At 72.0% G+C, this 115,343-nt stretch carries 79 protein-coding genes and 1 tRNA gene (2 of these 80 cut by a window edge); 48 read left to right on the top strand and 32 right to left on the bottom strand.

Annotated features, from left to right (window positions below; genetic code table 11):
- On the bottom strand, nt 1-1,882 hold the 5' portion of the coding sequence (locus ACGFR7_RS08410; protein ID WP_393314796.1) for an acetyl/propionyl/methylcrotonyl-CoA carboxylase subunit alpha. Its footprint begins 134 nt before the window's first position; 1,882 of the gene's 2,016 nt are visible here — the first part of the coding sequence; its start codon is at nt 1,880-1,882; its stop codon lies off the left edge, out of view.
- Nucleotides 1,883-1,899: 17 nt separating this feature from the next.
- A complete protein-coding gene (locus ACGFR7_RS08405; RefSeq protein ID WP_393314793.1) occupies nt 1,900-3,531 on the bottom strand; it encodes a carboxyl transferase domain-containing protein in 1,632 nt (543 codons plus the stop codon).
- Between the two features lie 134 nt (nt 3,532-3,665).
- Between ACGFR7_RS08405 and ACGFR7_RS08400 the strand changes: the two genes are divergently transcribed.
- The 3 genes from ACGFR7_RS08400 to ACGFR7_RS08390 all read left to right on the top strand — a co-directional run bounded on the left by ACGFR7_RS08400 (nt 3,666) and on the right by ACGFR7_RS08390 (nt 6,615).
- Nucleotides 3,666-4,337, top strand: a complete 672-nt coding sequence (locus ACGFR7_RS08400) for a TetR/AcrR family transcriptional regulator (RefSeq protein ID WP_393314790.1) — start codon at nt 3,666-3,668, stop codon at nt 4,335-4,337.
- Nucleotides 4,338-4,522: 185 nt separating this feature from the next.
- The gene (locus ACGFR7_RS08395) at nt 4,523-5,680 is read left to right on the top strand and encodes an acyl-CoA dehydrogenase family protein (protein ID WP_393314787.1); all 1,158 of its coding nucleotides are present in this window, start codon (nt 4,523-4,525) and stop codon (nt 5,678-5,680) included.
- Between the two features lie 20 nt (nt 5,681-5,700).
- The gene (locus ACGFR7_RS08390) at nt 5,701-6,615 is read left to right on the top strand and encodes an acyl-CoA thioesterase II (RefSeq protein ID WP_366576859.1); all 915 of its coding nucleotides are present in this window, start codon (nt 5,701-5,703) and stop codon (nt 6,613-6,615) included.
- 6 nt (nt 6,616-6,621) lie between these two features.
- Here ACGFR7_RS08390 and ACGFR7_RS08385 read toward each other — a convergent pair whose 3' ends face one another.
- Together ACGFR7_RS08385 and ACGFR7_RS08380 are read right to left on the bottom strand one after the other, a co-directional pair.
- Nucleotides 6,622-7,401: a GntR family transcriptional regulator gene (locus ACGFR7_RS08385; RefSeq protein ID WP_393314784.1), complete on the bottom strand. Its 780-nt coding sequence runs from the start codon at nt 7,399-7,401 to the stop codon at nt 6,622-6,624.
- The gene (locus ACGFR7_RS08380) at nt 7,398-7,940 is read right to left on the bottom strand and encodes a UTRA domain-containing protein (RefSeq protein ID WP_159480977.1); all 543 of its coding nucleotides are present in this window, start codon (nt 7,938-7,940) and stop codon (nt 7,398-7,400) included. Before ACGFR7_RS08380 ends, ACGFR7_RS08385 begins: the two co-directional genes overlap by 4 nt.
- A gap of 222 nt (nt 7,941-8,162) precedes the next feature.
- Between ACGFR7_RS08380 and ACGFR7_RS08375 the strand changes: the two genes are divergently transcribed.
- Together ACGFR7_RS08375 and ACGFR7_RS08370 are read left to right on the top strand one after the other, a co-directional pair.
- Nucleotides 8,163-8,585 (top strand): hypothetical protein, encoded by a 423-nt coding sequence (locus ACGFR7_RS08375; RefSeq protein WP_393314781.1) that lies wholly within the window; start codon nt 8,163-8,165, stop codon nt 8,583-8,585.
- On the top strand, nt 8,582-9,754 hold the full coding sequence (locus ACGFR7_RS08370; protein WP_393314779.1) for a methyltransferase domain-containing protein: 1,173 nt from the start codon (nt 8,582-8,584) through the stop codon (nt 9,752-9,754). The genes ACGFR7_RS08375 and ACGFR7_RS08370 overlap by 4 nt, the downstream gene beginning before the upstream one ends.
- Before the next feature lie 49 nt (nt 9,755-9,803).
- Here the strand turns inward: ACGFR7_RS08370 and ACGFR7_RS08365 are convergent, their stop codons facing one another.
- Entirely contained in the window at nt 9,804-10,601 is a 798-nt protein-coding gene (locus ACGFR7_RS08365; protein ID WP_393314776.1) for a phosphatase, read from the bottom strand.
- Between the two features lie 258 nt (nt 10,602-10,859).
- On the opposite strand from ACGFR7_RS08365, the gene speB reads away from it, so the two are divergent.
- Nucleotides 10,860-11,846 (top strand): agmatinase, encoded by a 987-nt coding sequence (speB, locus tag ACGFR7_RS08360; protein ID WP_393314773.1) that lies wholly within the window; start codon nt 10,860-10,862, stop codon nt 11,844-11,846.
- A 132-nt stretch (nt 11,847-11,978) separates the two neighbouring features.
- On the opposite strand, the gene ACGFR7_RS08355 is transcribed toward speB, so the two are convergent.
- A complete protein-coding gene (locus ACGFR7_RS08355) occupies nt 11,979-13,280 on the bottom strand; it encodes an MFS transporter (protein WP_393314770.1) in 1,302 nt (433 codons plus the stop codon).
- A gap of 121 nt (nt 13,281-13,401) precedes the next feature.
- On the opposite strand from ACGFR7_RS08355, the gene ACGFR7_RS08350 reads away from it, so the two are divergent.
- A complete protein-coding gene (locus ACGFR7_RS08350; protein WP_393314768.1) occupies nt 13,402-13,854 on the top strand; it encodes a winged helix-turn-helix transcriptional regulator in 453 nt (150 codons plus the stop codon).
- A 162-nt stretch (nt 13,855-14,016) separates the two neighbouring features.
- Here the strand turns inward: ACGFR7_RS08350 and ACGFR7_RS08345 are convergent, their stop codons facing one another.
- Entirely contained in the window at nt 14,017-15,642 is a 1,626-nt protein-coding gene (locus tag ACGFR7_RS08345) for a PucR family transcriptional regulator (RefSeq protein ID WP_393314765.1), read from the bottom strand.
- Nucleotides 15,643-15,851: 209 nt separating this feature from the next.
- On the opposite strand from ACGFR7_RS08345, the gene ACGFR7_RS08340 reads away from it, so the two are divergent.
- The 3 genes from ACGFR7_RS08340 to ACGFR7_RS08330 all read left to right on the top strand — a co-directional run bounded on the left by ACGFR7_RS08340 (nt 15,852) and on the right by ACGFR7_RS08330 (nt 21,148).
- A complete protein-coding gene (locus ACGFR7_RS08340; RefSeq protein ID WP_393314763.1) occupies nt 15,852-17,477 on the top strand; it encodes a sodium:solute symporter in 1,626 nt (541 codons plus the stop codon).
- A 73-nt stretch (nt 17,478-17,550) separates the two neighbouring features.
- Entirely contained in the window at nt 17,551-19,332 is a 1,782-nt protein-coding gene (locus tag ACGFR7_RS08335; protein WP_393314760.1) for a thiamine pyrophosphate-binding protein, read from the top strand.
- A 259-nt stretch (nt 19,333-19,591) separates the two neighbouring features.
- Nucleotides 19,592-21,148: an IPT/TIG domain-containing protein gene (locus tag ACGFR7_RS08330; protein ID WP_393314757.1), complete on the top strand. Its 1,557-nt coding sequence runs from the start codon at nt 19,592-19,594 to the stop codon at nt 21,146-21,148.
- A 108-nt stretch (nt 21,149-21,256) separates the two neighbouring features.
- On the opposite strand, the gene ACGFR7_RS08325 is transcribed toward ACGFR7_RS08330, so the two are convergent.
- The 3 genes from ACGFR7_RS08325 to ACGFR7_RS08315 are packed head-to-tail and all read right to left on the bottom strand — an operon-like array spanning nt 21,257 to nt 24,838.
- Nucleotides 21,257-21,880: a TetR/AcrR family transcriptional regulator gene (locus ACGFR7_RS08325; RefSeq protein WP_393314754.1), complete on the bottom strand. Its 624-nt coding sequence runs from the start codon at nt 21,878-21,880 to the stop codon at nt 21,257-21,259.
- A 2-nt stretch (nt 21,881-21,882) separates the two neighbouring features.
- Nucleotides 21,883-23,961: a YhgE/Pip family protein gene (locus ACGFR7_RS08320; RefSeq protein WP_393314751.1), complete on the bottom strand. Its 2,079-nt coding sequence runs from the start codon at nt 23,959-23,961 to the stop codon at nt 21,883-21,885.
- The gene (locus tag ACGFR7_RS08315; protein ID WP_393314748.1) at nt 23,933-24,838 is read right to left on the bottom strand and encodes an ATP-binding cassette domain-containing protein; all 906 of its coding nucleotides are present in this window, start codon (nt 24,836-24,838) and stop codon (nt 23,933-23,935) included. The genes ACGFR7_RS08320 and ACGFR7_RS08315 overlap by 29 nt, the downstream gene beginning before the upstream one ends.
- Nucleotides 24,839-25,074: 236 nt before the next feature.
- Between ACGFR7_RS08315 and ACGFR7_RS08310 the strand changes: the two genes are divergently transcribed.
- The 3 genes from ACGFR7_RS08310 to ACGFR7_RS08300 all read left to right on the top strand — a co-directional run bounded on the left by ACGFR7_RS08310 (nt 25,075) and on the right by ACGFR7_RS08300 (nt 34,249).
- Nucleotides 25,075-28,017: a discoidin domain-containing protein gene (locus ACGFR7_RS08310; protein WP_393314745.1), complete on the top strand. Its 2,943-nt coding sequence runs from the start codon at nt 25,075-25,077 to the stop codon at nt 28,015-28,017.
- A gap of 251 nt (nt 28,018-28,268) precedes the next feature.
- Entirely contained in the window at nt 28,269-32,441 is a 4,173-nt protein-coding gene (locus ACGFR7_RS08305; protein WP_393314742.1) for an ABC transporter ATP-binding protein, read from the top strand.
- A 389-nt stretch (nt 32,442-32,830) separates the two neighbouring features.
- A complete protein-coding gene (locus ACGFR7_RS08300) occupies nt 32,831-34,249 on the top strand; it encodes a S28 family serine protease (protein ID WP_393314739.1) in 1,419 nt (472 codons plus the stop codon).
- Between the two features lie 132 nt (nt 34,250-34,381).
- On the opposite strand, the gene ACGFR7_RS08295 is transcribed toward ACGFR7_RS08300, so the two are convergent.
- The 3 genes from ACGFR7_RS08295 to ACGFR7_RS08285 all read right to left on the bottom strand — a co-directional run bounded on the left by ACGFR7_RS08295 (nt 34,382) and on the right by ACGFR7_RS08285 (nt 38,804).
- A complete protein-coding gene (locus ACGFR7_RS08295; RefSeq protein ID WP_393314736.1) occupies nt 34,382-36,232 on the bottom strand; it encodes a glycoside hydrolase family 3 protein in 1,851 nt (616 codons plus the stop codon).
- 242 nt (nt 36,233-36,474) lie between these two features.
- Nucleotides 36,475-37,338, bottom strand: coding sequence for a sugar phosphate isomerase/epimerase family protein (locus tag ACGFR7_RS08290; RefSeq protein WP_393315358.1), 864 nt, complete (start codon nt 37,336-37,338; stop codon nt 36,475-36,477).
- Nucleotides 37,339-37,688: 350 nt separating this feature from the next.
- A complete protein-coding gene (locus tag ACGFR7_RS08285; RefSeq protein ID WP_393314733.1) occupies nt 37,689-38,804 on the bottom strand; it encodes a GNAT family N-acetyltransferase in 1,116 nt (371 codons plus the stop codon).
- 279 nt (nt 38,805-39,083) lie between these two features.
- Here ACGFR7_RS08285 and ACGFR7_RS08280 point away from each other — a divergent pair, with 279 nt between their 5' ends.
- The 5 genes from ACGFR7_RS08280 (at nt 39,084) to ACGFR7_RS08260 (ending at nt 46,435) form a co-directional block, all read left to right on the top strand.
- On the top strand, nt 39,084-40,235 hold the full coding sequence (locus tag ACGFR7_RS08280) for a Gfo/Idh/MocA family protein (protein WP_393314731.1): 1,152 nt from the start codon (nt 39,084-39,086) through the stop codon (nt 40,233-40,235).
- Nucleotides 40,232-41,383 (top strand): dihydrodipicolinate synthase family protein, encoded by a 1,152-nt coding sequence (locus ACGFR7_RS08275; protein WP_393314728.1) that lies wholly within the window; start codon nt 40,232-40,234, stop codon nt 41,381-41,383. The genes ACGFR7_RS08280 and ACGFR7_RS08275 overlap by 4 nt, the downstream gene beginning before the upstream one ends.
- Nucleotides 41,380-42,246: a sugar phosphate isomerase/epimerase family protein gene (locus tag ACGFR7_RS08270; protein ID WP_393314725.1), complete on the top strand. Its 867-nt coding sequence runs from the start codon at nt 41,380-41,382 to the stop codon at nt 42,244-42,246. The genes ACGFR7_RS08275 and ACGFR7_RS08270 overlap by 4 nt, the downstream gene beginning before the upstream one ends.
- 507 nt (nt 42,247-42,753) lie before the next feature.
- On the top strand, nt 42,754-44,967 hold the full coding sequence (locus tag ACGFR7_RS08265) for an ATP-dependent RecD-like DNA helicase (RefSeq protein WP_393314722.1): 2,214 nt from the start codon (nt 42,754-42,756) through the stop codon (nt 44,965-44,967).
- 178 nt (nt 44,968-45,145) lie between these two features.
- Nucleotides 45,146-46,435 carry a citrate synthase gene (locus ACGFR7_RS08260; RefSeq protein ID WP_393314719.1) on the top strand — a complete coding sequence of 430 codons (1,290 nt, stop codon included), beginning with the start codon at nt 45,146-45,148 and terminating at the stop codon, nt 46,433-46,435.
- Between the two features lie 482 nt (nt 46,436-46,917).
- Here the strand turns inward: ACGFR7_RS08260 and ACGFR7_RS08255 are convergent, their stop codons facing one another.
- Nucleotides 46,918-47,205, bottom strand: a complete 288-nt coding sequence (locus ACGFR7_RS08255) for a heavy-metal-associated domain-containing protein (RefSeq protein ID WP_393314716.1) — start codon at nt 47,203-47,205, stop codon at nt 46,918-46,920.
- Between the two features lie 349 nt (nt 47,206-47,554).
- Between ACGFR7_RS08255 and ACGFR7_RS08250 the strand changes: the two genes are divergently transcribed.
- Complete coding sequence (locus ACGFR7_RS08250) at nt 47,555-48,250, top strand: DedA family protein (protein ID WP_393314714.1); 696 nt, start codon at nt 47,555-47,557, stop codon at nt 48,248-48,250.
- A gap of 210 nt (nt 48,251-48,460) precedes the next feature.
- Here ACGFR7_RS08250 and ACGFR7_RS08245 read toward each other — a convergent pair whose 3' ends face one another.
- Nucleotides 48,461-49,492 (bottom strand): Gfo/Idh/MocA family oxidoreductase, encoded by a 1,032-nt coding sequence (locus ACGFR7_RS08245; RefSeq protein WP_393314711.1) that lies wholly within the window; start codon nt 49,490-49,492, stop codon nt 48,461-48,463.
- A 276-nt stretch (nt 49,493-49,768) separates the two neighbouring features.
- Here ACGFR7_RS08245 and ACGFR7_RS08240 point away from each other — a divergent pair, with 276 nt between their 5' ends.
- Nucleotides 49,769-50,959, top strand: coding sequence for a LacI family DNA-binding transcriptional regulator (locus tag ACGFR7_RS08240; protein ID WP_393314708.1), 1,191 nt, complete (start codon nt 49,769-49,771; stop codon nt 50,957-50,959).
- A gap of 178 nt (nt 50,960-51,137) precedes the next feature.
- Here ACGFR7_RS08240 and ACGFR7_RS08235 read toward each other — a convergent pair whose 3' ends face one another.
- The 6 genes from ACGFR7_RS08235 to ACGFR7_RS08210 form a co-directional block, all read right to left on the bottom strand.
- A complete protein-coding gene (locus tag ACGFR7_RS08235; protein WP_393314705.1) occupies nt 51,138-52,061 on the bottom strand; it encodes a 2-dehydropantoate 2-reductase in 924 nt (307 codons plus the stop codon).
- Nucleotides 52,062-52,156: 95 nt separating this feature from the next.
- The gene (locus tag ACGFR7_RS08230) at nt 52,157-52,351 is read right to left on the bottom strand and encodes an AlpA family transcriptional regulator (RefSeq protein ID WP_086721239.1); all 195 of its coding nucleotides are present in this window, start codon (nt 52,349-52,351) and stop codon (nt 52,157-52,159) included.
- 506 nt (nt 52,352-52,857) lie between these two features.
- A complete protein-coding gene (locus ACGFR7_RS08225; protein WP_393314702.1) occupies nt 52,858-53,223 on the bottom strand; it encodes a peptidoglycan-binding protein in 366 nt (121 codons plus the stop codon).
- A 102-nt stretch (nt 53,224-53,325) separates the two neighbouring features.
- Nucleotides 53,326-54,846 (bottom strand): sugar porter family MFS transporter, encoded by a 1,521-nt coding sequence (locus ACGFR7_RS08220; protein WP_393314699.1) that lies wholly within the window; start codon nt 54,844-54,846, stop codon nt 53,326-53,328.
- Nucleotides 54,847-55,128: 282 nt separating this feature from the next.
- On the bottom strand, nt 55,129-56,148 hold the full coding sequence (locus tag ACGFR7_RS08215; RefSeq protein WP_393314696.1) for a Gfo/Idh/MocA family protein: 1,020 nt from the start codon (nt 56,146-56,148) through the stop codon (nt 55,129-55,131).
- A 231-nt stretch (nt 56,149-56,379) separates the two neighbouring features.
- Nucleotides 56,380-57,300: a sugar phosphate isomerase/epimerase family protein gene (locus ACGFR7_RS08210; RefSeq protein ID WP_393314693.1), complete on the bottom strand. Its 921-nt coding sequence runs from the start codon at nt 57,298-57,300 to the stop codon at nt 56,380-56,382.
- 394 nt (nt 57,301-57,694) lie between these two features.
- Here ACGFR7_RS08210 and iolC point away from each other — a divergent pair, with 394 nt between their 5' ends.
- The 8 genes from iolC (at nt 57,695) to ACGFR7_RS08170 (ending at nt 69,185) form a co-directional block, all read left to right on the top strand.
- On the top strand, nt 57,695-58,687 hold the full coding sequence (iolC, locus tag ACGFR7_RS08205; RefSeq protein ID WP_393314690.1) for a 5-dehydro-2-deoxygluconokinase: 993 nt from the start codon (nt 57,695-57,697) through the stop codon (nt 58,685-58,687).
- A 58-nt stretch (nt 58,688-58,745) separates the two neighbouring features.
- Nucleotides 58,746-59,633, top strand: a complete 888-nt coding sequence (locus ACGFR7_RS08200) for a deoxyribose-phosphate aldolase (RefSeq protein WP_393314687.1) — start codon at nt 58,746-58,748, stop codon at nt 59,631-59,633.
- A gap of 151 nt (nt 59,634-59,784) precedes the next feature.
- Nucleotides 59,785-60,759 carry a 5-deoxy-glucuronate isomerase gene (iolB, locus tag ACGFR7_RS08195; protein WP_393314684.1) on the top strand — a complete coding sequence of 325 codons (975 nt, stop codon included), beginning with the start codon at nt 59,785-59,787 and terminating at the stop codon, nt 60,757-60,759.
- Nucleotides 60,756-62,639, top strand: a complete 1,884-nt coding sequence (gene iolD / locus ACGFR7_RS08190) for a 3D-(3,5/4)-trihydroxycyclohexane-1,2-dione acylhydrolase (decyclizing) (RefSeq protein WP_393314681.1) — start codon at nt 60,756-60,758, stop codon at nt 62,637-62,639. The genes iolB and iolD overlap by 4 nt, the downstream gene beginning before the upstream one ends.
- 36 nt (nt 62,640-62,675) lie before the next feature.
- Nucleotides 62,676-64,169 (top strand): CoA-acylating methylmalonate-semialdehyde dehydrogenase, encoded by a 1,494-nt coding sequence (locus tag ACGFR7_RS08185; RefSeq protein WP_393314679.1) that lies wholly within the window; start codon nt 62,676-62,678, stop codon nt 64,167-64,169.
- A gap of 131 nt (nt 64,170-64,300) precedes the next feature.
- Nucleotides 64,301-65,449 (top strand): hypothetical protein, encoded by a 1,149-nt coding sequence (locus ACGFR7_RS08180; RefSeq protein ID WP_393314676.1) that lies wholly within the window; start codon nt 64,301-64,303, stop codon nt 65,447-65,449.
- Nucleotides 65,450-65,628: 179 nt separating this feature from the next.
- Entirely contained in the window at nt 65,629-68,328 is a 2,700-nt protein-coding gene (locus ACGFR7_RS08175) for an alpha/beta fold hydrolase (RefSeq protein ID WP_393314673.1), read from the top strand.
- Nucleotides 68,325-69,185: an ABC transporter permease gene (locus ACGFR7_RS08170; RefSeq protein ID WP_393314670.1), complete on the top strand. Its 861-nt coding sequence runs from the start codon at nt 68,325-68,327 to the stop codon at nt 69,183-69,185. The genes ACGFR7_RS08175 and ACGFR7_RS08170 overlap by 4 nt, the downstream gene beginning before the upstream one ends.
- A gap of 90 nt (nt 69,186-69,275) precedes the next feature.
- Here ACGFR7_RS08170 and ACGFR7_RS08165 read toward each other — a convergent pair whose 3' ends face one another.
- Complete coding sequence (locus ACGFR7_RS08165) at nt 69,276-70,295, bottom strand: alpha/beta hydrolase (protein ID WP_393314667.1); 1,020 nt, start codon at nt 70,293-70,295, stop codon at nt 69,276-69,278.
- Between the two features lie 266 nt (nt 70,296-70,561).
- Here ACGFR7_RS08165 and ACGFR7_RS08160 point away from each other — a divergent pair, with 266 nt between their 5' ends.
- The 3 genes from ACGFR7_RS08160 to ACGFR7_RS08150 all read left to right on the top strand — a co-directional run bounded on the left by ACGFR7_RS08160 (nt 70,562) and on the right by ACGFR7_RS08150 (nt 75,180).
- Nucleotides 70,562-72,676, top strand: a complete 2,115-nt coding sequence (locus ACGFR7_RS08160) for an FUSC family protein (protein ID WP_393314665.1) — start codon at nt 70,562-70,564, stop codon at nt 72,674-72,676.
- Between the two features lie 141 nt (nt 72,677-72,817).
- Nucleotides 72,818-73,897, top strand: a complete 1,080-nt coding sequence (locus ACGFR7_RS08155) for a rod shape-determining protein (protein ID WP_393314662.1) — start codon at nt 72,818-72,820, stop codon at nt 73,895-73,897.
- 203 nt (nt 73,898-74,100) lie between these two features.
- Nucleotides 74,101-75,180 (top strand): alpha/beta fold hydrolase, encoded by a 1,080-nt coding sequence (locus tag ACGFR7_RS08150; RefSeq protein WP_393314659.1) that lies wholly within the window; start codon nt 74,101-74,103, stop codon nt 75,178-75,180.
- On the opposite strand, the gene ACGFR7_RS08145 is transcribed toward ACGFR7_RS08150, so the two are convergent.
- Nucleotides 75,177-75,965, bottom strand: a complete 789-nt coding sequence (locus ACGFR7_RS08145) for a TetR/AcrR family transcriptional regulator (RefSeq protein ID WP_393314656.1) — start codon at nt 75,963-75,965, stop codon at nt 75,177-75,179. The two genes, ACGFR7_RS08150 and ACGFR7_RS08145, sit on opposite strands and share 4 nt — an antisense overlap.
- Nucleotides 75,966-76,179: 214 nt before the next feature.
- Here ACGFR7_RS08145 and ACGFR7_RS08140 point away from each other — a divergent pair, with 214 nt between their 5' ends.
- Nucleotides 76,180-77,538 (top strand): FAD-dependent monooxygenase, encoded by a 1,359-nt coding sequence (locus ACGFR7_RS08140; protein WP_393315356.1) that lies wholly within the window; start codon nt 76,180-76,182, stop codon nt 77,536-77,538.
- Between the two features lie 339 nt (nt 77,539-77,877).
- Entirely contained in the window at nt 77,878-78,696 is an 819-nt protein-coding gene (locus tag ACGFR7_RS08135; RefSeq protein WP_393314653.1) for an IPT/TIG domain-containing protein, read from the top strand.
- A 92-nt stretch (nt 78,697-78,788) separates the two neighbouring features.
- Here ACGFR7_RS08135 and ACGFR7_RS08130 read toward each other — a convergent pair whose 3' ends face one another.
- The gene (locus ACGFR7_RS08130; RefSeq protein WP_393314650.1) at nt 78,789-79,838 is read right to left on the bottom strand and encodes a tyrosine-type recombinase/integrase; all 1,050 of its coding nucleotides are present in this window, start codon (nt 79,836-79,838) and stop codon (nt 78,789-78,791) included.
- Between the two features lie 845 nt (nt 79,839-80,683).
- On the opposite strand from ACGFR7_RS08130, the gene ACGFR7_RS08125 reads away from it, so the two are divergent.
- From ACGFR7_RS08125 to ACGFR7_RS08105, 5 genes are all read left to right on the top strand, one after another.
- Nucleotides 80,684-81,097, top strand: coding sequence for a hypothetical protein (locus tag ACGFR7_RS08125; RefSeq protein WP_393314647.1), 414 nt, complete (start codon nt 80,684-80,686; stop codon nt 81,095-81,097).
- Between the two features lie 175 nt (nt 81,098-81,272).
- Nucleotides 81,273-81,479, top strand: coding sequence for a DUF5988 family protein (locus ACGFR7_RS08120; RefSeq protein ID WP_371127135.1), 207 nt, complete (start codon nt 81,273-81,275; stop codon nt 81,477-81,479).
- A 130-nt stretch (nt 81,480-81,609) separates the two neighbouring features.
- Nucleotides 81,610-82,893 (top strand): beta-ketoacyl synthase N-terminal-like domain-containing protein, encoded by a 1,284-nt coding sequence (locus ACGFR7_RS08115; RefSeq protein WP_393314644.1) that lies wholly within the window; start codon nt 81,610-81,612, stop codon nt 82,891-82,893.
- A gap of 35 nt (nt 82,894-82,928) precedes the next feature.
- Nucleotides 82,929-89,270, top strand: coding sequence for an SDR family NAD(P)-dependent oxidoreductase (locus ACGFR7_RS08110; RefSeq protein ID WP_393314641.1), 6,342 nt, complete (start codon nt 82,929-82,931; stop codon nt 89,268-89,270).
- A gap of 735 nt (nt 89,271-90,005) precedes the next feature.
- Complete coding sequence (locus ACGFR7_RS08105) at nt 90,006-90,530, top strand: ATP-binding protein (RefSeq protein WP_393314638.1); 525 nt, start codon at nt 90,006-90,008, stop codon at nt 90,528-90,530.
- A 425-nt stretch (nt 90,531-90,955) separates the two neighbouring features.
- Here the strand turns inward: ACGFR7_RS08105 and ACGFR7_RS08100 are convergent, their stop codons facing one another.
- On the bottom strand, nt 90,956-92,350 hold the full coding sequence (locus ACGFR7_RS08100; RefSeq protein ID WP_393314635.1) for a transcriptional regulator: 1,395 nt from the start codon (nt 92,348-92,350) through the stop codon (nt 90,956-90,958).
- An 889-nt stretch (nt 92,351-93,239) separates the two neighbouring features.
- On the opposite strand from ACGFR7_RS08100, the gene ACGFR7_RS08095 reads away from it, so the two are divergent.
- From ACGFR7_RS08095 to ACGFR7_RS08085, 3 genes are read left to right on the top strand one after another with little or no spacing between them, the layout of a single operon-like run.
- On the top strand, nt 93,240-93,581 hold the full coding sequence (locus tag ACGFR7_RS08095; RefSeq protein WP_393314632.1) for a hypothetical protein: 342 nt from the start codon (nt 93,240-93,242) through the stop codon (nt 93,579-93,581).
- Between the two features lie 5 nt (nt 93,582-93,586).
- Entirely contained in the window at nt 93,587-94,924 is a 1,338-nt protein-coding gene (locus ACGFR7_RS08090) for a hypothetical protein (RefSeq protein ID WP_393314629.1), read from the top strand.
- Nucleotides 94,924-95,265, top strand: a complete 342-nt coding sequence (locus ACGFR7_RS08085) for a hypothetical protein (RefSeq protein ID WP_393314626.1) — start codon at nt 94,924-94,926, stop codon at nt 95,263-95,265. The genes ACGFR7_RS08090 and ACGFR7_RS08085 overlap by 1 nt, the downstream gene beginning before the upstream one ends.
- A gap of 536 nt (nt 95,266-95,801) precedes the next feature.
- On the opposite strand, the gene ACGFR7_RS08080 is transcribed toward ACGFR7_RS08085, so the two are convergent.
- Nucleotides 95,802-95,874: transfer RNA gene (locus tag ACGFR7_RS08080), tRNA-Arg, on the bottom strand.
- A gap of 302 nt (nt 95,875-96,176) precedes the next feature.
- Between ACGFR7_RS08080 and ACGFR7_RS08075 the strand changes: the two genes are divergently transcribed.
- From ACGFR7_RS08075 to ACGFR7_RS08045, 7 genes are all read left to right on the top strand, one after another.
- Nucleotides 96,177-98,264 (top strand): ATP-binding protein, encoded by a 2,088-nt coding sequence (locus tag ACGFR7_RS08075; protein WP_393314623.1) that lies wholly within the window; start codon nt 96,177-96,179, stop codon nt 98,262-98,264.
- Between the two features lie 533 nt (nt 98,265-98,797).
- The gene (locus tag ACGFR7_RS08070; RefSeq protein WP_393314620.1) at nt 98,798-100,669 is read left to right on the top strand and encodes a GTPase; all 1,872 of its coding nucleotides are present in this window, start codon (nt 98,798-98,800) and stop codon (nt 100,667-100,669) included.
- Nucleotides 100,670-101,086: 417 nt separating this feature from the next.
- On the top strand, nt 101,087-102,148 hold the full coding sequence (locus ACGFR7_RS08065) for a single-stranded DNA-binding protein (RefSeq protein WP_393315353.1): 1,062 nt from the start codon (nt 101,087-101,089) through the stop codon (nt 102,146-102,148).
- A 202-nt stretch (nt 102,149-102,350) separates the two neighbouring features.
- A complete protein-coding gene (locus ACGFR7_RS08060) occupies nt 102,351-103,748 on the top strand; it encodes a Cys-Gln thioester bond-forming surface protein (RefSeq protein ID WP_393314617.1) in 1,398 nt (465 codons plus the stop codon).
- Nucleotides 103,749-104,349: 601 nt separating this feature from the next.
- Entirely contained in the window at nt 104,350-106,014 is a 1,665-nt protein-coding gene (gene ettA / locus ACGFR7_RS08055) for an energy-dependent translational throttle protein EttA (protein WP_393314615.1), read from the top strand.
- Nucleotides 106,015-106,019: 5 nt separating this feature from the next.
- Nucleotides 106,020-106,466, top strand: a complete 447-nt coding sequence (locus ACGFR7_RS08050; RefSeq protein ID WP_393314612.1) for an acyl-CoA thioesterase — start codon at nt 106,020-106,022, stop codon at nt 106,464-106,466.
- Nucleotides 106,463-107,269, top strand: a complete 807-nt coding sequence (locus tag ACGFR7_RS08045; RefSeq protein WP_393314610.1) for a hypothetical protein — start codon at nt 106,463-106,465, stop codon at nt 107,267-107,269. Before ACGFR7_RS08050 ends, ACGFR7_RS08045 begins: the two co-directional genes overlap by 4 nt.
- A 94-nt stretch (nt 107,270-107,363) precedes the next feature.
- Here ACGFR7_RS08045 and ACGFR7_RS08040 read toward each other — a convergent pair whose 3' ends face one another.
- The 6 genes from ACGFR7_RS08040 to ACGFR7_RS08015 all read right to left on the bottom strand — a co-directional run.
- Entirely contained in the window at nt 107,364-107,768 is a 405-nt protein-coding gene (locus ACGFR7_RS08040; RefSeq protein WP_030082224.1) for a globin, read from the bottom strand.
- A gap of 164 nt (nt 107,769-107,932) precedes the next feature.
- On the bottom strand, nt 107,933-109,567 hold the full coding sequence (locus ACGFR7_RS08035; protein ID WP_393314607.1) for an FHA domain-containing protein: 1,635 nt from the start codon (nt 109,565-109,567) through the stop codon (nt 107,933-107,935).
- A gap of 60 nt (nt 109,568-109,627) precedes the next feature.
- A complete protein-coding gene (locus ACGFR7_RS08030; RefSeq protein ID WP_393314604.1) occupies nt 109,628-110,980 on the bottom strand; it encodes a hypothetical protein in 1,353 nt (450 codons plus the stop codon).
- A gap of 195 nt (nt 110,981-111,175) precedes the next feature.
- Entirely contained in the window at nt 111,176-112,726 is a 1,551-nt protein-coding gene (locus ACGFR7_RS08025; protein WP_393314601.1) for a protein phosphatase 2C domain-containing protein, read from the bottom strand.
- Nucleotide 112,727: 1 nt separating this feature from the next.
- The gene (locus ACGFR7_RS08020; RefSeq protein WP_393314598.1) at nt 112,728-115,337 is read right to left on the bottom strand and encodes a tetratricopeptide repeat protein; all 2,610 of its coding nucleotides are present in this window, start codon (nt 115,335-115,337) and stop codon (nt 112,728-112,730) included.
- A protein-coding gene (locus tag ACGFR7_RS08015) for a hypothetical protein (protein ID WP_393314595.1) crosses the window boundary here: on the bottom strand, nt 115,334-115,343 show its end. 1,334 nt of this gene lie beyond the right edge of the window; 10 of the gene's 1,344 nt are visible here — the last part of the coding sequence; its start codon lies off the right edge, out of view — the gene reads right to left on this strand; the stop codon is at nt 115,334-115,336. Before ACGFR7_RS08015 ends, ACGFR7_RS08020 begins: the two co-directional genes overlap by 4 nt.

The following is a 115,343-nucleotide window of genomic DNA, read 5'->3' as shown; positions in this document are numbered from 1 at the left end:
TGACGGTGCCGGCGTGCGGTGCCGAGATGACGTGCTCCATCTTCATCGCCTCGACCACCAGCAGGCCCTGGCCCGCGGACACCTCGTCGCCGGCGGCCACCTTGACGACGGTGACGGTGCCCGGCATCGGGGCGGCCAGGGTGTCCGCGCCATGGGCCCCGGCGGCGCCGCGCAGCGCGGCGGCCACCGGGTCGTACGAGGTCACCTGCCAGGAGTCGCCGTCCCGGCCGAGCCAGTCGCCGCTGCGGTGGAAGGTGTGCAGCACCCCGTCGGCGGTGACCCGTACCCGGTCCGGTGTGACCTGCCAGGACGCTTCCGCGCCCGGCCGTACGTCGTGGGCGACGGGGTCGTGGCCGGGGACGCGCAGCCAGTGGCGGACGGGCGCGGGCTCGCCGCCGAGGCGGAAACCGTTCGGCGCGGCGAACGGGTCGCGCCAGCCGCCCCCGTCCGCCGCCGGCTCCAGGGCGGCCTGGCGCACCGCGGCCGCCGCCGCGTACACCTCGTCCGGCACCCCGCCGTCGACCAGCCCGGCCGCCTCGCGCTCCACCAGCCCGGTGTCCAGCTCGCCGGAGACCACGTCGGGATGGGCCAGCAGCCGCCGCAGGAAACCGGCGTTGGTGGTCACGCCGAGGGTGACCGTCTGTGCCAGTGCGGCCCGCAGCCGGCGCAGCGCACTCGCCCGGTCCGGGCCGTGGGCGATGACCTTGGAGAGCATCGGGTCGTAGCGGCTGCCGACCTCCACGCCCCGGGAGAGGCCGGAGTCCGTGCGCAGCCCGCCGCCCTGCACCTCGTGCAGCGCCAGCACCGTGCCGCCGGTCGGCAGGAAGTCACGGGCAGGGTCCTCGGCGCAGATCCGGGCCTCGATGGCGTGCCCGGTGAGGGTGATGTCCTCCTGGGCGAACGGAAGGTGCTCGCCGGCCGCGACCCGCAGCTGCCACTCGACCAGGTCGAGGCCGGTGACGAGCTCGGTGACCGGGTGCTCGACCTGGAGGCGGGTGTTCATCTCCATGAAGTAGTAGGAGGCCGGGTCCTTGCCCGGGACGATGAACTCGACGGTGCCGGCGCCGCGGTAGCCGCAGGAGCGGGCCGCCTGGACGGCCGCCTCGCCCATCGCGGCGCGGGTCGCCTCGTCCAGCAGGACCGAGGGGGCCTCCTCGATGACCTTCTGGTGGCGGCGCTGGAGGGAGCACTCGCGCTCGCCGAGGTGGATGACGTTGCCGTGGCCGTCCGCCAGCACCTGGATCTCGATGTGCCGGGGCCGGTCGATCCAGCGCTCGACGAGGAGGGTGTCGTCGCCGAAGGAGGAGCGGGCCTCGCGGCGGGCGGAGGCGATCTCCTCGGCCAGCAGCGCCTCCTCGCGCACCAGCCGCATGCCCTTGCCGCCGCCGCCCGCGGACGGCTTGAGCAGCACCGGCATGCCGATCTCCCGGGCCGCGGCGGCCAGTTGGCCGTCGTCCAGGCCGCTGCCGGAGGAGCCGGGGACGACCGGGACGCCGGCCTCGCGCACCGTCTCCTTGGCCCGGATCTTGTCGCCCATCAGCTCGATGGCGTCGGCGGACGGGCCGATGAAGACCAGCCCGGCGTCCGCGCAGGCGCGGGCGAAGGCGGCGTTCTCGGCGAGGAAGCCGTAGCCCGGGTGGACCGCCTGGGCACCGGTCCGGGCGGCCGCGTCCAGCAGCCGCTCCACGGACAGGTAGCTCTCGGCGGCCGGGGCCGGGCCGATGCGCACGGCGGTGTCGGCCTCGCGGACATGGCGGGCATCGGCGTCCGCGTCGCTGAAGACCGCGACCGAGCGGATGCCGAGGGCGCGCAGCGTACGGATGACACGGACCGCGATCTCGCCGCGGTTGGCGATCAGTACGGTGTCGAAATTGGTGGCCATTGCTGGGGACATCCCTCTCACATCCGGAAGACGCCGTAGCCGGGCGCGGTGCGGTCCTTCTCGGGCAGGGGCGCATTGGCGCAGGCGGTCAGCGCCAGGCCCAGCACCTGCCGGGTCTCCAGCGGGTCGATCACGCCGTCGTCCCACAGCCGCGCGGTCGCGTAATAGGCGTTGCCCTGGGTCTCGTACTGCTCGCGGACCGGCGCCTTGAAGGCGGCCTCGTCCTCGGCGCTCCACTCCTCGCCGTGCGCCTCCAACTGGTCGCGCTTGACCGTGGCGAGGACGGAGGCGGCCTGTTCGCCGCCCATCACCGAGATCTTGGCGTTGGGCCACATCCATAGGAAGCGGGGGGAGTACGCCCGGCCGCACATGGAGTAGTTGCCCGCCCCGTAGGAGCCGCCGATGACGACCGTCAGCTTGGGCACGCGGGTGCAGGCCACCGCCGTCACCATCTTCGCGCCGTGCTTGGCGATGCCGCCGGCCTCGTAACTGCGGCCGACCATGAAGCCGGAGATGTTCTGCAGGAACAGCAGCGGGATGCCGCGCTGGTCGCACAGCTCGATGAAGTGGGCGCCCTTCTGGGCGGATTCGGAGAAGAGGATGCCGTTGTTGGCGACGATGCCGACCGGGTGGCCGTGGAGATGGGCGAAGCCGGTGACCAGCGTCGTGCCGTACTCCGCCTTGAACTCGGCGAAGCGTGAGCCGTCCACCAGGCGGGCGATCACCTCCCGGACGTCATAGGGCGTACGGGAGTCGGCGGGCACCGCCCCGTACAGCCCGGCCGGGTCGGCCTTGGGCTCCTCGACGGTCCGCACGGTCCACGGGAGCGGTGCGCGCTCGCCGAGAGTGCCGACGATGCTGCGCACCAGGCGCAGCGCATGGGCGTCGTCCTCGGCGAGGTGGTCGGTGACGCCGGAGGTCTTGGCGTGCACCTCGCCGCCGCCCAGCTCCTCGGCGGTGACCACCTCACCGGTGGCGGCCTTCACCAGCGGCGGACCGCCCAGGAAGATCGTCCCCTGGTTGCGGACGATCACGGCCTCGTCGCTCATCGCGGGGACGTACGCACCGCCCGCCGTGCAGGAGCCGAGGACCGCGGCGATCTGCGGAATCCCCGCACCCGACATCCGCGCCTGGTTGTAGAAGATCCGCCCGAAGTGCTCCCGGTCGGGGAAGACCTCGTCCTGCATCGGCAGGAAGGCGCCGCCGGAGTCCACGAGGTAGAGACAGGGGAGACGGTTCTCCAGGGCGATCTCCTGCGCCCGCAGATGCTTCTTGACCGTCATCGGGTAGTAGGTGCCGCCCTTGACCGTGGCGTCATTGGCGACGATCACCGTCTCGCGGCCGGAGACCCGGCCGATGCCGGCGATCACGCCCGCGGCCGGCGCGGCCCCGCCGTACATCCCCTCCGCGGCCAGCGGCGCCAGCTCCAGGAACGGCGAGCCGGGGTCCAGCAGGGCGTCCACCCGGTCGCGGGGCAGCAGTTTGCCGCGCGCGGTGTGCCGCGCCCTGGCCTTCTCGCCGCCGCCCAGCCGCGCCGCCGCGAGCTTTTCGCGCAGCTCGGCGGCCAGCTCGCGGTGCGCGGCCTCATTGGCCCGCCAGGAGTCGGACGCCGGATCGGCGGTACTCCCCAGCACCGGTGCCTGCTCCATCAGTACGAGCCCCCTTGCTCGATCGCCTGTCCCGGTGCCGCGGTCCGCGGCCGCCGGGCCATCCGGGTTAATGGGCGTTAACTACATTGCCTTCAGGTTAACGAGCACTAACCCGGCTGTCTACAATCGACGGCATGAGTAATGCGCAGTCCTCCGCCCCGACCAGCCGCCGCGAGCAGATCCTCAAGGAGGCGGCCCGGCTCTTCGCGGAGCGCGGCTTCCACGGCGTCGGCGTGGACGAGATAGGGGCGGCCGTGGGCATCTCCGGCCCCGGCCTCTACCGGCACTTCGCCGGCAAGGACGCGATGCTCGCCGAGCTGCTGGTCGGGATCAGCGAACGGCTGCTGGAGGGCGGCCGGATGCGGGTGGCCGAGGGCGGCGAGAGTCCTGGGGCGGTGCTGGACGCGCTGATCGAGGGCCATATCGACTTCGCGCTGGACGACCGGCCGCTGATCACCTTGCACGACCGTGAGCTGGACCGGCTGCGGGAGGCCGACCGCAAGCGGGTCCGCCGGCTCCAGCGGGAGTACGTCGAGCTGTGGGTGGAGGTCGTCCGCCGGGTCCACCCGCTCCCCTCCGAGGGCCGGGTCCGCGCCGCGGTGCACGCCGTCTTCGGCCTGCTCAACTCCACCCCGCACCTCGGCCGTCCGGGCGCCCTCCCGGGCCGTACGGAGATGGCCGGACTGCTGCACCGGCTGGCACTGGGGGCGTTCGGCGCGGTGGCCGGGGAGGCGGCGGCCGGGGAGGCGCGGGGCGGGGAATCAGCGGCGGGGGAGTCGGTCGCGGTGGGTGTGCCGGGGGCGTAGTGCGTGCGGGGCGGGGGCGCGGCGCGTACGGGGCAGGGGTGTGCGGCGCGTGCGTGCCGGGGTGTGGCGTGGCCCACCGGTTTCGTTCACCTCTGGACAGCTTTAGTGACTGGCCGGTAGCTTTCGCTTCGGAGAGAAGCTGAGCAAGCGCTTAGCCAGACGCGGCGGTCTAAGGAGGCCATGGCATGCGCCGTACGGTGTTCAACGAGGATCACGAGGCGTTCCGGGAGACCCTGCGGGCCTTCATCGAGGCCGAGGTCGTACCCGTGTACGACGAGTGGTTCGCCGCCGGCCAGGCGCCGCGCGACTTCTACTACAAGCTCGCCGAGCTGGGCATATTCGGCATCCGCGTGGACGAGGAGTTCGGCGGCGCGGGCATCGAGTCGTACAAGTTCGAGGCCGTGATGTACGAGGAGACCGCCCGCGCGGGCGTCAACTTCGGCGGCTCCGGCGTGCATGTGCTGCTCGGCCTGCCCTACATCAAGATGCTCGCCACCGACGAGCAGAAGAAGCGTTTCCTGCCGAAGTTCGTCTCCGGTGAGGAGATGTGGGCCCTCGCGATGACCGAGCCGGGCACCGGCTCCGACCTCGCGGGCATGAAGACCACCGCGAAGCTCTCCGAGGACGGCACGCACTACGTGCTCAACGGCGCCAAGACCTTCATCACCGGCGGCGTGCACGCCGACCGCGTGATCGTGTGCGCCCGTACCGCCGCTCCCCGCGAGGACGACCGCCGATTCGGCATCTCGCTCTTCGCCGTGGACACGAAGTCCGAGGGCTACTCCGTCGGCCGCAAGCTGGACAAGCTCGGCCTGAAGACCTCCGACACCGCCGAGCTGGCCTTCGTCGACGTCAAGGTCCCGGTCGAGGACCTGCTGGGCGAGGAGAACAAGGGCTTCTCCTACCTGGGCCTGAACCTCGCCTCGGAGCGCTGGGGCATTGCCTTCGGTGCCTACGCGCAGGCCGCGGCGGCGGTCCGGTTCGCCAAGGAGTACGTGCAGGAGCGCACCATCTTCGGCAAGACCGTCGCCTCCTTCCAGAACACCAAGTTCGAGCTGGCCGCCTGCCAGGCCGAGGTGGACGCCGCGCAGGCCGTCGCCGACCGCACCCTGGAGGCCCTGGACGCGGGCGAACTGTCCCCGGCCGAGGCCGCGAGCGCCAAGCTGTTCTGCACCGAGGTCGCGCACCGCGTGATCGACAAGTGCCTCCAGCTGCACGGCGGGTACGGCTACATGAACGAGTACCCGATCGCCCGCCTCTACGCCGACAACCGCGTCAACCGCATCTACGGCGGCACCAGCGAGGTCATGAAGTCCATCATCGCCAAGTCCATGGGCCTCTAGGCCGTAAGGGCACCGTGCACGTGAACGACGCACTGAGGTCGCTGCTCGATCTGCTCGCCCTGGAGCGGATCGAGCAGGACATCTTCCGCGGCGAGAGCCGCGCCTCGGTCGTGCCCCGGGTCTTCGGCGGCCAGGTCGCCGCCCAGGCCCTGGTCGCGGCCGGCCGCACGGTCCCCGCCGACCGGCCGCCGCACTCCCTGCACGCGTACTTCCTGCGCGCGGGAGACCCCGGCGCCCCCATCGTCTACACCGTCGACCGCATCCGCGACGGCCGGTCCTTCACCACCCGGCGGGTCGTCGCCGTCCAGCACGGCCAGCCGATCTTCCACCTCTCGGCCTCCTTCCAGGTCCACGAAGAGGGCCTGGAACACCAGGAGCCGATGCCGCCGGCACCGGACCCGCTGACCCTGCCCACCCCCGCCGAGATCCTGCCGCGGCACGCCGGCCGGTACCTCACCCCGGCCGTCGCCGACCGGCTCCTGGAGGCCCGCGCCGCGATCGACCTGCGCTATGTCGACGAGCCGCCCTACGCCACCGTCGGCGAGGTGCGCGAGCCCCGCTCCCAGGTCTGGTTCCGCACCAACGGCGACCTGGACAAGGCGCTCGCCGACGGCGCCGACTGCGGCGACACCGTCACCCGCCCCCTCCTCGACATCTGCCTGGTCACCTACGTCTCCGACATGACCCTGCTGGACTCGATCCTGCTCGCACACGGCCGCGGCGGCTGGGCGGTCGGCGACGTGGTCGGCGCCAGCCTGGACCACGCGATGTGGTTCCACCGCCCGCTGCGCGCCGACGACTGGCTCCTCTACGACCAGGAGTCGCCTACCGCCCAGGCGGGGCGGGGGCTGGGGAAGGGGCGGATCTTCACCTCCGACGGCCGGCTGGCGGTTTCGGTGATCCAGGAGGGGGTTATCCGGGTGCCGCGGGCTTAGCGGTCCTCACTCCGGCGTGAACTCGTACTGGAGTTCATGGAGATGGCCCGCTTTGACCATGATGGTGGCCTCGATGGGCCGCTCGCCGTCGCTGTAGACGACTCGCAGGGTCCGGAGGACGGGCAGATTACCGGGAAGGCGGAGGGCTTCGTACTGCTCCTGAGTGGGCACCCGGGCGGAGACCCGGTCGACGCTGAGGCGGGGCGGGTAACCCAGCTCGGCCAGGAGAGTCGGCGTGCCGCCCTTGATTCTGCGGCGTTCCGTCATCGCGGTACCGCGGGCGAGGTCCAACGGGTAGTAGGACTTGACCAGTTCGACCGGGTCGTCGTCGATGAAGAGGATCTGGCGGCGGAGCAGCGCTGTGCCGCCGACCGGGAGGCCCAGGGCCTCTGCGGCATCGCTGGGCGGCGTGACCTCGGCGACCTCCAGCAGGTCGCTGTGCGCTCGGCCTCCGCGCTTCGTCGCTTCGGTGAGCCAGCGGTACTGCTCGCCGACGTCGGCCGGTGCCACGAACGAAGCGGGACGCATGGTCTGCTGTCGGTGTTCCCGTACCGTCACCGCCGCTCCGGCGCGGCCCACGACCAAGCGCTCGTCCTTGAGCAGTTGGACCGCTTTCTGCACGGTGGCGCTGGAGGCATCGAACCGTTCCTTGAGGTGCGTCGTGGACGGCAGCTTCGCCCCCGGTTCCAGGTCGCCGCTCATGATCTCGTCGCGCAGGTCGGCGGCGATCCGTTCGTGCAGGGAACGGCGGTCGTACGCGTCGTCTTCGGTTCTCGGCACAGTCATCCGATCTTGATCTCGTAGCGCAGCCGCTGAAGGCGTCCGGGCATCGCCATCCTGTCGACCTGGATCGGCTGGTCGTGCGCGTCGAGCGTGACCCGCGTCAACTGGAGCACAGGTTCGTCGTCACCGGTCCGCAGCGCCTCGCGTTCCTCGCGGCTGGGCATCCGGGCGACGACGTCCTCCTGGACCCGGGCGCCGACGTACCCGAGACCGGCGAGGAGCGAGATCGCGCCGCCGGGAATCCTGGCGGTCCCGGCCAGACGGGTCCCTTGTGCGATGTGGACGGGGTAGTAGGTGTCGGTCAGTTCGCAGGGCGCGTCGTCGACGTACATCACGCGACGGCGTACGACGACGTTCTCGCCCTCTGCGATTCCCAGAAGCTCCGCGATCTCGGGCAGTGCCGCGATCTCCCCTGCGTGAACGATGCGTTGGCTGCCGCGGCGGCCACGGGCGGCGGTCTCCGCGCCCCAGGCATCGGACTGCCCTTTCTCGCGGGGCGTCAGATACGGCATCGAGGTGCTGACCCACTCGCTGGTACCCACGCGTCCTCCTGGCGACAGGTGATCTCAACCCTTTGCCTACACGGTAAGCGACCCTTGTCGGCGGCCACCTCGGGGCCCACCTTGCTGCTTTTCGTGAATAGCGATACGGTTTTGGCGTTGGTGCAGTCAAGGAGCAAGGCGGTGGTTCCCCGTGTCTGTGTGCCTTTCACGGCAACGTCGATGTCCTCGTATTCGCGTCCTGGGGGCGGAGGTGGCGACACGATGAACGAGTCGCAGACCACGCGCCTGCTGCCGTGGGTGAGCCCTGACGGAAAGGCCTGCTTCCTCGTGAGTGATGGCGTAGGCGAGAGCGGCTTCTCCCGTGTCGCGGACCGTATCGAGGATGTGCAACTCGATATGGCGGACGGGCTGCTCGATCACGCGGCCGACCTGCTCGGGGACGGTAGGGCGACGGATCGGCAACTCCGCTTCCTCGGAGAGCAGTTGAGTGCCGCCTTGCGGGACGTGCGTCGGGTCGCGGAGAGCAGAGGCGGGATGCGCATGCAGAACATCACCGCCGCCGAAGGCGGGCAGCAAGGCGGAGAAGGCAGCGGGGACGGGCACCCTGGCCAGCCCTGGACGCCGCCTCCGCCGCCGCCCCCGGACGGCGACATGCCGCCCGGGGACGGGACGCACCGCAAGTGAGCCTCAAGCCTGAACAAGGGCGCCGCGCCAGTGACGAGCTGGCGCGGTCTCTCCTCGAAACGGGAGCCCTGGCCCCGGATTGGGCGGAGACGTTCAGTGCCGTTCCACGAGCGCTGTTCCTGCCGGATCTCGTCTGGGCGCATGACATGGCGACCGGCCGAAGCGTGCCTGTCTCCCGGAGCGGTGACCCCGCGGCGTGGGAGCTGACCGCGTACGCGAACGTCCCGCTCGTCACGCAATGGGACGACGGACAGCACACGGGGAGCGAGCCAGGGACCGTGCCGACCAGTTCGGCGAGCATGCCGTCAGTTGTGGCCGCGATGCTGCGCGAACTGGACGTGAGCGAGGGTATGCGGGTGCTCGAAGTCGGCACCGGCACGGGGTGGAATGCCGGCCTCCTCGCTCACCGGCTGGGCAGCGGGAACGTGGTCAGTGTCGAGATCGACGAGGCGGTCGTCGATCAGGCCCGGGAAGCTTTGCTGCGCGTCGGCCTCCACCCCGAGACGGTTCACGGCGACGGTGGGGACGGGTGGACGGACGGGGCGCCGTATGACCGGATGATCGTCACGGCGGGGGTGCGAGCCGTTCCGCCGCGCTGGCTGGAGCAGTCACGGTCGGGCGGGGTCATCCTTGCCCCCTGGGGCACCCACTACAGCGACCAGGACGCACTTGTCCGGCTGACCGTGCGGGAGGACGGCTCCGCGTCCGGCCCGTTCCTGCGCATGATCGAGTTCATGAAGCTGCGGGATCAGCGCTTGGACTGGAACCAGTTCAGGGAGCACGTCCCGGATTTCCCCGGCGATGCCGATGTCTCCCGTACGACGGTTGCTCTGCCGGACCTAGGGGACCGCTACGAGCCCGCACGGTTCGTCATGGGGCTGTGCGTGCCCGGCTGTGCCCACGTCGTCAACAAGTCGGACAGCGGAACCGCGAAGGCGTGGTTCTTTGATCTGACGAGCCGGTCATGGGCCGCCACTGTTTTCCGCAAAGGCGAAGCGGAGGCCACGGTCTACCAGTCGGGGCCGCGTCGCCTGTGGGACGAGGTGGAGGTGGCCCACCGATGGTGGGTCGGTCAGGGCGAGCCGAGCCACACCCGGTTCGGTCTCACCGTCACTGCGGAGGGGCAGCGGGCGTGGCTGGACGACCCGGCCGACTCCTGGGCCGTATGAGGAACGGGACCGGCCCCGTCCATGCGCCACGGCCCAGGGGACGGAGCTTTCAGCGCAGCCCCGCCGCATCCAGCAGATAAGCCGTCAGCGGGTCGTAGTGGCGCGGGCTCAGGACGTGGTCGTCCAGGGGGATCGTCACCTGGAGGGTGCCTTCGGATTCGGCGAGGAAGAGGGCCGGGTCGTTGCAGTCGGCGAAGCCCACCGCGTCGAGGCCGCGCTGGCCGGCGCAGCCCGCCCAGCCGTGGTCGGCCATCACCAGGTCCGGCAGCGGGCGGCCCTCGCGCTCCAGGCCGTCCAGGACGGCGGCCATCGGCTCGGGGGAGTGGGTGTGCCACAGGGTCGCGCCGCGCTCCAGCATCGCCACGTCGGCGAACTGGAAGACCATGCCGTCGTCCGCCCGCAGCCCCTCGGGGATGACGACGATCTCGCAGCCCGCCGCGCGCAGCGCCTCGGCCGTCGCCCGGTGCACATCGAGCAGCCCGCCCGGGTGGCCGGTCGCGAACAGCACCCGCTGGCCGCCGGCCGCCGCCTTGCGCAGCACCGCGGCCGCCCGGTCCAGCGCGTCCACGGTCAGCTCGGGGTCGATGGTGTCCTGCCCCTGCCGGTGGTGCGGGTCGTCGACCACCCCGCAGCGCTCCGCCATCACGGCCAGCACATCCTGCTCGTCCGTCCAGCGCTCGCCGAACTCCAGGCCGAACCAGTAGTGGCGCTCGCCGTTGGCGAGTCTGCGGTAGTGGGAGAGGTTGTTCTCGCGGGGAGTGGCGACCTCACCGGCGATCCGGGTGCGTACGAGGTGGTCGACGAGTTCGGCGCGGGACGGGGCGGCGGCTGCGGAGGCTATCGGCATAGCGCCCATTGTGCCCGTACGCCTGTTCCGGGGCGGGGGAGTTCCGCAGCGCGGACAGCGGGGCGCGGATGCCACGGCGGCGGGGGCGTGGATGCGGCGGCCCGGGTATGGGGGCGGATGCCGCGGCCAGGGGATTGGGGGCGGATGCCGCGCCCGGGTACGGGGGCGACGGTCGGCTGGCCAAAATGTCCAAGGGGCTCGTCGCCGTCTCCGCAAATGTCCATGGGCCCCGCGCCCGGTCCTCCCTACTCTCACCTCATGACCACCGCAGCCAGCGCATCCAACGGGCCCGTGGGCCCCGTCGACTCCTCCCGTATTCCGCGTTACGCCGGGCCCGCGACCTTCGCCCGGCTGCCCCGCCTCGACGAGGTCGGCGGCCGGGCCGATGTGGCCGTCGTCGGTGTCCCCTTCGACACCGGTGTCTCCTACCGCCCCGGCGCCCGCTTCGGCGGCAACGCCATCCGCGAGGCGTCCCGCCTGCTGCGCCCCTACAACCCGGCCCAGGACGCGTCCCCCTTCGCGCTCGCGCAGGTCGCCGACGCCGGTGACATCGCCGCCAACCCGTTCAACATCAACGAGGCCGTGGAGACGGTCGAGGCCGCGGCCGACGACCTGCTCGCCTCCGGCGCCCGCATGATGACCCTCGGCGGCGACCACACCATCGCCCTGCCCCTCCTCCGCTCGGTCGCCAAGAAGCACGGCCCGGTCGCGCTGCTGCACTTCGACGCCCACCTGGACACCTGGGACACCTACTTCGGCGCCGAGTACACCCACGGCACGCCGTTCCGCCGCGCCGTCGAGGAGGGCATCCTCGACACCTCCGCGCTCTCCCACGTCGGCACCCGCGGTCCGCTCTACGGCAAGAAGGACCTCGACGAGGACGAGAAGATGGGCTTCGGCATCGTCACGTCGGCGGATGTCATGCGGCGCGGGGTGGACGAGGTCGCCGACCAGCTGCGCCAGCGCATCGGCGACCGCCCGCTGTACATCTCCATCGACATCGACGTGCTCGACCCGGCGCACGCCCCCGGCACCGGCACCCCCGAGGCCGGCGGCCTCACCTCCCGCGAGCTGCTGGAGATCGTGCGCGGGCTGTCGTCGTGCAACCTGGTCTCGGCGGACGTCGTCGAGGTCGCCCCGGCCTACGACCATGCGGAGATCACCTGCGTGGCCGCCTCCCACACGGCGTACGAGCTGACGACGATCATGTCGCGGCAGATCGCGGCGGCGCGGCAGGGGGAGTAGTCCGCGGGAGGTGCCGCGTGGGCCTGGGCCCCGCCGTTGCGGCATCAGCCGGTGCCCTCCGGCCCGTCACGGACACCGTGGCGGGCCGCGCTGCGCCGCTCACGGTTTCGTGGGCGGGCCGGGCGGTGCCGCTCACGTTCGGGAGCGCTTCGGCGCGGTGCACGCCCACAGCACGAGCCCGAGGCAGCTGAACGCGGCACCCAGTGCGCATACGGCGCCCCAGCCGGCCACCGTGTAGAGGGAGGTCGCGGCGATGGCACCGGTGGCGCTGCCGGTCGAGTAGAAGACCATGTACCCGCCGATCAGCCGGCTGCCCGCTTCCGGGTGCAGCGCGTAGATCAGGGTCTGGTTGGTGACATGGACGGCCTGCACGGTGAGGTCGAGCAGGATCACCCCGGCGACCAGGGCCCACAGCGAGCTGCGGGTGAAGGCCAGGGGCAGCCACGAGACGGCGAGCAGGGCCAGGGCGGTGCCGGTGGTGAGCCGTGAGAGTCCACGGTCGTTCAGGCGGCCCGCCACGGTCGCGGCCAGGGCGCCGGCGACACCGATCAGCCCCAGTGCCCCGATCGCGCTGTGGGGGAGGAAGTACGGGGCCTCGCTGAGCGGCAGCGCGACGCTGCTCCACAGGGTGCTGAAGGCGGCGAAGACCAGCAGACCGAACAGGGCCCGGAGCCGCAGCAGTCGTTCCCGTGCGAACAGGGTGATGGTGGAGCGCAGAAGCCGGCCGTAGCGCAGGGGCGTCGGCGGAGCGGCACTGTGGCGCGGCAGCACCCGGTACAGGACCACGGCGAGCAGAGCGGTGAGCGACGCCGAGGCGAGGTAGACGGAGCGCCAGCCCGCGAGATCGGCCATGAGGCCGGATACGGTGCGGGCGAGCAGGATTCCGGTGACCACGCCGCTGGTGACCAGACCGACGACCCGCCCGCGCCCGGCGGGAGGGGCCAGTGAGGCCGCGAAGGCCACCAGCGTCTGCGTGACGACCGCGAGCAGCCCCGTCGCGGCCATGCCCGCGAGCAGCATCGCCGCCGTGTGGGCGGCGGCCACCACGGCCAGCGCCGCCACCAGGAGCAGTAACTGGGCCACGACGAGCCGTCTGCGGTCGGTCATGTCGCCCAGCGGTACGAGGAAGAAAAGCCCCAGCCCGTATCCGATATGCGTGAGGGTGACCACGCTGCCGACGAGCGCCGGGCTCATGGCGAGGTCCTGGCCCATGGTCACCAGGAGCGGCTGGGAGAAGTACACGTTGGCCACCGCCGCCCCGCAGGCGACGGCGAACAGGATGACGACGCCACGGGACGGGACGGCCGCTGAACCTTCCCCGCTTGGGGCCTCGGCGCGGGGCGGGCGGCGCCGGTGTCGTGTCACCGCCGCACCGTTGCCGGGCCGGTCGCCGGGACCGTTGCCGAGTCGGTCGCCGAATCGGTTGCCGGGCATCAGCACCCCTCCGTAAATCTGGTTTCATCTTGCTACCAATGAAGACGGGGAGACGGTAGGCCCTTTGGTAGCATGTTGCAACCAGTGTGGGGCGGCAGTGAGGCGAGGGTGAGGGTGCTCCGTGGTGACCAGGACGCGTTTCGATGACAGTGAATGTCCCGTCGCCCGGTCGGTGGACGCGATCGGCGACTGGTGGTCCCTGCTGATCGTGCGGGACGCCTTCGACGGAAGCCGGCGCTTCGGGGAGTTCCAGCGCAGCCTTGGCGTGGCGAAGAACATCCTCACCGCGCGGCTGCGCACCCTGGTCGCCGGCGGTGTCCTCGCATCCGTCCCCGCCTCGGACGGCAGCGCCTACCGCGAGTACGTACTGACATCGAAGGGCCAGGCGCTCTTCCCCGTCATCGTGGCGCTGCGGCAGTGGGGCGAACAGAATTTCTTCGCCGCCGGCGAACCGCACTCCCAGTTGGTCGACCGCCGGCAGGGGCAGCATCTCCGCGCACTGGAAGTGCTGTCCGCGGACGGGCGGCGGCTGGACCCGGACGACACCACCGTCCGCAAGGTCTCCACCCGGTGAGGTGAGCCGGAGGCACGGGTGACGCGAGCCGGAGGCCCGGCCGTTGCCGTAGCCCGGGTGGCGCGGGCTGGAGCCCCGGCCGCTGCCGGAGCGCTTCACCCGGCGTGGAGAGGATGAGTTGACGGCTGTTCAGGCCGGTTGCGCGCGGCCCCGAGGCGGGCGTCAGGTCGGTGCCGTGCCCCGGTCGAGCGAACGGAGGGCGAACCACAGCTCCATGCGGACGTCGGGGTCGTCCAGGTCGGTGTCGAGGAGGCCGGCGATGCGGGTGATGCGCTGCCGGACGGTGTTGCGGTGGATGCCGAGGGCGGTCGCGGTGCGGTCCCAACTGCCGTGCAGGGAGAGCCAGTTGTGGAGGGTGGAGAGGAGGGGCGGGGAGTCGGCCAGTGGGGCGAGCAGGGCTTGGGCGTGCTGCCGGGCGTCGGTGGGGGCGACGAGCGAGGTGATGCTGTGGGGGCCGGGGGTGCGATGGCGTACCAGGGCGGCGCGGCCCGCGAGGGCACGGCGCAGGGCGGAGGCGGCATGCCGGTCGGCGGCCGGCAGCTCCGCGACGGGGACGGGTTCGCTGATGCCGAGCGTCCAGCCGGGAAGCGCGGTGATCTCCTGGCCGGCGGGAACCAGGGCACGCAGGGCGGGCGTGGCGCCGGGGGCGGCAGTGACCTCGTGGCCGGCGCCGGGGGCGGCCGCCGCCTCGGGGCCGGCGCCGGGGTGCGCTTCCGGGGCCGTGGCCGGCCCGCTTTTGGTGCCCGGGGCGACGAGGGAGGTGCCCAGAGCGGCGGCCAGCGAGGCCGCCGACTCCGTGGTGTCCCGGCGGCGTTCGGCGTGGACGACGGTCCAGAGGGGCGCGCCGAGCAGCGGGGCGACGTCGGCGGGGCGGGCGCCGAGGAGCAGCCGGACCAGGGCCTCGGAGTGCTCGGCGGTGGCCGGGCCCTGGGCGGTGGCGGGGCCGGTGATCAGCGCGAGGAGTACGGCGGCGACGCCCGCGATGGCATGCGCGGGCGGGTCGTGCGGGCTCACGGCGACCACGAGGGCGAGTGCTTGGCGGCCGGGGCGGCGGCCCGTCAGGGCGTAGGCGGACAGCGAGGTGCCGTGGAGCGTGTCGGTGGCGGATGACGGTCCGCCCGCGCCGAGGACCCGGGCGAGACGTCCGGCAGCGGCCCGTACGGGACCGCCGGGGCGGGGCCCGGCGGAGCCGCCTTCCGTGCCGTCCGGGGCGAGCAGCGCGGTCCAGCCGTGCACATGGCGGGCCAGCGCGCGCAGCACGGCGTGTGCCGGATCGGGGCGGGCGGCGGCCGCGGCCAGCGCGCGCTGCGCCTCGCTGAGCCGGGTCAGCTCGCGGTGCCGGGCCTTGGTCACCGCCTGCCACACGGCGCTCTCGACGGCGGTGAACGGAGTGCCCGCCGGGACCTCGACGAGCGGCAGGCCGTGCCGGTCGCAGGCCGCCACCAGGGCGTGGGGGACGGTGTCGTGCACCGGCGCGATCCCGAAGCCGAGGGCGGCGGCGCCGGCCGCGACGGTCCGGGCGGCGTAACCGTCGAGGTACGCGTCGAGAGCGGCGGCGGACTCCTCGCCCGCGCCCTGGCTCACCTCGGCCAGGTGCAGCCCCGCCGTCAGCAGCAGCTCGCCGCCCAGGAGGTACGGCACCGGGTCGGCCATCTCGGAGGTGTGCACCCAGTGGATCGCCACGCCCTCACGCGGGCCGGCGATCTGGCGCAGGCCCAGATCCGTACGGGCAAGGAGATCCGCCAGCGGCACCGGTGGGGTGGACGGCGGCGGCAGAGGGCGCGGCATGTGCGAACCATCCACGTCGGGGAGTGGTGAATGGAGGAAACGTACACTTCAGCGTCGCCTTCGCGCCTCCTAGGGTCAACCCCCGAGGCGCGGCGCCCGGACGGGACCCCCGCTCGCCGGACGCCCGCCGCCTCACACCCCGCACACCCACACCCCCACCCCCCACATCCCCTCGCATTTTCCCTCGGCGCAGTTGGAAGGGATGGCTCATGGCTGTCGACTATGCGGTGATCGTGCTCTATTTGGCCGGAATGCTCGTCATGGGCTGGTGGGGGATGCGGCGCGCCAAATCCAAGAGCGACTTCCTGGTCGCGGGCCGCCGCCTCGGCCCCGTGATGTACTCGGGAACCATGGCGGCGATCGTCCTCGGCGGCGCCTCCACCATCGGCGGCGTGGGACTCGGTTACCAGTACGGCCTCTCCGGCGCCTGGATGGTCTTCACCATCGGCCTGGGGCTGCTCGCGCTGAGCCTCTTCTTCTCGGCCCGCATCGCCCGGCTGAAGGTCTACACGGTCTCCGAGATGCTGGACCTGCGCTACGGCGGCTCCGCCGGGATCATCTCCGGCGTCGTGATGTGGGCCTACACGCTGATGCTGGCGGTGACCTCGACCATCGCCTACGCGACCATCTTCGATGTGCTCTTCGGCATGGACCGCACGCTGTCGATCGTCCTCGGCGGGGCGATCGTCGTCGCGTACTCCACGCTCGGCGGCATGTGGTCGATCACCCTCACCGACATGGTCCAGTTCGTCGTCAAGACGATCGGTGTGCTCATGCTTCTGCTGCCCATCGCGGTCATCAAGGCGGGCGGCTTCGCCGAGATGAAGGCGCAGCTGCCGGACGACTACTTCGCACCGCTCGGCATCGGCGGGCAGACGGTCTTCACCTACGTACTGATCTATTCGTTCGGCATGCTGATCGGGCAGGACATCTGGCAGCGGGTGTTCACCGCGCGCGGCGACAAGGTGGCACGCCTGGGCGGCACCGCGGCCGGTACGTACTGTCTGGTCTACGCGCTGGCCGGGGCGGTCATCGGCACCGCCGCCAAGGTGCTCTACCCCCATCTGGGCAGCCCGGATGACGCTTTCGCGACGATCGTCAAGGACGCGCTGCCGGTGGGCGTGCGCGGGCTGGTGCTGGCGGCCGCGCTGTCCGCGGTGATGTCCACCTCCTCGGGTGCGCTGATCGCCTGCGCCACGGTCGCCAACAACGACATCTGGTCGCGGGTGAAGCGCGTCGCCGCGGCGCGGCGCCGGCCGGCCGCGGGGGAGTCCGCCGACGGCGGCCGGGCGCCCGGGGCGGCGCACGCCGGGGACGAGAGCGGGACCGAGGCGTACGAGGAGGTGCGCGACGAGGCGCACGACGAGGTGCGGGGCAACCGCGTCTTCATCCTCCTCATGGGTCTCGCGGTCATCGTCATCGCGATCGCGCTGAACAACGTCGTCGAAGCGCTCACCCTCGCCTACAACGTCCTCGTCGGCGGCCTGCTGGTGCCCATCCTCGGCGGACTGCTGTGGAAGCGGGGCAACGCCGCCGGCGCGCTCGCCTCGGTCGCGGTCGGCGGACTGACCGTCATCGCCCTGATGATCTCGCTCGGCGTCCTCGCCAACGAGCCGATCTACTACGGGCTGATCGCCTCCCTCGTGGCCTATGTGACGGTCAGCCTGACCACCAGGCCGACGGACCCGCAGGTGCTGGCGTCCTGGCGGGCGCGGCTGGCCGGCCGGACGGACGGTTCGGCGGACGAGGACGATCCGGAGGGCGCCGCAGAGGGCGACACGGCCGTGGCGGTGGCACGGGTACTGACACCCTTTTCCGCCATCGGACGGGCCTGACCCGGACACCGGCCCGCCGTCCCCCCTCCCGCAAATCCCCCAAATCCCCCGCCAAGGAAGGCAGCACGCATCCATGAGCACCACCACCCCCACGCCCACGCAGCACCGGCGCAACGGCGGTGACCTGGTCGTCGAGTCGCTGGCCGCCCTCGGCGCCGACACCGTCTTCGGGCTGCCGGGGCAGCATGCGCTCGGCGTGTTCGACGCGCTGCGCCGGTCCGCGCTGCGCTACATAGGGCTTCGGGTGGAGAACAACGCGGGCTTCGCCGCCGACGCGTACGCCAGGGCCACGCACAAGGTCGCTCCGCTGCTCGTCTCCACCGGCCCGGGCGCGCTGATGACGCTGGCCGCGCTGCAGGAGGCGGCGGCCGGTTCCGCCGCCGTACTGGCCATCGGCAGTCAGGTGCCGCTGGCCGGGATCGGCGGTGGACGCCATGGCTATCTCCATGAACTCACCGATCAGAGCGCTTCGTTCCGCGGCGTGGTCAAGTCCGTCCACACGGCGCGGACGGCCTCGCAGATCCCCTCGGCGGTGGCCGCCGCCTGGGAGTCGGCGCTGAGTGCCCCGCACGGACCGGTGTGGCTGGAGATCCCGCAGGACGTGCTGCTGGCGGAGGCCGACGTGCCGCCGGTGGCCGAACTGGCCGCGAGGCCGAAGGAGCTGCTGCCGCGACCCGAGCTGATCGCGGCGGCGGCGGACCGGCTCGCCCGGGCCCGGCGGCCGGTGATCCTGGCCGGCGGCGGAGTCGTACGGGCCGGGGCCGAGGCGGAACTGCTGGCGCTGGCCGAGCGGCTGCGGGCACCGGTGGCCACCACCTTCGGTGGCAAGGGCGCCTTCCCGTGGGAGCACCCGCTCTCCCTCCAGTCCTGGCTGGAGGACCGGCACACCACGGCCTTCCTGGAGGACGCGGACACCCTCCTGGTGGTCGGCTCCGGGCTGGGCGAACTCTCCTCGAACTACCACACGTTCCGGCCGCGCGGCCGCGTCGTACAGATCGAGGCGGACCTCGGCAAGCTGGAGTCGAACCATGCCGCGCTGGGCATCCACGCGGACGCCAGGGCGGCGCTGGCCGCCCTGGTCAAGGAGGTGGGGGAGCGGGAGACCGGGGAGGCCGGCCGCCGCACCGGGGACGACGAAGCGCCCGCCTCCAAGGAAGCGGGACCGGGCGCGCCCGGGGCCGGCCGTGCGCCCTCCCCCGAGGCCGGCCATAAGCCCTCTCCCGGGGCCGGTCATGCGCCCTCCCCCGAGGCCGCCGTATCCGACCTCCTGGCCCGAGTCCGCGACCGGATCGACGGGCAGCAACTCGACCTGGAGCAGCAGCTCCTGGCCTCGGTGCGCGAGGCCCTGCCCGACGGCGCCGCCAGCTGCTGGGACATGACGATCCTCGCCTACTGGGCCTGGTCCGCCTTCGACCCGCGGGGCACCAACGCCCTGCATTCGGCCCAGGGCGCCGGCGGACTGGGCTACGGCTTCCCGGCGGCCCTCGGGGTGGCCGTCGCCGATCCGGCGCGACCGGTGCTGGCGGTGTCCGGCGACGGCGGCGCGATGTACTCGCTCGCCGAACTGGCCACCGCCCGGCAGTACGACCTGCCGGTGACCTGGCTCATCGTGGACGACGGCGGCTACGGCATCCTGCGCGAGTACATGACCGACGCCTTCGGCGCGGCCACCGCCACCGAGCTCACCCGGCCGGACTTCGTGGCACTGGCCGAGTCGTTCGGCGTCCCCGCGGTCCGCACGAGCCCGGACCGGCTCCGTACGGACCTGGCGGCGGCGCTGGCGGCCCCCGGCCCGTCGGTCGTCGTCCTCCCGGCCCGTCCGCGGATGTTCGCACCGACGCATCAGGGCTCCTGACGACGTCACGACCGCACATCCCGTCAGACCGCGAGAGGTTTCACCGCCTGAACAGGTGGGCACTACGCTCCTACCGAACCAAACGGGCTGCCCATCCCTCCTCGGGGTGCGCAGCCCGCCTTGTTGTGGTGAATCTGCGGTCTGTGGCCATAGCGGTGGCTGCTGTGGCTCGTGGTGCCCCGGACAGGGAACCGCCGGACCTGTGCTGCTCCCCGCGGGGCGTGCCGGGCTCGGGGCGGCCCCGACCGAAGGGGTCCACATGAGTACCAGCGTTCAGTCGCCGCAACAGGAGCTGCTGCAGGCGCCTCTCCTCTCCGGCCAGGCCCAGCCGGCCGCCATGGCGGGGGAGGCGAGCCGGCCGGCGGCGATGCAGATCTTCCTGGCGACCACGACCATCCCCGTCGGCACCAACCCGGTCGGGCTGGCGTTCATCCCCAACGGTGACCTCTACGTCACCAACTCCGGATCGAACAATGTGCAGACCATCGACACCGCCACGGACACCGTCATCGGCGCCGCGATCGGCGTCGGCACCGTGCCGGTCTGGCTGACCGTCGCCCCCAACGGCAACGCCTACGTCCCCAACAACGTCTCCAACACTGTCTCGGTGATCGACACCGCCACCAGTGCCGTCATCGCCGCCATCCCCCTCAGCGGCGGCCCCGCCGCGGCCGCGGTCATCCCCAACGGCAACGTCTTCGTCAGCCGCTTCACGGCGAACAGCGTGCAGGAGATCGACACCGCCACCAACCTGCCCGTCGGCGCCGCGATCCCCACCGGCAGCGGCCCGGTCGGCATCGCGGTCACCAACGGCAAGGCCTACGTCGCCAACCGCAACGCGAACACCGTGACGGTGATCGACACCGCCACCAGCCTGGTCCTCACCACGATCAACGTCGGCGCCCAGCCGAACTTCGTGGCGATCGCCCCCAACGGCAACGCGTACGTCGCCAACATCGGGTCCAACAACGTGACGGTGATCAACACCGTCTCGGACACCGTCGTCGGCGCCCCGATCCCCGTCGGCACCAACCCCTGGGGCATCACGGCCGGCGCCGACGGCAACGTCTACACCGCCAACCGCGGCTCGAACGACGTCACGGTGATCGACAGTGTCACCAACATGGTCGTCGGCGTCCCGATCCCCGCCGGCAACCAGCCGATCGCCCTGGTGGTCGCCCCCGACAACAAGCTCTACGTCACCAACATCGCCGGGGCCACTGTCACCGTCATCCAGTTCGACCCCACGATCACCAGCATCACCCCCAACAGCGGAGCCATCGCCGGCGGCACGCCGGTGACGATCACCGGCACCAACCTGACCGGCGCGAGCGTCACCATCGGCGGCAACCCCGCCACCGGCGTGACGGTCGACGCCACCGGCACGCAGCTCACCGCCGTCACCCCGCCCGGGGCGGCCGGTCCCGCGGACGTCACCGTCACCACGCCCGCCGGCAGCGCCACGCTGGTGGGCGGCTTCACCTACGTGCTCCCCGTCCACGCCACCTCGCTGACCGCGACCCCGGCGCTGACGAAACTCTTCCCCCCGCACGTGTACTTCCCGTTCCTGACGGCCACCCTGACCGACCAGGTCACCGGCCTTCCGGTGCCCAACCAGCCGATCCTGTTCAAGGCCGGCAGCAATGTCCTGGGCATCGCCAACACCGACGCGCAGGGTGTCGCCCGGGTGAACGAGACGCTGACCCTCACCCTCATCCTCCTCAACCACGGCTACGAGGCCAGCTTCGCCGGCGCGGTCACCCCGACGGCGATCCTGTCCCCGTCCAGCGCGACGGCTGGAGTCGTCGAACCCTGACCCGACCTCCGGCCACCGGCCGGTGAGCGGCAGGCGTGACACCGGCCTGGTCGTGGGCAACTGTCCACGGCCAGGCCGGTGTTCGTGCGGCAGTCGTGCCGCCGGGGGCTAACGCCCGGCCGCCCCCACGCGTCCCTGCAGCAGCCGGGACAGCGCCGCGTGGACCTCCTCGACCGAGCGGTCCGGCTGGAAGGACTGCCAGTCCAGGGCGGCCACCAGGACCATGCCCAGGAGCGCGGAGGCGGTGAGGGGGATGTCGAGCTCGTCGGAGAGTTCGCCGGTCTCCACCGCGTCGCGCAGGACGGACTCGACGACGGACTGGGCGCGGCCCCGTACGGAGGTGAGGGTGGCGCGCCAGGTGCGGTTGGTGCGCCACAGTTCGGCGACGTAGAGCTGGATGAGGGCGGGGGAGCAGGCGATGAAGTCCAGGCCCGCGCGGATCATGGCGTCCAGGGCGTCGACCCGGGTGCCGCCGCGGGCCGCGGTGGTGTCGGCGGCCCGGCGCAGCGAGTCGGCGAGCAGGTCGATGCCGTCCCGCAGCAGCTCCTCGTAGAGGACGTTCTTGCTGGCGAAGTTGTAGTAGACGGTGCCCTTGGCGACGCCGGCCCGGTCGGCGATCTCGTCGACGGTGGTCGCGGAGAAGCCCTGTTCCGCGATGAGGGTCACGGCGGCGTCGAAGAGCCGGCGGCGGGTCGAGCTGCGGCGGGTGACGGGGGAAGCCCCCGGGAGCACGCTCACAGGCTGAGTTCCGGGTGCAGGTCCTTCATCCGTACGACCTGCCGGCTGCGCGCCGCGAGGGCGGTGAGCGCCAGCGCGCCGACGGTGAAGACCACCAGGACCGCACAGCCCTGCTGCACGATGGCGAGGTCACCACCGGTGATCAGCCGGCGCAGGCCGTCGACCACGTAACTCATCGGCAGGAACGGGTGGATGGCGGCGAAGAACCCGGGGCTGGTCTGCACCGGGTAGGTGCCGCCCGCCGAGGTCAGCTGGAGCATCAGCACGACCAGGGTCAGCACCCGGCCGGCCGGACCGAAGAACGCGCCCAGCAACTGGATGATGGCGGTGAAGCAGGCCGTGGCCAGCAGCAGGAAGCCGACGGTGCCGGCCGAGCGGGCCATCTCCAGGCCCAGGCCCCAGTGCAGGACGGCCATCAGGGCCAGTACCTGCACCACGCCGACGGCGTAGGCGGGCAGCCAGGAGCCGAGGGTGATCCGCCAGCCCGGGGCGCCCGCGGCCAGGGCCCGCTTGCTCAGCGCCGGGAGCAGCATGAACGCGACCATCGCGCCGACCCAGAGGGAGAGCGGGATGAAGTACGGCGCCAGGCCGGTGCCGTAGTTGGGCGCCTTGTGCATCGACTTGGCGGCCAGCTCGACCGGGTCGGACATCACCTCGGTGCGGGCGTCGCGGTCCTTCTTGCTGTAGTCGGGGATCTTGGCGACGCCGTCGTGCAGGCCGTCGGCCAGCTGGTTGGTGCCGTCCTTGAGCTTGAAGAGGCCGCCGGTGAGCTTGACGGCACCGTCCTTGGCGACGCCCAGGCCGCTGTGGAGCTTGCCGGCGCCGTCGGCGAGCGAGCCGATGCCGTCGGCGAACAGTCCGGCGCCCTGGGAGACCTTGTGCGCACCGGCGTTGAGCTGGTCGATCTGGCCGATCGCCTTGTCCGCCCGGTCCGCGATGCCCGGTGCCTCGCGGGCCACCCGCACGGCACCCTCGTGCAGCTCCCGCACCTTGGTGCGCAGTTGCCCGAAGTCCGTGTGGGAGACGGTGTCGTCGACCTTCTCCGCCGCATCGGCGGCGAGGGCGCTGCCGTCCGCGAGCGCCTTGAGCTTGGGGCAGTCGGGGTCGGTGGAGAGCAGGCCGGAGCAGCGTTCGTGGTAGAGGTCCGCGGCGTTGTCGGCGTTCTTCCGTGCCTGGTCGGCGGCCTTGGCGGAGTCCCCGGGGAGCTTGCCGAGGGCTTCGTCGAGCTTCTGGCTGAGGTCGGCGACGAGCTGTGCCTTCTCGCCGATCTCCTTGCCGTGCGCCCTGAGGTAGGGAAGGTCCTTCCGGGCGATGCCGTGGACCTTTTGGGCGAGCATCTGGGTGCCGTCCGCGACCTGGCCCGCGCCCTGGCTGAGCTGCCTGGCCTTCGCGGCCGCTTCCGTGGCGCCCTTGCTGATCTTGCCTGCGCCCTGGTTCAGCTTGCCCAGGCCGTCGGCCAGTTCACCGGTCTTGTCCTTGGCGGTGCCGAGCCCGTCGTCGACCTTCCCTGCCCCGTCCGCCGCCTCGGCGGTCTTGTCGTGCAGATCGGAGAACGAGATGAAGATCTTGTCGAGCATGGCCCGGGCCGAGGTGGCCGAGGTCTTCGCGCGGACCTCGGAGAAGACCGTCTTGGAGATCGAGCCGACGACGTAGTTGTTGGCGTCGTTCGTACGGACCTTGAGCGCGCCGGTCTGCGGGGTGTCCCCGGAGCTGGAGGCGATCCGCTTGCTGAAGTCCTCCGGGACGGTCAGCGAGAGGTAGTACGTGCCGTTCTCGACGCCCTTGGCGGCGTCCGCGGAGCTGACGTCCTCCCAGTGGAACTTCTTGCTGTCCTTGAGGTTTTCGGCCAGGTCGTCGCCCGCGTGGATCTTCTTGCCGCCGGTGGTGGCGCCCCGGTCGTCGTTGACGAGGGCCACCGGGATCTTGTCCAGGCGGCTGTAGGGGTCCCAGAAGGAGCACAGGTACAGGGCCCCGTAGAGCAGCGGGATCAGCATCAGGGCGACCAGGCCCAGGCGGGGAAGCTTTCCCCTGCCGAACCGCTTGAGCTCAAGCGCGGCCAGTCTCGGCGAACGCATGCGCTGCTTCCTCCTCGGTGGTGTGGGGCGCGTCTTTGGCGGGGGCCTGGGGCTCGTCCTGCTCGGTGGCGCTGGGTTCGGTCTCGACGGGGTCGGCGGACTCGTCCTTGACGGGGACGGAGGGCTCGTCCTTTACGGGGACGGAGGGCTCGTCCTTGACGGGGGCGGCGGCTGCGGGCTTCGTCCGCGTGGTGCGGACGGTCAGTGCGTCCGCCGGTGCGTCGCTGCCGGCCGCCACGACGGTGGTGCCCTCCCGCGCGAGGTCCCGCAGCAGCTGCCAGGCCTGGGCGCGTTCGGTCTCGGAGAGCTTGAGGTCCACATCGTCGACGGCCAGCAACTGCGGGCCGTGCATGATCCCGAGCGCGACGGAGAGCCGCAGCGCCTCGATCCGCTCCAGATCGCGTACGGCCGTCCGCAGCCCCTTGGGCAGGGTGGCGGGGTCGAGCCGGACGGCCGCGAGGGCGGCGTCGACCCGGGCCCGGGTGGCCTCCTTGTGGCGCTTGCTCCAGGGGAGCGAGGCGCCGAGGCCCTGGAAGCGGTGGCCCAGCAGGGCCTGCTCCTTGAGGTGTTCGCCGACCGTGAGGGCCGGTTCGAGGTCGACGACGCCCGGCACATGGGCGATGGCGGTACGGCTGCGCACCGTACCCATCCGCTGGGGCAGCGGGAGCCCGGCGACCGCCGCCGTCCCCTCGGTGATCCGCATCCGGCCGGTGAGGGCCAGCAGCAGACAGGTGCGGCCGGAGCCCGACGAGCCCTCGACCGCGATCAGGGTGCCCGGTTCCGCGGAGATGTCGATGCCCTGGAAGGCCCATCCTCTCGGGCCCTCCACTCCGATCCCCCTGGCGTCGACCGCCGCCCCCTGGCGGGTGGTGTTCACAGACACCCCTCCCCTTTTGATCTGACTGGTCAGTCTAAAAGTGTAGCCGCAGTCAGGGGCCGCGTGATCCATCGGGGGGGTGCGGTGAGGGTGCCCGACAATTTCGTGTCCGGAAGGCCGTGACCCGAACGGGGGAATCGGCCTAGGGTGCCGTGCAGGCGGGGGCCTGATGATGTTCAAGGTGATGTCCGTGTCGCGGTAGTGCGGCACGGGCCGCGCACATACGACGGAGAACCATGGAACATTCGGCACAGCACCCCGTGGACCCGCCCCCGCAGCCCCCCGCGGAGCGCTCTCCCGCGGCCGCGCAACGGTCCGGGCCGGCGGCGCCCCGCTCCCGCAAGCTGGTCGCCCCGCTGCTCGCCACGGCCCTGGTCGCGATCCTCGCGCCCGTCTCGGCCTCCGCCTCCGCGCCCGCACCGGCGCCCGCACCACAACAGGCCGGCGGCGCGCAGGGCCCCTGCATGAAGGGCGACGGCAGCGACGGCTGGACCGCCACCAGCACCAAGATCGACCCCAAGGACAGCCATCACGCCTTCGTCGGCAACGGCTACCTCGGCCAGCGGGTGCCGCCCAACGGCACCGGCTACGCCGCGCCCGGCGGCACGACCGGCTGGCCGCTGAAGACGCCGGAGTACGACGGCTCCTTCGTCTCCGGCCTCTACGCCAAGGGACCCAAGAGCGTGAAGGGCCGGCAGGCCATCGCCGCCCTCCCCACCTGGACCACCCTTGAGGTCGCCACCGGCGGCGCGCACCCCGACACCTTCTCCTCCGCCACCGCACCCGGCCGGATCTCGCACTACCGCCAGACGCTCTCCCTGCGCTGCGGCTTCGTCCGTACCTCGCTGACCTGGACGGCCGCCGACGGCCGCGCCACCGACCTGGTCTACGACGTGCTCGCCGACCGCAACGACGCCCACACCGGCGCCGTACGCCTGCGGATGACACCCCACTGGAGCGGCGACGCCACCGTCACCGACCGCCTCGACGGCCGCGGCGCCCGCCGGATGACGGCGTCCGACGCCGGCGGCAAGGAGTCCGGTGGTCAGGGCGTTGCCGGTAAGGAGTCCGGTGGTCAGGGCGTTGCCGGTAAGGAGTCCGGCGGCCAGGAGCCCCGTGGCAAGGAGTCCGGCGGCGGCCGGGATTCCGGCCGCACCATGGACGTCGGATTCCGCACCGACGGGACGAAGACCGAGGGCGCGGTGGCCTCGACCCTGCGCACCGGGCCCGGGGTGCGTGCGGGCCGTTCCGGCCCGACGCCGCGGGCGGACGAGCTCAGCAACCGGCAGCGGGTGTCCTTCCCGGTCCGCAGCGGCCGCTCGTACGAGCTGACCAAGTACGTCGGCGTGGACACCGCACTCACCTCCCGCTCCCCGCGGGCCACCGCCGACGCGGCCTCGCGCCGGGCCGCCGGCCGCGGCTGGGACGCCCTCTTCGCCCGGCACGCCGCCGCCTGGAAGCGGCTGTGGCGCAGCGACATCGAGGTGAGGGGCAAGCGCGATCTGCAGTCCTGGGTGCGCTCGGCGCAGTACGGACTGCTGTCCTCCACCCGCGCCGGCAGCGGCAACAGCATCGGCCCCACGGGTCTGACCAGCGACAACTACGCCGGTGAGGTCTTCTGGGACGCCGAGACCTGGATGTACCCGGGCCTGCTCGCCGCCCACCCCGAACTCGCCAAGTCGATCGTCGACTACCGCTACAAGACCCGGGCCGGGGCCCGCGCCAACGCCGAGAAGCTGGGCTACAAGGGACTGTTCTACCCCTGGACCAGCGGCAGCAAGGGCGACCTGTGGAACGAGTGCCACAGCTGGGACCCGCCGCACTGCAAGACCCAGAACCACCTCATGGGCGACATCTCCCTCGCCACCTGGCAGTACTACCTCGCCACCAAGGACACCGCCTGGCTGAAGTCCCGCGGCTGGCCGGTCCTCAAGGGCATCGCCGAATTCTGGGCCTCGCGGGCCACCCACAACGCCGACGGCAGCTACTCCGTCAAGAACGTCGCGGGGCCCGACGAGTACAGCAACGGCGTCAACGACGGCGTGTTCACCAACGCCGGCGCCGCCACCGCGCTGCGCCACGCCACCCGCGTCGCCGCCATCCTCGGCGAAAAGGCACCGGCCTCCTGGAAGACCGTCGCCGACAAGCTGCGCATCCCCTACGACAGCAAGAAGAAGATCTTCGAGCAGTACGCCGGATACAAGGGCACGACCATCAAGCAGGCCGACACCGTGCTGCTGATGTACCCGCTGGAATGGCCGATGTCGCAGGCCAAGGCGGCCCGCACCCTGGACTTCTACGCCGGGCACACCGACCCGGACGGCCCGGCCATGACGGACTCGGTGCACGCCATCGACGCGGCCGGGATCGGCGAACCCGGCTGCTCGACGTACACCTACCTGAGGCGGTCCATCCAGCCGTTCGTCCGCGGTCCTTTCGACCAGTTCTCCGAGGCGCGCGGCGACAAGGCCGGAGCCTCGGACCCGCACGCCGGCAAGCCCGCACAGGACTTCCTCACCGGCAAGGGCGGCTTCCTGCAGACCTTCACCCACGGGCTGACGGGGCTGCGGCTGCGGGAGAACGCGGTACACCTCGACCCGATGCTGCCGCCCCAGCTGTCCCAGGGCGTCACCCTGCGCGGCCTGCACTGGCAGGGGCGGACCTACGACATCGCGATCGGCGCCCACCAGACCACGGTGCGGCTGACCGCCGGTGCGCCGATGCGGATCGAGACGCCGGAGGGCGACAAGATCGTCAGCCGGGGGGTGCCGGCCGTCCTGAAGACCCGCCGCCCGGATCTGGCGGCGACCACGAACGCGGCCCGCTGCACGTCCGCCAAGGCGACCTCCGAGGAGCCCGGTCTGTACGCGGCCGCCGCGGTGGACGGCAACGGCACCACCGCCTGGGTGCCCAACTCCGCCGACGGCACCCTGACCGTCGACCTCGGCCGGACCACCCGCGTCGGGCAGATCACCCCGCACTGGAACACGACCCAGCCCAAGTCCTACAACGTCCAGGTCTCCCGGGACGGAAAGCACTGGTCGGGGACCGGGTACGCGGGCCGGACGCCGGCCCGGTACGTACGGGTCGTGGTGCACGGTGACCAGGCCAAGGGGAAGGACGGCAAGCCGAAGCCGCATCCGGGGATCTCGGAGCTGACGGTGCAGCGGGCGAAGTAGCCCGCGCGGCCTCGTCGGGTACGGCCCCGCCCGCGACGACTCTGCTGGAGACGGCCCCCTCCCGGACCACCCGGGGGCGGGGCCGTCTGCCGTGCGGGCGGGCGTTTCCCGTCCGCAGAGGCGGGCGTACGCTCCCCGCCCGGAGACAGGCGTGCACGCCCCCGGCCCGGGACCATTGTTGCGGCGGGATGAAATCCGCCCCCCGCGGTGTTGGTGCCAGGCGTCAGGAGTCGAGGCGCGGGAGGCACCGGGTGGCGGGGACGGATACGAAACGAACGGGCTGGGCGCGGCGGCTGATCCGCGACTGCTGGCAGTACAAGAAGGACGTGCTGCTCGCCCTCGGCTCCTCGCTCGCCGGGATGGCCGTGCTGGCCCTGGTCCCGCTCGTCCCGAAGCTGATCATCGACGATGTCATCGTCAAGCACGAGCGCGCCCTCGGGCCCTGGGCCGCCCTGCTGGTCGTCGCCGCGGTCGCGGTCTACGTCCTCACCTACATCCGCCGCTTCTACGGCGGCCGCCTCGCCCTGGACGCCCAGCACGACCTGCGGACCCGGATGTTCGGCGCGATCTCCCGGCTCGACGGCCGGCGGCAGGACGAGCTGAGCACCGGCCAGGTCGTCGGCCGCGCCACCAGCGACCTCCAGCTGATCCAGGGCCTGCTGTTCATGCTCCCGATGATGATCGGGAACGTCCTGCTCTTCCTGATCTCGCTGGTCGTGATGGCGGTGCTCTCGCCGCTGCTCACCGTGATCGCGCTGGCCGTCGCCCCCGCCCTGTGGTTCATCGCCCAGCGCAGCCGCGCCCGCCTCTTCCCCGCCACCTGGTACGCCCAGGGGCAGGCCGCCGCCGTCGCCGGGGTCGTGGACGGCGCGGTCTCCGGCGTGCGCGTCGTCAAGGGCTTCGGGCAGGAGGAACAGGAGACCGGCAAGCTGCGCGAGGTCAGCCGCCGGCTGTTCGCCGGACGCCTGCGCACGGTCCGGCTCAACGCCCGCTACACCCCCGCCCTGCAGGCCGTACCGGCGCTCGGCCAGGTCGCGATGCTGGCCCTCGGCGGCTGGATGGCCACACAGGGCCAGGTCACCCTCGGCACCTTCGTCGCCTTCTCCACCTACCTCGCCCAGCTGGTCGGACCGGTCCGGATGCTGGCGATGATGCTGACCGTCGGCCAGCAGGCGCGAGCCGGTGTGGAGCGGGTCTACGAACTGATCGACACCGAGCCGTCGCTCAAGGAGCGGCCCGATGCGCACGAGCTGCCCGCCGACGCCCCGGCCACGGTCGTCTTCGACGGGGTGACCTTCGGCTACGCGCGACCGCACGACGGCGACGGCGTGAGCGACGGCGTGAGCATGAGCGACGGTGTGAGCGACGGTGTGAGCGAGGGCGAGGGCGAGGGCGAGGACGAGGACGGGGGCGAGAGCGGGGGCGACGGTCACCGTGGCGGGCCCGGGGAGGACACCCCGGCCGCCGATGACCGCCTCGGCTCCGACCGCTCCGACCGCTCCGACCGCTCCGACCGCTCCGACCGCGCCCTCCGCCCTGTTCTCGACGACTTCTCGCTGCGCATCGAGGCGGGGGAGACGGTCGCCGTGGTCGGCACGTCCGGCAGCGGCAAATCCACTCTCTCGCTGCTGCTGCCCCGCTTCTACGACGTCTCGGCGGGCCGGGTCCTGGTCGGCGGCCACGATGTGCGCGACCTGACCCTTCCGTCGCTGCGGGCCGCCATCGGCCTGGTGCCCGAGAGCAGCTTCCTGTTCTCCGACTCCGTCCGCGACAACATCGCCTACGGGTACCCGGACGCCACCGACGAGCAGGTGCGCACCGCGGCCCGCGCCGCCCAGGCCGACGGCTTCATATCGGAGCTTCCCCGGGGCTATGACACCAAGGTCGGCGAGCAGGGGCTGACCCTGTCCGGCGGCCAGCGGCAGCGTGTCGCCCTGGCCCGCGCCATCCTCACCGACCCCCGGCTGCTGGTGCTGGACGATGCGACCTCGGCGGTCGACGCCCGGGTCGAGCACGAGATCCACGAGGCGCTGCGCGGCGTCATGGCGGGCCGGACCACGCTGCTCATCGCCCACCGCGCCTCCACCCTGGCGCTCGCCGACCGGGTCGCCGTGCTGGACGACGGACGGCTGGTCGACATCGGCACCACCGAGGAGCTGGAAGACCGCTGCCCGCTCTACCGCAGGCTGCTGGCCGACCCGGAAGAGCTGGGCGGCACCGGGTGGGACCCGGCGGGTGAGGCGTCGGGGATCTTCGACGGTGAGTTCGCCGACGGCCGGCTGACGGCCCAGGAGCGGGCAGCGGACACCACCGAGCCCGGGGCCGGAATCGAGATCGAGGCCGGAACCGAGGCCGGAACCGAGGCCGGAACCGAGGCCGGGAGGGAGACGGAGGCCGGGGACGACGGTGCGCCAGACCGGCCCGGGGCGGCCGGCGCCATCACGCCCGAGCTGTGGGTACGCCGTGAGCAGGAGGCCGAGGCGGGCGGGGCCGGGATGGCGGCCCGCGCGGCCGCCGCGGCCGGGCCGGGCATCGGCGCCGCGATGGCCGGACTCCCGGCCACCCCCGAACTCCTCGCCCAGGTCGCCGACCTGCCGCCCGCCACGGAGACCCCGGACGTCGACGAGGACCAAGCCGTGCGCCCCGAGCGTTCCTACGGCCTGCGCCGGCTGCTGCACGGCTTCGGCGGGCCGCTGGCCTTCGCGCTGGGGCTGGTCGCCCTGGACGCCCTGGCCGGGCTGCTGCTGCCGGTCCTGATCCGGCAGGGCATCGACGAGGGCGTCCGGCGCGGGGCACTGGTCGGTGTCTGGACCGCCGCCGGGATCGCCCTGCTCGTCGTCCTGGCGCAGTGGGCCGCGCAGATCGGCGGCAACCGCATGACCGGACGGATCGGCGAGCGGGTCCTCTACTCCCTCCGCCTCAAGATCTTCGCGCAGCTCCAGCGCCTCGGGCTGGACTACTACGAGCGCGAACTGTCCGGCAAGATCATGACCAGGATGACCACGGACGTGGACGCGTTGTCGACGTTCCTGCAGACCGGCCTGGTCACCGCCCTGGTCTCGATGCTCACCTTCTTCGGCATACTCGTCGCCCTGCTGGCCATCGACCTCCAGCTGGCCCTGGTCGTCTTCGCCACCCTGCCCCCGCTGATCATCGGCACGTACTTCTTCCGCAAGCAGAGCGTGAAGGCGTACGAGCTGGCCCGCGAGCGGATCAGCGTCGTCAACGGCGACCTCCAGGAGGGCGTGGCCGGACTGCGGATCGTCCAGGCGTTCCGGCGCGAGCGGCGCGGCGCGGAGCGCTTCGCCGCCCGCAGCGACGCCTACCGCCGGGCGCGGGTCCGCGGCCAGTTCCTGATATCCGTCTACTTCCCGTTCGTCCAGCTGCTGTCGTCCGTGGCGGCGGCGCTGGTGCTGATCGTCGGCGCCGACCGGGTGGGTTCCCACACCCTCACCGCCGGCGCGCTGGTCGCCTACCTGCTCTACATCGACCTGTTCTTCGCCCCCGTCCAGCAGCTCTCCCAGGTCTTCGACGGCTACCAGCAGGCGTCCGTCTCCCTGGGCCGGATACAGGAGCTGCTGCGCGAGCCGACCACCACCCCGGCACCCGAACGGCCCCGCGAGGTACCCGCGCTGCGGGGCGACATCGCCTTCGACGCGGTGCACTTCCACTACGGCAAGGGCGAAGAGCCGGCGCTGGCCGGCATCGATCTGACCATCCCGGCCGGCCAGACCGTGGCCTTCGTCGGTGAGACCGGCGCCGGCAAGTCCACCCTGGTCAAGCTGGTCGCACGGTTCTACGACCCGTCAGCGGGCGCCGTCCGCATCGACGGCACCGACCTGCGCGAGCTGGATCTGACCGGCTACCGCCGCCGTCTGGGTGTGGTCCCCCAGGAGTCCTACCTCTTCGCCGGCACCGTCCGCGACGCCATCGCCTACGGCCGCCCGGATGCCACCGACGCCGAGGTGGAGGCCGCGGCGCGGGCCGTCGGCGCCCATGCGATGATCGCGACCCTCGACGGTGGCTACCTCCACGAGATCGCCGAGCGCGGCCGTAACCTCTCGGCCGGCCAGCGTCAGCTGCTGGCGCTGGCCCGCGCCGAACTCGTCGACCCGGACGTGCTGTTGCTGGACGAGGCCACCGCCGCCCTGGACCTGGCCACCGAAGCCGTCGTCAACCAGGCCACCGGCCGTCCCCGGGCTCTCGGCTCCCCCCGGGCGGACGAGACCCCGTCCGTCCGCCGCCGTACCACCCTGATCGTCGCCCACCGTCTGACCACCGCGGCCCGCGCGGACCGCGTGGTGGTGCTCGACCGCGGACGGATCGCCGAGGACGGCAGCCATGCCCAACTGCTGGCCCGCGACGGTCGCTACGCGGAGCTGTGGCGCACGTTCACGGGCGAGGAGGAGGAATTGGCGGCCTGAGGCCTGAGGGCTGAGGGCTGAGGCCTGAGGGCTGAGGCCGGGCGCCCGGTGACGGGGTGGCCCGTGCCCGGTGGCGGGGTGGCCCGTGCCCGGTGGCGGGGTGGCCCGTGCCCGGTGGCGGGGTGGCCCCGCCGGCGGTGGCGGGGTGGCTCGCTGCCGGGGTCTGGGCCGATCGGCGGTCCGGGCCTCCGAGCCGGTGCCGCTGGACCTGCCACCTGCGCCGACGAAGTTTCCGAGAGGCCCCGGGCCCGCACCCGGGGCCGTTCCGCCGTTCGGCGGATCGGCCGTCCGCGGGTACGGCCGGTCCGCCGAACGGCGCCAGGGGCTGGTGGCACCCCCGTCGCGCCGATAGGTTCAGCCCGACCTTTGCTATCCCAAGGGGAGGGTGCATGCGCAAGGCCACCAGATGGCTGCTGTCGCTCGCGGTGCTCATAGGCACGGCGGGAGCCGGCAGTGCGTCGGCAGGAGCGGCCACCGCCGCCGAGCCGAAGAGCGGGGACATCAAGGACCGGATCCTCGCGATCCCGGGAATGAGCCTCATCGAGGAGAAGCCGGTAGACGGCTACCGCTACTTCGTACTGAATTACACCCAGCCGGTTGACCACCGGCACCCCTCCAAGGGGACCTTCCAGCAGCGGCTGACGCTGCTGCACAAGTCGGTGGACCGGCCGACGGTGTTCTTCACCTCCGGGTACAACGTGAGCACCACGCCGTCCCGCAGTGAGCCCACCAAGATCATCGACGGTAATCAGGTCTCCCTGGAATACCGCTACTTCACCCCGTCGCGGCCCGCGCCCACCGACTGGAAGAAGCTGGACATCCGGCAGGCCGCCGACGACCAGCACCGCATATTCCAGGCGCTGCACCGGATCTACGACAAGAACTGGATCGACACCGGCGGCAGCAAGGGCGGCATGACGGCGACGTACTACCGCCGCTTCTTCCCGCACGACATGAACGGCACCGTCGCCTACGTCGCGCCCAACGACGTACGCAACGACGAGGACTCGGCGTACGACCGGTTCTTCAAGAACGTCGGCACCGCGCAGTGCCGCAGCGACCTCGCCGCCATCGAGCGCGAGGCCCTGGTGCGCCGCAAGGAGATGGTCGCCCGGTTCCAGGCCTGGGCCGACAAGGAGAAGCAGACCTTCAAGACCGTCGGCGGCGCCGACCGGGCCTATGAAGTCATGGTCACGGACCTGGTGTTCGGGTTCTGGCAGTACCAGCCGGCCGAGACCGCCTGTGCCGAGGTGCCCGCGCCGACCGTCTCCACGGACGGCCTGTGGAAGTGGATGGACACGGTCGGCGGCTTCGACAGCTACACCGACCAGGGCATGGAGCCGTACACGCCGTACTACTACCAGGCGGGCACCCAGCTCGGTGAGCCCGGCTACCGCTATCCGCAGCTGGCCGGCCTGCTGAAGTACCCCGGGATCAACAACTCCCGGTCATTCGTGCCCAAGGACATCCCGATGCGCTTCGACAAGCGCGCGATGCCCGACGTCGACCACTGGGTGCGGCACCACGCCCACCGGATGATGTTCGTCAACGGGCAGTACGACCCGTGGAGTTCGGAGCACTTCGAGGTCGGCAAGGGGGCCCGGGATTCGTACGTCTTCACCGTGCCCGGCGGCAACCACGGCTCGAACATCGCGAAGCTGGCGGAACCCGACCGGACCAAGGCCACTGCCGAGCTGCTCGACTGGGCCGGTGTCCAGGCCCCGGCCGGCCAGGCCACACCGCTGGCGCCGTACAACAAGCAGCTGGACAAGCAGGAGGTCCGGCGGATGCCGATGCTGAGGCCGTGAGGCCGTGAGGCCGTGAGGCCCTGAGGCCCTGAGGCCGCATGCCGCCGCGCCGGAGTGCCCGGTGGCCGCGGTGCGATGACCGGAACGGCGCGTTCCCCGGGGACAGGGGAGCGCGCCGTGTCCGTCTCCCGGTCAGTACGTCAGGCCGTGGCCGAGCCGGTAGAGCTCCTGCGCCGGGGCGTCGGTGCGCATTATCGCGACGGGCAGCCTGCCGGCCGGGTCCCGCCGGCCGGCGATCACCCGGGCCGCCGCCCGCAGCTCCACATCCGTCCAGGAGTAGCTCGCCAGGGCCGCCCGGACGCCGTCCAACTGGGCGATGTCATAAGGGTTGCGGACCGCCAGCTGCACCACCGGCTTGCCCGTGGCCAGCAACGCGGCCACCAGCTTCCGCTGGCGCGAGTCCGCGGTCACGTTGTACGTCGCCACCACCACCGCGTCACGCTCCCCGAGCGCCGCCACCGCCTCGTCGATCTGCCGCTGGGTCGGCGCCGTGCCCGTGGAGAGCGCGGTGGCCGTGAAGCCCAGCTCGGTGAGGGTCTTCGCCAGGACCGTGGTGGGCGGCCCGCCGGTGCCGGACGGCGCGGCCGCGTCGACGCCCGCCACCAGTACCCGCCGCTCGCGTCGCCGGGAGAGCGGCAGGATCCCGGCATCGTTGCGCAGCAGCGTGGTGGTGCGGTCCGCGATCCGGTCCGCGGCGGCCAGATGACTGCGGATGCCCACCACCCGGTCCACCGCGCGGTGGGTGGTGTACGGGTCCTTGAACAGTCCGCGCCGCTCCTTGAGCAGCAGGATGCGCATCAGCTTGGCGTCGAGCTCCCGCTCGGTCAGCTCGCCCTCCTGGAGCGCCTTGAGGACGGCGGCATGCGCGACGGCGAGGTCCGGAGGGTTCAGCAGTTGGTCGGCACCGGCCTTGAGGGCGAGCACCGGCACCCGGGCGTCGCCGTACTTCTTCCGTACGCCCTCCATGCCGAGCGAGTCCGTCACCACCACGCCGTCGTAGCCGAGGCGTTCGCGCAGGATGCCGGTGAGGATCGGACGGGAGAGGGTGGCCGGGTCCTCGCTCGGGTCGAAGGCGGGCACGACGATATGCGCCGTCATGATCGAATCGATCCCGGCGGCGATCGCGGCCTTGAAGGGCGGCGCGTCCAGCCGCTCCCACTCCTCGGCGGTGTGGTGGATGTAGGGCAGTCCGATATGGCTGTCGGTGTCGGTGTCGCCGTGCCCGGGGAAGTGCTTGGCGCAGGAGGCGATTCCGGCGCCCTGGTAGCCCTTCACCTCGGCGGCGACCATACGGGCCACGGCCTGCGGGTCCGCGCCGAAGGACCGTACGCCGATGACCGGGTTGGCGGGGTTGATGTTGACATCGGCGTCCGGTGCGTAGTCCTGCCGGATGCCCATGGCGTACAGCTCCTCGCCGGCGATCCTGGCCGCCGTGTGCGCATCGTCGCGGGAGCCGCCCGCGCCGAGCGCCATCGCGCCGGGGAAGAGCGTCGCGGGTGCGCCGACACGGGCCACTATGCCGTGTTCCTGGTCCGTGGAGATCAGCAGCGGGACGGGGACGCGCTGGGCGGCGGCGGCCTTCTGGATGCCGTTGGACAGGTCGGCGATCTGGTGCGGGTCACGGGTGTTGTGCGCCCAGCCGAAGTAGATGATGCCGCCGACGTGGTACTTGGCGATCAGCTCGGCGGCGTTGGCGACCCCGATCTCCTGCTGGTTCGCGGCGGTATCGGCCGGGTCGGGGTCGGTGGCGGAGTGTCCGTAGACCCGCATGACGAAGAGCTGGCCGGCCTTCTCCTCCGGTGACATACGGGAGATGAGGCGGCGCAGCCGGGCCCGGGTGGCGGCGGTGGGGGCGGGGACGGAAACGAGGGCGGATGCGGGGGAGAGGGAGGGGGGCTGGTGTCCGATGGAGGGCTTCGCGCCGCCTGCGGCAGCGGCTGCCGCGGCTGCCGCGGTGGTCAGGACGGTACGTCTGGAGTGCATGTGCGCTCCTTCCGGAGGGCTTCCTCGAATCGTTGAAGGAAACTTCCAAGGAGACACGGATAGCCGGAAAACTATTGTCGGTCAATGACTCGATTCGTGATGGCGCCCAGGTATTGCGGGGCGCGCGCGGATATGTGATGGAGCGTCGCGGGAGGCGGGAGGCGGGAGGCGGGAGGCGGGAGGCGGGAGGCGGGAGGCGGGAGGCGGGAGGCGGGACCGGCGGAGGGGCTGGCAGTCCCGGGTCAGGAGGGGGTGGCTTCGCCGAGGAGTCGCTGGAGGTAGGCGCGGCCCGGCGCCAGCAGGGCGGGGAGGTCGGCCGCCTCGGGATACCAGCGCTTCTCGTACTCCCAGCAGAGCCAGCCTCCCGAGCCCTGGTCGTAGGTGCCCTCGGGGGCGGGTACGGGACCGTGGGCGCCTTCGGGCTCCCGGGCCAGGGTGCCCAGGGCGGCGGCCAGCGGGAGGGCGCCGGCGCCGAGCGGGAGGGGGGTAGGTTCCTCGGCCGAGGCGACGTCCTTGACCTGCACATAGCCCAGATGCGGGGCGAGCGCGGCATGGGTGTCGACGGGCTCCTCACCGCCGAGCCAGCTGTGCTGCACATCCCACAGCGCCCCGATCCGGCGATGCCCCACAAGGCCCAGCACCCGGGCGGCGGCCGCGCCGGTCCGGTGCGAGTCATGGGTCTCCAGCAGGACCCGGACGCCCCGCTCGGCCGCGAGCGGCGCCACCGCGGCGAGCCGGCGGGCGGCATCCGCATCCGCCTCGGCCGCCGGGCGATCGCCGGCGCCGGGAAAGACCCGGACGTACGGCGCCCCCAGGTCGGCGGCGAGGCGCACCAGCTCGGCCAGCTCGTGTGCCAGCTCCTCCTCGCCCGCCGCATCGCGGGCGGCGGCAACCCGGGCGTATCCGGCAACGGCCAGGATCTCCACACCGGCGTCCGCGAACTGCCCCCGCACCGCGACCCGTTCCCGTGCCCCGATCAGCGGATGCACCGGCTCCTCCGGATGGGCCCGCAGCTCGACCCCCTGATACCCGGCATCGGTGGCCAGTCGCAGCACCTCGGCCACCGGCATCCCCGGCACACCGAGGGTCGAAAACGCATAGCGCATCGCGGGGACCCTGCCGTTTGTACGCCTGCCACCGTCCGTGGGCCTGTCGTCCATGCGCCTGCCGCCGTCCGTGCGCCTGCCGCCGTCCGCGGGCCCGTCGTTCGTGCCCCTGGCATCCGTGGGCCTGTCGTCCGTGGGCCTGTCGTCCGTGCGATCCGTGGGGGCCATGCCTGCGCTCCTTCGTGTCGCTTACGCCGTCATCGCTGTCCTTCCCGTCCTTCCCGCCCTCCCCGCCTTCATCGCCCGCCTGCCCGCTCCGTCACCCGTGGACGCGCGGCGCCACTCGTGGATTCACTGCGTCATCAGTGGTCTCACAGCGTCTCCCGTGGACGCGCGGCGTCACCGTGGATTCACAGTGTCAGCCGCCAGTCCTGGCCGGTCAGGTCCTGCCCGAAGCTGTGGTGCGGCGACTCGGCGACCAGCTCGAATCCGGCCCGCCGATAGAGGGCGCGGGCCGCGCCGAGGACGGAGTTGGTCCACAGCACCATCTCGCCGTACCCGGCCTCCCGCGCGAACTCGATGCAGGAATCGACGAGTTGCCGCCCCGCCCCGTGCCCCCGGGCACCCGGTTCCACGAGTAGCAGCCGCAGCCGGGCGACCCCCGGTCTGCCGTCCCGTACACACATCACGGCGCCCACGCGCTCCCCGCCCAGCTCCGCTATCCAGGTGCGGTCCCACCGCGGGTCGAAGTCCTCGGCGTACTCCGCGACGATCCGGGCCACCAGCGCCTCGTAGCTCAGATCGAAGCCGTACTCGGCGGAGTAGAGGGCGGCGTTGCGCTCCACCATCCAGCCGAGGTCACCGGGGCGGGAGGTGCGCAGCGTGACCTCTGGTGTGACCCCTGGCGTGCGGTACCCGCGCTGCTGCCGCGTCCCTCGGCCGGGCCGTTCCGCCACCTCGCCGGGCTGCTCCGTGCCCTCGCCGGGCTGTTGGGTCCCAGCGCCGGGCTGTTCCCCGCCCTCGTCGAGCAGGGCGCGGACGGTGCGCATCGCCTCCGCCAGGCGGGCGCGGTCCGCGGTAGGCAGCCGCCGCAGCAGCGTCCCCGCGGCGTCCTGGGAGCGCTCCTCCAGCAGGGCGGCCGCTTCCCGGCCGTCCTCGGTCAGCGTGATGCGCTGCCGCCGGGAATCCTGCTCGGAGCGGCCGCGGGTGATCAGCTCGCGGTCCTCGAACTTGCCGAGCAGCCTGCTGAGATAGCCGGCGTCCAGCGACAGCGAGGCGCGTAGATCCGCGGCGTCCACCCGCGGATGGTTGGCGACCTCGTAGAGCACCCGCGCCTCGGTGAGGGTGAAAGGGGTGTAGAGATGCCGCCCGTAGTCGAGCGCGCCGATCAGATTCGTATAGAAGCGGTTGAATCTGCGCAGCTCACGGACGTCGGCCGCGGCGTCGGGCCGCGCCCCGCACGGTGCGTCGGGCGGTGTGTCGGTTGACGTGTCGGTTGGTGCATCGGATGGCGTCCTGGCGGTCATGGCCGGCCCCTCACCTTTGACTGAGTCAAGAGTAAGCCGCCGGAGCCGATCCGCACATCCCTCTTTCGTGTCATCCGTTCGCCCGCCATCCGTTCGTTTGCCGCTTGCCGCTTGCCGCTTGCCGCTTGCCGCTTGCCGCCCGTTCGTCCGTGCCTTCCGTGCCTTCCGTGCCGGCACCGCACCTGCGTTCGTGCCTCGCCACGCGGTCTGGCGCCCGTCGCCCGGAAGGCGCTTACTGGAGCGGGACTGCCACCTGCTGTCCGCGAGAGGGGCCGGGCCGTGACACGCACGACCGTACGCATCGCCATGAACGGCGTGACCGGACGCATGGGGCAGCGCCAGCACCTGGTGCGCTCCCTCCTCGCCCTGCGGGAACAGGGCGGTCTCACCCTGGCGGACGGCACGGTGATCTGGCCCGAACCGGTGCTCGTCGGCCGCACCGCGCCCAAGCTGCGGGCCCTGGCCCAGCGGCACGGCCTGGAGCACTGGAGCTGCGACCTCGACGCCGTACTGGGCGACGACTCCGTCGGCATCTACTTCGACGCCCAGATCACCGCCGCCCGCGAGGAGGCCGTGAAGAAGGCGATCGCCGCCGGAAAGCACCTCTACGTCGAAAAGCCCACCGCCGGCAGCCACGCGGGCGCACTGGAACTCGCCCGGCTGGCGCAGGAGGCGGGCGTCAAGAACGGCGTCGTCCAGGACAAGCTCTTCCTGCCCGGCCTGCGCAAGCTCCGCCGCCTCGTCGAGGGCGGCTTCTTCGGCCGCATCCTGTCCGTACGGGGCGAGTTCGGCTACTGGGTCTTCGAAGGCGACTGGCAGCAGGCGCAGCGCCCCTCCTGGAACTACCGCGCCGAGGACGGCGGCGGGATCGCGGCCGATATGTTCCCGCACTGGGAGTACGTCCTGCGCGAGCTGTTCGGGCCGGTCAGAACCGTCCAGGCGCAGCTTGCCACCCACCTCCCACGCCGCTGGGACGAGTCGGGCACCCCGTACGAGGCCACCGCCGACGACGCCGCATACGGCATCTTCGAGCTGTCCGGCGGCATCGTCGCCCAGATCAACTCCTCCTGGGCGGTCCGCGTGCACCGCGACGAACTGGTCGAGTTCCAGGTCGACGGCACCGAAGGGTCGGCCGTCGCGGGGCTCCGCCACTGCCGCGTCCAGCACCGCGCGCACACCCCCAAGCCGGTCTGGAACCCCGACCTTCCGGTGACCGAGCCGTTCCGCGCACAGTGGCACGAGGTCCCCGACAACGCCGTCTTCGACAACGCGTTCAAGACGCAGTGGGAGCTGTTCCTGCGGCATGTCGTCCGCGACGAGCCCTGGCGCTGGGACCTGGCGGCAGGCGCCCGCGGCGTCCAGCTCGCCGAACTGGCGGTGCGGTCCTCGGCGGAGGGCCGCCGCCTTACCGTCCCGGAGCCGGCCCGGTGAGCGCGCCCGCTGACCCTCACCCGCCCGGGCCGGACTCCGCCACCCGCCCGTCCTCCGCACGGCCCCCGCTCCGCTCCCGTACGGTCTTCGCCGCCGCCCATGTGGTCGCCGATCCCCGCGCCGGCACCACCCCGGACCGCCCGGCCGCCGTCGACTGGGACGCCACCCTCGCCTTCCGGCACCACCTGTGGTCGCACGGCCTGGGCGTGGCCGAGGCGATGGACACCGCACAGCGCGGTGCGGGCCTGGACTGGAGCGCCGCCGCCGAGCTGATCCGGCGCACCGCCGCCGAGGCCGCGGCGGTCGGCGGCCTGCTCGCCTGTGGCGTCGGCACCGACCAACTGCCGCCACACCCGGCTGCCCTGGCGGACATCCGGCGTGCGTACGAGGAACAGCTCGGGCTCGTCGAGGACGCCGGCGGCCGCCCGGTCCTGATGGCCTCCCGTCAGCTGGCCGGGGCCGCCACCGGCCCGGACGACTACCGTGAGCTCTACGGCCACCTCCTGCGCCAGACCACCCGGCCGGTGATCCTGCACTGGCTCGGCCCGATGTTCGACCCGGTGCTGGCGGGCTACTGGGGCAGCACGGAACCCGACGCGGCCACCGAGACGTTCCTCGCGATCATCACCGACCACCCCGCCAAGGTGGACGGCGTCAAGATCTCCCTGCTGGACGCCGCCCGGGAGGTGGCGCTGCGCCGCCGGCTGCCGCCGACGGTGCGCTGCTACACCGGCGACGACTTCCACTACCCGGAGCTGATCGCGGGCGACGACCACGGCTTCAGCCACGCCCTGCTGGGCATCTTCGACCCGCTCGCCGCGCCCGCCGCCGCAGCCGTACGCCTCCTGGACAGCGGGGACACCGCGGGGTTCCGGGCCGCCCTGGACCCCACCGTCGCGCTCGCCCGGCACCTCTTCCAGGCACCCACCCGCCACTACAAGACCGGCATCGTCCTGCTGGCCTGGCTCGCGGGCCACCAGCCCCACTTCACCATGCTCGGCGGTCTGCAGTCGGCCCGCTCCCTGCCCCACCTGCGGCGCGCCCACCAACTGGCCGACGGACTCGGCCTGTTCCCCGACCCGGAGCTCGCCGCCCACCGGATGCGGCAACTCCTCACGGCATACGGGCCGGAGGCGGAGGACGCATGAGCGACAGTTCCCGTCCCCTCTGCCTCCTCGACCGTCTCAGCCTCAACCAGGAGACCATCCGGCAGTGGTCGCTGCCCGAACTGGCCGACGGCTGTGCGCGGGCCGGCGTACGGGGCGTGGGGCTGTGGCGCGCCCCGGTGCAGGAGTACGGGGTGGCCGCGGCCGCCCGGCTCGTACGGGACGCCGGACTGCGGGTCACCAGCCTGTGCCGGGGCGGTTTCCTCACCGCGACGGACCCGGGCGGGCGCGCGGCCGCCCTGGACGACAACCGGGCGGCCGTCGACGAGGCGGCCGCCCTCGGCACGGACATCCTGGTCCTCGTCTCCGGCGGGCTGCCGCCCGGCAGCCGGGACCTGGCAGGCGCCCGGGAGCGGGTCGCCGACGCACTGGGCGAGTTGGGCCCGTACGCCGCACAGCGGGGCGTCCATCTGGCCCTCGAACCCCTGCATCCGATGTACGCGGCGGACCGCTGCGTGGTCTCCACCCTCACCCAGGCGCTGGACCTCGCCGAACGGTTCCCCGCCGGGCAGGTGGGCGTGGTCGTGGACACCTACCACCTGTGGTGGGACGACACGGTCGGCACGCAGATCGCCCGCGCGGGCGGCACCGGTGAGGAGGCCGCCTCCCGGATCGCCGCCTTCCAGCTCGCCGACTGGGTCACCCCGCTGCCCGAGGGCGCCCTGCTGGGGCGCGGGCAACTCGGGGACGGCGCGGTGGATCTGCGGTGGTTCCGGGAGCGGGTCGACGCGGCCGGCTACCGCGGGCCGATCGAGGTGGAGATCTTCAACCCGGCGCTGTGGGCACGCGACGGCACGGAAGTGCTGGCCGAGATCGTGGACCGCTTCCGCACGCACGTCGGATGATCCATGCACGCCGGATGATCCATGCACGCCGGATGACGCACGCACGTCGCATGACGAGATCGTGGACCGCTTCCCGACGGAGGTCGGATGACGAGGGAAAGCACACAGCGGGTGCCGGAGAAATAACTCAGCGGATGTGCGCAACCGTTGGCCGTCCACAAAGGTCATAGCTGACGCTGGTCCCGAAAGGGGAGGGGCCCGGGGGGGATCCGGGGGCCGGCGTGGAGGGGGAATCGAGGGGCCCGACCATCGGACGGGCCCCTCGATAATGATCCGGCGATCCGGCGATCCGGAGGTGACCTGGTGTTCCGGAAGGGATCCGGCGATCCGGCGATCCGGAGGTGACCCGCTGTTCCGGAAGGGATCCGGCGATCCGGCGTTCCGGAGGTGACCTGGTGTTCCGGAAGGGATCCGGCGATCCGGAGGGCGGTCCGGAGGGGACCCGGCCCGATCCGCGTGCGTCCCGCCTCCCGGCGCGATGTCAGACCCCGGCGGTACGGTCGGTCCATGGTCAACGCAGCCGTGATCGAAGGGGTCCTGGAGCGGATCACCTACGCCAACGAGGAGAACGGCTATACCGTCGCGCGGGTCGACACCGGCCGTGGCGCGGGCGATCTGCTGACCGTCGTCGGCGCGCTGCTCGGGGCGCAGCCGGGCGAATCGCTGCGCATGGAGGGCCGCTGGGGCTCCCACCCCCAATTCGGCAAACAGTTCACCGTCGAGAACTACACCACCGTCCTGCCCGCCACCATCCAGGGCATCCGCCGCTACCTTGGCTCCGGCCTGATCAAGGGCATCGGCCCGCGGATCGCCGACCGCATCGTCGAGCACTTCGGCACGGACACCCTCGACGTCATCGAGACCGCTCCCGCACGCCTGGTGGAAGTACCGGGCCTGGGCCCCAAGCGCACGAAGATGATCGCCGCCGCCTGGGAGGAGCAGAAGGCCATCAAGGAGGTCATGGTCTTCCTCCAGGGCGTCGGCGTGTCCACCTCCATCGCGGTGCGGATCTACAAGAAGTACGGCGACGCCTCCATCTCCGTCGTCCGCAACCAGCCCTACCGCCTGGCCGCCGACGTCTGGGGCATCGGCTTCCTGACCGCCGACCGCATCGCGCAGTCCGTGGGCATTCCGCACGACAGCCCCGACCGCGTCAAGGCGGGCCTGCAGTATGCGCTGTCGCAGTCCACGGACCAGGGTCACTGCTTCCTGCCCGAGGATCAACTGATCGCCGACGCGGTGAAGTTGCTCCAGGTGGACACGGGCCTGGTCATCGAGTGCCTGGGCGAGCTGGCCGCGGACCCGGAGGGCGTGGTCCGCGAGCAGGTGCCGGGCGACGGGGACGGCGCGCCGCCGGTCACCGCCGTCTACCTGGTGCCCTTCCACCGCGCCGAGATCTCCCTGGCCGGCCGGCTGGCCCGGCTGCTGCGCACGGACGAGGACCGGATGCCGGCGTTCCGGGACGTCGACTGGGACAAGGCTCTGGCCTGGCTGATGCGGCGGACGGGCGCCGAGCTGGCCCCCGAGCAGCAGCAGGCGGTGCGGCTGGCGCTGACCCGGAAGGTGGCGGTCCTCACGGGCGGTCCGGGCTGCGGCAAGTCCTTCACGGTCCGTTCCGTCGTCGAGCTGGCCCGCGCCAAGAAGGCCAAGGTGGTGCTGGCGGCGCCCACGGGCCGGGCGGCCAAGCGGCTCTCGGAGCTGACCGGCGCCGAGGCCTCCACGGTCCACCGGCTCCTGGAACTCAAGCCCGGCGGGGACGCCGCCTATGACGCGGACCGGCCGCTGGACGCCGATCTGGTGGTGGTCGACGAGGCCTCGATGCTGGATCTGCTGCTCGCGAACAAGCTGGTCAAGGCTGTGCCGCCGGGCGCCCATCTGCTACTGGTCGGGGACGTCGACCAGCTGCCGTCGGTGGGCGCGGGCGAGGTGCTGCGCGATCTCCTCGACCGGGCCGGGCCTGTGCCCGCCGTCCGGCTGACCCGGATCTTCCGCCAGGCCCAGCAGTCCGGGGTGGTCACCAACGCCCACCGCATCAACTCCGGCGTCCCGCCCCTGACCACCGGGCTGACGGACTTCTTCCTGTTCGCCGAGGAGGACGCCGAGCGGGCCGGGCAGCTGGCGGTGGACGTCGCGGCCCGCCGGATCCCGGAAAAGTTCGGCCTCGACCCGCGCCGGGACGTCCAGGTGCTCACCCCGATGCACCGCGGCCCTGCCGGTGCGGGCGCCCTGAACGGCCTGCTCCAGCAGGCCGTCACCCCTGCCCGTCCCGACCTGCCCGAGCGCCGCTTCGGCGGCCGGGTCTTCCGCGTCGGCGACAAGGTCACCCAGATCAGGAACAACTACGAAAAAGGCCTCAACGGCGTGTTCAACGGCACGGTCGGCGTGGTCACCGCCCTGGACTCCGACGAGCAGCGGCTGACCGTGCGCACCGACGAGGACGAGGAGGTTCCCTACGACTTCGACGAACTCGACGAACTCGCCCACGCCTACGCCGTGACGATCCACCGCTCGCAGGGTAGTGAGTATCCAGCGGTGGTGATTCCGGTCACCACCAGTGCCTGGATGATGCTGCAGCGCAATTTGTTGTATACCGCCGTGACCCGGGCAAAGCGCTTGGTGGTGCTCGTCGGCTCCCGCAAGGCCTTGGGGCAGGCCGTCCGCACGGTCTCCGCCGGTCGGCGGTGTACGGCACTCGATCACCGGCTCGCCGGTGCGATATGAGAGGTCCCCCCTCTTTCCCATTCGGGGCGAAGGGGGGCAGGATGGGCACTCAGACGGCACTGAGTGCCGCAGACAGGCCCTATGGCCGACCCCGAGTGCACAACCAAGGCCCAAATGGGGGAAGGTATAGGCAGTCAGGGCACCTCGAAGAAGAGGCACAACGTCGGTGAGGGATGACGTGAGCGACAACTCTGTAGTACTGCGTTACGGGGACGGCGAATACAGCTACCCGGTCGTCGACAGCACCGTTGGCGACAAGGGCTTCGATATCTCGAAGCTTCGCGCCCAGACCGGTCTGGTGACCCTGGACTCCGGTTACGGCAACACCGCGGCGTATAAATCCGCGATCACCTATCTCGACGGTGAGAACGGGATTCTTCGTTACCGCGGCTACCCGATCGAGCAGCTCGCAGAGCGCAGCACGTTCGTCGAGACCGCGTACCTCCTCATCCACGGTGAGCTGCCCACCGTCGATGAGCTGGCGAACTTCAAGCAGGACATCACTTACCACACCCTGCTCCACGAGGACGTCAAGCGCTTCTACGACGGCTTCCCCCGGGACGCCCACCCGATGGCGATGCTGTCCTCGGTCGTCAGCGCGCTGTCGACCTTCTACCAGGACAGCCACAACCCGTTCGACGAGCAGCAGCGCCACATCTCCACGATCCGGCTGCTGGCCAAGCTCCCGACGATCGCGGCCTACGCGTTCAAGAAGTCGGTCGGCCACCCGGTCGTCTACCCGAGCAACGACCTCGGGTACGTCGAGAACTTCCTGCGCATGACCTTCTCGGTGCCCGCCGCGGACTACGACCTCGACCCGGTGGTGGTCAGCGCCCTCGACAAGCTGCTGATCCTGCACGCCGACCACGAGCAGAACTGCTCCACCTCCACGGTCCGGCTGGTCGGCTCCTCGCAGGCGAACCTCTTCGCCTCGATCTCCGCCGGCATCAACGCCCTGTGGGGCCCCCTGCACGGCGGCGCCAACCAGTCCGTGCTGGAGATGCTGGAGGGCATCCAGGCCAGCGGCGGCGACGTCGACTCCTTCATCCGCAAGGTGAAGGACAAGGAAGACGGCGTGAAGCTCATGGGCTTCGGGCACCGCGTCTACAAGAACTTCGACCCCCGCGCGAAGATCATCAAGGCGGCGGCGCACGACGTCCTCTCCGCTCTCGGCAAGTCCGACGAGCTGCTGGACATCGCCCTCAAGCTGGAGGAGCACGCGCTCTCCGACGACTACTTCGTCGAGCGCAAGCTCTACCCGAACGTCGACTTCTACACCGGCCTGATCTACCGGGCCATGGGCTTCCCGACCGAGATGTTCACCGTGCTCTTCGCGCTCGGCCGGCTGCCCGGCTGGATCGCCCAGTGGCACGAGATGATCAAGGAGCCCGGCTCCCGCATCGGCCGCCCGCGGCAGATCTACACCGGTGTCGTCGAGCGCGACTTCGTTCCGGTCCAGGAGCGCTGACCCTTCCGGGGCCGGCTCCCCGCACGCAAAAAAGAAGCGCCCCGCCTCCGGATCCCCCCACGGGTCCAGAGCGCGGGGCGCTTCCCTTGTCCCGGTTGGATTCCCCCCACGGGATCCGTCCGGGCGTTCCGGGTTGCACCGCGATCTGCCGGGACGCGCACATTCGGGAGGGCCGCTCAAAGCTCCCCGGGCACGTCGCCCCGGCCACGCGTAGCCGTGCACGATCCCCCAAGATCAGCACGGCTGTTGCAGTGCAAGCCCCGCCGGGGTGCCTGCACTTGCCCGGTTAGACTCACGACCCCCCTCAATGGTTACGTTCGGGAGAGTGTGATCTGGGTCTCCTGGCATATGGGGGCGAATGCGGTCAAGGGCCTCCATCTGGAGATCGAGGCCCCTGGGTATGGGTGTTGTGTCGGTTGTAAGGGCCGTGTGAAGTTTCCTGATCGCGGGGCTGCCGGCAACCGTGGAGGCCGCCAGGCGCGTCAGGCCGCCTGCCCCACGAGCTCGTAGCCGGCCTCGTCGACGGCCGCCCGTACCGCGTCCTCGTCCAGCGGGGCCTTGGAGGTGACGGTCACCAGGCCGGTGGCCGCGACCGCCTGCACCGCACTCACCCCGGCGAGTTCGCCGATCTCGGACGACACCGCCCCCTCGCAGTGGCCGCAGGTCATGCCGGTGACCCGGTACGTGGTGGTCACCTCGCCGACCTGGACGTCGGTGCCGCCGGAGTGGCAGGAGCCTTCGGGGGTGCAGCAGGGGCTGTTCTCGGCCATGGGGGATTCTCCTTGTGGTGCCGATGTGTTCTGTGTGGCGCCGGCGTTTTCGGTATGGCGCTGTGTGGCGTTTTCGGTATGGCGCGGTGTGGTCCGTGTGGTGCCAGGTCGTGGTGTTCCGTGCGGTGTCACGTGCCGGGGAGGCGCGGGCGCGGCGAGTGGCTGACTCCGACTGCTGCCTATGCTCCCGATGCCTCCCGACGCTCGGCAGTTTATACCCCTAGGGGGTATCAATCCAGCTTCCGGGCGTGACCGCCCCGTCGCCCCGCGCCCCACCACGTTGCCGCACGCCGCGCCACGCGTCAGCCTTGGGATATCGGGCTCGGGGCGGATCCGAGGAGGCGGCCGTATGGACGTACTCGCCCTCTACGGCCTGCTGGTGCTCACCACGCTGCCACCGCTGATCCCCAACTCGGCGCTCCTTGTCACGACCGGAGTACTCGCCTCCCGGGGCGAGGTCTTCCTCCCCCTCATCCTGCTGACCGTCGGCGGCAGCGCACTGCTCGGGGACCTCCTCATGTACGCCGCCGCACGGCGCTTCGGGGAGCCCGTACGGACCTGGATGCGCGGCAACCCCCGCCGCCGGGCACTGCTGGAATGGACCTCAGGCCGCATCCAGCGCTACGGCCTGCCCTTCGTGATCGCCGTACGGTTCCTGCCCAGCGGCCGGATCGTCGGCGCCCTGGCATCCGGAGTCCTGCGCTACCCGGTGCGCAAATACGCGCTCGGCGCCGCCCTCGCCGAGGCGACCTGGGCGACGTACTCGGTCGGCCTCGGCTACGTGGGCACCGCCACCACCGGCCGCCCGCTCTACGCCGTCGGCGTCGGCTTCGGCGTCTCCTGCGCGGTCGCCGCGGCCGGCGCCGCGATCCAGTGGGCCGCCCGCCGCCGCACCTTGCGCGACCCTCCGGAGGAGAGCGGCGAGGGCGAGGGCGGCGGGACCTCCGAAGGGGGTGACGGCGGCCGGGGCGAGGGGCGGGGCGGCCGGGCCTCGTCCACGGTGTCGGCGCGATTGTCAGTGGGTGCGCCTACAGTGCAGACATGACGTTGATTACGCAGAGTGACTTATCGAGTGGCTTGCGGGGCGGCTTATCTGCCGGCTCGATTGCCGGCTCCGCTGCGGGTGCGGCTGCGGGGGCGGGTATGAGTGCGGGTGCGGGTGTGAGCGCGGGGGTGAGTGCGCGCGGAGACCTCGGGCGGCGGCGGGGGAAAGGGGCGCCGGTGACGGGACACCGGCCCCGGGGGCCGTCACCGCTCAGTCGCGCGGGACCACATCACCTGCGGTGGCCCGGACAGCCGCCAAGGCGACCGGCTCACCGGTGCGCCTCGAACGCTCACACGCCTCGGCGATATACAGCGCCTCCAAGGCCTCCGCCGGTGAGCACGGGCTCTGCACACGCCCCGCCGCGACCTCGACGAAGACACCCAGCTCGGTGACGTACGCGTCGTGGAAGCGCTCCATGAACGTGGCGTACGGGTCGGCCGCCTGCTGCCACGACAGCTTCGGCTCGGCGGACGGCAGCGGCGCACGGTCGTCGAGGCCGACGAAGCGGGCGCCCTCGGAGCCGCAGACCTCCAGCCGGACGTCGTGCCCCGCGCCGTTGTAGCGGGTCGCCGTGACGGTGGCCAGGGTGTCGTCGTCGAAGCGCAGCAGCGCCGCGCAGGTGTCCACGTCATCGCCGTCGGCGAAGAAGGACGCGCCGCGGTTGGCGCCCTGGGCGTAGACCGAGACCACCTCACGGCCGGTGAGCCAGCGCAGGATGTCGAAGTCATGGATGCTGCAGTCCCGGAACAGCCCGCCGGAGGTGGGGATGTAGCCGGCGGGCGGCGGCGTCCGGTCACTGGTGCAAGCCCGCAGGGTGTGCAGCCAGCCCAGCTCACCGGAGTGCAGCGCCTCGCGGGCGGCGCGGTAACCCGCGTCGAAGCGGCGCTGGAAACCGATCTGTACCGGCACGGAGCCGGTCTGCGCCCGCTCCACCACGCCGACGGTGCCGGGCACGTCCAGCGCGACCGGCTTCTCGCAGAACACCGGCACTCCGGCGTCCAGGGCCTGGTGGATCAGCGTGGCGTGTGCGCTGGTCGCGGCGGTGATCACTACGCCGTCGAGGCCGTCCGCGTACATCTGCTCGATGCTCGCGGCGGACCGTACGCCCAGGGTCTCGGCCAGCGACGCGGCACGTGCGGTGTCCGCATCCGCGACGGCGACGCCGGTGACGCCCGGGACGCTCAGCAGGGTGCGGGCATGGAACGCGCCGATGCGCCCGGTGCCGATCAGACCGATCTGCATGCCTCGGTTCCTTTCCGGGGGGAGGGTGCGGATGAGGAGGGGTGCGGAGGGGAGGGGGAGCGGCGGGGGAGGGGGCGAGGGGGGCGAGGGGGCGGGCTAGGTGGGGGGAGGGCGAGGTGGGAGAAGGGGGTATGTACGTCCGTCCCCTCCCTTTGGAACGGTCCAATCATCGCTGTCACGGGCACCCTGCATGTCCTGATGTCCGCATGTCAACCGTTCTGCAGGGGCGCATGGTGGTGCATTGACGCCGAACTGGCCCGATGGGAGGCTCGGCATATGGAACGGTCCAATCAGCGCCCCGACGGGAGATCCGGCGAACAGCCCGGAGGGCGGGACGGAGAGCAGGACGGAGAGCGGGACGGAGAGCAGGACGGAGAGCAGGACGGAGAGCGGGACGGAGCAGAGCCCGGCGAGCGGTTCGGCGTGCGGCCGGGAGCGGACCGGCATCCGACGATCCGCGGTGTCGCCGAGCGTGCGGGCGTCTCCAAGTCGCTGGTCTCGCTCGTGCTGCAGGGCTCACCGCGGGTCAGCGAGGCCAGGCGGCAGGCCGTGCTGGCGGCGATCGAGGAGCTGGGCTACCGGCCGAACGCCGCGGCCCGCAGTCTGGCCGCACGCCGTACCCACACGGTCGGCGTGCTGCTGCACGATATGCGCAACCCCTGGTTCGTCGAAGTGCTCGACGGTCTGAACTCTCTGCTGCAGGCGCACGGTCTGCGGATGCTGATGATCGACGCCCGGCTGGACCGGCGGGCCGGCCAGGACTTCGCCCACACCTTCCAGGAACTGCGGGTCGACGGCATCGTCATCGTCGGCACGCTCCCGGACACCGGCGGCCTCGCAGAGGTCGCGGAGCGGCTGCCGACCGTCATCGCGGGCAACCACGAACCGCGGCTGCCGCGTGTCGACCTCGTCGCCAACGACGATGAGCGCGGCGCCCGGCTCGCCACCGAACACCTCATCGCCCTCGGCCACCGCCGCATCGCCCATATCGCCGGAGCGGGGCAGGTCGGCGAGCTGCGCCGCCGCGGCTTCGAGGCCGCCATACGCTCCCACGGCCTGTCGGCGAGCGCCGTCGTGGAGAGCGGCGACGGAACCGAGGAGGGCGGCTACCGTGCGGCCGTCCGGCTGCTCCACCCCTCGCGTGCCACCGGACACCCTGCCCCCGAACGTCCCACCGCCGTCTTCGCGTTCAACGACATCTCCGGCGTCGGCGCACTGTCCGCCGCCCAGGAGCTGGGGCTGGACGTCCCCGCCGATCTCTCCCTCGTCGGCTACGACAACACCTACCTCGCCCGCATCCGCCACCTCTGGCTCAACTCGGTGAACAATGCCAGCCACGAGGTCGGCCGGCGGGCGGCGCGCTGTCTCCTGGACCGCATGGAGCGCCCGGATGCCCCGGCCGGGCAGCAACTCGTGCCCCCGGAACTGGAGATCAGGGGCTCAACGGCACCACCCCGGACCGTCTGACCCACGCCCGGCATCCTTGCCCGGGCGTCCTTGCCCGGCCGTCCGCCCCGCGCGCGCGTCCGCCCCGCGCCCGTCCGCCCGGCGCCCGTCCGCCCGGAGCCCGTCCGCCCCGCGCCCGTCCGCCCGGCGCCCGCGCGATCTTGCCCGGGCCCGTCCGCCCCGCCCCGCGCCCGCCGCCTTACGCCGTCGCGCCCCGCAGTTCGCGGTCCACCGCCCGTAGCAGGGTCAGCAGCATCCCGTTCAACGGAGTGGCGATGCCGTGCCGTTCACCGGCCCTGACCACCGCGCCGGTGATGAACTCATGCTCCAGCGGGCGGCCCGCGAGGCGGTCGTAGAGCATCGAGGAGCCGCCGTCCCGGGGAGCGGTGGCGTACAGCTCAAGCGTCCGGGAGATATCCGCTTCACCGATGTCCGCTCCTTCGGCGCGCGCGACGACAGCCGCCTCACGCAGCAGATCGCGGGTGAGCGCGGCCATCTCCGGGTCGGCGAAGATCCCCGTCCGCTGCTGGAGAAGAGCGGTGATCGGATTGGCCGCGAGGTTGGTGAACAACTTGCGCCAGGCGGCCGTGGTGAAGTCGGGCACGCGATGCACCCGCAGCTCGCTGCCGTCCAGCAGGGCGGCGAACCGGTCCGCCAACGGGCCCTCGGGAACGTGCAGTTCACTGGCGACGTGATGCAGGATCCGGCCGGGCGCGGTGCGCTCCGCCGAGATGTAGACCACGGTGGGGAGGATGCGGGTGCCCCGGGGAACGAGCGGAGCGACGCGCTCCTTCAGGCCGATGCCGTTCTGCAGCACCGCGACCGCGGTGTCCCGGCCGCACAGCCGCCGCAGCCAGCCCTCGGCGCCCGCGGTGTCCTGCGCCTTGGTGGTCAGCAGTACCCAGTCGACCGGCCCCACCTGCGCCGGATCGGTGACGATACGCACCGCCGCGGGCCGGACCGTGCCGCCGCTCTCGATGCTCAGACCGTTCAGCGGGCTGCGTACGCACAGCGTGACGTCGAGCCCGGCCCACCGCGCCAGGGCGGCGGTGTAGCCACCGATCGCGCCGCCGCCGATCACCGCGATCCGGGCGGGTGCCGCTGCTGGGGAGGTCCGGGGCATACCTCGATCGTAGAGCCGGGGGAGCCTGACGGGTGGGTGCAGCCCGGGCCCCGGCGTCGCCCGGGAGCGGGGGCCCGGGGCCGTACCGGTGGCTCTCAGCGCCGGCCGCGTTGGCCCGGCCGCTGCGCCACCCACGCTCTGACCGTGTCGGCGAACCAGTACGGTTTCCCGCCCTCCACCAGATCCGGTTCGGGCAGCAGTCCGTGCTTGCGGTAGGAGCGCACGGTGTCCGGCTGCACCTGGATGTGCGCGGCGATCTCCTTGTACGACCAGAGCTTGCGGTCGGTCATCTCTGCCACCTCCTGAGCGCCGTACGCAGGGTCGGCCCGAAGGAGCCGGCAGGGGGCTGCGTACGGCCTGGTGATCACTCACCCTGTGCCTGGACAACGACACCGAGTAACCATGAGGGAGGGGCTGTTGATCGGCTGTGACGGAAACCCCGCGTAACGGTGACAGCCGTGACCCGAGCCGGATGGCTGTGACGGGGGCGGGACGGGCCGGAACGCCGGGGGCACGGGGCGGGTCGGTCCGGTACGGGGCGGGGCGGCTCGGAACGGCAGCGGGTCGGAACGGGGACGGGCCGGCTCGGAACGGCGGCGGACGCCTGACAAGCGCCCCGTCCGGGCCCGGGGCGGCGCACACAGCCGTGAGCGGGTCGAACGGCCGAGGGGCGGGGCGGAAGCAGTCGTGTGGCGGGTCGGTTCCCAGATGGGGACCGGCCCGCCACACGTACACCGGCGGTTCTGACGGACGGACGGACGGCCGACCGGCCGACCTGCTGCCCGAGCGCGGCGGATCAGGCGTAGAGCGCCCGCCAGGTCTTCTTGTCGACCTTGCCGTTGGCGGTCAGATGATGCCGGGACTGGAACTTCTTCACCGCGGCCAGGGTCTTGGGGCCGAAGTACCCGGTCACATCTCCCCAGGGGAGATAGCGGCGGTTCGCCAGCAGGCACTGCACCTGCGAGACGCGGTCGCCGCGCTGACCGTAGACGGTGAGAGCGGTTCCGTTGTAGTAGGCGCAGGCGGCCAGCGTGCCGGGCCGGCCACCTGCCGGACTGTCGGCGGACGCCGCACCGGTGAGCAGTCCGGCGGTCAGCAGCCCCGCGGTCGCGGTCAGGACGGCCGTGCGCTTGACGGCTTGGCTGAGAGCATGGGCATTCACGAATTCCCCCGTTTCCCCCGTTGGATGTGATTCCACCCGTTCTGACGCCGGGAGAGCGGTCCGTGGTTCCGGCACCGCCTCGGCACTTGGCACCCGGCGCCGTCAGCTCCGGTCCGGAGTCCCGCCCGGGTTCCCGCTGGGAGTCCCGCCCGGGTTCCCGCTGGGAGTCCCGCCCGGGTTCCCGTTGGGAGTCCCGCCCGGGTTCCCGCTGGGGCTCCCATTCGTGGCCGCCTTGCGCAGCTCGTGCTCCAGATCCTCCAGGGCGAGCCCCTTCGTCTCCGGTGCGTACCGCTTACAGAAGACCAGGGACAGCACACACATCACGCCGAAGAACCAGAACGTGGTGCCGGCGCCGACCGCGTCGAGCAGCAGCGGGAAGGCGAGCGCGACCCCGAAGTTGACCATCCACATCATGAACACCGCTGCGCCCATGGCCAGTCCGCGCACCTTGAGCGGGAACATCTCGGCGAGCAGCAGCCAGACACCCGTGTTGAGCGTGGCCTGCATGAACGCCATGTAGAGAACCATCAGACCGAGCACGAGGGCGCTGACGGCGGTGGAGTGCGGCAGGCGGAAGGCGGCACCGAGCAGGGCGAGCGAGACGGCCATACCGGCCAGACCCGAAAGCAGCATGGGCCGGCGGCCGACCCGGTCGATCAGGGACATCCCGATCGCCGTGGCCAGGACGGAGATCGCGCCGATCGCGATGGTGGCGGTGATCGAGGCGCCGGTGCCCAGACCGGTCGACGCCAGGATCTTGGGCGCGAAGTAGACGACGGCGTTGACCCCGGTGATCTGCTGGACGGTCGCCAGACCGATGCCGACCAGCAGCAGCCGCCGCACCCACGGTGTGCGCAGCTGCTGCCATGCGCCGCGCCGGGCGTCGGCCTCCAGGGCGCGGGCCTGACCGATACGGGCAAGCTCGGCGGGTACGTCCTCGGCGGGCAGCGTACGGTGCAGCACCCGGCCCGCCTCGTCCGGCCGGCCCTTGCTGATGTACCAGCGTGGCGTGTCGGGCAGGAAGAACAGCCCGACGAACAGTGCCACGGCGGGCAGCGCCGCAAGGCCCAGCATCCAGCGCCAGGCCGCCCAGTGCGCCAGCACGGCGTTGATGAGGTAGGCGAGCAGCTGACCGCTGACGATCATCAGCGAATTGAAGGAGACCAGCCGGCCGCGGATGTGCGGGGGCGCGATCTCCGACAGGTACAGCGGGGTGATGACGGAGGCGCTGCCGACGGCGAGCCCGAGGACGAAGCGCGCCACCGTCATGAAGGGAACGCTCGGCGAGAGCGCGACGGCCAGCGCACCACCGATGAACACGGAGCCCGCCCACAGCAGGGAGTTGCGCCGGCCCAGCGTATCGGCCATCCGGCCGCCGATCAGCGAACCGAAGGCCGCGCCGATCAGCAGCGCGCTGGTGATGATGCCCTCGCCCAGAGAGGTGAGGCCGAAATGGCTCTCCATGAAGGGGAGGGCGCCGGAGATCACTCCGGTGTCGTAGCCGAACAGGGCGCCGCCGAGGGCGGCAATGGCAGCGATGCCGACGATGAAGCGCTTGGCGCTGCGGGCCCGCACGTTCTCGCGCGGGCCGGCGGACACCATCTGGCTGGTCGGAGCGGCCATCCTCAGCTCCGGTACGCCGTGCCGGCCCACCCGGCGGCCGGGGCCGGGGGCGGGGTCAGGGCCGGTGTCGGCGTCGGCGTCGGTATCGGTGTCAGCGTCGACGGGGCCGTGAAGGGGCGGGCAGGCGAGGGGCGCGTGGGTATGAGGCCGGTGCGGAGCGGGTCGGCGTCAGGAGCGACGTACATGGTGCGGGGCCTTTCGGTGGTGCGGGGCCTTTCGGTGCGGCGGGCCTTTCCGTGGAACGGGCCTTTTCGGTGGGGCGCCCTTTCGGTGGGACACACGTCAGCGGTACAGCGACGGCCGCTCGATCAGTTCGACGGTCACCCGCTCGCCGGTGGACTGGGCCCGTACGCCCGCCTCGCACACCGCGGCCGCGGCGTAGCCGTCCCAGCAGCTGGGGCCCTCTACCTCGCCGCGCCGGGTGGCGTTCACCCAGCGCTGCACCTGCCGGTCGTAGGCCTCCTCGAAGCGCTCCACGAAACCGGGGGTGATGGTGCCACCCCAGCGGCCTGATGTATTGCTGAACACTCCGTGGTCGTCACCGATCCGGGCGGAGCCGCCCTCGCAGACCGCCTCGCAGCTGACCTGGTAGCCGAAACCGCAGTTGACGAAGATTTCGGTGTCCACGACCTGGCCGCCCGCGGTCTCGAAGAGGACCAGCTGCGGGTCGCTGAGGCCCTCCGGTGCATTGCCGGTAGGGGCCGGGCGCAGCACCCGGACCGCGGTGATCTCCTCCTCCAGGAGCCAGCGGGTCACATCGATCTCATGCACCACCGAGTCATTGATCATCATCGCGTTGGTGAAGCCGGGCGGGGTGTCGGCGTTGCGGTGCTTGTTGTGCAGCATCAGCGGGCGGCCGTAAGCGCCCTGTTCCAGAAGGGACTTGAGGGTGCGGTAGTCGGCGTCGTAACGGCGCATGAAACCGACCTGGACGCGGCGGTGCCCCAGCGCCTGCTCGGCCTCCAGGACGCGCAGCGCGGAGGCCGCGTCCGGTGTCAGCGGCTTTTCGCACAGCACGGGCAGATCGCGCGCGAAGGCGTCCAGCAGCGCTGCCTCGTGTGCGGGCCCTGGTGAGGAGATCAGTACGGCGTCCACCGCGGGGTCGTCCATGGCGGCGGCCGGGTCGGTGTAGGGGGTGCACCCGTCGATGCCGTCGGCGAGGTGCTTGATGCGGTCCGCATCGATGTCGACCACGGCCGCCACCCGGGCACCGCTGATCACCTCATTGATCCGGCGTACGTGGTCGGCGCCCATCCGGCCGGTGCCGATGACCGCCACGCCGAGCGTTTCGTGCGAAGTCATGTCGTCCTCAAGTCCTTACGTTTCCTTGCGTGCTACAGAGTGTGATGTACGCTGGGAACTGATTACTCTCCGTAATCGTTGCCGGGGTGTGAGGAGGCGTCGTGAGGCATACGCATGCGAGACATACCTGCAGAGGGCGCACGCCTCAAGCCGTCCGACCTCAAGCCGTCCGACCTCAAGCCGTCCGACCTCAAGCCGTCCGACCTCAAGGCGCCGCGCAGCGGGGAGGGCTCAGGCGCCGCAGGAGCGAAGGAAGCGGCGGGTGCGCTCGGCGATGGGGAACGGCTGGTCGGGCGGGCAGGGGTACATGTCCTGCTCGACGATGGCGAAGAGGTCGACATTCAGCTCCTGGGCCGCCTGCAGGACGGGCGGCAGCGCGGGCACGCCTAGCGGCGGTTCGCACATCACGCCCTGCTTGACGGCCGGGCCGAACGGGGTGCCCTTGGCGACGACCTCGCCGAGGATGTCCGGGTCGACCTGCTTGAGGTGGAGGTAGCCGATCCGCTCGCCGTAGGTGCGGATCAGCTTGACGCTGTCGCCGCCGCAGTAGGCGTAGTGGCCGGTGTCCAGGCAGAGGTTGACCAGGTCGGAGTCGGTGGCGTGCAGGAACCGCTCGACGTGTTCCTCGGTGTCGATATGGGTGTCGGCGTGCGGGTGGACGACGATGTCCAGCCCGAACTCGTCCCGTACGCGCTTGCCCAGCCGCTCCATGCCGGTGGTCAAGTGCTTCCACTGCTCCACGGTCAGCTCGCGCGGCTCGATCTCCTCGGCGGTCTTGTCGTCCCGCCAGAAGGACGGGATGACGACGAGGTGTCCCGCGCCCATTGCCTGGGTGAGCGTGGCGACCTCGGAGACGTGCGCCCAGGTCTTGTCCCATACGGACGGGCCGTGGTGCAGCGAGGTGAAGATCGTGCCGGCCGAGACCTGCAGGCTGCGGCGGGTGATCTCGTCGCGCAGGACGGCGGGGTCGGTGGGCAGGTAGCCGTAGGGGCCGAGCTCGATCCACTCGTAGCCGGCTTCGGCTACCTCGTCCAGGAAGCGCTGCCAGGGCACCTGCTGGTCGTCGGCGGGGAACCAGACTCCCCATGAGTCGGGTGCGGAACCGACGCGAAGGCGGTCCAGGACGGGCGGGGCGGCATGGGGAACGGACATGCTGCGGCTCTCCTCTCGCCGGTCGGCGGTGACCGGGAGGCGCTGGGGTGGGTCGTGGGGCACAGCCTCTCTGCCGCCCCGGGGAGTGTCAAGACTTCGTCCTGACATTAGGACTTAAGGACTTTGGTGCTTCGTGATGCTTCGCGCTGCTCCGGATCGCGTCGGGAGGGGGGTGTTTCCGGATCGCGTCGGGGGGTGCGTTCGGGGGGTGCCGCGCCATTGTGTCGGGGGTGCGTTCAGGGGGGCGCGCCTGCGCTCTTCCGGTCTCCAGGTCTCCTCTTCGACGTCAGTATGTAAGGACAAACTGTTGACAGGGTCTGACTCTCCCCGTTAGACCTTTCCTCAGAGCCGAACCCGCCGAATCCGCCGCGCCGGCCGACCCGAAGGGGCGCACATGACCGAGCCGTACGACCTGATCACCATGGGCCGCATCGGAGTCGACATCTACCCGCTGCAGACCGGTGTGCCGCTGACGCAGGTGGAGACGTTCGGGAAGTTCCTCGGTGGCTCGGCCACCAATGTGGCGGTCGCCGCGGCCCGGCTCGGCCGGCGGAGTGCGGTCATCAGCCGCACCGGAAGCGACCCGTTCGGCGACTACGTCCACCAGGCGCTGCGCGACTTCGGTGTGGACGACCGCTGGGTGACCCCTGTCGACGCCTATCCGACACCGGTCACCTTCTGCGAGATCTTCCCGCCGGACGACTTCCCGCTCTACTTCTACCGCCGTCCCAAGGCCCCCGACCTGGTCATCCGCCCCGAGGAACTGGACCAGGACGCCATCGTGGGCGCCCGGATCTTCTGGGTCACCGGCACGGGGCTGTGCGAGGAGCCCAGCCGCAGTGCCACCCTTGCCGCGCTGGAGGCGCGCGCCAGGACGGGGACGACCGTCTTCGACCTCGACTGGCGGCCGATGTTCTGGGGCGGCGAGGGCGGCGCCTCCGGGGACGGCGGCGCGAGCGGCGCCGCGGCGATGGCCACCGCCCGCCCGTATTACGAAGCCGCCCTGCGGCACGCCACGGTGGCGGTCGGCAACGTCGACGAGGCCGAGGTCGCCACCGGACTGCGCGATCCCAAGGCCTGCGCCCAGGCGCTGCTGGACATGGGTGTCGAACTCGCGGTCATCAAGCAGGGCCCCAAGGGTGTGCTCGCCGTGCACCGCGACGGCCGTACCGCCGAGGTTCCGCCGACCCCCGTCGAGGTCGTCAACGGCCTGGGCGCCGGCGACTCCTTCGGCGGCTCGCTCTGCCACGGCCTCCTGGCCGGGTGGGACCTGGAGCCGATGATGCGCTACGCCAACGCCGCCGGCGCGATCGTCGCCTCCCGTCTCGCCTGCTCGTCCGCGATGCCCACGGCCGACGAGGTCGACGCGTTCCTCGCGGGGCGGTGACCCCAGTGGCCGCAGCCGTCCCCGCCCCACCTGTGCACTCAAGAAGGTGAGTTGAGCCTTGAACCCTCGGATCAGTGACCTCGCGACGCTGCGGGCCCGGCACCCCGAAGCCGTCGCGGAGGCCGCCGCCCGCCGCACCCGTCGCCCGCTCATCGGCGACAGCGGCCGGCTGATGATCGTCGCGGCCGATCACCCGGCCCGCGGCGCGCTCGCCGTCGGAGACCGGCAGCTCGCCATGGCCAACCGCCTCGATCTGCTCGAACGCCTGGTCCTTGCGCTGTCCCGGCCCGGTGTGGACGGGGTGCTCGCCACCGCCGACATCCTGGAGGACCTGCTGCTGATCGGGGCCCTCGAGGGGAAGGTCGTGATGGGCTCCATGAACCGCGGCGGTATCGCCGGTGCCGCCTTCGAGATGGACGACCGGTTCACCGGACACCGCCCCCAGGACCTCGCCCGGCTCCGCTTCGACGCCGGCAAACTGCTGCTGCGCATCGACTACAGCGACCCCGGATCGCTGACCACCCTGGAGACCACCGCCCGTGCCATCGACGCCATGGCCGAGCGGCAACTGCCCGTCTTCGTCGAGCCGTTCCTCTCCTCCCGGATAGAAGGCGCGGTCCGCAACGACCTCAGCGCCGAGGCCGTCACCCGCTCGGTGGCCATCGCCTCCGGCCTCGGCGGCACCTCCGCCTACACCTGGCTGAAGCTGCCGGTCACCGACGACCCCGACGCCATGGCCCGGGTCTGCGAGACCACCACGCTGCCGACCGTGCTGCTCGGCGGCGATATCGGCAGCACCGTCCAGGATCAGGAAGCCGCTTACGAGAAGTGGCGCAAGGCGTTGCGGCTGCCGACGGTGCAGGGACTGGTCGTCGGCCGCTCCCTGCTCTACCCGGCCGACGGCGATGTCGCGGCGGCCGTGGACACCGCCGTCGGCCTGCTGTGACGACCGTCGCCGACCGCTGTGATCACCGCTGTGGGCCGACCTGAACACCGCCGTGGGCCGGATGCGACCACCGCCGTAGGCCGGCCCTGAACACCGGGACACCGCCGAAGGCCTGCTGTGAACACCGCGATTTCCGCAGGAGACTCGATATATGAGCACTGAATTCCACCTGAAGGCCGCAACGGCGGCCGACGGCCCGTACGCGCTGGACATCGATCCGAAGCGGGCGGGCTGGGGCTACTCCTCGCTGCGCGTCATCGACCTGCCGCCCGGTGGCCACCACTCCTTCGCCACCGGCGACAGCGAATGGATCGTGCTGCCGCTGTCCGGCGGCTGCACGGTGCTGACCGACAGCGGTGAGACCGATGAAAGGGGCAAGACCGGTCAGAGGGGCAAGACCGGTCAGCGGGGTGAGACCGATGAGAGGGGCGCGACCGGTGAGATGTTCGAACTGACCGGGCGGGAGAGCGTGTTCAGCGGGGTCAGCGATTTCGCGTACGTGCCGCGGGACGCCCATGTGCAGCTCGCGAGCGGCGCCGGCGGCCGTTTCGCGCTCACCGGCGCCCGCTGCGAGCGCCGTCTGCCCGCCCGCTACGGTGCCGCCTCCGATGTCCCCGTGGAGTTGCGAGGCACCGGCAACTGCTCGCGCCAGGTGAACAACTTCGGCGCCGCGGGCACCTTCGAGTGCGACCGGCTGATCGCGGTGGAAGTGCTCACCCCCGGCGGCAACTGGTCCTCCTATCCGCCGCACAAGCACGACGAGTGCCGCCCCGGCGAGGAGTCCGAGCTGGAGGAGATCTACTACTTCGAGGTCGAGGCCGCGCGCGGCACGGAAGGCGTCGGCTACCAGCGCGTCACCCCCTCGGGGCAGGGCCGTGGCACCGATGTCCTGGCCGAGGTCCGCAGCGGTGACGCGGTCCTGATCCCGGACGGCTGGCACGGCCCGTCGATCGCCGCGCCCGGCCACGCCCTGTACTACCTCAATGTGATGGCCGGGCCCGGCGAGAAGCGGGAGTGGCTGATCTGCGATCACCCGGACCACGGCTGGATCCGCGGCACCTGGCCCGACCAGCCCGTCGACCCCCGCCTCCCCCTCTACGAAGCGCCCGCAGGAGACGCCCGATGAATGCTCCGACGACCCGCCGGCTGACGGTCGCGCAGGCCCTGGTCGAGTTCCTGGCCCACCAGTACACCGAGCGGGACGGCCGCCGGCACCGCCTGATCAACGCCTGCTGGGGCATCTTCGGCCACGGCAATGTCGCCGGCATCGGCCAGGCCCTCCTGGAGTCCGGCGACGCGCTCCCCTATCTCCAGGGCCGCAACGAACAGGCCATGGTGCATGCCGCCGTCGGCTACGCCCGGCAGCGCGACCGGCTCGGCGCGCAGGCCGTCACCACCTCCATCGGCCCCGGCGCCACCAACCTCGTCACCGGCGCCGCCCTCGCCACCGTCAACCGCCTGCCCGTCCTGCTGCTGCCCGGTGACGTCTTCGCCACCCGGCCCGCCGACCCGGTCCTCCAGCAGCTCGAAGTCCCCTTCGCCGGCGATGTGTCGGTCAATGACGCGCTGCGCCCGGTCTCCCGCTACTTCGACCGGGTCACCCGGCCCGAGGCGCTGATCCCCGCGGCCCTGCAGGCCATGCGGGTGCTCGCCGACCCCGTCGACACCGGCGCCGTCACCCTCGCGCTGCCGCAGGACGTGCAGGCGGAGGCGTACGACTGGCCGGAGGAGTTCTTCGCCGACAGGGTCTGGCGCATTCCCCGGCCCGCCCCCGACGCCGACGCCCTCGCCGAGGCGGTACGTGCCCTGCGCGGTGCCCGCCGGCCCCTGGTCGTCGCGGGCGGCGGGGTCCACCACAGCGAGGCCGAGGACGCGCTGTGCGCCTTCGCCGACGCCACCGGCATCCCGGTCGCGTCCACCCAGGCCGGCAAGGGTTCGCTGCGCCACGATCACCCCGCCGACGTGGGCGGCATCGGCCACACCGGCACCGCCACCGCCGACGCCCTCGCCCGCGAGGCGGACCTGGTCCTCGGCGTCGGCACCCGCTTCACCGACTTCACCACCGCCTCCTCGACCCTCTTCGCGGCGCCCGGCGTCCGCTTCCTCAACCTCAATATCGCGTCCTTCGATGCCCATAAGCTCGGCGCGCTCTCCCTGGTCGCCGACGCCCGCGCCGGGCTGGAGGCGCTCACCAAGGAGCTGTCCGGCGTCCGCGTCGACGCGGAGTACGAGGCCTCCTACCGGGCGGCGAAGGCCGCCTGGGAGCGCCGGGTGGACGCCGCGTACGGCGCCGAGGACCCGTCGGTCCGGCCCTCGCAGACCCAGGTCCTCGGCGCCCTGGACGCCGTCGTGGACGACACCGACGTGATCATCAACGCGGCCGGTTCCCTCCCCGGTGACCTGCACAAACTCTGGCGTGCCCGGTCCCGCAGGCAGTACCACCTGGAGTACGGCTACTCCTGCATGGGCTACGAGATCCCGGCCGCGATCGGTGTCCGGCTCGCCGCCCCCGACCGGCCGGTGTGGGCGCTGGTCGGCGATGGTACGTATCTGATGAATCCCACCGAACTGGTCACCGCGGTCCAGGAGGGCATCAACATCAACGTCGTCCTCTTCCAGAACCACGGCTATGCCTCGATCGGCGGACTGTCCCAGGTCACGGGCGGTGAACGCTTCGGCACCGACTACCGCTTCCGCGCCGAGGACGGCACGTACACGGGTGCGCCGCTGCCGGTCGATCTCGCGGCCAACGCCGCCTCGCTGGGCATGCGGGTGCTCCGCGCGGCCACCGTCGGCGAGCTGCGTGCCGCGCTCACCGAGGCACGGGGCGCGAACCGGCCCACATGTGTCTATGTCGAGACCGAAACGGCCGACACTGTGCCGGGCGCGCCGGAGGCCCAGGCCTGGTGGGATGTTCCTGTTGCCGAGACCGCGACACGTCCGGCGGCGGTGGCTGCCCGTGAGGCGTACGACCGGCACACCGCCGGGCGCCGTCGCCACCTCTGACTCCGCTCGAAGTCGTCACCCAGAAAGGCCCTCCGCATGAAGACCATCAGCCACTGGATCGGCGGGAAGCCCGTCGAGGGCGTCTCCGGCAACTTCGGCCCGGTCTACAACCCGGCCACCGGCGCCCAGGAGAAGCAGGTCGCCTTCGCCTCGGTCGACGAGGTCGACGCCGCCGTCGGCGCGGCCAGGGAAGCCTTCAAGACCTGGGGCACCAGCTCTCTGGCCAAGCGCACCTCGGTGCTGTTCAAGTACCGCGAACTGCTCGACGCGCACCGCGAGGAGATCGCCCGGCTGATCACCGCCGAGCACGGCAAGGTGCACTCCGACGCGCTCGGCGAGGTCGCCCGCGGCCTGGAGATCGTCGAGCTGGCCTGCGGCATCCCCGAGAAGCTCAAGGGCGAGCTGTCCACCCAGGTCTCCACCCGTGTGGACGTGGCGTCGATCCGCCAGTCCCTCGGTGTGGTCGCCGGTATCACGCCGTTCAACTTCCCGGCGATGGTGCCGATGTGGATGTTCCCGATCGCCATCGCCTGCGGTAACACCTTCGTCCTCAAGCCGAGCGAGAAGGTGCCCAGCGCCGCGTTCAAGCTCGCCGAGCTGGCCGCCGAGGCGGGGCTGCCGGACGGGGTGCTGAATGTCGTCAACGGCGACAAGGTGGCTGTCGACGCCATCCTGGAGCACCCGGACATCGCCGCGGTCTCCTTCGTCGGCTCCACGCCCATCGCCCGCTACATCCACACCACCGGCACCGCCAACGGCAAGCGCGTCCAGGCGCTGGGCGGCGCCAAGAACCACATGCTGGTCCTGCCGGACGCCGACCTCGACCTGGCCGCGGACTCCGCGATCAACGCCGCGTACGGCTCGGCGGGCGAGCGCTGCATGGCGATCTCCGTAGTGGTGGCCGTCGGCGAGACCGCCGACCCGCTGATCGGCAAGATCAAGGAGCGCGCCGACCGGCTGCGGATCGGCCCCGGCGACGACCCGGCCTCCGAGATGGGCCCGCTGATCACCAAGGTCCACCGCGACAAGGTCGCCTCGTACGTCTCGGGCGCCGCGGCCCAGGGTGCCGATGTCGTCATCGACGGCACGGGGTTCACCGTCGAGGGCTACGAGGACGGTCACTGGCTCGGCATCTCCCTCCTGGACAACGTCACGCCGGAGATGGACGCCTACCGCGACGAGATCTTCGGCCCGGTGCTGGCCGTGGTCCGCGTCGAGACCTACGACGAGGCCATCGCGCTGATGAACAACTCGCCGTGGGGCAACGGCACCGCGATCTTCACCCGGGACGGCGGCGCGGCCCGCCGCTTCCAGCTGGAGGTCGAGGCCGGCATGGTCGGCGTGAACGTGCCGATCCCGGTGCCGGTGGGCTACCACTCCTTCGGCGGCTGGAAGGACTCGCTCTTCGGCGACCACCACATCTACGGCAACGACGGGGTGCACTTCTACACCCGCGGCAAGGTCGTCACCACCCGCTGGCCCGACCCGTCCGACGGCGGTATCAACCTGGGCTTCCCCAGCAACCACTGAGGGACGTTCCGGCGGACCCATGGACGGGTTCGGCGAAGGACCCCCTGCCGGCCCCCACCGGCAGGGGGTTCCGTCGCAGCGGCGTTGCTACGGTGCTCCCTCGCCGAGCATCGACACCACCGGGGGACGAAATGCCGCAATCCATGGCGCTCGCCAAGGGCGCCCGTATCACCGGCGGAGTTTTCTGCCTGTTGTTCTTCCTGTTCACGGCCTACTGGCTGGCCGTGGACCTCAGCGAGTTCGGCATCGACGGCCTGTGGGAGGCATGGGCGCGTCAGCGCGCCGGCACGAACCAGGCCACCGCCCCCTTCCATGCCGGCCTCGCCGCGGTCCAGTTGGCGGCGGTCATCGCGGCCTTCGCCGGCCGGCGGGTGGCCGGCGGACTGCTGGCCGTCGCCACCACCGTCACCTTCGCCACCGCCCTGCAGGCCGCCCTCAGCACCGGCCTCCACACCAGCGACAACCGCTGGTACCTGCATGCCGACACCGACTCCACGACCTTCGAGGGCGTTTTCGTCAGCAGCGTGTGTCTGCTCCTGCTGTCGTTCGTCGCCTGCCTCGTGCTGCTCGCCGGTATGCGCGCCTGGCCGCGCCGTACCCCCACCGACCCGCCGATGCGCCCGGCCCGGACGGCCGGCCTGGCGGCCGGGGGGGTGCTCGGCGTGATGGTGCTGTGGAACCTGGTCTGGCAGGGCTACATCCTGGTGCAGAGCGACACCGCTTCCCTTCCGATGTTCTACCTCGGCAAGGGCATCCTCAGCGTGCTGCTGAGCATGGCTCCCGGCTGGTCCGCCCTGGTCTTCCTCGTGCTGACCGCGGTGGCCGCGCTGAGCAGCCTGATGCGCGGCGCCGCGGCCCGCGGCCTGGCCTTCGGGCTGGCGATCGTGGCGCTGCCCGGGGCACTGGTGACGGTGATCGCGCTGGCCGGCAACGGCACCCTCTTCGAGATAAGCGACTCCACGCCGGGCCTGAGCGTCATCGGTGACATCGGGCTGCTGCTCGACCTGTTCGGCTCGGCGGCGCTGCTCGTCCTGATGGGCCGTGGCGAGCCGGTCGCCCCCGCCTGGTTCGCGCCGGCGCCGGGCCCGCGGTTCGCGGCGCCGGGCTTTGCGGCGCCTGCCGGGCCGCCGGCCCCGCCGCCCGGCCCGCCGTCCTGGCAGCCGCCCGCCGGTCCGGTGCCCCCGGTCAGCGGCCCGCCGATGCCGCCGCCCGGTGCCCCGCCGGCGGTGCCGGGCACCCCGCCGCCCCCGCAGGGCGGGTTCGGGCCGCCGCAGTACTGAGGGACGGGCCACGCTCCCGGACCGGCCGGCGGGCGGAGCGCAGGGCCCGCGGGGCAGCGGCTCAGCCGTTGCCGTACCGCAGGCGCGGTACAAAAGCGCGAACCCTACTCCCCGGGGAGGCCGCGGGGGTCAGCCCGGGGTACCGGCCGCCCGCCGCGGCCCGTACCTAGGATTCACGTATGGATCTCCGAGGACTCAGAGTGCGCACCCGCCGCCTGTACGCCGCGGCGGGTGCGCTGGCCGTCCTCATAGGAGGCGGCACCTGGGCGGCCGCCTCCTCGGACGCCGCGCCCGCCGTCCACCGTGCGGACCGGGTGATGACGATGCCCGACCGTCCTGGCGGCAAGAAGGAGGTGCGGATCGACACCTCCTTCTTCACGGCGGGGCCCGCCGCGCGGCGGCGGCCCGCCGTCCTGCTCGCCCACGGCTTCGGTGCCACCAAGGACACCCTCCGCCCCCAGGCCGAGAAGCTGGCCCGGGACGGGTACGCCGTACTGACCTGGTCGGCGCGCGGCTTCGGCAGGTCCACCGGCAAGATCGGGCTCAACGACCCGCACGGCGAGGTCGCCGACGTCCGCCGGCTGATCGACTGGCTGGCCAAGCGCCCCGAAGTCCGGCTCGACAAGGCCGGCGACCCCCGGGTGGGCGTCGCCGGCGGCTCCTACGGCGGCGCGATCTCGCTGCTGGCGGCCGGCTACGACCGGCGCGTGGACGCCATCGCCCCGCAGATCACCTACTGGAACCTCGCCGACGCCCTCTTCCCCCACGGGGTCTTCAAGAAGCTGTGGGCGGGGATCTTCTTCACCACCGGCCCCACGGGCACCACCGGCTCGCCGACCGCCGCCCCCTCGGCGCCCGGCGGCTGCGTCCGCTTCGAGCCGGAGGTGTGCCGGACGTACGAGCGGGTCGCCGAGAAGGGCAGGCCGGACGAGGCGGCCCGCCGGCTCCTGGAGTCCCGCAGCCCGGCCGCCGTCGGGGACCGCATCAAGGTGCCGACCCTGATCATGCAGGGCCAGACCGATTCGCTGTTCACGCTCGACCAGGCCGACGCCATGCACCGGGCGATCCGCAAGAACGGCGCGCCGTCCGAGGTGGACTGGATCGCCGGCGGGCACGACGGCGGGGACCGGGAGCTCGGCCGTCTCGAAGCCCGGACGAAGGACTGGTTCGACCGCTATCTGAAGGGTGACCGGCACGCCGCTACCGGGCCCGCGTTCCGGATCAGCCGCGCCGGGGGAGTGGACTCCACCGACGGCGCGGCGCGGCTGCGCGGCGCGAGCGGGGGCAGCTACCCCGGCCTGGACAACGATCCCCGGCGGGTCCGCCTCGCGGGCCGCGCCCAGACGTTCAGCAACCCGGCCGGTGCCGGACCGCCCGCGATCTCCGCGGTGCCCGGTGTCGGCGCGCTCGGCAACCTCTCCTCGCTGGGCGCCGGCGGCCTGTCCGTGGACTTCCCCGGCCAGTACGCGGCCTTCGCCTCGGCGCCGCTGCGCACCCCCCTCCACCTCACCGGCAGCCCCACCGCCACCGTGCACGTGCGCTCCAGCTCCCGGGACGCGGTGTTCTTCGCCAAGGTCTACGACGTCGCCCCGGACGGCCGCCGCCAGGTCCTGCCGTCCCAGCTCGTGACGCCCTACCGGGTCAAGGACGCCCGCGACGGCAGGACCGTGCACCTGCACCTGCCCGCCGTCGACCACGAGCTCGCGGCCGGCCACCGGCTGCGGCTGGTGCTCTCCGCCACCGACCTCGGCTATGCCTCGCCGTCCGAGCCCGCCACCTACCACGTCTCGCTGCAGGGCGGCGCCCTGAGCGTGCCCACCGCGCCTCAGGTGCGCAGCGCGCCCGCCCCGCTGCCCGCCTGGACCTGGCAGCTGCCCGCCGCGGCCGCCGTGGTGGCCGCGCTGCTGCTGCTCACCGCCCGCCGCAGGGCCGCGGCGCCCGCCCCCGATCCGGCGCTCGCCGAGGTCCCGCTGCAGATCAGCGACCTGAGCAAGCGCTACGCCAAGTCCGCCGACCGGTATGCCGTCCAGGACCTCACCTTCCGGGTCGACAAGGGGCAGGTGCTCGGCCTGCTGGGGCCCAACGGTGCCGGCAAGACGACCACTCTGCGCATGCTGATGGGGCTGATCCGGCCCGACGAGGGGGAGATCAGGGTCTTCGGGCAGGCCGTCCGGCCGGGCGCCGAGGTGCTGTCCCGGGTCGGGGCGTTCGTCGAGGGCGCCGGCTTCCTGCCGCATCTGTCCGGCCGCGCCAACCTGGAGCTGTACTGGCAGGCCACCGGCCGGCCCGCCGCCGACGCGCACCTCGACGAGGCCCTGGAGATCGCCGGTCTCGGTGACGCCCTGCAGCGTGCCGTACGCACCTACTCCCAGGGCATGCGGCAGCGGCTCGCGATCGCCCAGGCCATGCTCGGGCTGCCGGATCTGCTGATCCTCGACGAGCCGACCAACGGGCTCGACCCGCCGCAGATCCGTGCGATGCGCGAGGTGCTGATCCGCTACGCCGCCGCCGGACGCACCGTCATCGTCTCCAGCCATCTGCTGTCCGAGGTCGAACAGAGCTGTACGCACCTGGTCGTGATGGACCGCGGGCGGCTGGTGCGGTCCGGTCCGGTCGCCGAGATCACCGGCTCCGGTGACACGGTGCTGATCGGTGTCGCGGAGGCGGTCGGCGACGCCGTGGTGGAGAAGGTGGCCGCACTGCCGGGTGTGGTCTCGGCCGTGCGTGCCGAGGGGGGCCTGCTCGTGCAGCTGGGCGGGGACCTCACCATCACCCGGCTGCTCACCGAACTGCTCCGGCTGGAGGTCGCGGTGGACCGCGTCGGACCGCACCGCCGCCTGGAGGACGCCTTCCTCACCCTGATCGGAGGTGACCGATGACCGCGCACACCACGGCGCGGGCGCCGGGTTACCGTCCGCGCCGCACCCTCCCGCTGCGCGTCGAGGCACGCCGCCAGCTGCGGCGGCGCCGCACCCTGGTGATCGCCGCCGTCCTGGCGCTGCTGCCCCTCGTGCTGGTGGCGGCGTTCGCGATCGGCGGCGACCCGCACGGCCGCGGCAACGGCCGGATCACCCTGATGGACAGCGCCACCGCGTCCGGCGCCAACTTCGCCGCCACCGCCCTGTTCGTCTCCGCGGGCTTTGTGCTGGTGGTCCCGGTGGCCCTGTTCTGCGGTGACACGGTGGCGTCCGAGGCGAGCTGGTCCTCGCTGCGCTATCTGCTGGCCGCGCCGGTCCCACGGGCCCGGCTGCTGCTGAGCAAGCTCACCGTCGGGCTGCTGTTCAGCGCCGCCGCGATGCTGCTGCTGCCGCTGGTGGCGTTGGGCGTGGGCACCGCGGCGTACGGCTGGGGCCCGCTGCAACTGCCCGCCGGCGGCGCGCTGTCGGCGCAGGAGGCGCTGCCGCGGCTGGCGGTGGTGGTCGGCTACCTCTTCGTCAGCCAGCTGGTCACCGCGGCCCTGGCGTTCTGGCTGTCGACGGTGACCGACGCGCCGCTGGGCGCGGTCGGCGGCGCCGTCGGGCTGACCATCGTCGGCAATGTCCTCGACCAGGTCACCGCCCTGGGCACCTGGCGCCAGGTGCTGCCCGCCCACTGGCAGTACTCCTGGGCGGACGCGCTGCAGCCCAGGATGGAGTGGTCCGGGATGATCCAGGGCTCGGCGGTCTCGGTGGCGTATGCGCTGGTGCTGGGCGCGCTGGCGTTCCGGGGGTTCGCGCGCAAGGACGTGGTGTCGTGACGACGGCGTGAGGGCACGGCCGGAGGGGGACGGCGTGGCGAGGGGCCAGGCGGTGGGGGGAGGCAGCTCCCTCACCGCCCGTGGGCCCTGTCAGGCGGTCGGCCCCTGCATCCGGGCACTGACCCAGCGCATCGTGCCCTCGCCCAGGCCCTGCACATAAGTCTCCGCGCTGTGCGTGCCGCCCGGCACGATCTGCAGGCGGGTGCGTACCGGCCCGTGCCCGTAGCGCGCGATGAACCTCCGCACCTTCGGCAGCACCGTGTGCTCCTGGGAGCCGTCCTGGAAGGCGAGGTAGACGGGCGGTCCGCCGCGCGCCATCAGCCGGCGGGCCAGCACCTCCGGGTTGTTCTCCCGCTCCGCCTCGGGGTGGCCGTTCCACAGCGGTGAGTCGGGCACGATGTCCGGTCCGTTGGGTATCGCCACCTTGAAGGTGTCCGGGTGCTGGAGCACGTTCTTCAGGGCCGCGAACCCGCCCGAGGAGGAGCCCATGATGGCCCAGGCGTCGCGGGTCTTGAGGGTGCGGAAGTTCTGGCGTACGAGATCGGGCACGTCCTGGCTGAGCCAGGTGCCGATCTTCGGCCGGCCCGGTATGTCGCTGCCGTCGTAGTACTGCTTGTCATTGGGGTTGAGCACCGGCATGACGACGATGAAGGGCAGGCTGCTGCCGTTCTTGGACCACTGGGCAAGGCTCTCCTGGAGTTTGAGGTCGGAGCCGATCCAGTAGTTGTTGGGGAAGCCGTACGCGCCGGGCAGCGCCTCCATCACCGGGAAGCCTTTGTTCGCGTTCCGCTTCTCGTAGTACTCCGGCGGTGCCCATACCCACACCTTCCCGGTGAAGCCGGACTTGGGGCCGTGCAGGGTGGTCACGCCTATCGGGGTGTTCTCGCCGGCCCCGCCGACCCGGCTCTCCTCCTCGAAGCTGATCGGACGCGTGGGCCACTGCACCAGCGACCGTTTTCCCGGAGGCTTGGCATGCAGCGCGGCGCCCGCCCGGGAGCCGCCGAACCGTAGGGGAGAGGCCTGGGTGGCGCCGCTGCCGCAGCCGGACGTACCGACGAGGACGGTCAGGGTGATCAGCGTGATCACCGCGGGGAACAGGGCTTTGCGCACGGGGCCTTCTCCTTGCCGGCATCCGGGAGCTGTCCCCGGCTGGCCAGCAAGAGGGGGAGGTGCGGGCCCGGGTTTCCCTTCCGGGGTGTCGGTTTGCTCGCACCGCCCGGCGGAATCCGGGCATCCCCTTCGTGACCTGGGACGATTTACGCAGGCAGGGCGGCTGGTTTACCGGGATTTTCCCGGTGGCGGGGCAGTGGGACGCGCGGCACCACGCCTGCTCACCGTGGCCCGGAACGTCCGTCTTAGGCCCGTATCCTCTCGCTATGACCTGGTCGCGTGCGCTCAAGGAAGCGGCTCGTTCGGGGCTGACCATCGAGCGGACCAAGCTCACCCCGCTGATCGCCCTCCGCGGCGCGGCCGGCGTCGCCCTCGTCATCGGCCTGTGCCTGTGGCGCGGCGACCCGACCCTCGCGGTCTCCTCCGCCTTCGGCGCGTACGCCTCCGGGATCGTCACCTTCCAGCGCAGCATGCGGCCGCGCCCGGTGCTCGCGCTCGCCGTCGCCGGTGCGCTGGCGGTCTCCACCTTCCTCGGCTATCTGGCCGCAGCGCGTCTCGTCTCCTTCGTCCTGCTCCTGGCCGGCTGGACCCTGCTGGCCGGGATGGCCTGGGCGATCGGGCCGGTCGCCGGGCTGATCGGCACCCAGACCGTGGCGATCATGCTGGTCACCGTCACCCTGCCGACGTCCGTCCTCGGCGCGCTGGAACACGCCGCCCTGATGTTCTTCGGCGGCCTCGTCCAGGCCACCCTCATCGTGGTCCTCCCGGTCCGGCCCTGGGGCGTCCAGCGCGACGCGCTCGCCGACGCCCTGGCCGACGAGGCGGACTACGCCCGGCGGCTGCGGCACGACCCGGTCGCCCCGTTCGACCCGTCGCCCCTGATGGACGCCCGGCTCGCCTCCGCCATCACCCCCCGTCAGGCCAGGCGCCGCCCCGTACAGCTGCACGGTCCCCGGGGGCTTGCCGAACGGGTCCGGCCGGTCCTCGCCTCCCTCGCCGACCCGGTCGTCGGCGCCCCTCTGGAAGGGCCCGAGCGCGACCGGGCCCGTGATCTGCTGGGGGCCGCGGCCACCGTCCTGGACGCCGTCGCCCACGCGGTACGGCACGCCAGACCGGTCCGGCTGCCTCCGGAGGCGATGGCCGTCCTCGAAGTGCCCGCCACCGGCCCGATGCTCCACGGGGCTGCCCGCCGCTCCGCCTACCGCCTGATCTCGCTGCTCGCCGACGCCGTCGAGCTCACCGACGAGCCGGTCCGCTCCACCCGCCCCACCACCGAGGCCGAACGCGGCCATCTGCTGCGCCCCAGCGTCCCCCGCCTGGTGCCCGGCGCGCTGCGCTCCCTGCACCGCGAGGCCCGCTGGTCCTCGCACGTCCTCCGGCACGCCCTGCGGGTCTGTGCGGTCGCCTCCGCCGGCTATCTGCTGGGCACCGTGCTCCCGTTCGGCCACGGCTACTGGGCGCCGCTGGCCTCCGTCATGGTGATGCGCCCCGACTTCGCCCAGACCTACTCCCGCGGTATCGCCCGTTTCATCGGCACCTTCGCCGGTGTCACCGTCGCGGGCGCGCTGATGGCCCTGGCGCACCCGGGCAGCTATGTCAGCGGCGGACTCGCCGTGGTCAGTGTGGGGCTGATGTACCTGCTGATGCGCACCGGCGTCTCGGTGACCTCGGCGTGCGGGGCCGCGTACGTCGTCTTCCTGCTCGGCCTCGCCGGGGCGGGCTGGGAACAGACCGTCCAGGAACGGGTGGTGCTCACCCTCCTGGGCGGACTGCTCGCGATGCTGTCGTACGCGCTGTTCCCCGCCTGGGAGACCCCCAAGCTCCGCGACCGGCTCGCCGCGTGGCTGGAGGCCAACGGGCGCTACGCGCTGGCCGTGTTCGACCTCTACGCCACGCCCGCCGAACGCCGCCCCCGGCAGATCCGCGACGCCCTGCTGGACTCCCGCGCGGCCCGCGCGGCCTGGGAGGAGAGCGAGGCCCGCGCCGAGAAGGAACCCGTGCGCCACCGCGGACTGTCCCGCGCCTCGGCGAAGGCGGCCGGCGCCGCCCTCGCCACGATGGGCCGGGTCACCATGATCCTGGAGGTCCACCTCCCCGAACGCGATGCCGCGGCCTCACCCGGTGCCACCGCCTTCGCCTTCGAACTGCGCGCCTGCCTGGAGGAGGCCACCCGCGCGGTGCGGGAGCGGGACGAATTGAACTGGAGCGACCTGCGGGCCGTATGGGAGAGGTGGGACGCGGAGGACGAGAGCCGTGGTGTCGCCCTGCGCGTCGCGGACCTGCAGCTCGACGCCCTCGACGACCTGGCGGAGGCGCTGTCGCGGGAGCCGCGTGCGGATGACGGGGCGGACCAGGACGCCCGGGACGGCGGCAGCCGGTGAGGGCGGTGTGAGGGAACCATTGCGGGCCCCCGGTAGTCTTATTGATTGCCCGCAATGAACGCCATTGCTCGCCCATGGGGTTGTCTGCGGCGCAATGCCCCAGGATCCCCACTCCGTCGCGAGAGAGCACACGAACCCCCCATGGCGTCCAGCACTTCGTCCGGAACGTACGACATAGGCATCGACCTCGGCACGGCCAACACCCTGGTGTACGCCCGCGGCAAGGGCGTGGTGCTGAACGAACCGTCCGTCGTCGCGGTCAACGCCGCCGGCGAGGTGATCGCCGTGGGCGCGGACGCCAAGCGGACCATCGGCCGTACGCCCTCCGGGATCACCGCGATGCGCCCCCTGCGGGACGGCGTCATCGCCGACTTCGACGCCGCCGAGCGGATGCTGCGCGCCCTGATGAAGAAGGCCCTGCCCAGCCGCCGGTTCTCCCGGCCGCGGGTGGTCATCTGCGTCCCCTCCGGTGTCACCGGCGTCGAGCGGCGCGCGGTCATCGACTCCGCCCGGGGGGCCGGCGCCCGCGAAGTGCACCTCATCGAGGAGCCGATGGCCGCCGCGATCGGCGCCGGCCTTCCCGTGGACGAGCCGGTCGGCTGCATGGTGGTGGACATCGGCGGCGGGACGACCGAGGTCGCCGTCATCTCCATGGGCGGGCTGGTCACCGCCCAGTCCGTACGGGTCGCCGGCGACGCCCTGGACGCCGCCGTCGCCGCCCACATCAAGAAGCAGCACTCCCTGGCCATCGGCGAGCGCACCGCGGAGGACATCAAGATCGCGATCGGCTCGGCGGTCTGGACCCCGGTCGGCATCGACGAGGACGGCGCACCCGACCGCCCCTTCTCCTACACGGTCCGCGGGCGCGACCACATCAGCGGCCTGCCCCGGGTCCAGGAGATCAGCGAGGAGGAGATCCGCGGCGCGCTGGCCGAACCGGTCGAGGCGATCGTCCGCGCCGTCCACCGCACCCTCGACGAATGCCCCCCGGAGCTGTCCGGCGACATCGTCGAGCGCGGGATCGCCCTGACCGGCGGCGGCGCCCTGCTCCGCGGTCTGGACCAGCGGCTGCGCGAGGAGATGGGCGTCCCCGTGACGGTCGCCGACCAGCCCCTGGACTGCGTGGTCAACGGCACCGCGAAGTGCGTCGACGAATTCGCGTCCCTGCACGGCGTGTTGACGGGCGCCAAGGAACAACCGCGGCGGACGGTGCGGTTGTAGGGAGCGGAAGAGGGCGCCGGGCCCGCGTCTGGACGGTTTGCGGAACCGGCAAGATTCCTCGCGTGCGCGGTGCGGGCACCGCCATGATCGTGGGGAGCGGTCGCGGGGACCGCGGGCCGCGCCGGTCCATGGCCCCGCGCCCCGTGCCGTCGCCCGCAGGCCACCGCCACCACCGGCGCCCCCGAACTCCTCAAGGAGGACGTATGCCGCAGTCCGCCAAGACCCCGTCCACACCGCCCGCTTCCCCGGGCGCTCCGGCCCCGCAGCCGCCCGCCGGCCTGCCGGAGGCGGCCCACCGCTCGGTGGAGGTCCCCGGCGGCCGCATCCACCTCGTGGAGCAGGGCAGCGGCCCCCTCGTCCTCATGGTCCACGGCTTCCCCGAGTCGTGGTACTCCTGGCGCCACCAGCTCCCCGCGCTCGCCGCGGCGGGCTACCGTGCGGTCGCCATCGACGTGCGGGGTTACGGGCGTTCCTCGAAACCCCGTGACGTGGCCGCCTACCGGATGCTGGCCCATGTCGCCGACAACGTCGCGGTGGTGCGCGCCCTCGGCGAGGAGACCGCGACCATCGTGGGCCACGACTGGGGCTCGCCCATCGCCGCCAACACGGCGCTGCTGCGGCCCGACCTCTTCACCTCGGCGGCGCTGCTGAGCGTGCCGTACGCGCCCCGCGGCGGGACCCGGCCCACCGAGGGCTTCGCGCGGCTCGGCGGCCCCGGGGAGTTCTACGTCAGCTACTTCCAGGAGCCGGGCCGGGCGGAGTCGGAGATCGACCCCGATGTCCGCGGCTGGCTCGCCGGGTTCTACGCGGTGGCCTCGGGCGATGCCGAGCCGCCGTCCGGCGGGGACCACGTCGGAGGGTTTTCGGTCCGGCCTGGCGGCAAACTGTCCGACCGCTTCCCCGCCGACAACCCCCTGCCCCTGCCCTGGCTCACCGACGCCGATCTCGACTTCTACGCGGGCGAGTTCGAGCGCACCGGCCTGACCGGCGGGCTCAACCGCTACCGCAACGTCGACCGGGACTGGGAGGACCTTGCCGCCTGGGACGGGGCGCCGCTGCGGCAGCCGTCCCTCTTCATCGGCGGGGAGCGCGACGCCCCCACCAACTGGATGGCCGACGCCATCAAGGCCTTCCCGCAGACCCTCCCCGGCCTGTCCGCCTCCCACATCCTGGAAGGCTGCGGTCACTGGGTCCAGCAGGAACGCGCCGAGGAGGTCAACCAGATCCTCCTCGACTGGCTGGGATCCCTGCCGGCGAAGCCCGCCGCGCGACCGGCTTCCTAAGCGCCGCCCCGCGCCCTGCTCATATAGGCCTCCAGGCCGTCCAGGATCCGCTCCAGGCCGAACTCCCCTGCCTGGTCGCGGGACGTGGTGCCGGTGTCGGCGACGGCCGCGGCGAGCGCGGGAAAACGGTCGGCGCGGCCGGGGCGGCCGGCGAGCAGTTCGTTCAGAGCGGCGCTCATGACCTCTTCCGGCCCCTTGGCCCGCGCGCTGCCCAGCCCCATCGAGGCCGACACCTGGGCGATGGTCCGGATGTGGCCGTGCACCACGACCACGGCGTCGAGTTGTTCGCCGCCGGTCAGGCCGGTGTCCGCGAACGCGGCGAGGGCGCGCTCGGTCCAGCCGAGTTCGTGAGGGCCCATGACGCGGGGGCCGACGGCCGCGTCCAGCAGCCAGGGGTGCCGGTGGTAGACCGCCGCAAGCGCCTGCGCCCAGGAGCGCAGCGCCACCCGCCACCCCGGGCGGTCGTCCTGGCCGGGGCCGGCGGGTGCAGCCGTGCCCGGCGGCTCCCCCATCGCCGTATCGATCATCAGGGCGACCAGTTCGCTCTTTCCCGGCACATAGCGGTACAAGGACATCTTGGTGAAGTCCAGTTCGGCCGCGACCCGTTGCATGGAGACCGCCCCGAGCCCGCCGGCGTCGGCGAGGGCCATCGCCGTACGCGTGATCCGCTCCAGGCTCAGCGCCGGCTTGGGGCCCCGGCTGGGCCGCTCCCGCCCGCCCCACAGCAGCTCGACGCTGCCCGCCTGGTCTCCGAACACGCTGCGCCTGCCGCCGTCTCCCGCCATCCCCGCATCCTAAAACTGTGTCCGGGGTATACAGAACAGTGTCCGCCGGATACAGTTTCTTTTATCGGTACGACGGACCGGCTCGACGGGGGAGTGTGCGATGCCATACGAGATGGCGTACGAGACGACGTGCGCGAAGGCGTACGAGGGGACGTACCAGAATACGGGCGAAGCGACAGCGGGGCGCGAGGGGGCGGCTCGGCCGGACCACCGGATGCGGGAGCGGCGAACGACCCCGCCGGGGCGCTCCGTTCTGATCTCCGGCGCCAGCGTGGCGGGCCCGGCCCTGGCCTACTGGCTCGGCCGCTACGGTTTCAGGACCACCGTGGTCGAGGTGGCTCCCGCCCTGCGCGGCGGCGGCTTCGCGGTCGACTTCCGCGGGGCGGCGCAGCTGACGGTCCTGGAGCGCATGGGCGTCCTGGAGGACATCAGGGCCCACAGCACGGGCGGCGGAGACCCCCTCACCTTCATCGACGGGCAGGGGCGTCCGCTGGCCGCGATGCCTCCCGAATTCAGCGGCGGTGAGGTCGAGATACTCCGCTCGGAGCTGTCCCGCATCCTTCACCGGCACAGCCTGACCCCGCCCGGCGCCCACCACGCTCCCGGCGCCCACCACGCTCCCGGCACCCACCACGCTCCCGGCACCCACCACACCCATCACGCTCCCGGCAGCCCGCCCGGGGGCCCGGTCACGCCCGAGTACCTTTTCGGGGATTCCCTTTCCGCCGTCAGCCAGACCGCCGACGGCGTCCATGTCACCTTCGAGCGGGGCGCGCCGCGCACCTTCGACCTGGTGATCGGCGCCGACGGTCTGCACTCCACCGTGCGCCGGCTCGCCTTCGGCCCCGAACGGGACTTCGTCCGGCACCTCGGCTACTACGTCGCCGCCTGGGACCTGCCCGAAGACGCCGGAGACCTGGGCACCCGCCCGGTCGGCTACGGCGAACCCGGCCGCCTGGCAACCGTCGGCCGTACACCCCGCCGCAGCGGGGAACGGGGTTACGCGGGCGAAGCCTTCTGCGTCTTCGCCTCCGAGGAGGAGCTGATATCCGACCGGCGCGACCCCCGCGCCCGGAAGCAGGCGATAGCCCGGGCCTACGAAGGCGCCGGCTGGCGGACGCCGGAACTCATCGCCACGCTCGGGCAGGCCGATGACGTCTACTTCGACTCCATCAGCCGCGCCGATGTACCGAGATGGTCCACGGGCCGCATCGCGCTCGTCGGGGACGCCGCCCACGGCGCCACCGTCGGCGGCATGGGCACCGGCTCCGCGATCATCGGCGCCTACGTCCTCGCCGGAGAACTCGCCCTCGCCGGGGGCGACCACACCGCGGCCTTCGCCCGCTATGAACGCACGCTGCGCCCCTATGTGACCCGGTGCCAGCAGGGCGGGCGCGGCGCCGGTGAGTTCCTGGCCCCGGCCACCCAGGAAGCCATCGACGCCCGCAACGCCGCACTGAACTCCCCGGCCGCCGTCGCCGCCATGCTGCAACAGGGCCACGACATCTCCGCGGCCCTCGCACTGGACGACTACCCCGCACTGGTCGCCGCCGGGGGCCGCGCCCGGTGGTGAAATTCCCGGCTTCGCGCTGAGCCGAACGGGTGCTCCGGCGTCAACGCGATTGTCCGGCACCCCCTCTTCTGGGTTACTGGTGGTGCCTGGTCGGTGGGCCGTCCATCCCCCTCGGGCTTCCGTGGTCGGCCCACCCTCCAGCCCTCTTCGCTGTGGGGCCCGAAGGACGGCCGGCAGCACGACGGCCCCGTCGCACCGCACGGTGCGGCCGGCCACGTGTGCGCCGTGTGTCCCGTCCTCCCTGTACGGCCGGCCGCTGCCAGTGCTCGGGCCCCGGCTCGTGAGCCTGTCTGTCACGAAACGGGCCCGGCAGCGAGCTCACACAGCAGGAGGACCTCCATGTCCACACCCACCATCCACCCGGCCCTGCCGGCCGCACCGCCGCCTTTCGGGCCCGTGCTGCTCGGCGTACTGCCGAATTCGGGGCCGACCGCGGGCGGCAACACCGTGCAGCTCGTCGGGCTCGGCCTCGGCGGCGCCACCAGTGTCCTCTTCGGGACGTCGACGGCGACGATCGTCGGGCAGGACCCGCTGGGGCTGACCGTGACGGTCCTGGCCCCGGCGCACGCCGCGGGCGCCGTGCAGGTCACCGTCACCACCAGTGGCGGTACCAGCAACCCGGCCTCGTACGTGTACGTGGCGCCCGTCCCGCCGACGGCCGCGGTCATCACCCCCAACTCGGGGCCGGTCGCGGGGGGCACCGCCTTCGTCATCGCCGGAACCGGCCTGCAGGGCGCCACCGTCACCATCGGGGGCAATGCCGCGACCGTCGTCGGCACGGACCTCACCGGCAGCGTCCTGTTCGGTGTCACCCCCGCGGGACCCCCCGCGGGAGGCAACGTCCCGGTCGTGGTGACGACCCCGGGCGGCACCACGACCGTCCCCGGCGGCTACACCTACCTGACGGCGCCTCCGACGGTCACCGGAACGGTGTCGCCGTCCTCGGCGGCGGCGGGCGCCACCTTCACCATCGTCGGGACCGGCCTCCTCGGAGCGACCGTGCTCTTCGGGGCCGCCCCGGCCACCGGTGTGGTGGTCAACGCGGGCGGCACGTCCCTGACCGGGACCGTCCCGCCGGGCACGGTCGGCTCGACCGTGCAGGTGACCGTCCAGACGGCGGCCGGCAGCGCCAACGCCGGGTCGTTCACCTACCTGTGACGGCCCGTCCCACCGGATGACGGCCCGGGGCCCGGCCGGGGCCGGCAGGCCGCACCCGGCCCGCCCGGACCCGTCCGGGCAGCCCGGCGCCGTCACCCCGCGGGGGGACGCCGCACAGCGGTTCGGCCCCCGCCCGTCGTTCGGGCGGGGGCCGAACTCGCCGGTGGCTCCCCATGGCTCTCCCCGGGCCGCACCCGCCCGTCGGGGGGCAGGTAGCGCCGGGCGTCCTGCGGAGGGCGCCCGGCGGCGCCGCACAGCAAGGGCAACGGCAGCCCCGCGTCCGCCATCCATGTCAGCCCGGTGTGGCGCAGATCCTGGCGCCGGAGGTATTCATGACCGAGTTCGGCCACCACATCGTCCCAGCGGGTCGTGTCCCGCAGCACCGCGGCGGTGAACCGGCGCCGGTGCGGACCGGTGAACAGCCGGGCCGCCGGAGTGTGCCGCGCCGCCTCCAGCCGGCCGGCGGCCAGCTCCCGCGCGGCGGGGCGCAGCGGCACCACCCGGTGGTGCCTGCCCCGGCAGGCGCGGTCGTCCAGGCCCTCCGGCTCGGACACGGTGAAGCGCTGGACCTGCCAGGTCCAGGTGCTCATGTCGATGTCCTGGGCCTGCAGGGCGGACACCTCGCTGAAACGGGTACCGGTCCAGGCCGCGAACCTGACGATGTCGCCCCATCCCTCGTAGCCGTCCGAGGAGCGCTGGACGAGAGTGGTCGCCAGCCGCTCCAGTGCCTGTGCGTCCGGCAGGGCCAGCGCCCTGGGAGTGGTGCGTTCGCTCTGCGCACGCTGGAACTCCTGCTGCCAGCCGGCCACCCGGGCCGGATTGGCGTCGAGCACGCCGTCCCGCACGGCCTGCTCCAGGACCCGCACGAGCACGGCGAGGCTGTTCTTCACCGTCGAGAGGCCGCATTCGTCGGCGATCCAGCAGTGCAGGGCGCGGTTGACGACGCGGCGGGTGACCTTCCGGATCAGGACGTGCCCGATGCTGGGAACGACCCGCAACCGCCATCCGGCCAGGTAGGGGGACATGGTCAGGGGCTCCAGGCCGTGCATCGCGGCCGGCCACCTCCGTTCCCCGTAGTCCGTGAGCGACATCGTGTGGGTATCGGCCTCCCAGGGAAACCGGTCCCCGGCGTTATTGTTCATTATCGAATCACCCTTGTCTGCTGGGGAGTTATTCGGCCACCCGGTACTGCCGCCGTGCTGCGCTCTTGAGCGGGAAAGCGGCTCCCGGGGAATCGTGCTGACTTCATGCCGGTGGGCGGTGGTGAACTGCGGTCCCCGGCACGGAGCGCATTGGCGTGCGGTCCGCCGAGGGCGCGGGAACAACAGTCGGCCAAGGCCGGAAAAGGGGGCCGGACTCGCCCGTGTGGACGGCCCGTACGGCGGTCTCCCATGACTCTGCCGCCGCTACGGGAGAATGGTGAACTCCTCTCCAACAGGGCTATGAAGGAGGGGAGTTGTGCGTGCGGAGCGAATGCTTGCCGGGGTCGCGGTGACTTCCGGTGCCTCCCGTCGTCGTCGGCCGGTTTCCCGCTGCCTATGGGCGGCACGCCAGTTGTCGTTGTGCTCCCCGCACAAGAATGACAAGCGACGAGCTTGCTGCTGCGCACGGTGTTACTGCGCGACCGGGCAGGAGCAGTGCGCAAGCAAACGCTTCATCAGTCATGAGTGGAATAAAGGCATCCCCCCGTGCCATTGCGCAAGTTGGTACGGCTTTGTTCTTTTCGCGCTGCTCCGAACGGGTGGCCTTATCGATTGACTGTTGTAGCCCGGCGAGCCGCATGGATAACTAGTCGCATCCAACCGGTGGGCCGCCCATCCTCTCCGGGGAGCGGCACCTGGCCTACCCGTTGGCCCGGCCCAGCGCCTGGTTGCGGTCAGACCGAGATGCCGTATGGGCGTCCCCGGTAGAGGGTTTTGGATCCGTCAGCCGGTGCCGATACGTCGGCACCGGCTGATCGGCCCCCCACATTCGGTCAGGGGGCTTCATGCGAACCATTTCCATCCTTCGCTGGGTCAACGGCCTACGCGCCTTGACCCCGGGCCTCACCGTGACAGCACCGGTAACTGCCCGGTCCGGCACGACCCTCACGACCTCCGCTCCCGGTGGCAAGCACGCCGCCCCCGCCCCTCATGGCCGTGCGAGGTCCCTCGACTTCCTCGTGCGCAAGGGGACTTCCCCGGTCCGCGGCACGGTCCCCACCACCGGAAACGGCACCGTACCGACGGCCGCGAGTGGCGTCGCCGGCCACGCCGCCGGCCCCGTGGGAGACCTCCGCACCCGCATCCGCCCGGCCGTCCCCGTGGACGCAGTGGTCCGGTGCGGCGCCCAGTACCCCGTCGCCGGCCCGGCCGGTGCCCCCCTTCCCGGCTTCCTCCCCCAGGCGCAGCCGGCCCTCTGAGACGGCCGGCCACCCTTCGGCCGCGCCCCCGGGGCACCCCGGCCCCCTTCCCGGAGCCGTCCGGCCCCGGGCGCCCCGGCCGCCGCCCCGCAGCGAGCTGCATCCGGCTCCCCCCGACCGCCCATCTGAAGCCTGCCCCCCACACACCCACTCCGACAGCACACCGGAGGACAGCATGGCGCAAAGAAGAATGGTGATCCTGGTCGACGGGCCGGAGGGAAATGGCCTGCCGCAGTATGCGCGCGACAATGCGGGCGATCCGATAAGGATCCTGCGCGGCAACGGGTACGAACGTTTCGAATTCTACGGCGAATACGCGGACTTGGGCGGAGAGCCGGTCCCCGTGTACCGCTGGTGTTACCGCACAAGAATCGCCGAATAGGCGCTGTGCGTCCACGGCGAACAAGCGATGCGCAGAGGAGAACAACCATGTTGAACCTCGTGAGGGACGGAGCCCTGTCGTGAACCGAGAATCCGGTAAAGAAGCAAGCTCAGGTGAAGGACGGAATGTCGTGGTGACCGGCGTCGGGTTCTGTCTGCCCGGTCGTGCGGAGCCGGTTTTCACCGCGGACGACATGTGGGACGTCGTCTCCAACGGCCAGTCCTGCCTCAAGCGTGACGAGGTGTATTACGGCTCGGTCGAGCTCACCCAGGCGATGTTCGACGAACGCCTCCCGGACGTTCCGCCGTTCTTCTCCCAGCATTACACCTCGGCGCACCGCTTCGGATTGGTGTCGATGGCGGAAGCCACCACCGATGCCGGTCTGGCTTTCTGCGGCGGCGCACTGAGCGAAGCCGCCATTCTGGTCGGTCGCGGTGGCGTGGACTCCAATGTCGAAAGCTACCTTTCGGTGCTGAGTGCCGACCCGGGGAAGACCTCCGCACCGGACGCCATGGAATTGTTCGTCGCGGCCCAGCAGGCCGTGACCCCCTCCGATGTCGCCCTCGTGCAAGCGGCGCTGACACAGTCCAACGGCCCCTGCTACACCGTCTCGTGCGGCTGCGCCTCGTCCGCCGTACAGATCGGCAACGCCCGGCGGATGATCGCCCACGGCGAGGTCGATGTCGCGGTGGTGACGGGGGTCGACGTCTTCAACGTCCACCTCATCCAGAACATCCAGCGGCTGCTGGGCGGGGCCCAGCAGACCTACGACGCCCTCCGCACGACCGACATGCCGGAACTGCTGCCGTCCTTCACCTCCCTCATGCGGCCCTACGACCGCCGGGCGGACTGCATCAACCACGGCGAGGGCGCGGCCACCGTGATCATGGAAAGCCGGGAACACGCCGAGCGGCGCGGGGCGCACCTCTACGGACAGGTGCTGTCCACCGCCATGACCCGCGACGGACTGGCCAACCCCCTGGCGTGCGACGAGACCGGCGCGGAACTCGTCACCGCCGTCCGCCGCTGCCTCGGCGACCGGTGGCAGCTGCGCGATGTGCCGTACGTCCACGGCGGCAGCGACGGCAACGTCGTCGTCACCGCCTTCGAGGCGAACGCCATCAAGGAGCTGTACGGAGCCGACAACGACGTCCTGATGACGTCCCAGGAAGGCTGCTTCGGCCACAACGGCGCACCGGCCGGCTGCCTGGGCGTCGCCATGACGCTGATGATGATGGAGCGAGGGCAGGTCTGCCCCACCGCCAACTGCGAGCAGCCGGCCGACGGACTGCCCTTCGACCCGGTCCCCGGAGTGCGGCCGCGGCCGCTCGACTTCGACTACGCGCTGAGCTTCAACTACCAGGTCGGCGGTGTGAAGAACGCCATTCTCCTCGGCAGTCCGGAAGCCGTGTGACCACGGGCAGATCACCTCCCACGTACGGAGACCCGATGAGCAACGACATGCACGGCCCGGGCGCCGAGACGCGCCCCACCCACGAGACAGACCGGATCGCCGTGATCGGCATGGGCTGCCGGCTCCCCGGCGACACCGACTCGCCCGCGGCCCTGTGGCGGCTGCTGGTCGAGGAGCGGGACGCGGTGGGCGACCTGCCCGCGGAGCGCCGGCGCCTCGTCCCGGAGGACTCCCCGGGCCCGGGAAGCAAGGCATCGAAGCCCCGCCAGGGCGGCTACCTGCGCGAGGTGACGGGCTTCGACGCCGCCTTCTTCGGCGTCGCGGGCCGGGAGGCCGACGTCCTGGACCCCCAGCACCGCCTGCTGCTGGAAGTCACCTGGGAGGCCCTGGAGCACGCCGGCCTGCCACCGGACCGGATGAACGGCACCCCCACGGCCGTCTTCGCCGGCATCAGCTACAGCGACTACATGGACCGGCTGGCCGGACAGCCCCAGGAACTGGAGGGGTCGATCCTGACCAACGGCCACTGCGTGGCCGCCGGCCGGATCTCCTACCTGCTCGGTCTGCAGGGGCCGTGCGTGGCACTGGACACCGCCTGTTCCTCTTCGCTGGTGGCCGTGCACATGGCACGCCGGGCGCTGCTGGCCGGTGAGTGCGACCTCGCGCTCGCCGGCGGCGTCACCCTGAGCTTCCAGCCGCGCATCACCCGGTCCTTCGCCAGGATGGGCATGCTGTCGGAGGGCGGGCGCTGCCGGACGTTCGACGCCGGTGCCGACGGCTTCGTACGGGGCGAGGGCTGCGGCGTCGTGGTGCTGAAACGTCTCTCCGACGCCGTACGGGACGGTGACCGGGTCCTGGCGGTGCTGCGCGGCTCGGCCACCAACCAGGACGGCTCCTCCGAAGGGCTGGCCGCCCCGTCGGTGACCGCCCAGACGGCCCTCTACCAGGAGGCCCTGCAACAGGCCGGCGTCGACCCGCGGGACGTGGGCATGGTGGAGGCGCACGGCACGGGCACCCCGGTGGGGGACCCGATCGAGTTCGCCAGCCTCGCCGAGGTCTACGGCAACGGGCCCGGCCGCTGCGCCCTGACGTCGGTGAAGACCAACGTGGGGCATCTGGAACCGGCCGCCGGCATCACCGGACTGATCAAAAGCGTGCTGTGCCTGCAACGCGGCACCATCCCCGCGAACCTGCACTTCAGACGCTGGAACCCGGCCATCTCCGCGGCGGGCACCCGCTTCTTCGTCCCCACCGAGCTGTCCGCCTGGCCCCTGCGGACGCCCACCCGGCTGGCCGCCGTGTCCTCCTTCGGTTTCTCCGGCACCAACGCCCACGTCCTGCTGGAACAGGCTCCCGAGCGACCCTCCGCCCCGCAGCAGGACTCGGGGCGGCCGTCGAAGGGTGCCTGTGACGTCTTCCTGGTGCCGGCCGGCTCTCCCGACGTCCTGCCGGCCGCGGCCACCCGGCTCGCGGACTGGATGGAGGGCGACGGCGCGAACGTCCCGCTGCGCGACCTCGCGCACACCCTGGCCCTGCGGCGCTGCGCGGGCCACGGCCGGCTGGGGGTGGTGGCCTCCGGGCGCCAGGAACTCCTCACGACCCTGCGGTCCTTCGCGGCCGGGCAGCGGCACCCGGCGGTCGTGACCGGCGCCGTGGGCGCCGCCGTGGCACGGCAGCCGGTGTGGGTGTTCTCCGGCCAGGGTTCGCAGTGGCCCGGCATGGGCCGCCGGCTGCTGAAGACCGAACCGGCCTTCCTCGACGCGCTGACCGAGGTCGGCGAGCTCATCAGGGCGCAGAGCGAGGTCGCCGTCCTCGATGTGGTGCAAGGCGGCCGGCCCGTCCACGGCTGCGGCACGGTGCAGCCGGTCCTGTTCGCCCTGCAGATCGCCCTCGCCGCGACCTGGCGCGCGTACGGCGTCGAACCCGCCGCGGTGATCGGGCACTCCATGGGCGAGGTAGCGGCGGCGGTGGTGGCCGGGGCGCTGACCCTGGCCGACGGGGTCCGGGTGATCTGCCGGCGCTCCGGGCTGCTGAGCGATATCGCGGGCTCCGGCAGCATGCTGAGCGTCGGCCTGGACGCCGACACGGTGCGGGCCGAACTCGCCGACAGCGCGGCCGGCACCGTGGCGGTCGCCGTCCTGTCCGCGCCCGACTCCACCGTCGTGGCCGGGAGGACCACGGAGGTGAGCCGGCTGGCCGCCGCATGGGAGGCCCGGAAGATCCCGGTGTTCCCGATCGCCGTGGACGTCGCCTCGCACTGCCCGCTGGTGGACCCGGTACTGCCGGCCCTGCGGTCGGCCCTGGCCGGTCTCGATCCCCGCTCGCCCAAGGTGCCGTTCTACTCGACGGTCGTCGACGCCGGCCGGACGCCGGCCTTCGACGCGGACTACTGGTGCGACAACCTGCGCCGCCCGGTGCGCTTCGCCGAGGCGGTGGCGGCCGCGGCGGCCGACCGGCACCTGGTCTACACCGAGATCTCGCCGCACCCCGTGGTCACCCACTCCATCGAGCGCAGTCTGGCCGGTCTCGTCACCGACCCCGTCGTGCTGCCCACCCTGCGCCGCGAGGAGGACGAGCAGGCCACCTTCCGCACCCAGCTCGCCGCGCTGCACTGCGCCGCGGTGCCGGTGGACTGGCGGCGCCTCTACGACGACGGCAGCCTCGTCGACGCCCCCACCGTCGCCTTCGACCGCCGCCACCACTGGGCCGACACCGCCGCCCCGCCCGCGGAGGCCGCCGAAGCCCCCAGGGCTCAACTGCCCGGCCACCACACCGAATTCCCCGGGGACCCCGTACGGCACTGCTGGCGCGCCGACGCCGGCACCGGGGTGCTGCCCTGGCTCGGGGACCACCGGGTGCACGGCAACGCGGTCCTGCCCGGGGCGGCGCACTGCGGGCTGGCGCTCGCGGCCGCCTGCGAGGTCTTCGGCGCGGAACCGCACGAAGTGGAGGTCACCGACGTCCGCTTCACCGAGTTGCTGCGGCTGGGCGAGGCCACCGAGGTCTCCACCGCTGTCACCCTGACCGCCCCTGACCGGGCCCACTGCGAGATCCTCGCCCGGAACGAGAGGGGCGACTGGGAGGTGCAGGCGGACGCGGTGCTGCACCGGCTGACCGTACGGCCCGAGCTGCGGCCGAGATCCGTCGACGCGATGAGCCTGCGCCACCCGGTGCTCCTGGAACCGGCCGCCCTCTACGACAGCCTGCGGCGGCGCGGCCTGGAGCACGGCCCGGCGTTCACCGGGATCCTCGCACTGCACACCGGCCGCCACAACGACAGTTTCTGGGCCAGGGTCGGGGTGCCGGCCGAGGCCGCCACCCCCGCCACCGGCCTGCCGGTCCACCCCGTCCTCCTCGACGTCTGCGCCCAGCTCGCCGTGGCGCCCCTGATCAACGAGGACGACCCGTCACTGGTGCTGCCGGTGAGCATGCAGGCGGTACGCATCCTCGGTGATCCCGCGCATGCCGTGTACTGCCACGCCCACGTCAGCGAGATCACCGCACAGGCCATCGTGGCCAACGTCCGGCTCCTGGACGACAGCGGCGCCGTGGTCCTCGTCGTCAACGGTCTGCGCTTCGCCCGGCGGGCCGTCCGCGAGACCCCGGCGGTCGACGACTGGCTGCTCGGCATCGGCTGGCGGTCGGCGCCCCGGGCGGCACCGGACGGCGGCCACGCCCCCGGGAGCTGGGTCGTCGTGGGCGAAGCGGACGGCTCGGCCCAGGCGCTGGCCGCCGCGCTGCGCTCCCGCTGTGCCCGCACGGTGGTCTGGGACCGTCCGCTGGACGACACCTCGCTCGCCGCGTTCCGCGATGCCCTCACCGGCCGCCTGTCCGCCACCCTCGAAACCCCGCGCGGGGTGGTGCTGGTGTGCGGACGCGCCGAGGGCGGGGAGCCGACCGTGCAGTCCCTGTGGCGCACCCGCCGGCTGCTCGGCGCCGTACAGGCGATCACCGCCACCTCCTCGGCACCGCGCCTGTACGTCGTCACGCGGGGCGCCCGCGACGTCCTGCCCGACGACGAGGTCGACCTCGGACAGAGCGCGCTGCGCGGACTGCTGCGGGTCGCCACGCTGGAACACCCCGAGATCCGGCCGGTGCTGGTGGACGCCGACCCGCACGACGCCGATCCCGAGGACGTGGCCCTGGAACTGCTGGCGGACGCGGACGACGACGAGGTCGCGCTGCGTGCGGGCCGCCGGCACGTCGCCCGCCTGGAGCATGCCGCGCCGAACGGCGGACAGGACCAGGCCGCCACCCCGTGCACGGTGCGGTACGGAGAGGACGGTTTCCGGCTGCGCGCGAGCCGGCTGGGCGATCTGTCGAGCCTGGAGTACGCCGCCACCGGCCGGCGCGCACCGGCGCCCGGCGAGGTCGAGGTGCGGGTCACCGCCGCCGGCCTGAACTTCCGCGATGTGCTCACGGCCATGGGCCTGCTCCCCGGCGACCTGGACGCCCGCTACCGGATCGGATTCGAATGCTCCGGTGTGGTGAGCGCGGTCGGCGCCGGGGTGGAGCGCCCCCAGGCCGGGGACGAGGTGATCGCCGTCGATCTGCGGGGCGGAGCCTTCGGCTCCTTCCTCACCCTCCCCGCCGACGCGGTCGCCCCCATCCCGTTCGGCATCGAACCGGTGGCCGCGGCCGGACTGCCGATCGCCTTCCTGACCGCCTGGTACGCGCTGCGCTCGGTCGGCCGGCTCGCCGCCGGGGAGCGGGTGCTGATCCACTCCGCCACCGGCGGCACCGGCCTGGCAGCGATCGCGGTGGCCCGGCTGCTGGGCGCGGAGGTGCTGGCCACGGCCGGCAGCGAGGACAAGCGCCGCTATCTGCGGAGCATGGGCATCCGCCATGTCATGGACTCCCGCACGCTGGAGTTCGGCGAACGCACCCGCGAGGCGACGGGCGGGGAAGGCGTCGACGTCGTCCTCAACTCACTGTCCGGAGCGGCCATCCGCACCGGCCTGGAGACGCTGCGCCCCTTCGGCCGGTTCGTGGAGCTGGGGGTGCGCGACATCATGGCGGACGCGCCGCTCGGCATGCTGCCGCTGCGCCACAACGTCACCCTGAGCACCGTCGACCTGATCGAGCTGCACCGCAACCGCCCCGACACCTTCGCCACGGTGTGGAAGGACGTGCTCGGCGCGTTCGAGGAGGGGCGGCTCAAGCCCCTGCACTGCACGGAGTATCCGCTCGCGGAGGCCACCACGGCCTTCCGCACCATGGCGGCCGCCGACCACATCGGCAAGCTGGTGCTGACCGTGCCCGGCGAGGGCGAGGCCCCCGCGGTGCTGCCCGAACGGGACCTGCCCGTGGAGGAGGGCGGCGCCTACATCGTCACCGGCGGACTGCGCGGCCTGGGCCTGGCCACGGCGAAATGGCTGGCCGCGCACGGCGCCGGCCATGTGGTGCTCAACGGCCGCAGCGCCCCCGAGCCCGAGGTCGCGCAGACGCTCGCCACGGCGATCGGCAGGACCGCCAAGGTATCGGTGGTCCTGGGCGACATCGCCGATCCGGATGTCGCCCGGCGGCTGGTGTCCACGGCCGTGACCGAGGGGTTCCGGCTGCGCGGGGTGGTGCACTGCGCCATGGTGCTGGACGACGCCGTGATCACCAACGTGGCCGACGACCAGTTGGAACGGGTCTGGCTGCCGAAGGTCGTCGGCGCCTGGCATCTCCACCACGCCACCCGGGAGCACCCGTTGGACTGGTTCGCGGCGTTCTCCTCGATGGCGTCCCTGCTGGGCAACCCGGGCCAGGGCTCCTACGCGGCGGCCAACTCCTGGCTCGACGGGTTCGCGGCCTGGCGCTCCGCACAGGGGCTGCCCACCGTGGCGGTCAACTGGGGCCCGTGGGGCGAGATCGGTGTCGCCACCGACTTCAGCCGCCGCGGCTACCGCACCATTCCCACGGACCACGGCCTGGCGGCCCTGCGGACGCTGCTGGCCCGCCGGTGGGTGCAGACCGGGGTGATCCCCGGCCCGCCGGACACCTGGGTTCCGCCCGCCGGCCGTCATCTCCCGTTCTTCAGCGGGGTGTCAGGCCAGGCACCGGCGGACCCGGCCCCGCCGCCCGAGGAGGCCGAGGACATGCGCGCCCGGCTCACCGCCCTGCCTCCCGGCCTGGCCAGGAGAGCCGCACTGGAGGAGCATCTGGCGGGCCACGTCCGGGACGTGCTGCGGCTGGGGGAGAGCTCCCTCGACCCGCAGACCCCGCTGAAATCGCTGGGATTCGACTCCCTCCTGGCCATGGAGCTGCGCGTACGCATCGACCGCTCCTTCGCCATCTCCCTGCCGAGAAACTTCGTCTGGGAACACCCGACCCTCGCCGCCCTCGCCGCCGGTATCGCCGAGCATCTGGGCCTGGAACTGACGGCGAACTAGCCCCTGGCCCCTGGGCCATCGGAGACCGCCGACGCCCGGCGGGCCGCACAACGGCCCGCCGGGCGTCGGCGTGCGGGGCGGGGGCCGGTGGCCGGGAGCCGGCGGCCGGGGCCGGTTGGGGGCCGGGGCGTACGGGGGCCGAGGCGTCCGCTCCTGTCTCCGCGCCCCAGACACACACCGGGCCGTACAAGAACACCCACGAAAACCCGTAGGCCCGTTGGCCCGTAAGCCCGTAACCCTGAAATCACTCACCTCACCGCCCCTCTCCACCCCACCGCCCCGCTCCACCCCACTTCCCCTCCCCTCCTCACCATCCCTCCTCACTTCACCTCACCTCTCTCCTCTTGCTCCTCATTTCACGCAAACGGATGCCGTAATTCCGAACCGCCGCAATTTCTGGTAGATTCTTGCCGCCCGGACTCCGGCACCCCCTCCGCGCATTACCGGAAATTCCATTACCGGTAATGCGCAACCGTTTTTTTATGGTGATAGTATTTCGCGTCCCCATATACCCGTCCCGCTCCCGGCGCTGCACTGCGCGCCTTCCCGGGCGGACTCCCCGAATGCTTGAATTGTCGGGAAAGAGCTAGGTCAGAAAGCGGCCCGGTACGCACCGGAGGCGACGCGGCGCACTGCGAAGGCCGCCGCCAGGGCAGATCGAGCGATGGCGCTGGCCGTGTTTCATGAGGCGAAAGCGGCATCGGGGTCCATGAGGCACGTACGAAAGGGGTAGTCATGTTACCCACCACAACGCATGCGGCGGAAGTCATGGTAACCGCCCGGCATATCGCGAGCTGGCCCCAGGAAAGGGGCGCCTTGATTCCCGCCGACGGCTGGCGTTCCGTGCAGTGCGTGGTATTTCGTCTGCCGGCGGTGAAGCGGGCGGTGCCGGTCTGCCGGAACCTGGTCCGCGCCTGGCTCGACGGGCAAAGCATCCATGACGACGACACGCGCTATCCGGTGTTGCTCGTCCTGTCGGAACTCTTCTCCAATGCCATTCAGTATTCCGCCAGCAGACACATCACCTGCCGGATATGGAGGTCGGAAAGCCTGCTGCACATCGAGGTGCACGACCGCGGCGGGACCCCGTCGGTCCCCCGGATGCGACGCCCGGGCCAGGCCCAGGAGCACGGCCGCGGTCTGGAACTGGTCGCCAAGTCCTCCTCGCGTTGGGGCCGCAGAACCGAGGCCGACAACGGCTGCACCGTATGGGCCGCGATACCGCTGACCACCGGTGTGCGAAGCGGTCTGGCGCCGTAACGCGCACACCCCGGAACCGGCTCCGGCGGCCGCCCGGGCCCCCGCCCGGCGACGCGCCCTTCCGAAGGACCGGAAGCCCGCGCACCGCCGCGGCCCACGCACCGAGCCTCACCCATCCCCAAGCGGTCGGCCGACCGACCGGACCGCCACCGGCGACCGGTGCGCAACCGCCGCTGCGCCGCCCCCTCCGGGCGGCTCCCTACCGCCGACGGCCAGGCAGGCACCGGCTCCGCACCACCTCCCCGCGGGACGGAACCAGCCGCCCGGCCGTCGGCACCGTATGACGGGCGCCCCGCCTGCTCCGCCTGTCCTGCCCGCCCTTCCGCCCTACTCCGCCTCCTCCGCCCTACTCCGTCTCCACCGGACGCCTCCACCCCACCGGATGCCTCCACCCCACCGGACGCCTCCACCCCACCGGACGCGTGTCACCGGAGCACCCGCACACCGCTCTCCTGGACCAGGGCGTCCAATTCGCGTACCGGCTGCGAGTCACCGTACGGCCGCAGCTCATCCCTGAAGTTCTGCAAGTACCGCTCGCCGAGCGCCGACTTCAGCCGGCTGAGCAACGCCACCGCCTGCACGGCGGCCCGGCATGCCTCCTCGACGTCACCGGCCTGTACTAATGCCGAGGCGAGCAGCAGCAGATCGATGGCCCGGCGCCGCACCCGGGTCCGCGGGTGCCGGGCCAGCGCCTCCTCGGCCCGGCGCGCGGCCGGACGCGGCTGCTTGAGATCCCGGTAGCAGTGGGCCAGCTCATCCGCCAGATAGGCCCGGTCGAAGTGCGCGATCCACTCGGGACTGTCCCCCGGAACGACATGCGCCATGGCGTCTGCGGCCTTGTCCGCCAGTATTTTGCACATCCGCGCGTCCCCGAGCATGGCGTAGCCACGGGCCTCGGTCGCGTAGAACATGGCCTGGGCGGCCAGTGGGGCGCGCCCCCGGGTGCCTTCCTGCGCGGCCCGCGCGAGCTGCACCGCTTCCCTGGAGCAGCCGGCGCCGACGGCGAGATGACTCAGACCGGCCGCCAGCACATAACCGCCGTAGCAACGGTCGTCCGCGGCCTGCGCGAGCCGCAGCGCCTGGATGTAATACCGCTGGGCCAGGCCCGGTTGCCCGGTGTCCAGCGCCGTGTACCCGGCGAACTCCGTCAGCCGGGCCGCCGCGGCGAACAGCTGCCGCCCCGTGGTCTCGCCGTAACTCCCCTCCATCAGCCCGGACAGCACACTGCTGAGGCATGAGACCACCACCGGCCGGACATACCCGCTGCCGACCCGGTGGTCGAGTTCGGCCAGCGCCTGGGTGGTCGCCCGCACCAGCTCCACATCGGTCATCCCCACCCGTGGCCCCAGCCGCCAACTGCGCGCCACCTGCGGGTCGGAAGCGCTGATCAGCCAGTCCCTGCTGGGTTCCACCAACGCCGAGGCGGTCATGGCGGAACGGGACAAAAGCCCCCGGGATTCGGCGTCCATGTGCCATAGTTCACGGACCTGTTCCAGCGCGTCCTCCACGGTCGCCGCGAAGTGGAGCCCGACCCCACACGTCACGCTGTTGCCGTTGGCCATACCGATCTCTTCCGTCGAGACCGTACGGCCCAGCCGGCCGCTCAGCGCCTCGGCGATGATCGCGGGAACCCGGCCGCGGGGCCGCTGACCGCCCAGCCACCGGCTCACGGAAGTCTTGTCGTACCGCAGATCCAGGCCCTGTGCCTCTCCCAGGACGTTCACCTGGCGAGCCAGAGCGGAGTTGGACAGCGAGGCTTCCTGGATGAGGGACCGCAGTCGCTGATTGGTCTGACGCGCGACGAGTGGTCGGGCGGCCATGGTTCGCCTCCAAGCACATGCCGCCAACGCTTCACGTTGGCATATCCAGAGAGAACGGGATGGAACAGTCAATACCCAACAAGCGGGACTGAATCGCGATGACCAAAGTCAAGTAGCCGCCTGGACGTTGCGCCCAGTAGCGCAGGCGCACCCGGGGGCTCCATCCACCCCTCACTCACGCCGTACTGCCCCCCGCGCCCCCACCACTCCTCCAGCGCCCACCCCTCCACCCGGCGCACAACCCACCCCACCGAGCGCGGGGCGGGTGGATCGCGGGTGCGGCTGGTGAGCCGCAGGCTCCGCCGCACAGCCACCGCCCGGATGACGGAAGACGGCAGAGGGGAGACAGCCGAACACAGAAGACAGAAGACAGAAGATCAGGTGGCAGACGGCAGACGGCAGTCGACAGAAGAAGCTGACCGCCGTGCGCATCGATCACCCGACCCAGCGGCCAGGCCCACCGACTTGATCGCCCCTCCACCAGGGACGGATACGGTGCGACCACCTCGCACCACTGAAGCCCTGAGCGACCGGCGGACCCAACCCAACCCGAGCCGACCCGAGCCAGACGCCCCGAAAGCCCGAACACCCCGCGCCTACGGTGCATGAGGGCTGACCACGGACCACGGATCACAGATCAGGATCACGGACCATGGAGACCGCCACCCATGAGCGAGGAAACTGTGAGACCGCCGCCGCGACGCCGGGTGGTCTGCCGACTGTCGGAATCACAGTGCACCGCACCGCACCGCATCCATCCGTCCCGGGCCACCCTCGGCCACACGCCCTCTTGGGTAACCCGCCGTTCCGCACCTTGGAGACCGATAACCATCTATCGGAGACCGACATGACCATGGGACGATGATCCTTTGAGGATCAGGGGGACTGAATGGCCGGGGGGTCTGGCGGCTTCTCTGCGGATGCCGCCTCCATCAACGGCAGCTCCAATCTGCTCAACGAGCTTGCCGGGCTGCTGAACGCGGGGCGCATGGACGGGGAGAACGCGACTCAGTGCCGCGTCCCCCGCTCGCATCCAGACGTGGCGGAGGCTGTGGAAGCCTTCGCGCGCTACACACAGGACCAGTACTCGGACATGGTCACTCTGCTCTCCGCGTTGTCTACTAAGTTGCACGCTACGGGGAACGCCATCGTGCATGCCGATGCGGACGCTCAGCGGCGCATGGACGAGGTCCTGAGCAAGGGTCGCTACGTGGCCCCCGAGGACCGGTGAGTGCAGTGACCTACCGATCCGATGTGGATTTTCTGGAGCTGAGCGACCCTCCGCTCATCGAGCAGACCGGCGACGAATACCGGAGGCTGCATTCCCTGCTCGCGTCATGCGAGGACGACTTCCGCAAGGCCGGCCGTGTCGACTGGCAGGGTGAGGGACGCGACCAGTACACCGCCCGTCTGAAGGAAGCCACGGCCCTGGGGGAGCATCTCTCGGCCGCCTTCCGCCAAGTCAGCAGAGCGCTTTACGAGTATGCGAAGGCCGTGGCGCGTGCCAAGCACCACTTCGAAAACGGGCAATTGACGGAGTCGCGCCTGTCCGAGGTGGTCTCACGTGAAGGCACAGCGATCACTCCCACCGCACGGGCAGCCGAGCCCATGCGGCAATGGGAGGACCTGCGGGGAACCACGGGTTTCTGGGACGGGCTTGCAGAGCTTTTCGCCGACCCGGACGAGATCCGCGAGGAGGCAGATCGCTACCACACCGCAACCAGCGATCACTACACCGATGCGCTGCGAGTCGAAGGCGAGGCACGCAAGGACTGCCTCGCCGAGATCCATGCCGCCTTTCACTCCCTGCCGGACTTCCGCGGCGGCAACTTCGTCGACGCCACGCAACTCCTTGGCGGCGTAGACGCTTTGCGCCGTGAGACGAAGGACGCGGCAGATGACCCGCACGCACAGTTGTTCGGCACCGGCGCCAAGACGGATGCCATCCCAAAGGTTGGTCCCGACGTGCTGATCTCGCCCGCGCTGATGCGCATCAAGATGAAGACCGCTGGTCTCGAAGCGGACGGCGACTACCACTGGCTGCCCAGCAACTCCGACCATGAGCGAAAGGAGTACATCTCCAACAACAAGCATCTGCTCCGCAATGCGGCCCGTGACTCGGGGCTGCCACCAGAGATGGTCGCCGGTATCGCTTGGAAGGAAGTGGAGGGCGACCCCACCTGGATAGACGACGCCGCCTCGTCGGGACGCCGCAACCTGCCCTTCACCGACGACCCGGATCTGACTTCCATGGGCCCCATATCCATCCAGGTCCGCCGCGCAGCAGAGGTCCTCGGATACGACCCGATGAATCTTAACGACCAACAGCGCGACGAGATCACCGGTGCGCTCAAGGATCCTGCCCAGAACGCCTACATCGCCTCGGAGTACCTGGCGCAGCTCAAGGCAGAGAGCAGCTTCGCCGACGTTCCGCCCGAAAAGATGACCCGCGAGCAGATGCAGGAGCTTGCCGCCCGCTACAACGGCGGCCCCTACTATCGGAGCGAAGGGGCGCAGCGATACGGGCGTCAATTCAACGAAAATCTGGACCAAGCGAAGGAAGCACTCGGATAGTGACGACGTCCACCCGTCCCGGAAGCACAGACGGCCGACTGCTCATCGGCACGGTTTTGGGGGCATGCCTCCTGGTCACGACCGAGGCACCGCTGGCCTTCGTCACCCTCGTTCAGCTCATGCCCCGCGGCGATGACGCTGTCGAGTTCGACGCGGCTTCCAAGTTCGCGCTCATCAGCGAGATGGGCATGGCCTGGGCCGTCCTCTGCCTGGCCCTCACTTTTCTCTTCGTGAAAACTCGAAGGCTACGGCCCTGGTGGTACGCGCCGCCTCTCGCCATGCTCGCGGCGCTGGCAGTGCGACTCCTATGCTTCGCGCCCTACCCGGCCCACGGCGGCTGACGGCATGTGAGCTTTCCGAGTCCAGCGGAGTCAGTGCTGCTCAGCTGGTGGTCGCTCGCCGGCCCGCAACAGGTCCAGTGCTTCCGTCTCCATCTCTGCCCCCTCCTGCTGCTTCTGCATCGTTTGTAAATCAGACGCGTTGGCGCCTGTACTCACGGGTGTCAGGATCTGTCAAACGGGCGAGGTTGTGGTGCGCGGTGAGCAGCTCGGGATGGTTTTGGATCCGGCTCCGGCTGGGTCCTACCGCTATGGCTGTCACGAGGAGCAGAGGGCGCGGCCGATGCGTGCCGCTTTTCCGGTTGTCTCGGGGGGCGAGGCGCCGGCCGAGACAACCGGAGAGCCGGGGCGCATCGGGTCAGCGGGCACACCAAAACCTCGGGACGTTTTTCGGGCAGAACAACCGCCGAAACCCGCCCCGGACCGGTTCCAGCCGGACAGACCGGGCTGACCCGGCCCGCTCCGCGTCATGTGCGCCAAGGGCAACAAGGGGACTCTGGCCAGCAAAAAGACCCTCCCGAAGGGAGGGTCTTGCGGAGCGCCCCCGGCAGGACTCGAACCTGCGGCCAAGTGCTTAGAAGGCACCTGCTCTATCCACTGAGCTACGGGGGCCGGGTGTGGGCGTGGATCACGGACCGCGGACAAGGATAGAGGTCCGGGTGCCTCGTCCCGGTTGCTTCACCTGCGTGGCACGTTGTGGAGGTTCAGTGAAGCGGTCCCGATAATCGCAGGCAGGTACGAATCCTGCATCGCTTTTGGCGTCCCGTGCGGCGGGTGTTGTGCACTCGTTATGCCTGTGCCTCGCTTGTCGCGAACGTCCCATGCGTCACTCATCCCGTTCTGCGGGGGTTCTTGCGGCGCGCACAAGGGGTTATACGCTTCAAAAACCCAACGAAATTGGGCATTCTGCACATGTGGCGACCTTGGACGCACGACCCCGGCTGATCGACGCACTGTCCGTTCTGCGCAACCGCGTCGACGCCGCACGCTTTCCACTGCCACTTCGGGGTGCTGCCCGGGCCCGGCGCAACCGGGCCGAGCTGCTGGCCCAGCTCGACGACTATGTGATTCCCCGGCTGCGCTCTCCTCAGGCCCCGCTGCTCGCGGTGATCGGCGGATCGACCGGGGCGGGCAAGTCCACGCTGGTGAATTCGCTGGTGGGGCGGCGGGTCTCGGAGGCGGGGGTGCTGCGGCCGACGACGCGTACGCCGGTGCTCGTCTGTCATCCCGATGATCTCCATTGGTTCGCCGGGCCGCGTGTGCTGCCGCAGCTCGCCCGGGTGTGGGTTCCCGAGCAGGACGACGGCGGTGAGGACGAGTACGCGGCGGGTGGTGACGGCCTGGGCCGGGGCGACTACGGGGTGCACGGTGCGGGCGGAGTACGCGGTGCGGGCGGAGTCGCCGGAGCGGTCGGAGGGGTCGGATTGGCCGGATTGGCCGGATTGGCCGGAGGCTATGGCTACGTGGGCGAGGGGCGGGGGGCCCGTGGTGGCGCGGCCGGGGGTGCTGCGGGGGGTGCCGCTTGTGGTGGCTATGGGGGCGGAGGCGCTGGGGCGTACGGGGGCGGGAGGTATGACGACGGGGCGTTTGAGGGTGTGGGGAGTGGCAGGGGCGCAGGCCCGGGTGTGGGTGCGACGGGGGGTGGGGGTGAGGCGGGGCTGCTCACGGTGCGGATCGAGACCGATCGGGCGTTGCCCAGCGGGCTGGCGCTGCTGGACGCCCCGGACATCGATTCGCTGGTCGCGCGCAACCGGGAGCTGGCCGCGGAGCTGATCTGCGCGGCGGATGTGTGGGTGCTGGTCACCACGGCCGCCCGGTACGCGGACGCGGTGCCCTGGCATCTGCTGCGTACGGCCAAGGAGTACGACGTCACGCTGGTGACCGTGCTGGACCGGGTGCCGCATCAGATCGCCACGGACATTTCCGGCCGGTACGCGGAACTGCTCCAGCGGGCCGGTCTCGGCCATGTCCCGCGGTTCACCATTCCCGAGCTGCCCGAGTCGGCCGGCGGCGGGAGCGGTCTGCTGCCCGCCACCGCTGTGGCGGCGCTGCGGGGCTGGCTGGAGCGGCATGCCCAGGATCCAGTGGCCCGCACCGCCGCAGCGGACCGTACGGCCGCCGGGGTGATCGCGTCGCTGCGCAGCCGGCTGCCCGCGCTGGCCGGGGCCGCCGCCGCTCAACACGCCGCGGCGCTGCGGCTGGCCGGACGGGTCGAGGAGGCGTACGAGCGGGCCGCGGAACGGGTACGGCAGGAGATCGCGGCCGGTGAGGTGCTGTCCGGGGACGCCCGGGCCCACTGGCGTGACCATGGGCCGGGCGGCCGGTCGGACGAACTGCTCGACGCGTTGACCGACGGGCTGACCTCGCTGCTGACCTGTGCCGTGGAGGAGGCCGACGAGCGGGCCGCACGCGCCTGGCGGCAGGATCCCGCGGCCACCGAGGTCTCGATGTCCGCCGCCGCGGGCGCGACGGGCGCGGGCGGACGGCTCGGCGTGATCGTCCGACGCTGGCGGCGCTGTCTGGAGGAGCTGGCCGAGGAGGAGACCCGCGAGGCGCGGGCCGGGCAGGCCGGTGAACGGGCGGGGTCGGTGGAACCGGAGCAGTCGGCGGCGCTGTTGGCCACCGCCTTGCTCGGCGGACGGCGGGCCCGTACGGCGGGCGAGAACCTCGCCGACCTCTTGGGGGCCCAGACCGCGCTGCGGCTCTGCGAACGCGGTTCCCGGCTCCTGGCCACGTACGTGGAGCGCGCCCTGGACGGCGAGCGCGAGCGGCGGCTGGCACCGCTGGACCAGCTGACCGTGCCGCTGGACCAGCAGGCGGAGCTGATCGCCGCGCTGTCCGTGGTGCAGAGGGAACGGCAGGAGGAGTCGGAGCGGCGCAAGCGGGCGCGGGACGAGGACGAGCGGGAGAGGGCGAGGGAGGCGAAGAGGAAGACGGAGAGGGAGGCGGAGCGGGAGTTGGAGAGGGAGAGGGAGATGGCGAAGGAGGAGGTGTCGGGGTGAGTGGTTCCGAAGCGGCGATTAGCTCGGGGGAGAACTCGGGGAAGCGGCAGGAGACGGGGGAGGGGGAGATGGAGGAGAGGGCGGGGCAGGGTGTGACTTCGGGGGAGTGGATGGCGTCTGTGGATCCGGGGGCCTCGGGGGAGCACGTGCGGTCGGTGGAGGGTGTGGCGCCGATGGCGGGTGAGGTGGGGGCGGAGCCCGTCGGGCATGCGGAGCCTGGGGATCCGGTGCCGGAGCGGGAGACATGCGTGGGGACAGAGCCGGTGGTGCGGGCGCCGGTGGTGGGTGGGGCGTGGGATGACGGGTTGATTGCACGGCGAGCGCGGGATGTGGGAGTCCCCCGGCCGCTGGTGCGGCAGGTGGGGAGCGAGGAACGGGTGGAGACGCCTGTGGTGGCAGGTGTGGCGTCGTCGGGTGGGAGCCATGTTGCGTCAGGCCTGCGGGCGTACGGCGCGGCATGTGCCGAGTCGCGAAGCGAGTACCGGGCCGGGGCCCGCGGCGACCGCCGTGGTGGCGCCCCCCGGGGTGAGGCGATGGTTCAGCCGCGTTCGCCGGCGGCTGTGGAGGGTGGGGGCGGGGGCGCGTACCGGTGGGTGGCGGGCGGCGGGCGGCGGGCCGTCGGGGGTGGGCTGCGCGGGCGGCTGGATGCCTTGCGGGAGTTGATCGCGCTGTCCCGGTCCCGCCTGGACGGGCGGGCACTGGAGGGCGCGGGGCGGGTGCTGGAGACGGCGGACGAGCGCTACCGGCTGTCCGGTGAGCACACCGTCGTCGCCATCGCTGGGGCGACCGGCAGCGGCAAGTCGTCGCTGTTCAATGCGCTGGCCGGGGCGAACCGTTCCCAGGTCGGGCCGCGGCGGCCGACGACCGCGGAGCCGGTGGCCTGCGTCTGGCCGGGCAGCCGGTCGGGCGCGGAGGGGCTGCTGCACCGGCTGGGCGTGCCCGCGCACCGGCGGCACGCCCCGGCGGACGGTAGCTCCGAGCTGCACGGACTCATCCTGATCGACCTGCCCGACCACGACTCCTCGGCCACCGAGCACCGTGCTCAGGTGGACCGGATGCTGGAGCTGGTGGACGCGGTGATCTGGGTGGTGGATCCGGAGAAGTACGCGGACGCGGTGCTGCACGAGCGCTATCTGCGGCCGCTGGCGGGTTACGCCGAGGTCATGTTCGTCGTCCTCAACCAGGTGGACCGGCTGCCCGGGGACGCCGCCGACCAGGTGGTCGACGACCTGCGCAGGTTGCTGGACGAGGACGGGCTGGCCCTCGGCGAACACGGGGAGCCCGGGGCGGCGGTGCTCGCGCTGTCGGCCGCGACCGGCAGGGGCGTGGGTGAACTGCGGGACTCGCTGGGCCAGTTCGTCGCGGAACGGGGAGCGGCGGACCGGCGGCTGGCGGCGGACGTGGATGCGGCCGCCGAGCGGTTGCGGTCCGTATATGCGGCACAGAGCCGGGTCGGTCTCACCGAGCAGGCCAGGGCGGAGTTCGACGACCGGCTGGCGGAGGCGGTCGGGGCGGTGGCCACGGGGCGCGCGGCGGAACGGGATTGGCTGCGGTACGCGGAGCGCGCGTGCGGGTCACCGTGGGCGCGGATGCGGGGGTGGCGGGGGAGCAGGTGGAGCCGGTGGAGCCGGCGGGGGATCCGGGGCTCCGGGGGCGGGATCACGGGCGCAGGGGGTGTCGGGGGAGGGCTGACGGGCGCGGGGCCCACGGGTGCCGGGCGCACGGATGCGGGGCGGCAGGGGGCGTCCGGTTGTCTGTCGGCGGCCGGCGCCGTGGCCGGTGCTGTGGCTGGTGCTGTGGCCCGTGGTGCGGCTGGTGCCGTGGCCGGTGGTGCGGCCTGTGAGGGAAAGGAGTCGGCGGTGGACGGCCGGGCAGCGGCGCGGCCCGTGGTGGAGCAGGCCGTCCGTACGGTGGCTGCTGAGGCGGCGCATGGATTGCCCGCGCCTTGGGCCCAGGCGGTGCGGGAGGCGGCGGACCGGGGGGCGTACGGGCTGCCGGAGGCGTTGGACAAGGCGGCGGCGGATGCCGAGGAGTCGCTGCGGGGCGGGCCGGGGGTGAAGCCGCGGTGGTGGAAGGTTGCCGCCTCGTTGCAGGGACTGCTGTCCGTGCTCCAAGTCGTGGGTGTGCTGTGGTTGCTGGGAGCCGTCACGGGGGCGGGTGGGGCGACGGCTTGGGTCTCCGGGCTGCTGCCCGCGCTTCTCGGCTCGGTGGGCGGGCCGGCGCTGGCGTGGCTGTGCCGGGTGGTGGCCCGTGGTCCGGCCAGGCGTTACGGGCAGGACGCCGAGCGGCGGCTGCGGAGTGCGGCGGCCGGGTGCGGACGGGCGCGAGTCCTCGAACCGGTCGCCGCCGAGCTGTTGCGCTATCGCGAGGTGCGGGAGCAGTACGCGGTGGCGTCCGGCTCCTGAGGGTTGGCGTGTGAGGGGTGGGTGTCTGACGGCGGTGCGTGGCGGCGTCTGATGCCGGGTGCATGAGGGGTGTTGCGTTGCCTGGCGGCTGGGGCTGACGGCTGTTGCCTGGTGGGCGGTGTTTGACGGCTGTTGCCTGGTGGGCGGTGCTTGACGGCTGTGCCTGGTGGGCGGTGCTCGGCGCGGCGTTGTTCGGCGGCGGTTCCTGGCGAGCGGCACGTGACGGTGGGCGCGGGACTGTGGGCCGGGACGGCGGATTCCCTCTCCCGGGTGGCCGAGTTGTCCACAGCCGGGTGACCGTCCACAGGCCGCCGCGACGCCCGCCGAATCCGTGCAGCATGAGGTCAACGCAGCGCGAGCGGCACATGACGGGAGCGAGCGCATGACGCGGGGGAGGCGTGTTCCGTGAACGACACGATGGTGACGCTGGTGGGGAATGCCGCAACAGCGGTGGAGCACCGGCAGACGACGGCGGGTGTGACGGTGGCGAGGTTCCGGCTGGCGGCGACGTCCCGCCGGTGGGACAGGGCGCAGGAGCGCTGGACCGATGGAGGGACGAGCTTCTACACGGTCCGGTCGTGGCGCGCGCTCGCCGACAATGTCGCGGCGTCGGTGGCGGTGGGAGAACCACTTGTGGTCCAGGGGCGCTTGCGGCTGCGGGAAGGGGAACAGCCGCCTGAGCGGGGCGGGCAGCGCTGGTTCTCGGCGGAGGTTGACGCCGTGGCTATCGGCCATGATCTCGCGCGCGGCACAGCCGCTTTCCGGAGAGTCGTCCGTCCGCCGCGTACGGACGCCGACCACGGACCGTCCCCGTCATCGTCGCCGCACCTCTCGCCGTCGTCGCGGCAAGGGGCTCCCGAACAAGAGCCCGGGGGAGGGCCGGTGGCCGGGGATGTGTCGGCGGCTCGGGAGGCGCGGACTCCTGCGGAGGCGCCCGCAGGTGTGCAGGCGCCCGCAGGTGCGGAGGCACCCGCAGATGCGGAGGCACCCGCAACTGCGGAGGCACCCGCAGATGTGGGGGCACCCGCAACTGCGGAGGCACCCGCAGATGTGGGGGCACCCGCAGATGTGGAGGCGCCCGCATCCACGACGGGGATGACACCCGGAGAGACACCGACACCGGCGGCGGCACGGGCACAGGCCGATGTACCGACGCCCGCCGAGAAACCGGCACTCGCGCAGGAACTCACCACGAGACCTGCACTCACCACGAGACCTGCACTCGCGAAGAAATCCGCCAAGAGACCGGCGCCCGCCAAGAGACAGCCACCTACCGAGCCACAGCCACCTACCAAGTCGCAGTCACCCGCCCAGTCACAGCCACCTACCAAGTCACAGCCACCCGCCAAGAGACCGGCGGCCGATGCGATTTCGCCACTGCCCGAGCCCCCGGAAGCGTCCGTTCCGTCGGCCTCGACCGCAGCCCTTTCGCCTGAGAAGGTCGCTATGTCCAGAAAAGTTCTGGGGATTTGTCGATAATGACAGGTCAGGGTGCCCGTTGTCGGTAACGATTGCGATTCGGATCGCTTATGGGATGCCATTACTGGGGACCCTGGTGCGCCTGCTCCATAAGATCCGACAAGTACTCACGGGGGCTGACGTGTTCGGCTGTTGAGTTCTTTGGGATCTTTCCGGCGAGGCATCCTCTCCCACTCGACCGCCTCGCCCAGAGGGGAATTTCATGCTTTCGATGAAGAGGCGGGGCGCAGCTCGCCTTGCCGCCGCGGTCGTGGCCTCGGGCCTGGTCGCGGCGGGTGCGATAGCCACCGCGGGCGCTGCCGCGGCGGATGACTCGACCCCCACGCACGGGGGTGCCACCGCCACGCTCGGCGGTCTGAAGACCTTCGACCAGGCGGTCGTGCACAACGACGGAGGGGACCAGCGCGTAGGCGCGGGCCTCTTCGAGATGGCGGTCGACAACGGCGGCACGCTCCAGACGTACTGCATCGACATCCACAACCCGACGCAGCAGCAGGCGAAGTACCAGGAAGTGCCCTGGAGCGCCTCGTCGCTGCACAACAACGGGGACGCGGGCAAGATCCGCTGGATTCTGCAGAACTCGTACCCGCAGGTGAACGACCTGGCCACGCTCGCCTCCAAGGCCGGCGCCGGGAACCTCACCGAGAAGACCGCCGCGGCCGGTACCCAGGTCGCGATCTGGCGCTTCTCCGACCACGTCAAGGTGGACGCGGTCGACCCGGCGGCCGAGAAGCTCGCCGACTACCTCGAGAAGAACGCACAGAACGTCGGCGAGCCCAAGGCGTCGCTGACCCTGGACCCGCCTGCGGTGTCCGGCAAGTCCGGCAGCAAGCTCGGCCCGGTCACCGTGCACACCAACGCCGACAGCGTCACGATCGCCCCCGCCGCCGGTGTGCCGGCCGGTGTGAAGGTCGTCGGCAAGGACGGCAAGCCGGTCACCAACGCTGCCGATGGCACCCAGCTGTTCTTCGACGTGCCCAAGGGCGCCGCCGACGGCAGCACCTCGCTGACCGCGCAGGCCGCCACCAAGGTTCCGGTCGGCCGTGCCTTCACCGGCATCGGTGAGCACGCCAAGAGCCAGACCCAGATCCTGGCCGGTTCCAGCGAGTCCACGGTCTCCGCGGCCGCCACGGTCTCCTGGAAGAAGCAGGGCGCCATCCCGGCGATCACCGCCGAGAAGAACTGCGCCAAGGGCGGCGTGGACGTCACGGCGGCCAACAAGGGCGACGAGGCCTTCCGCTTCCAGCTCTCCGGCAAGAACTACGAGATCGCCCCGGGCAAGTCGCAGACCGTGACCGTCCCGGTGTCCGAGGACCAGCCGTACAACATCACGATCAAGGGTGAGGGCGGCTTCAAGAAGTCCTTCTCCGGCGTCCTGGACTGCAAGACCGCCGGCAGCGGCGGCGGCAAGCCCTCCAGCCAGCCCAGCCCGGCCTCGGTCGGCGGCAGCACGGGCGGCGACAAGGGCGGCGACCTCGCCGAGACCGGTTCCAGCAACGCCACCCCGATGATCGCGGGCGTCGCGGTCGTCCTCGTCGTGGTCGGCGGCGCCGCGGTGTTCTTCCTCCGCAAGAAGAAGACCGGCACCCCGGCTCAGTGACACCCGGCTCGATGACGCCGGCTCGGTGACACCCGGCTCGATCCTGCCGGCCTGGTGACACCGGGCGCCCGGTGGCCCCCGGCCCGGTGACAACCGGGCACCCGGTGCCCCGACGTCCGGCGGTACCTGACCGGGACCGGCAGTATCTGACCGGGACCGGCGGTACCTGACCGGGACCGGTGAAAGCCGGCGAGCAGTGGCCATCGGCGGCCGCTCGGTCACCTCGGGGTGAGCGAGCGGCAGCCGGCAGGCCGGCGGCAAGGCCCCGGAGCGCAACGGCGCTCCGGGGCCTTCTGCGTCCGGCGCCACCGGCCGCTCCTTCGTGTAGGCAAGCGCGGCCGGGGCGCCGGACACCGGCCATGGAAGAAGGCCCGCCGCGCAGTGATCAAAAGCGGTCAATGCTGACAGAGGGCAACCGGGCGGACACCGCGTCGTAGCGGGTCGGGCGCTGAGCAGGGGCGCTCTGACCTACTCGTTTCCGCCAGAGCACAGGCGTACGGCAAGATGGGTGTATCTGCCCTTCCCATGGTCACGGCGTATGACGGCCCTGGGGCGGTGCCGCACAGACCCTGATCCATCCAAATCTGCCGGACGGTTTCTCTTGGCTGAGTACATCTACACGATGCGCAAGGCGCGCAAGGCGCACGGCGACAAGGTCATCCTCGATGACGTGACGCAGAGCTTCCTGCCCGGCGCAAAGATCGGTGTCGTGGGTCCCAACGGCGCCGGTAAGTCCACGGTACTGAAGATCATGGCCGGTCTGGAGCAGCCGTCGAACGGTGACGCCTTCCTGTCCCCCGGCTACACCGTCGGCATGCTCCTCCAGGAGCCGCCGCTGGACGAGTCCAAGACCGTGTTGCAGAACGTGCAGGACGGCGCGGCCGAGATCATGGGCAAGCTGCACCGCTTCAACGAGGTCGCCGAGCTCATGGCGACCGACTACTCCGATGAGCTGATGGAGGAGATGGGCAAGCTCCAGGAGGACCTCGACCACGCCAACGCGTGGGACCTGGACACCCAGCTGGAGCAGGCCATGGACGCGCTGGGCTGCCCGCCCGGCGACTGGCCGGTCACCAACCTCTCCGGTGGTGAGCGCCGCCGCGTCGCGCTGTGCAAGCTGCTGCTGGAGGCCCCCGACCTGCTGCTCCTCGACGAGCCCACCAACCACCTGGACGCCGAGTCCGTGCAGTGGCTGGAGCAGCACCTCGCGAAGTACCCCGGCACCGTCGTCGCCGTCACCCACGACCGGTACTTCCTCGACCACGTCGCCCAGTGGATCTGCGAGGTCGACCGCGGCCGTCTGCACGGCTACGAGGGCAACTACTCCAAGTACCTCGAGACCAAGCAGACCCGTCTCAAGGTCGAGGGCCAGAAGGACGCCAAGCGCGCCAAGCGTATGAAGGAAGAGCTGGAGTGGGTCCGCTCCAACGCGAAGGGGCGGCAGGCCAAGTCCAAGTCGCGTCTGGCCCGTTACGAGGAAATGGCCGCCGAGGCCGACAAGATGCGGAAGCTGGACTTCGAGGAGATCCAGATCCCGCCGGGCCCGCGTCTGGGCAATGTCGTCGTCGAGGTCGACAAGCTCAACAAGGCCTTCGGCGAGAAGGTCCTGATCGAGAACCTGAGCTTCACGCTGCCGCGCAACGGCATCGTCGGCGTCATCGGCCCGAACGGCGCCGGCAAGACCACGCTGTTCAAGATGCTCCAGGGCCTGGAGACCCCGGACTCCGGCGACATCAAGGTCGGCGACACCGTCAAGATCTCCTACGTCGACCAGAGCCGCGAGAACATCGACCCCAAGAAGACCCTGTGGGCCGTGGTCTCCGACGAGCTCGACTACATCAACGTCGGCCAGGTCGAGATGCCCTCGCGCGCCTACGTCTCCGCGTTCGGCTTCAAGGGCCCGGACCAGCAGAAGCCGGCCGGTGTGCTCTCCGGCGGTGAGCGCAACCGCCTCAACCTGGCGCTCACCCTCAAGCAGGGCGGCAACCTGCTGCTCCTCGACGAGCCGACCAACGACCTCGACGTCGAGACCCTGTCCTCGCTGGAGAACGCGCTCCTGGAGTTCCCGGGCTGCGCCGTGGTCGTCTCCCACGACCGCTGGTTCCTCGACCGCGTCGCCACGCACATCCTGGCGTACGAGGGCGAATCCCGGTGGTTCTGGTTCGAGGGCAACTTCGAGTCGTACGAGAAGAACAAGATCGAGCGCCTCGGTGCGGACGCGGCCCGCCCGCACCGCGCCACGTACAAGAAGCTGACCCGGGGCTGACCGCCGTGCGTCACCTCTACTCCTGCCCCCTGCGCTGGTCGGACATGGACGCCTTCGGCCATGTCAACAACGCGGTGTTCGTCCGCTACCTCGAAGAGGCGCGGATCGACTTCATGCGCCGGCTGGCGCCGGGGGGCGGCAGTCCGTCGTTCACGGGCGGCTCGGTCGTCGCCCGGCACGAGATCGACTATGTGCGGCCGCTGGTGCACCGGCCCGCCCCGGTGACCGTCGAACTGTGGGTGACGAAGATCAGCGCCGCGTCGATGACGGTCGGCTACGAGGTCAAGGACGAGGACGCGCTCTACCTGCGCGCCTCGACTGTCGTCGTCCCGTACAACTTCACCGAGGAGCGCCCGCGCCGCCTCACCGCGGAGGAGAAGGCGATCCTCAAGGAGTATCTGGACGACGCATCGCACCAGACGTCTCAACCGAAGGGGACCGTCGGGGTATGACGGTGCTTCACCTGGCCGACGCGGGGGAGGCGGCGGATCTCGCCGCCTTCCTGGCCCGGCTGATCCACTACGACAAGGCCGCCGCGGTACGCCTCCAGGCCGGCGGCGGGGTGCTTGCCGTCTTCGGCCGCCCGCCGTCCTTCGAGGTGCTGGCGATCCGCACCGCCCGGCTCGCCGGGAACGGCACCGCGGACGCCGGGAACACCGCTGTGGACACGGGGAGCGGCACCCCGGACGCGGGGAGCAGCACCCCTGACGCCGGGAACACCGCTGTGGACGCCACCGTCTCGGCCGGTGAACTCCTCGAAGGCATCGAGGAGTCGGCGGGCGTGGTGACCGTGCCCGCCGCGGTCACCGGCCCGCCGTGGACCGGACTGCTGCCACCGCGCGGCGGCTGGCAGCGGGTACCGGGACTGCCCGCGCCCGAGGCGCTGGTGCGTGCGGTGGCCGGCGCGGTCGCCGAATTCCGGGCCCGTGACGAGGCGTTGCCGCCGCAGCACCGCACCCGCAGCGAACGGGACCGTATCGGCCGGGAGATCTGGTCGCGCACCCTCGGCGACACCCATCTTCCGCTGCGTGCGGCCCATGCCGCGCAGTCGCTGGGCTTTCTGCGGCCGGTGCGGGCGGGTGCGCTCGTGGGGGGCGGTACGCCTAGCGGCTCCGCGCCGCGGCCCCAGCCGCTGAGCCTGCTGTCCGCGGGCGGCTGGCTGCGGCTCCGCACCCCGTACGGGTCGATCGCCGTACGGACCGGGGGCCCGGAAGGGCTGACCGGACTCTCGGGGCTCACGGTGACGCCTGTCTGACGAGGCGGTGAGGCGGTCCGCTCGCACCGGACCGGACCACTGACGCGCGCCGGCGCGAGCGGACCGAGGCACGCATCACTCCGGGGCGGCCGTGTCAGTCCGCTGCGTTGATCATCGAGGCGGCCGCGTACGTCAGGTAGTTCCACAGTTGCGTGGCGTGGGCCTCGGACAGGTCGAGGGAGTCCACCGCGTCCCGCATGTGGCGCAGCCAGGCGTCGTGGGCGGCCCGGTCGACGGTGAAGGGGGCGTGCCGCATCCGCAGCCGCGGGTGTCCGCGCCCGTCGCTGTACGTACGGGGGCCGCCCCAGTACTGCATGAGGAAGAGCGCAAGCCGCTCCTCGGCCGGGCCCAGGTCCTCCTCCGGGTACATCGGCCGCAGCAGCGGGTCCTCGGCGACTCCCTGGTAGAAGCGGTGTACCAGGCGCCGGAAGGTCTCCTCGCCACCGACCTGTTCGTAGAAGGTCTGCTCCTCGAGCGTGCCGCGTGGAATCTTGTTCACCCGTCCATGGTGGCAGACGTCCCGGCCGAGGACTTCGGTCGTAGGACGGAGAGACCGGTCACGGCCGGAAGTACGGCAGGAATGCGACCGGAAAGCGGCCGGAAGTGCGGCCGGGGCGTGATCGGTTGATCACGCCCCGGGGTCGCCCGGCGGTAGTCGGTCTGTCAGCCGCGGCGGACGGTCAGCGTCGTCCAGGCACCGACATGCACCCGGTCGCCCTCATGGAGCGGCACCGGCACGTAGGGCTGGATGGGGTCCTCGGCGAGGTTGATCGTCGTGCCGTTGGTGGAGTTCTGGTCCACCACCGCCCAGCTGCCGTCCTGCTGCTGCACCAGCAGCGCGTGCTGGTGCGAGACGCCCGGGTCCTCCGGCGCGCTGCCCAGATCGATGTCCGGGGCCTCGCCGGTGCTGTTCCGGCGGCGGCCCACCGCGATCTGTCCGTTGGCGAGCGGGAGCACCTGCTCGGGGGAGTACGAGGGCAGATTGAGCCCCGCCGCCTCCGGGCCGCTGCGGCCCATCATCGCCATGAAGTACTCCCGGTCCGGCGCGATCGCCACCACCCAGCCGTTGCCGACGACCGGCTGCGGACCCTGCGGCGGTGCCGCGGGCCCCTGGCCGGGGCCGCCGTTCCACTGCTGGTCGGGACCGGGCTGCTGCTGCGGCATCTGCTGCTGCTCGAACGGCGCGGGCTGCTGCGGTGGCTCGTACGGGCCGGGCTGCTGCTGCTCGAACGGAGCCTGCGGCTGCTGCTGTTCGTACGGGGCCTGCGGCTGGGGCGGGAACGGCGACGGCGGCTGCTGCTCGAACGGGGCCTGCGGGCCCGGTCCGGGCGGTGCGGGTGCCATCGGCGGGGGCCCGGGCTGGGCGCTCGGCGGATTCAGCGTCCAGTCGTCGCCGCCCTGCTGCTGCTGCGGCGGCGGGCCGGGCTGACCGGCCGGGCCGGGACCGGGCATGCCGGGGAAGCCGCCGGGGCCGGGCTGGCCGGGGCCGCCGGGGGGCATGCCGTGCTGCTGCGGGGGCTGGGGCTGCTGCGGCGGCGGGAAGCCGTAGCCGTCCTGGCCGCCCTGCGGCCCGGGTGCGGGCGGCGGGAAGCCATAACCGCCCTGACCGCCCTGCGGGCCCGGCTGCTGGGCGGGCGGCGGCGCGTAGGACGTCGGGGAGTTGGTGAGGAAGTTGTAGCGGCAGCCCTCACAGAACGGCGCCATCGCCTCACGCGGGGTACCGCACTGGGGGCACGTCTCGGACTGGCCGGGCTGACCGGGCTGGCCGGGTCCGCCCTGGGGGCCCGGTGCGGGCGGCGGGAAGCCGTAGCCGCCCTGGCCGCCCTGGTTTCCCTGGCCGCCGTGGGGGCCGGGAGCCGCGGGGCCGGGGCCGGGTGCGGGCGGCGGGAAGCCGTAGCCGCCCTGACCGCCGTGGGTGCCGGGGCCGGGAGCCGCCGGGCCCGGTGCGGGGGGCGGGAAGCCGTAGCCGTCCTGGCCGCCCTGGTGTCCCTGGCCGCCCTGGGTGCCGGGGCCGCCGGGGCCGGGTGCGGGCGGCGGGAAGCCGTAGCCGCCCTGACCGCCTTGGCTGCCCTGGCCGTCCGGAGCGCCGGGGCCACCGAAGCCGGGGCCGGGCTGTCCCGGGGGCGGACCGGGCTGTCCGGGAGGCGGGCCGGGCTGTCCGGGCGGCGGACCGGGGGGCGTGTTCAGGAAACCTGCAGGCAAGGAGGGCGGCGGGGACACAGCGCCCGCCATCCGCTGGCCGCACACCTCGCACCAGTCTTCGGCCACCGACTGGTGGCCGCTCGGGCAGGTCGGCATGTCGGTTCTTCCCCCTCCGTACCGATGTGCTGCGGTGGAACTGCTCGGTACTGATCGTGGCTAATTCTTCATGCGAACGGTTCTCGTCGAGCGCGTCTCGAGAGTCATCTCGTCCGCTTCGGCGACCTTCGCCTTCAGTCGCACAGTACCGGTCGCCGCATCGACGACGTCCACCACCTTCGCAAGGAGTTTCGCAGTCTCCTCGTTCCCCGAGGCGCCTGCCAACTGCACCGCACGGCCCAATTTCGCCGTGGCACTGTCGGTATCACCTGACTTGCGGGCATCCAGTCCCTGCTGGATGAGATATGCCAGTTCCGCCTGTCCTGTGTAGTGCGCGACCTGTGGATTGATCGATGTGGAAGCGGTCACATCGTCCGTCCACACGGCGCGTACGAGTCCCTGCGCCAGGGGCCGCGGCGGGGTGGCGGACGGGTCAGGGCCGTCCGGTGCGGAGATGATCAACGAGACGCGCCCGGCCAGCATTTCCTGGCCGACGGCCGCTGCGGGGACCCGCAGGAAGAGGTGGTAGTCGCGGGACTCGTCGCCCCAGGAGCCGGTCGGATAGTCCCCCGACCGCGGGCCGAAAACCCGGCGCCGGCCGGTCAAATCCGCCACCGTGGGCGCCACTTGCCTGACGAAGACGGTCTCCGCGCCCAGCGGGGTCCACAGTCGCAGGGCGACGTCGGCGATCTCCTTGCCCATCGCCTTCTCCAGCAGCTGTGTGAAGTCGGCGGCGAGGTGCGCCGGATCGGCGACGATATCGGCGGTGCCGAGCAGCGCCGAAGCGATCTCGGTGACCTCCTTGACCTCCCAGTCCGTGCCGACACCGCGGGCGTCGCAGGTGAAAGAGCCGGCGCAGGCGTCCAGGGCGGCGCGCAGCTCCTGCGGTGACTCGTGTTCATTGCGGCCGTCGGTGAGCAGAACGGCGTGCCCGAGGCCCACCCCGGCCCCCGACAGCAGCCGGCCGGTCAGCCGCAGCCAGGTCCCGATGGCGGTACCGCCGCCCGCGCTCAGCTTCCGCAACGCTTCCTTCGCCCGCGCGCGGGTCGCCGCACCGGCCACGGCCAGCCGGCCGCCGCCGGGGAAGATCTCGGCGGCCCGGTGCGTTCCGGCCACCACCGCGAAGCCGGCACCGTCGCGCACGGTGTCGATGGCGGCGGCCGTCGCCGCACGGGCGCCGCGCATCTTCTCCGGCGGATGGTCCATCGACCCGGAGCAGTCCACCATGATCACCACGCCGGCTTCCGGCCCGCCGGTGCCCACCGCACGGACCGGCCGGCCCCCGGTCGTGCCGCCCCCGGTCGCGGTGACCGTCACGACGGCGTGCACCTCGCGCCCGCCCTCGGGCAGGTAGGGGTTCTGGTACACCTCGGCGGAGAAGCGCGGCACACGGGACTTGGTGAAGTTGGCCATCCGTTCCGCTCCTTGAGACGCCGTAACCGGTCGATCGGGGCTGTCGGGGCTGTCGGGGCCGAGGGGGCGTGCCGCGCCACGCGTGGTGCGTGGTGCGGGGGCGCACCGTTTCGGACACAGGGCGCGCCGTACCGCGTACCCGGCGCCCTGTGCCGTGCGCCCCACCGGCGTCCGGCCGGGGCGGTGGTGAGCTGGTCAGGCCGATTCTGCCCGCCCCGCGGGGACGGGGAACGGCACCAGTGCCACCGTTACGTTGTCGTGCCCGCCGCCGTCGAGGGCGTGGGTGACCAGCGTGCGGGCGCTCTCCAGCGGCCTGCTGGGCGCGTCGTACGGCAGCACCGCGGCCATCTGCTCCGCGGACTCGGCGTAGTTCCACAGCCCGTCGCTGCACACCACGACGACACCGGGCCCGTCCGGCTTGAACGTGGCGGTGTGCGGCTCGACCTCGTACGCGTCCGCACCGAGCCAGCCGGTGATGGCGTGCGCCCGCTCGTCGGCGTTCGCCTCGGCCTCGGACATCAGGTTGTTGGCGACCATCTGGGCGGCCCAGGAGTCGTCCTCGGTGAGCCGGGCGGGCGGCGCCGTACGGTCATCGGGGATCCAATAGGCGCGGCTGTCGCCGACCCAGCCGACGGTCAGCAGCCCGCCGCCGACCACCGCACCGACGAAGGTGCAGGCCGGGGCGTTCTGCCGGCGGTGTTCGTCATGTGCCGAGGCGGGGTCGGGGGCCAGTGCGTCGACGGCGGCGGAGGCCGCCAGGATGGCCTCGTGCATGGCCTGTTGGGGATGGGTGCCGCGCGGCAGCGACGTCCGCAGCGCCTCGCCGGCGGCCTCGGACGCCGCCGTGGACGCCTCGTCCGGACGGGTCGCCGAGGAGACGCCGTCACAGACCACCGCGACCACGGCGGGGGTGCCGTCGGGGAGCGCGGCGGCGCGGAGCGCGAAGAAGTCCTCGTTGCGGTGGTGCCGGTGGCCCCGGTCGCTGACGGCCGCGATGCCCGCCAGCTCGCGCTCCATGTGGTCGCGTTCACGGGGCTGGGCGTGCCCGCAGTGCTCGCAGTAGCCGTCCGGCCCCACGGCGCCTGAGCGGCAAGCGGCACAGCGGGCGGTGCCGTGGGCGGGGGGGTCGTGGACGGGGGTGCCGGACGGGGCACCGGCCGCTGCGGGGCCGTCTACGGGCCCACTTGCGGGCGTGGTGGCGGGTGCGTCCCGTTCCGCGGCCGCGGTGCCGGGCTCGGCGGCCGGCGCACCGGGCTCCGCGCTCGCCGCGTCGGCGACCGCCTCGTATCCGGCGACGCGCGGGTCGGCGGCAGGGGCGGCGGGCGGGGCCGCCGGCGGGCTCACGGGCGGCGGCGTGTCGGCCACCGGCGCGGGACCGGGCACCGAGGGCGCATGGCCGGGCAACGGCGGGGCGTTGCCCGGCATCGGTGCGGGCACCGGCGCAGGCACCGGCACCGTGCCCGCGTCCCCGTACGGGAGACGGGCCTGCGGGTCCGGAGGGGGCGGTGGCCCGGCCGCATCCGCACCGTGGGCGTGCGGCGGCCCGGCCGGACCGGGCACCCCGGGCGGCGCCGGTGGCAGGGGCGGCACGGGAGGTACGGCGGGGACGCCGTGCGCGGGCCGGGCGCCGTACGCCGGCGGCGCGGCGGTCGCCGGGAGAGCGGCGCCGCACCGCCCGCAGAAGTTGTCTCCCGCAGCGAACGGTTCGTCGCAGCCCGGGCACCGGGACGGCTCAGTCACACCCATGTCACACCCACGTCCTGGGGCGGAAGCGGTTGGCCCGTTCCACCAGTTCGATCCTCTTCTCACCACGCTGCGCCAGCCGCGCGAGCAGGCGGTACGACCGCTCCAGGCCGAACCGCAGACCGCGCTCGTCCAGCGGGCAGCCGAGCAGCGACGGCCGCTCGGCCACGCCCGCCGGACCGTCCGGCCCGGCACCGTGGCTACCGGAGATTACCCAGTCCAGGGCGCTGCCCAGTACCTCGGTGGTGAGTTGTTCCCGTCGTTCGGCGTCCAGACCGAAGTCCGCAAGGGCCTCGACCTGTTCGGCGGCCGCCCGCAGATCCGCCGTCAGCGGATCGCGCGGCGGGCGCCCCCGCAGCCGGGCACGGACCGCCGCGATCCGCGCCGCTGTGTAGTGGATGGACGACTCCGGGACGGAGTCCAGCGCCCCGACCGCGCCCGTGCGGTCGCCCGCCGCCAGCCGCACCCGTGCCAGTCCGAACGCCGCGCTGACGTAGCTGCGGTCGGTCGCCCACACCAGGCGGTAGTACTCCACGGCGTTGTCCAGCTGGCCCAGCAGCTCCGCACAGATCCCCAGCGCCAGCTTCGGCGCCGGCTCACCGGGAAAGGCGTCGTAGACCGCGTCGAAGGCGAGTGCGGCGCTCTCGCGGTCACCGGTCGTCAGCGACACCAGGCCGCGATGCCACACCACCCGCCAGTCCGCGCCCCGGGCGCCGGGCTCGGTGCCGTCCCACCGGGCGGCGGGCCACTGCCCGGTGGCCCCCTGCCCGGCGGGCTCGGCAGCGATCTCCTCCAGCGCCCGCTGCGCCGCCTCGCCGTCACCCGTCTCCAGACGGGCGCGCAGCGCACGCAGCCGGACCTCCAGGGAGTCGGCGGGCGCCGAGCGCAGGGCGCCCAGCAGTTCGGCGGGCGCGGCGGCCAGCAGCCCGGCCAGCAGCCCGGCATGGGGATCGTCCGGATCCACCCGCGGCACCGGCAGGGCCAGGGCGGCGCCGGCGACGTCCAGGGGGCGCAGCGCAGGGCCGCCGGATGCCGGTTCCGCCGGGCGCGCCGCCGCCCCCCGCCGCGCGCCCAGCAGCGAACTGTCGCCCTCCGCCGCGGCCATCACTTCCGTGTCGACCACCCGGAGTTCGGGCCCGAACAGCGGGGACAGCGCGGGCCGCGGCTCGCCCGACTGGAGTGCCACCACCTCCCGCAGCACGCCCGTCAGCTGCTCGGCCATCTCCTCCGCCGAGGCGAATCTGCGCGCGCGGTCCGGGTCCGTGGCGCGCACCAGCAGCCGGTAGAACGACTCGTAGCTGCGGAACACCTCGATGTGGTCCGGATCGGGCAGGGAGTCCGCGAAGACGTTCGTATAGCCCTGGAAGTCGAAGGTGAGGACGGCGAGGGTGCGGGCGACGGTGTAGAGGTCGGAGGAGACCGACGGGCCCAGCGCGGCGATCTCCGGTGCCTGATAGCCGATCGTGCCGTAGACCGGGCTGTGGTGGTCGTCCATCCTGCGCACCGCGCCCATGTCGATCAGCCTGAGCCGGTCGTGCTGCTGGATGGCGTTGTCGACCTTGAAGTCGCAGTAGAGGTAGCCGCGGCGGTGCAGGTGGCCCAGCGCCTCCAGCGCCTCGATGCCGTACGCACAGGCCTGTTCGACCGGCAGCGGATCGCGCCTGCCCTGGGGCGTGCGCCGGTCGTTGGCGAGTTCCTTGAGCGACTTGCCACCGACGTACTCCATGACGATGTAGCCGTCGAGGCTGCCCGTCGCCCGGTCGAGGTGTTCCACGAAGTTGTAGATCCGCACGATGTTGGCGTGCTCGATCTCGGCGAGGAAGCGCCGCTCGGACACCGCCACCGCCAGCGCCTCCTCGTCGCCGGTGTCCAGCAGCCCCTTGAGGACCACCCACCGGTCGGAGACCGCATGGTCCGTCGCCAGATAGATCCAGCCGAGCCCGCCGTGCGCCAGACAGCCCGCGACCTCGTACTGTCCGTGCACCATGTCGCCGGGCCGCAGCTTGGGCACGAAGCTGTACGGGTGGCCGCACTTGATGCAGAAGCCTTCCGTGGTGCCCGGCTGCTCGCCGCGCGCCCGGCCCACCGGCGCACCGCAGTCCGTACGGCTGCAGAACCGCTTCCGCTCCGGGACCTCCGGATGCTCCAGCACCGCCGTACGCGGATCGGGGCGCGGTACCTCCGGCACCGTCACCAGCCCCGCGCCCAACCGCCCCCGCGCCGCCCCGGACGACGCGCCGCTGCCCGCACCGCGCACCGACACCGCCGCCATACCGCGCTCCGGCCCCTTGCCGGACACCGCGCGCGAGTGCCGCCCGGGCGCCGAGCGCCGCGAGGGCGAGGAACGGGCGGTGCGTGTGCCGGGGCCGGAACCGGGGCCGGGGGAGGGGGCGGGGGAGGGGACCGTCAGCAACGCCCCCGCCGCCTCGCGGCCCGTCGTGCCGTCCGTGAGCGCCCGGCCCGTCAGGCCCGTGGGCGGCGAGAACAGCAGGCCGTCCGGCGAGACCACCGGTGCCAGCCCGCACAGGTCGCAGTACAGCTCACCGCCGCCGACATCCTCATAACTGCCCGCGCACTCCCGCCGCTGGCAGCGCTCGTCGGCCCGCTCCGTCACGTATCC

The organism is Streptomyces sp. NPDC048516 (assembly GCF_043199875.1).
Taxonomy (GTDB): domain Bacteria; phylum Actinomycetota; class Actinomycetes; order Streptomycetales; family Streptomycetaceae; genus Streptomyces.
The sequence above is the reverse complement of the archived record's forward strand: the minus strand, read 5'-3'. Positions and strand labels throughout refer to the sequence as shown.

What these genes read in the sequence shown, in the direction of transcription:
- ACGFR7_RS08045 (WP_393314610.1), top strand. Translation starts at nt 106,463, where the DNA reads ATGACGGTGCTTCACCTGGCCGACGCGGGGGAGGCGGCGGATCTCGCC.
- ACGFR7_RS08405 (WP_393314793.1), bottom strand. Translation starts at nt 3,531, where the DNA reads ATGGAGCAGGCACCGGTGCTGGGGAGTACCGCCGATCCGGCGTCCGAC.
- ACGFR7_RS08030 (WP_393314604.1), bottom strand. Translation starts at nt 110,980, where the DNA reads ATGGCCAACTTCACCAAGTCCCGTGTGCCGCGCTTCTCCGCCGAGGTG.
- ACGFR7_RS08355 (WP_393314770.1), bottom strand. Translation starts at nt 13,280, where the DNA reads ATGCCCGGCAACCGATTCGGCGACCGACTCGGCAACGGTCCCGGCGAC.
- iolB (WP_393314684.1), top strand. Translation starts at nt 59,785, where the DNA reads ATGAGCACTGAATTCCACCTGAAGGCCGCAACGGCGGCCGACGGCCCG.
- ACGFR7_RS08255 (WP_393314716.1), bottom strand. Translation starts at nt 47,205, where the DNA reads ATGGCCGAGAACAGCCCCTGCTGCACCCCCGAAGGCTCCTGCCACTCC.
- ACGFR7_RS08135 (WP_393314653.1), top strand. Translation starts at nt 77,878, where the DNA reads ATGTCCACACCCACCATCCACCCGGCCCTGCCGGCCGCACCGCCGCCT.
- ACGFR7_RS08240 (WP_393314708.1), top strand. Translation starts at nt 49,769, where the DNA reads ATGGAACGGTCCAATCAGCGCCCCGACGGGAGATCCGGCGAACAGCCC.
- ACGFR7_RS08120 (WP_371127135.1), top strand. Translation starts at nt 81,273, where the DNA reads ATGGCGCAAAGAAGAATGGTGATCCTGGTCGACGGGCCGGAGGGAAAT.
- ACGFR7_RS08060 (WP_393314617.1), top strand. Translation starts at nt 102,351, where the DNA reads ATGCTTTCGATGAAGAGGCGGGGCGCAGCTCGCCTTGCCGCCGCGGTC.
- ACGFR7_RS08310 (WP_393314745.1), top strand. Translation starts at nt 25,075, where the DNA reads ATGGAACATTCGGCACAGCACCCCGTGGACCCGCCCCCGCAGCCCCCC.
- ACGFR7_RS08245 (WP_393314711.1), bottom strand. Translation starts at nt 49,492, where the DNA reads ATGCAGATCGGTCTGATCGGCACCGGGCGCATCGGCGCGTTCCATGCC.
- ACGFR7_RS08215 (WP_393314696.1), bottom strand. Translation starts at nt 56,148, where the DNA reads ATGACTTCGCACGAAACGCTCGGCGTGGCGGTCATCGGCACCGGCCGG.
- ACGFR7_RS08230 (WP_086721239.1), bottom strand. Translation starts at nt 52,351, where the DNA reads ATGACCGACCGCAAGCTCTGGTCGTACAAGGAGATCGCCGCGCACATC.
- ACGFR7_RS08145 (WP_393314656.1), bottom strand. Translation starts at nt 75,965, where the DNA reads ATGGCGGGAGACGGCGGCAGGCGCAGCGTGTTCGGAGACCAGGCGGGC.
- ACGFR7_RS08070 (WP_393314620.1), top strand. Translation starts at nt 98,798, where the DNA reads ATGGTTCAGCCGCGTTCGCCGGCGGCTGTGGAGGGTGGGGGCGGGGGC.
- ACGFR7_RS08170 (WP_393314670.1), top strand. Translation starts at nt 68,325, where the DNA reads ATGACCGCGCACACCACGGCGCGGGCGCCGGGTTACCGTCCGCGCCGC.
- ACGFR7_RS08105 (WP_393314638.1), top strand. Translation starts at nt 90,006, where the DNA reads ATGTTACCCACCACAACGCATGCGGCGGAAGTCATGGTAACCGCCCGG.
- ACGFR7_RS08395 (WP_393314787.1), top strand. Translation starts at nt 4,523, where the DNA reads ATGCGCCGTACGGTGTTCAACGAGGATCACGAGGCGTTCCGGGAGACC.
- ACGFR7_RS08375 (WP_393314781.1), top strand. Translation starts at nt 8,163, where the DNA reads ATGAACGAGTCGCAGACCACGCGCCTGCTGCCGTGGGTGAGCCCTGAC.
- iolD (WP_393314681.1), top strand. Translation starts at nt 60,756, where the DNA reads ATGAATGCTCCGACGACCCGCCGGCTGACGGTCGCGCAGGCCCTGGTC.
- iolC (WP_393314690.1), top strand. Translation starts at nt 57,695, where the DNA reads ATGACCGAGCCGTACGACCTGATCACCATGGGCCGCATCGGAGTCGAC.
- ACGFR7_RS08175 (WP_393314673.1), top strand. Translation starts at nt 65,629, where the DNA reads ATGGATCTCCGAGGACTCAGAGTGCGCACCCGCCGCCTGTACGCCGCG.
- ACGFR7_RS08265 (WP_393314722.1), top strand. Translation starts at nt 42,754, where the DNA reads ATGGTCAACGCAGCCGTGATCGAAGGGGTCCTGGAGCGGATCACCTAC.
- ACGFR7_RS08110 (WP_393314641.1), top strand. Translation starts at nt 82,929, where the DNA reads ATGAGCAACGACATGCACGGCCCGGGCGCCGAGACGCGCCCCACCCAC.
- ACGFR7_RS08210 (WP_393314693.1), bottom strand. Translation starts at nt 57,300, where the DNA reads ATGTCCGTTCCCCATGCCGCCCCGCCCGTCCTGGACCGCCTTCGCGTC.
- ACGFR7_RS08250 (WP_393314714.1), top strand. Translation starts at nt 47,555, where the DNA reads ATGGACGTACTCGCCCTCTACGGCCTGCTGGTGCTCACCACGCTGCCA.
- ACGFR7_RS08330 (WP_393314757.1), top strand. Translation starts at nt 19,592, where the DNA reads ATGAGTACCAGCGTTCAGTCGCCGCAACAGGAGCTGCTGCAGGCGCCT.
- ACGFR7_RS08180 (WP_393314676.1), top strand. Translation starts at nt 64,301, where the DNA reads ATGCCGCAATCCATGGCGCTCGCCAAGGGCGCCCGTATCACCGGCGGA.
- ACGFR7_RS08130 (WP_393314650.1), bottom strand. Translation starts at nt 79,838, where the DNA reads ATGAACAATAACGCCGGGGACCGGTTTCCCTGGGAGGCCGATACCCAC.
- ACGFR7_RS08035 (WP_393314607.1), bottom strand. Translation starts at nt 109,567, where the DNA reads ATGCCGACCTGCCCGAGCGGCCACCAGTCGGTGGCCGAAGACTGGTGC.
- ACGFR7_RS08320 (WP_393314751.1), bottom strand. Translation starts at nt 23,961, where the DNA reads ATGCGTTCGCCGAGACTGGCCGCGCTTGAGCTCAAGCGGTTCGGCAGG.
- ACGFR7_RS08365 (WP_393314776.1), bottom strand. Translation starts at nt 10,601, where the DNA reads ATGCCGATAGCCTCCGCAGCCGCCGCCCCGTCCCGCGCCGAACTCGTC.
- ACGFR7_RS08155 (WP_393314662.1), top strand. Translation starts at nt 72,818, where the DNA reads ATGGCGTCCAGCACTTCGTCCGGAACGTACGACATAGGCATCGACCTC.
- ACGFR7_RS08160 (WP_393314665.1), top strand. Translation starts at nt 70,562, where the DNA reads ATGACCTGGTCGCGTGCGCTCAAGGAAGCGGCTCGTTCGGGGCTGACC.
- ACGFR7_RS08335 (WP_393314760.1), top strand. Translation starts at nt 17,551, where the DNA reads ATGAGCACCACCACCCCCACGCCCACGCAGCACCGGCGCAACGGCGGT.
- ACGFR7_RS08140 (WP_393315356.1), top strand. Translation starts at nt 76,180, where the DNA reads ATGCGGGAGCGGCGAACGACCCCGCCGGGGCGCTCCGTTCTGATCTCC.
- ACGFR7_RS08385 (WP_393314784.1), bottom strand. Translation starts at nt 7,401, where the DNA reads ATGACTGTGCCGAGAACCGAAGACGACGCGTACGACCGCCGTTCCCTG.
- ACGFR7_RS08065 (WP_393315353.1), top strand. Translation starts at nt 101,087, where the DNA reads ATGGTGACGCTGGTGGGGAATGCCGCAACAGCGGTGGAGCACCGGCAG.
- ACGFR7_RS08345 (WP_393314765.1), bottom strand. Translation starts at nt 15,642, where the DNA reads ATGCCGCGCCCTCTGCCGCCGCCGTCCACCCCACCGGTGCCGCTGGCG.
- ACGFR7_RS08125 (WP_393314647.1), top strand. Translation starts at nt 80,684, where the DNA reads ATGCGAACCATTTCCATCCTTCGCTGGGTCAACGGCCTACGCGCCTTG.
- ACGFR7_RS08025 (WP_393314601.1), bottom strand. Translation starts at nt 112,726, where the DNA reads ATGGGTGTGACTGAGCCGTCCCGGTGCCCGGGCTGCGACGAACCGTTC.
- ACGFR7_RS08235 (WP_393314705.1), bottom strand. Translation starts at nt 52,061, where the DNA reads ATGCCCCGGACCTCCCCAGCAGCGGCACCCGCCCGGATCGCGGTGATC.
- ACGFR7_RS08185 (WP_393314679.1), top strand. Translation starts at nt 62,676, where the DNA reads ATGAAGACCATCAGCCACTGGATCGGCGGGAAGCCCGTCGAGGGCGTC.
- ACGFR7_RS08290 (WP_393315358.1), bottom strand. Translation starts at nt 37,338, where the DNA reads ATGCGCTATGCGTTTTCGACCCTCGGTGTGCCGGGGATGCCGGTGGCC.
- ACGFR7_RS08100 (WP_393314635.1), bottom strand. Translation starts at nt 92,350, where the DNA reads ATGGCCGCCCGACCACTCGTCGCGCGTCAGACCAATCAGCGACTGCGG.
- ACGFR7_RS08295 (WP_393314736.1), bottom strand. Translation starts at nt 36,232, where the DNA reads ATGCACTCCAGACGTACCGTCCTGACCACCGCGGCAGCCGCGGCAGCC.
- speB (WP_393314773.1), top strand. Translation starts at nt 10,860, where the DNA reads ATGACCACCGCAGCCAGCGCATCCAACGGGCCCGTGGGCCCCGTCGAC.
- ACGFR7_RS08220 (WP_393314699.1), bottom strand. Translation starts at nt 54,846, where the DNA reads ATGGCCGCTCCGACCAGCCAGATGGTGTCCGCCGGCCCGCGCGAGAAC.
- ACGFR7_RS08300 (WP_393314739.1), top strand. Translation starts at nt 32,831, where the DNA reads ATGCGCAAGGCCACCAGATGGCTGCTGTCGCTCGCGGTGCTCATAGGC.
- ACGFR7_RS08285 (WP_393314733.1), bottom strand. Translation starts at nt 38,804, where the DNA reads ATGACCGCCAGGACGCCATCCGATGCACCAACCGACACGTCAACCGAC.
- ACGFR7_RS08095 (WP_393314632.1), top strand. Translation starts at nt 93,240, where the DNA reads ATGGCCGGGGGGTCTGGCGGCTTCTCTGCGGATGCCGCCTCCATCAAC.
- ACGFR7_RS08340 (WP_393314763.1), top strand. Translation starts at nt 15,852, where the DNA reads ATGGCTGTCGACTATGCGGTGATCGTGCTCTATTTGGCCGGAATGCTC.
- ACGFR7_RS08270 (WP_393314725.1), top strand. Translation starts at nt 41,380, where the DNA reads ATGAGCGACAGTTCCCGTCCCCTCTGCCTCCTCGACCGTCTCAGCCTC.
- ACGFR7_RS08150 (WP_393314659.1), top strand. Translation starts at nt 74,101, where the DNA reads ATGCCGCAGTCCGCCAAGACCCCGTCCACACCGCCCGCTTCCCCGGGC.
- ACGFR7_RS08400 (WP_393314790.1), top strand. Translation starts at nt 3,666, where the DNA reads ATGAGTAATGCGCAGTCCTCCGCCCCGACCAGCCGCCGCGAGCAGATC.